Raw genomic sequence first — 113,441 nt, 5'->3', positions numbered from 1 at the left:
AGGTCGGGCTCGGCCACAAGTTCGACGCCTACCCCTCGCAGCTTTCCGGCGGCCAGCAGCAGCGCGTCGCCATCGCCCGCTCGCTCGCCATGCAGCCGAAGGTGCTGCTGTGCGACGAGATCACCTCGGCGCTCGACCCCGAACTGGTCAACGAGGTGCTGTCGGTCGTCCGCAAGCTGGCCGAGGAGGGCATGACGCTGATCCTGGTGACGCACGAGATGCGCTTCGCCCGCGAGGTCTGCGACCAGCTCGTCTTCATGCATGGCGGGCGCATCATCGAGCAGGGACCGCCGGTCGCGCTGTTCGACCGCCCCTCCACCCCGGAACTGGCGCAGTTCGTCGGCATGGTGGACGCGCGCTGACCCGCGCGCGGGGAAGAACTTGCGACGTTTGACCGCACCCGCGTCCTGCCCCAGGATGCGGCCATCCTTTCGCTCATGGAGTTCGATCGTGTCGTTCACAGACGGTTGCCGGCGCCTCGCCCTGTCCTCCCTCCTGCTTCTGGGCCTCGGCACCACCGCGCAAGGAGCGGAGCCGGTCAAGGTCAAGGTCTTCGTCGGGGCCATGTTCGAGATCGGGAAGAACACCGGCGACCGCGCCGGCGAGTTCCAGAACTGGTACGAGCGCTACTGGCAGGCCAGCGAGCCGCTGACCGTCAAGGGCGCCCTCAACCCGGTCTACTGCAACGCCGACGGGGTGTGCGGCGCCGTGCTGGGCATGGGCAAGGTCAGCTCGTCGGCCTCGATGCAGGCGATCCTGCTCAACCCGCAGCTCGACCTGTCGCAGGCCTACTTCATCATCTCCGGCGTCGCCGGCACGCCGCCGTCGCGCGGCACCATCGGCGAGGTCAACTGGGCGACCTGGCTGGTCGATTACGACCTCGGCCACCGCTGGGCGCCGGAGGAGAACAAGCCGGGGGAACCGACCTTCATGCCGCGCAAGGGCTATGAATCGGTCCGTCTGTTCCAGATGAACCCGGCCCTGGTCAACTGGGCGATGAAGCTGACCGCCGACACGCCGCTGAAGGATTCCGAGTCCGCGCGCACCTACCGCCAGCGCTACCCGCAGGAGGCCGCGCGCCGCGCGCCCTTCGTCGGCACCGGCACCCACATGACCGGCGACACCTTCTTCCACGGCCCCGGCATGTCGGAGCAGGCGCAATACATCGCCAAGCTCTACGGCGCCGACGACTACGTCATCACCGAGATGGAGGCCGCGGCGATCACCCTGGTGATCAAGCGGCTCCAGGGCTCCGATCGGGTGATGAGCCTGCGCGGCGCCGTCAATTTCGACCAGGGCAACCCGAACGAGACCACCCTCCAGCATCTCGACCCCAAGCCCGGCGAAACCGCCGGCGGCTTCGCCGAGACGGTCGAGAACGTCGCCACGGTCGGCGCCCGGATGACCGACCACATCGTCGCCAACTGGAGCCAGTGGCAGGCCGGCGTTCCCGCACCGTAAGCCTGACCATCCCTCTATTGTCCTTTATTCAGGGACAATCATGTTCGTACAGGCATGATTGTCCCTGACCGGGCCGTTGCCACATGATGCGTCAACGAAGCGGCCCATCGGGCACGGCCTGATGAACACCGGGCCACGGTCCGAGGGGCGAGGAGGACTGTCATCATGATCACGATCCGTCATCGGGACGAGCGCGGTGTGGCGAACATGGGCTGGCTGAACAGCAGCCACAGCTTCTCGTTCGGCCACTACCACGACCCGCGCCAGATGGGGTTCCGGTCGCTGCGCGTCATCAACGAGGACCGCGTGATCCCCGGCGCCGGCTTCCCCACCCACGGCCACGCCAACATGGAGATCATCTCCTACGTGCTGGATGGGGCGCTGGAGCACAAGGACTCGATCGGCACCGGCTCGATCATCCGGCCCGGCGAGGTCCAGCGCATGAGCGCCGGCCGCGGCATCCGCCACAGCGAGTACAACGCCTCGCAGGAGAAATCCGTCCATTTCCTGCAAATCTGGATCCTGCCGGAAGCCCAGGGCCTCGCGCCCAGCTACGAGCAGAAGGCTTATCCGGAGGCCGAAAAGCGCGGAACGCTGCGTCTGGTCGGCTCGCGGGACGGCCGTGACGGCAGCGTGACGATCCACCAGGACGTCGACCTCCACGCCGCCCTGCTCGACGGCGATGAGAGCGCCAGCCTGGAGATCCGCCCCGGCCGCCACGCCTGGGTGCAGGTGGCGCGCGGTCAGGTCCATGTGAACGGGATCCTGCTGAAGGAGGGCGACGGCGCCGCCTTCAGCAACGAGCCCGTGGTGACGCTGGACAAGGCCGATCTCGCCGAGGTGCTGGTGTTCGATCTGGCCTGAGTCCTTCCCCCTCCCCCGCCCAGCGGGGGAGGACCGGGGGCGGGGGAGGACCGGGGGAAAGGGGGTACGGATCAACCACTCTCCCACCGCAATCGCCGCACCCCACGCGCAAACGCTGGCCGGAGCCGTGGAAAGCGCGTACATCTGGGTTCTCGCGAACGCGAACTATTCGCATTTTCCACGAGCACCCCATGATCCCGTCCGACATCGCCGCCGTCACCGATTACGAGGCGCACGCCCAAGCCCGCATGACGGAGCAGGCGTGGGCCTACATCGCCGGCGGCTCGGCCGACGAGATCACCGTCCGCTGGAACCGGGAGGCGTTCTCGCGCCTGAAGCTCCAGGCCCGCGCCCTGCCCGATGTGCGCGACGTCGACACACGGGTGACGCTGTTTGGCCGGACGCCGTTCGAACAAACGCTGGCCCACCCGATCCTGCTCGCCCCCACCGCCTACCACAAGCTGGCCCACCCGGACGGCGAACGGGCGACCGTGCTCGCCGCCGCCGCGCTGGAGGCCGCCATGGTCGTCAGCACCCAGGCCAGCGTCTCGCTGGAGGATGTCGCCGCCGAGGCGCGGGCCTCGCAAAGCCGGGCGCCCCTGTGGTTCCAGCTCTACCTGCAAGCCGACCATGGCCTCAGCGGCGCGCTGGTGCGGCGGGCCGAGGCGGCGGGCTATCAGGCGCTGGTGGTGACGGTCGATGCGCCGGTCAGCCTGCGCAACCGCGAACAGCGCGTCGGCTTTACCCTGCCGCCGGGGATCGAGGCGGTGAATGTGCGCAACCAGCCCGCCCCCCCGGCGCCCGCGGACGGGCGCGCCGCCCTGCGCCACCTGCTCGCCACCGCCGCCGGCTGGCCGGACATCGCCTGGCTGCGCGGCTTCACCATGCTGCCGATTCTGGTGAAGGGCATCACCAACCCGGAGGATGCCGAGCGCGCCATCGCCCACGGGGCCGACGGCATCATCGTGTCGAATCATGGCGGGCGGGTGCTCGACACCGTGCCGGCGACCATCGACGTCCTGCCCGCCATCGCCGACCGGGTCGCCGGGCGGGTGCCGCTGCTGCTCGACGGCGGGGTGCGGCGCGGCACCGACATCGTCAAGGCGCTGGCGTTGGGGGCGTCGGCGGTGCTGATCGGGCGCCCATACCTGCACGGGCTCGCGGTCGGCGGCGCCGTCGGCGTCGCGCATGTGCTGACGATCCTGCGCACCGAGCTGGAGGTCGCCATGGCTCTCACCGGCCGCCCGACCCTGGCCGCCATTGACCGGACCGTCCTGTGGCCGGAGAGTTGACGGAAGCGTTCCGCCCACGAAAAAGCCCACCGGCGCGGCTGCGCGGGTGGGCTTTTGTTTCGTTCGGAACACGCGACGCCTGTCGGTTCGACGGGTGTCTCCTGTGCCTGAGCGACCTGGCGGCGACCTACTCTCCCACGCCTTAAGACGCAGTACCATCGGCGCAGAGGCTTTTCACGGCCGAGTTCGGGATGGGATCGGGTGTTTGGCACCTCGCCATGACCACCAAGTCACCGAGGCACAAGACCGACACCGCCTTCCGAACCAACTCGCTTCGCGTGTCCACAACGGAGCGCTTATGTACGCGCCCGGCTCCGCTGGGTCAAGCACGAAAACGCGGCCGGCGCACGAATCCCGTCAGTCGCGGCCATCCGCCGGCAGCGGGGTCTTGCCGAGCACCATCGAGGTCGATTCCAGTGCCTCGATCATGCCGGCGCGGGCGGGGGCGCCCGGCCCGGTGACGCTGCCCTGCCAAGCCTCGCGGCCGGCGCGCAGATCGTTCTGCACATGGGTGACGCCGGACACGGCCTCGGCGATGTCCTCGGCCCGGTGCCTGGCGGCGCGGTCCTCGACCGTGCCGGCCAGAGTCACCTCGCCCTGCGCGACCGAGACGTCGATGTCCGTCGCGTCGATGCGGGGGTCGTCGGTCAGCCGGTCGATGATGTCCTCGCGGATGCGTTCGTCGGAGCGGCGGTAGCCGCGCGGCCCGACACCGCGGAAGTTGGCCGCCGGCCCCTCCCGCTCCCAATCCTGACGATGCATGGAATCGCTCTCCTTCTCTGCCGCTGGAGCCGTGATTCGGAACCGCTCAGCCGCCGTGGGCGTGATGCTCGGCGTTGCGCTTGCGGGTCGCCGCCGCCTTTTTGGCCGAGGCCGACCGCTCGGCCGCCGGACGCGAGGCCGACGCCTCGCCACCCTTCTCCCCGCCCTTGTGGGCGGCGGGATGGCCGGTGTGGGCGCCGCGTCCGGACCCGCTCTTCTTGCCGCCGCCGTCGTCCTTGTTGACGGTGGCCCAGGCCCGGCGCTCGGCCTCCTCCGCCGGAACGCCGCGCTTCTCGTAGCTTTCCTCGATGTGCTCGGCCTTGCGGATCTGCTTGTCCGTGTAGGCCGACTTGTCGCCGCGTGGCATGGCCGTCTCCCTTGCAGCGAAATGCGGTGGGTTCTCCCCCACCAACAGGACGGCGCGCCGGTGGGTTCCCCGCGACCGCTCAGCCCGCTCCGCGTCCCAGCGCGCGGAGCTGGACGCGGAGCGCCGCCAGGATCTCCGCCGACAGCCCCGGCTCGGCCCGCGCGGTGGCGCGGGCCAGCGCCATGCCGCCGACCAGAGCCGACACGATGGCGATGGCGCGGGCGCGGCGGCCGGCCTCATCCGCCTCTCCGTCCGGCAGGCGTTGCGCCACCACATCGAAGAAGCGCTCGACGCCGACGCCGAAACGCTCCTGCACCGCCGGGTCCAGCCGGCCCACCTCCATGGCGAAGATCGACATCGGGCAGCCACCGTCGGGGCGGTCGCGGTGCAACTCGCTCAGGTAGCGCGTCAGGAAGGCATCGAGCGCCCCGTCCGGCGACACCTCGTCGGCCGGCAAGCGGGTCAGGCTCTCCGCGAAGGCGGCCTCGCACGCCTCGGCGGCCAGCGCGTCCTTCGAGGCGAAATGACCGTAGAAGCCGCCATGGGTCAGGCCGGCGGCCTTGGTGATCTCCGCCACCCCGACCTTGTCGAAGCCGCGCTCGCGGAACAGGCGCCCCGCCGCCTTGACGATGGCGGCGCGGTTCTCCGCCGCCTTCTCCTTCGAAACCTTCACGTCCTCACCTCGCGCATGGCTGCCGCGCCTCCGCGGAGGGGGCGCCGGCGGTTATTCATGATGGACATCATTAATAACCGCATTCATGATGACCATCATCATAACTCATCGGGCATGGAGCGGACAATGACGGACATGAGCGGCGGCGTCGCCCTGGTCACCGGCGGCACCTCGGGCATCGGGCGGGCGACCGCGCTGGCCTTCGCCAAGGCGGGCGCCACGGCGATCGTCACCGGCCGGCGCGAGGCCGAGGGGCTGGAAACCGTGGAACTGGCGGCGCGGGCCGGCGGGCGCGCCGTCTTCGTGGCGGCCGACGTCGCCGACGCCGCATCGGTCGCCGAACTGTTCGCCCGCATCGAGCGCGACCATGGCCGGCTCGACTACGCCTTCAACAACGCCGGCATCCATTTCAACCGCGCGCTGGCCGAGACGACCGAGGACGAGTTCGACCGCATGGTCGCCGTCAACGTCAAGGGCGTCTGGCTGTGCCTGAAGCACGAGCTGCCGATCATGCTGCGGCAGGGCAAGGGCGCCATCGTCTCGACCGGCTCGGTGCTGGGCCAGATCGGGCTGGCCGGCAACAGCGTCTATTCGGCCAGCAAGGCGGCGGTCGAGGGCATGACCCGCAGCGCCGCCATCGAGGTCGCCAAGTCGGGCGTGCGGATCAACGCCGTCTGCCCGGCGATCATCCAGACGCCGATGAGCGCCGGCTCCTTCGGCGGCGAGGAGGCGGTGAACGCGGCGCTCGGGCCGCTGCACCCGGTCGGCCGGGTCGGCCAGCCGCGCGAGGTCGCCGACACCGTGGTCTGGCTGTGCTCCGACGCCGCCTCCTTCATCACCGGCCAGTCGATCAACGTCGACGGCGGCCTGACGGTGCAGTGACCCCCACACGCTCAGGGAGTTCATGATCATGGACGTCAACGATCCCGTCGTCATCGTCGCCGCCGCGCGCACGCCGCTCGGCCGTTTCCAGGGCGAGCTGTCGGCCCTGCCCGCCCACGCGCTGGGCGCCCACGCCGTCCGCGCCGCTCTCTCCCGTGCCGGCTTGGCGCCGGAGCGCGTCGACGAGGTTCTGCTCGGCTGCGTGCTGCCCGCCGGCCAGGGACAGGCCCCCGCCCGGCAGGCGGCGCGCGCCGCCAGCCTGCCCGACGCCACCGGCGCCACCACCATCAACAAGGTCTGCGGATCCGGCATGAAGGCGACGATGCTCGCCCACGACCTGATCCGCGCCGGCTCGGCCGACATCGTGGTTTCCGGCGGCATGGAATCCATGTCCAACGCCCCCTACCTGCTGGCCAAGGCGCGCGGCGGCTACCGCGTCGGGCACGACCGCATCCTCGACCACATGATGCTCGACGGGCTGGAGGACGCCTATGAGGGCGGCCGGCCGATGGGCGATTTCGGCGAGGCGACCGCCGAGCTGTACGGCTTCACCCGCGCCGAGCAGGATTCCTACGCCATCGGGACGCTGACGCGCGCCAGAGCCGCCATCGAAAGCGGCGCCTTCGCCGCCGAGATCGCCCCCGTCACGCTCGCCGCCAAGGGCGGCGACCGGCTGGTGGCGGACGACGAGAATCCGCTGAAGGTCTCGCCGGAGAAGATCCCCGGCCTGAAGCCGGCCTTCCGTCCCGACGGCACCATCACGGCGGCCAGTTCGTCAGCCAACGCCGACGGGGCGGCGGCGCTGGTGCTAACCCGCCGCTCGCTGGCCGACCGCGAAGGGCTGCCGGTGCTGGCGACCATCCTCGGCCACGCCACCCACAGCCAGGACCCGGCCTGGTTCACCACGGCGCCGATCCCGGCGATCCGCAAGCTGCTCGACCGCGTCGGCTGGAGCGTCGGCGACGTCGATCTGTTCGAGATCAACGAGGCTTTCGCCGTCGTCGCCATGGCGGCGCAGCGCGACCTCGGCATTCCGCGCGACGCGCTGAACGTCAACGGCGGCGCCTGCGCGCTGGGCCATCCCATCGGCGCCACCGGCGCGCGGCTGATCGTGACGCTGCTGCACGCGCTGGCCGCGCGGGGCTTGCGGCGCGGCGTCGCATCCTTGTGCATCGGCGGCGGCGAGGCCACCGCCATCGCGGTCGAACGGCCCCTCTGACCTTTCCCGCCAGACCGGATCCTCATCCATGCTGTCCTCCCCCGTCGCCGCCGCGCTGGCGCGGCGCAACATCCATTACGGCTGGGCCGTCGTCGGCGTCACCTTCCTGACCATGCTGGTGTCGGCGGGTGCGGTCGGCGCCCCCGGCGTGCTGCTGCTGCCGCTCCAGCGCGAGTTCGGCTGGTCCACCGCCGACATCTCGGTGGCGCTCGCCATCCGCCTGCTGCTGTTCGGCCTGATGGGGCCGTTCGCCGCCGCGCTGATCAACCGCCACGGCGTCAAGCGGATGGTGCTGTCGTCGCTGACGCTGGTCAGCGCCGGGCTGCTGGCGTCGCTCGCCATGCGCGAGGTCTGGCAGCTGATCCTGCTGTGGGGCGTCGTCGTCGGCTTCGGCACCGGGCTGACCGCCATGGTGCTGGGCGCCACCGTGGCGACGCGCTGGTTCAGCCGGCGGCGCGGGCTGGTCGTCGGGCTGCTGACCGCCAGCTCGGCCACCGGGCAGCTCGTCTTCATGCCGCTGCTGTCGATGCTGACCGAACGGCTGGGCTGGCGGGTGGCGCTGGCGCTGCTCTGCGCGCTGCTGTGGGTGGCGGCGCTGGCCGTGCTCGCCCTGATGCGCGACCGCCCGTCCGACCTCGGGCTGGCGGCCTATGGCGAGGAGGGCGGAGCGGTTGCCCCGCCGGCCCCGGCCGGAGCGGTGGTGGCCGCCGCGCTGGGCGCCCTGCGCGACGCGTCGAGGACGCGGGTCTTCTGGGTGCTGTTCGCCACCTTCTTCATCTGCGGGGCAAGCACCAACGGGCTGATCCAGACCCACCTGATCCCGCTCTGCGTCGATTTCGGCGTGCCGGAGGTGCGGGCCGCCGGGCTGCTGGCGCTGATGGGAATCTTCGACTTCGTCGGCACCGTCGCGTCGGGCTGGCTATCCGACCGCTACGACAACCGCTGGCTCTTGTTCTGGTACTACGGCCTGCGCGGGGTGTCGCTGCTGTTCCTGCCCTATTCCGACTTCACGCTGTACGGCCTGTCGCTGTTCGCGGTGTTCTACGGGCTGGACTGGATCGCCACCGTGCCGCCGACCGTCCGGCTCACCGCCGAACGCTTCGGGCGGGAGCGCGCCAACCTCGTCTTCGGCTGGATCTTCGCCGGGCACCAGATCGGCGCCGCCTGCGCCGCCTTCGGGGCCGGCTACGCCCGCAGCACGCTGGACAGCTACCTGCCGGCCTTCTTCGTCGCCGGCCTGCTCTGTCTCGTCGCCGCGCTGCTGGTTCCGACGCTGGGCCGCCGGCCGGAAGCCGCCAAGCCGGTGCCGGCCACCTGACGCCACCATTCACCAAAGCCCCATCGACTTCGGGCCGGGTCGTGCTTAGATAGGCGCACCCGGCCCGTCCCATTTTTCGGCGACGCGCCGCCCCACTGCGTCGATGGACCGCCCATGGACAAACTGCACGCGATGCGCGTCTTCGTCCGCGTCGTCGAGGTCAACAGCTTCACCAAGGCCGCCGACACGCTGGGCCTGCCGCGCGCCTCGGTGACGACGACCATCCAGAACCTGGAGGCGGCGCTCGGCGTGCGCCTGCTGCAACGGACGACGCGCAAGCTGAGCCTGACGCTCGACGGCGCCGCCTATCTGGAGGGCGCCACCCGCATCCTGTCCGACCTGGAGGAGATCGAAACCTCCTTCACCAGCGCCCGCAAGACTCCGCGCGGGCGGCTGCGGGTGGACATGCCGGGCTCCGTCGGACGGCTGATCATCATCCCGACCATCCACGAGTTCCACGCCCGCTACCCCGACATCGAGATCATGATCGGGATGAGCGACCGCCCCATCGACCTGATCCAGGAGGGGGTGGATTGTGTGCTGCGGGTCGGCGATCTGGCGGATTCGAGCCTGATCGCCCGCCGGGTCGGCGCCTTCCGCCCCGTCACCGTCGCCAGCCCGTCCTACCTTTCCCGCTACGGCACGCCGACGACCATCGAGGAGCTGGAGGGGCACGTCGCCGTCAACTACTTCACCCGCACCGGCAAGATGCACGAGATGAGCTTCGAGCGCGACGGCGTCACCCACGAGGTGAAGCTGAACGGCCCGGTCTCGGTCAACGACGCCGACGCCTACGTCACCTGCGCGCTGGAGGGGCTGGGAATCGGGCAGGTGGCGCGCTTCATGGCGCTGCCGCATCTGCGCAGCGGCGCCCTGGTCGAGATCCTGAAGGAGTGGCGGCCGGAGCTGATGCCGATCTCGGCGCTCTACCCGCACAACCGCCACCTGTCGCCGAAGGTCCGCGCCTTCGTCGATTGGGTCGCCGAGCTGTTCGAGGGCTGTCCGCTGATGCAGGGCGAGGAGATCGAGGGCTACGACTGCCCGGAGCGGGGGATGCAGAAGGAGGCGCAGAAGGCCCCGGTAGCGGTGGGCACCGTCGCGATGGATTCGGAAACCGCCTGCCTCTGCGTGGTGTGATCCCGATTTCCCCTCTCCCGCCCCGGGAGAGGGTGGCCCGAAGGGCCGGGTGAGGGGCTACCGGGCGTGGTGCGCAATCCATGTTCCGATAGCCCCTCACCCTCCCCGCTTCTCGGGTCCCCTCCCTCTCCCGGGACGGGAGAGGGCGTTCAAACCGCCCCCGATTGTTCATGCCATCCGAATTGTGTTGGCGTTGACGGCGTATTTATTCCGATCCCGCTGGCGACCACACTCCATCCTGTTGCAATGCGGGAGGGGTGCCGAGGCACCAGCGGATCATGGGTCGGTCATCGGACCAGTCGAAAGCACGCAAAACCGAAACGGCACCCTGCCCGCTCGCGGTCGATGAGCGGACCATCGCCGGCCACGCCCAGGACATCCGGCTGCGGCTCTACCGGCCGCTGATCGGGTTGACCGTCCCGGCCCTGCTCTACCTGCACGGCGGCGGCTTCACCTCCGGCTCGCTGGAGGAAGCGGAGAGCGCCGCCGCCGCCATCGCCGAGAGCGTACCGGCGCTGGTCGTCTCGGTCGGCTACTCGCTGGCCCCGGCCCATTGCTTCCCCACCGCCGCCCACGACGCTCACCGCGCCGCCCTGTGGACCGCCGGCGCCGCCCGCGAACTGAACATCGCCAAGGGCGGCATCGGCGTCGCCGGCCACGACGCCGGCGGCCATGTCGCCGCCTCGCTGACCTTCCTGGCCCGCGACCAGGGCGACGTGGACATCCGCGCCCAGGCCCTGCTCGGTCCGATGCTCGACCCCAGCCTGACGCGGGCCGGCGACGCGCGGGCGGTGCAGTCCGACGTCCCGGCCGCCACCTACGCCCGCTGCTACCGCGCCTATCTGCCGGAGGCGGCGCAGCGCCTGCACCCCTACGCCGCCCCGCTCGATTCCCGCCGGCTGGCCGGGCTGCCACCCGCGCTGATCGTCACCGCGCAGAACGACGTGCTGCGCATCGAGGCCGAGCATTACGCCGCCAACCTGATCGAAGCCGGCGTCTCCACCGAGGTCACCCGCTTCCCCGCCATCTCGCACGCCGCCCTGCCCGGCCACCGCCCGGCGCTGCTGGCGGTCGCCGACTTCTTCCGCCGCCGCCTGTCCCCCGTGGACAGCGCCGCCGCCACCGCTTGACTCCCCCAGGAGATGTTCCAATGACGCTGTCCCGTTCGAAGCTCGCCCTTCTTCTCGCCGCCGGTGCCGCCACCGCCGCCGTCACCGGTTTCGCCACCACCCAGGGCCACGCCGACGCCCCCGCGGCGGCCACCGCCGCCCCGCCGCCGCCCGAGGTGGACGTGGCGCCGGTCGTCGCCCGCAAGATCACCGACTGGCAGTCCTACTCCGGCCGGCTGGAGGCGGTCGACCGGGTGGAGGTCCGCCCGCAGGTGTCCGGCGCCATCACCGCCGTGCATTTCCGCAACGGCGCCCTGGTGAAGAAGGGCGACGTCCTCTTCACCATCGACCCGCGCCCGCACGTCGCCGAGGTGGCGCGGGCCGAGGCCCAGCTCGCCGCCGCGCAGTCGGCGGTGCGCTTCACCGCCGCCGACCTCGACCGCGCCCAGCGGCTGGTGCAGAACAACACCGTCTCGCGCCAGACGCTGGACGAGAAGGACAACACCGCCCGCGAGGCCGCCGCCAACCTGAAGGCGGCGCAGGCCGCCCTCGACCTCGCCCGCATCGACCTGGAGCACACCCAGGTGACGGCGCCGATCTCCGGCCGCGTCTCGCGCGCCGAGTTCACGGTCGGCAACGTCGTGGCGTCGGGCGCCTCGGCGGCGCCGCTGACGACGCTGGTCTCGGTCTCGCCGATCTACGCCTCCTTCGACGTCGACGAGCAGACCTACCTGCGCCACATCGCCAACGTGAAGGACAAGGCCGACGTGCCGGTCCATCTCGGCCTCGCCAACGAAAGCGGCTATTCGCGCGACGGCGTCGTCGAGCATGTCGACAACCGGCTCGACGCCGTGTCGGGCACCATCCGCGTGCGCGCCAAGTTCGACAACCCGGACGGGATGCTGGTGCCCGGCCTCTACGCCCGCATCAAGGTCGGCGGCAGCACCCCGCACGACGCGCTGATGGTCGAGGACCGCGCCATCAACACCGACCAGGACAAGAAATTCGTCCTCGTCGTCGGCGGCGACGACACCGTGCAGTACCGCGCCATCGTCCCCGGTTCGGCGCAGAACGGGCTGCGGGTGGTGCAGAGCGGGCTTTCGGCCGGCGAGCGCATCGTCGTGAACGGCACCCAGCACGCCCGTCCCGGCGCCCGCATCAGCCCCAAGCTGGTCGCCATGGGCAACCCCGACGCCGCCGTCCAGACCGCCTCCAAGCCATGATCCGGGTCCCGCCGGGAGAGCCATCATGAACATCTCGAAATTCTTCATCGACCGCCCGATCTTCGCGGGCGTGCTGTCGGTGGCGCTGTTCCTGGCGGGAGCGATCTCGCTGTTCCAGTTGCCGATCTCCGAATACCCGGAGGTCGTCCCGCCGTCGGTCGTCGTCCGCGCCCAGTTTCCGGGCGCCAACCCCAAGGTCATCGCCGAGACGGTCGCCTCCCCGCTGGAGGAGCAGATCAACGGCGTCGAGAACATGCTGTACATGCAGTCGCAAGCCAACAGCGACGGCAACATGGCGCTGACCGTGACCTTCAGGCTGGGCACCGACCCGGACAAGGCGCAGCAGCTCGTGCAGAACCGCGTGTCGCAGGCGCTGCCGCGCCTGCCGTCCGACGTGCAGCGACTGGGCGTGACGACGGTGAAAAGCTCGCCCACGCTCACCATGGTCGTGCATCTGCTGTCGCCCAACGACCGCTACGACATGACCTACCTGCGCAACTACGCCATCCTCAACGTCAAGGACCGGCTGAGCCGGATCTCGGGCGTCGGCGAGGTGCAGGTGTGGGGGGCCGGCGACTATTCGATGCGCGTCTGGCTCGACCCCAACAAGGTCGCCCAGCGCGGCCTGACCGCGTCCGACGTGGTGGCGGCGATCCGCGAGCAGAACGTCCAGGTCGCGGCCGGCGTCATCGGCGCCTCGCCGTCGCTGCCCGACACGCCGCTCCAGCTCTCGATCAACGCGCAAGGGCGCCTGAAGACGCCGGAAGAATTCGGCTCGATCGTCCTCAAGACCGGGGGCCAAGGGAGCAATGCGCAAGGCGGCGTCACCTACCTGCGCGACGTCGCCCGCGTCGAGCTGGCGGCGGCGCAGTACGGCCTGCGCTCGCTGCTCGACAACAAGCCGGCGGTGGCGCTGGGCATCAACCAGTCGCCCGGCGCCAACGCGCTGGCGATCTCCGACGCGATCCGCGCGACGATGGCCGACCTCAAGGCCGACATGCCGGACGGCGTCGATTTCTCCATCGTCTACGACCCGACGCAGTTCGTGCGGTCGAGCATCGACGCGGTGATCCACACGCTGCTGGAGGCCGTGGCGCTGGTCGTGCTGGTCGTCATCGTCTTCCTCCAGACCTGGCGCGCCTCAATCATCCCGCTGCTGGCGGTCCCGATCTCCATCGTCGGCACCTTCTCGCTGATGCTGGGGCTGGGCTACTCGATCAACGCGCTGTCGCTGTTCGGCATGGTGCTGGCGATCGGCATCGTGGTGGACGACGCCATCGTCGTCGTCGAGAACGTCGAGCGCAACATCGAGAACGGCCTGTCGGCCAAGGAGGCCACCTACCGCGCCATGCAGGAGGTCAGCGGCCCGATCATCGCCATCGCGCTGACGCTGGTCGCCGTCTTCGTGCCGCTCGCCGCCATGTCCGGCCTGACCGGCGAATTCTACAAGCAGTTCGCAATGACCATCGCGATCTCCACCGTGATCTCCGCCTTCAACTCGCTGACCCTGTCGCCGGCGCTTGCCGCCGTGCTGCTGCGCGGCCACGACCAGCCGCAGGACTGGCTGACCCGCGCGATGAACAAGGTCTTCGGCGGCTTCTTCCGGCTGTTCAACCGGGTGTTCCACCGGGCGTCCGACGGCTACGGTCGCGGCGTCGGCGGGGTGGTGCGCCACAAGGGCCTGATGATGGTCGTCTATGTCGGGCTGCTGGCGGTGACGGTGCTGCTCGGCCGCGCCGTGCCGATGGGCTTCGTCCCGGCCCAGGACAAGGAATACCTCATCAGCTTCGCCCAGCTTCCCAACGGCGCCTCGCTCGACCGCACCGAGGCGGTGATCCGCCAGATGACCGACATCGCGCTGGCCCGCCCCGGCGTGCAGAGCGCCGTCGCCTTCCCCGGCCTGTCGGTCAACGGCTTCACCAACAGCTCCAGCGCCGGCATCGTCTTCGTCACGCTGAAGCCCTTCGCCGAGCGCCACGACCCGTCGCTGTCGGCCGCCGCCATCGCCGGCGACCTGCAGAAGCGCTACGCCGGCCTGAAGGAGGCCTTCGTCGCCATCTTTCCGCCGCCGCCGGTGATGGGTCTCGGCACGCTGGGCGGCTTCAAGATGCAGTTGGAGGACCGTGGCGCGCTCGGCTACGAGGCGCTGAACGCGGCGGTCAATGCCTTCGTCGCCAAGGCGATGCAGACGCCGGAGCTGGGGCCGAGCTTTTCCAGCTACCAGATCAACGTGCCGCAGCTCGACGTCGATCTCGACCGCGTGAAGGCCAAGCAGCAGGGCGTCGCCATCGGCGAGGTGTTCGACACCATGCAGATCTATCTGGGTTCCCTCTACGTGAACGACTTCAACAGCTTCGGCCGGGTCTACCAGGTCCGTGTCCAGGCCGACGCGCCCTTCCGCGCCGAATCCGCCGACATCGGCCTGTTGAAGACCCGCAACGCCCAGGGCGACATGGTGCCGCTCTCCTCGCTGGTCACCGTGAAGCAGAGCTACGGGCCGGAGATGGTGGTGCGCTACAACGGCTACACCGCCGCCGACATCAACGGCGGCGCCGCGCCCGGCTACTCCTCGGGACAGGCGCAGGCGGCGGCCGAGCGCATCGCGGCGGAAACCCTGCCGCGCGGCGTGCGGTTCGAATGGACCGACCTGACCTACCAGGAGATCCTGGCCGGCAACGCGGCGCTGTGGGTCTTCCCCATCAGCATCCTGCTGGTCTTCCTGGTGCTGGCGGCGCAGTACGAGAGCCTGACCCTGCCGCTCGCCATCCTGCTGATCGTGCCGATGAGCCTGGGGTCGGCGCTGGCCGGGGTGTGGCTGACGGGGGGCGACAACAACATCTTCACCCAGATCGGCTTCATGGTGCTGGTCGGCCTGTCGGCGAAGAACGCCATCCTGATCGTCGAGTTCGCCCGCGAGCTGGAGCATCAGGGGCGCAGCGTCGTGCAGGCCGCCATCGAGGCCAGCCGGCTGCGGCTGCGGCCCATCCTGATGACCTCGATCGCCTTCATCATGGGCGTGGTGCCGCTGGTGACCTCGACCGGGGCCGGCTCCGAGATGCGCCACGCGATGGGTGTCGCGGTGTTCGCCGGGATGATCGGCGTCACCCTGTTCGGTCTGGTGCTGACACCGGTCTTCTATGTCCTGCTGCGCAAGATGGCGGGGGCCGGGAAGCCGGCGGCGGCGGAGCCGTTCAACGGGGCTCTGGCCCACGGGCATGGGGACGATTGAAGGCAAGGGAACCGCCTTCCCCTGACACAAAAGGTTGATTTGAGAAGCGACGGGCGGGCGCGGCAGGATGCCGTCGCCCGCTCCGCCGTTGTGACGGGCCGAACCTTCGAGGTGGGCCATGACCGACAAGACCTACAACGTGCTGTTCCTCTGCACCCACAATTCCGCGCGCAGCGTCATGGCGGAATGCCTGCTGCGCCGCTGGGGCGCCGGGCGCTTCAACGCCTTCTCCGCCGGCAGCTTCCCGTCGGGCACCGTCAACCCGCACACGATCGCCACGCTGAAGGCGTTCAATCACAAGACCGACGGCCTGCGTTCCAAGAGCTGGGACGAGTTCGCCCAAGCCGGCACCCCGGTGATGGATTTCGTCTTCACCGTCTGCGACCAGACGGCCGGCGAGCTCTGCCCGGTCTGGCCGGGCGCCCCGCTGACCGCCCATTGGGGGGTCGAGGATCCCGCTGCCGCCGGGGGCGGCGAGGACAAGACGATGAAGGCCTTCCGCCGCGCCTACGTCGAACTGGAAAGCCGCATCAAGATCTTCTCCAGCCTGCGGGTCGAGGCGCTCGACAATCTGACCCTGCAAAGCTCCCTGCACCTGATCGGCACCGTGCGCGGCCCGCAGGACGAGGCGCAGCCCACCGGCGCCTGACCTCCGGCACCGGCAAGGACAGGGGGCCGCGCCGGCCCCCCGCTGTCGTTTCGATGAACCCGCCCGCTCACGCGAAATCACGACCGGCGGGGAGGCGGCCGCCCCCGATCCCGTCGGACCGCCGGGAAGGCGGGTGGAACCTGTCATCCCTCGTCAGACCGCCACAAACGGCGTCATAGAAGGCGCTGTCGAACACGTGGTCGAAGCGGTCGCGCAGATCGAGAAACGGATCGCCGCTGCGGAAGAAGCCCGACATGGCCGGCATGCCGGCCCAGCGGTTCAAGGGAACCGCCACCAGCGTTCCGATCGGTCTGGTCCTCCCCATCGTCCACGGCGCGGCCTGCGGCCTGCTGGGCGGCGTCTGCGTCGGCATGGTGTCCTCCATCGCTGGATGTCACCCGGCTCCCGGAGCGCGGCATCCCCGGCGCCAGCGCACCCGAGCCGTTCGAGGCGGAAGTGTCCGCCGATCACGGACCGATGAAAAGATCCTCAAAGGCACTAGAGGCACAAGGTCGCACCCGGTTCCGGCCTGCGGACCGCCCGCCGCCCCGGCCCTCCCTGGCGCTTGCCGGAAGCGGTCCATGAAAGGGCTTGACAGCCTCGCCCGAAGACCGGATGGTTACTTTGTCGGACAAACGGATAAACCGATATCCGGCCAAGCGGAACGCTTGCTGCGAAAGCACCAAACAAAAATCTGGGGAGTAAACGGCTATGAAGCGATACGGCGCCCAGCTTCTCGGTCTGGCGATGCTCGCCTCCGCGCCAACGGGGGCGGCGATTGCCGAGATTCCCGAGCGCGGGATCACGATCGGCGTGCTGACCGATCTCAGCGGGGTCTACACCGACCTGACCGGCAAGGGATCGGTCGAGGCCGCCAGGATGGCGGTGGAGGATTTCGGCGGAACCATCAACGGCAAGCCGATCCGCATCCTGGCGGCCGACGGCCAGAACAAGGCCGACGTCGGCGCCGCCATCGCCCGCAAATGGATCGACGAGGACAAGGTCGATGCCATCGCCGACACCCCCAACACCTCGATCGCGCTGGCGGTGCAGGAGATCACCCGCAACACCAACAAGGTTCTGCTGAACACGGGCGCCGGCTCGACCATCTTCACCAACAAGGCCTGCTCGCCGACCGCCTTCCAGTGGGTCTACGATTCCTACGCCATGGCCTACGGCACCGCGAAGTCGGTGATCGCCGAGGGCGGGACGAGCTGGTACTTCCTGACCGCCGACTACGGCTTCGGCCATTCGCTGGAGAAGGATGCCAGCGAGGTCGTCAACGCCGCCGGCGGCAAGGTGCTGGGCAGCGCCCGCCACCCGCTCAACAGCTCCGACTTCTCCTCCTTCCTGCTCCAGGCCCAGGCGTCCGGCGCCAAGGTGATCGGGCTGGCCAACGCCGGCGGCGACTTCATCAATTCGATCAAGCAGGCGCGCGAGTTCGGCATCGGCGGCGAGGGGCAGCGGCTGGCCGCGATGATCACCTTCATCACCGACATCCACGCGCTGGGACTGGAGGCCTCCAAGGGGCTGCTGCTGACCACCGGCTTCTACTGGGACATGGACGAGCGCAACCGCGCCTGGTCGGAGCGCTGGTCCAAGCGCATGGAGGGGCGCAAGCCGACCATGCTGCACGCCGGCGTCTATTCGGCGGTCCTGCATTACCTGCGCGCCGCCAAGGCCGCCGATTCCACGGCCGGCGACGCCGTCGCCGCGAAGATGCGCGAGCTGCCGATCGACGATTTCTTCGCCCGCAACGGGGCGATCCGTGCCGACGGCCGGATGATCCACGACATGTATCTGGCGCAGGTCAAGACCCCGCAGGAATCCAAGGGGCCGTGGGACTATTTCAAGATCCTGCGCACCATCCCGGCGGCCGAGGCCTTCATGCCGCTGTCGCGCAGCGAGTGCCCGATGGTCAGGAAGTGACCGCGGCCAACTGACCTCAAGAGGATAGAACAGCCATGACCGTGGCCATGACCGCGCAGGAAGACGGCGGAGCCTTGCCCGCCAACGGCTTCGGCACGGCCGAGCTGGAACGGCACCTCGCCGGCGCGGTGCCGTCCTTCCAGGGCCCGATCACCCTGGAGCGGATCTCGGGCGGGCAGTCGAACCCGACCTTCTTCGTCACCTCGCCCACCCACCGGCTGGTCCTGCGCAAGCAGCCGGGCGGAACGGTGCTGCCCTCGGCCCACGCGGTGGACCGCGAGCATCGCATCCAGGACGCGCTGCGCGGCAGCGACGTCCCGGTTCCCCACATGGTGCATTTCTGCGGCGACGCCTCGGTGATCGGCACGCCCTTCTACGTGATGGAACGGCTCGACGGCCGGGTCTTCGCCGACTGCCGGCTGGCCGAAGCGCCACGGGAGGAGCGGGCCGCCATGTACCGCTCGGCGGCGGAGATGCTGGCGCGCCTGCACGCGGTGGACTGGCGCGCCGCCGGGCTCGACGGCTACGGCCGGCCCGACGGCTATTTCGAGCGGCAGGTCGCGCGCTGGACCCGGCAATGGACCCAGTCGCGCACCCGCGACCTTCCGGAGATCGAGCGTCTGATCGAGTGGCTGCCCCAGCATTTCCCGGCCGCCGGGCCGGCCACCATCGCGCACGGCGATTTCCGCATCGGCAACCTGATGTTCCACCCCACGGAGCCGCGCGTCGTCGCCGTGCTGGACTGGGAGCTGTCGACGATCGGCGACGCGATGGCCGACGTCGCCCATTTCGCCCTGACCTGGGAGACGCGGCCCGACGAGTATGGCGGGCTGCTCGGCGAGGATCTCGCCGCCCAGGGGCTGCCGTCCCAGGCCGACTTCCTGTCCTGGTATGGTGCCGCCGGCGGGCGGGCGGAGCGCTTCACCCGCTTCCACACGGTGTTCGCGCTGTTCCGCTTCGCGGTCATCTTCGAGGGCATCGCCGACCGGGCGAGAAACGGCAACGCCGCCTCGGCCGAGGCGGCCGAGGTCGGCCGGCTGTCGGCGAACTTCGCCCGGCGCGCGGCGGAACTGGCCGAAGGCGGCGCCCGGCCGCTCTGACGGCCAAACTCGAAAACGCAGAACCGGGCGGAACGCGCCGGACCAGAACAGAAAGGAAGACGGGATGGATTTCGCCTATTCGGACAAGGTCGAGGGGCTGCGCGCGCGCCTGGACGACTTCATGCGGACCCATGTCCTGCCCGCCAACACCGAGTGGCACCGCGCCGTCGAGGACGGCCGCTACCCGCTGGAGCTGGTCGACCGGCTGAAGGCGAAGGCCTACGCCGAGGGTCTGTGGAACCTCTTCCTGCCGGCCCTGCGCGACGACGAGCCGGGCACCCGGCTGACCAACCTGGAATACGCGCCGCTGGCCGAGATCATGGGCCGGCTGCCCTGGGCGTCGGAGCTGTTCAACTGCAACGCCCCCGACACCGGCAACATGGAAATCCTCCACATGTTCGGCACGCCGGACCAGAAGGCGCGCTGGCTGGCGCCGCTGCTCGACGGCACGATCCGCTCCTGCGTCGGCATCACCGAACCGGACACCGCCTCGTCGGACCCGACCAACCTCCAGACGACGATCCTGCGCGACGGCGACTCCTTCGTCATCAACGGGCGGAAATGGTTCACCACCGGGGCCAGGCACCCCAACGCCCGTTTCGTCATCGTCATGGGCCTGTCCGACCCGCGCCCCGACGCCGACCCGCACGCACGCCACTCGATGGTCATCGTGCCCTTCGACACGCCCGGCGTCCGCGTCGTCCGCGACGTGCCGATCATGCACCACCACGCCCCGGAGGGGCATTGCGAGGTGTTGTTCCGCGACGTGCGCGTGCCGGCGGCGAACCTGCTGGGCGAGGAGGGCAAGGGCTTCGCCATCGCCCAGGCGCGGCTCGGCCCCGGACGGGTGCACCATTGCATGCGCACCATCGGCCAGTGCGAGCTGGCGCTGGAACTGATGATGGAGCGCGCGCTGGAGCGCCGCACCTTCGGCCGCCACTTGGCCGATTACGCCAACATCCAGGACTGGATCGCCGAATCCCGCATCGAGATCGACCAGTTGCGGCTCCAGGTGCTGCGGGCGGCGTGGCTGATGGACCGCGCCGGCAACCACGCGGCGCGCGTCGAGGTGTCGGCGATCAAGGTCGGCGCCGCGCGTCTCCAAACCCGCGTGGTCGACCGGGCCATGCAGGTGTTCGGGGCGATGGGGCTGACGCCGGACACGCCGCTGTCCTTCCTGTGGACCTGGGGCCGGGCGCTGCGCTTCATCGACGGGCCCGACGAGGTCCATCTGCGCACCATCGCCCGCGACGAGCTGAAGAAGGCCAAGGGGCGGCGCGGGGAATCGCTGGCCTATCTGGTCACGCCGCGCGAGCATCTGGCGTGAAGGACAGCCCGGAAAAAGGAGGAACGCCATGAAGGCCTGGACCGTGGAGCGCATCGCCGAGGACGGCGCGATGGCGTTCACTGAACAGCCGCGCCCGGCGGCCGGCGGCGGCCAATGCGTGATCCGTGTCGAGGCGGCGGGGGTCAACTTCCTCGACACGCTGATGATCCGCGGCCAGTACCAGGTGAAGCCGCCGCTCCCCTTCACGCCGGGGATCGAGGTGGCCGGCACGGTGGTGGAGGCCGGCCCCGGCAGCCCTTACCGCGAAGGCGACCGGCTGTGCGCCCTGCTCGACCATGGCGGCTTCGCCGAATACGCGCGGGTGCCGCGCGTCGGGTCGGAGCGCATCCCCGACGACTTCCCGATGCGCGAGGCCGTCGCCCTGCCGATCATCTACCCGACCGCCCATCTGGCGCTGCGCCACCGCGCCAACCTGCAAGCGGGGGAGACCGTGCTGGTCCATGCCGGGGCCGGCGGCGTCGGATCGGCCGCTATCCAGCTCGCCAAGCATTGGGGCGCGCGGGTGATCGCCACCGCCGGCGGGCCGGACAAGACGGCGCTATGCCGGGAACTGGGCGCCGATCTGGTGATCGACTACACGGCCGAGCCGCTGGTCGAGGCCGTGCGGGCGGCGACCGGCGGGGCCGGGGTGGACGTGGTGGTCGATCCGGTGGGGGGCAAGGTGGCGACCGACAGCCTGCGTTGCCTTGCCTGGGGCGGCCGGCTGGTGATCGTCGGCTTCGCCGGCGGCGCCATCGCCGACCTGCCGGCCAACCGGCTGCTGCTGAAGAACGCGGCGGCGCTCGGCGTCTTCTGGGGCGAGTACCGGCGCCACCACCCGGAACTGATCGCGCCGCTGTTCGCCGAGCTGTTCGAGCTGCGCCGCGCCGGCATCATCAAGCCGCTGATCCGCGACGTCTTCCCCTTGGCCGACGCACCCAAGGCGCTGGAGGCGCTGGGCGCACGCCGCACCGTCGGCAAGGTCGTCCTGGTGCCGTGAGGGGGGCTCCGACCATGGCGTTCGATCCCGACCGGCTGCGCGCGCTGCGCTTTCCGGCCGTCGAGCAGACCCTCACCGAGAAGGACTGCATCCTCTACGCGCTGGGGGTCGGCTACGGCAACGACCCGGTGGATGGGGAGCAGCTCCCCTTCGTCCACGAACAGGACGGGCGCGGGCTGCGGGCCACCCCGACCATGGCCAGCCTGCTCGGCTATCCCGGCTTCTGGTACCGGGATCTCGACACCGGGCTCGACGCCGCGCGGGTGGTGCACGCGGCGGAGCGGATCGAGCTCGACGGCCCGCTGCCGACCTCCGGCAGGCTGCGCTCGGAAGGCGGCGTCACCGCCGTCATCGACAAGGGGGCGGCGCGCGGCGCCCTGGTGGTCAGCGAGCGGCGGATCACCGACACGGCGACCGGCCGCCGGCTGGCGACCGTCACCCAGACGGCGCTGTGCCGGGGCGACGGCGGCTTCGATCCCGATGGGCCGGCCACCTCGCCGCCGCGTCCCGCACCGCCGGGCCGGCCGCCCGACGCGGCGCTGACCCTGCCGACCCAACCCCAGGCGGCCCTGATCTTCCGCCTCAGCGGTGACATCAACCCGCTGCACGCCGATCCCGCCGCGGCGCGCGCGGCCGGCTTCGAGCGCCCGATCCTGCACGGGCTGGCGACCTACGGGCTGGTCGGCCACGCTCTGGTCCGGCTGGCCTATGACGGGCAACCGGAACGGCTGCGCGGGATGGAGGCCCATTTCACGGCCCCGGTCCTGCCCGGCGAGTCCGTCCGCACCGAGATCTGGCGCGACGGCGACCGCACCCGCTTCCGGGCGCTGGTCGGTGAGCGGGTCGTGATCGACCATGGGCGGGCCTGGGGCGTGGGCGGCTGGGGGGCCGCCTGATGAGAGGGAAGGCCCCTCTCCCTCGGGGAGAGAGGGTCTCAAGCCAACGATACGAACCACCGGCCGGCCGCCCGGCAACGGTGGATGACAGGAGGGAAACAGCATGATGATCCGCCGGGAATCCCATTTCGGCCGCGTGGTGCCTTGCCTCGCCGAGCGCCCGCCGTCCGTCGACGCCCTGTTCCGCGCCGCCGCCGCCGCCGACCCGGCGGCCCTGGCCGTCATCGACGGCGCCCGGCGCCTGACCTACGGCGACCTCGACTGGTGGGTCGGGCGGCTGGCCGACGGGCTGGCGGCACGGGGCCTGCGCAAGGGCGACCGCCTCGCCACGCTGATCGGCAACCGCACGGCCTTCGTCGAGCTGTCGCTGGCCTGCGCCCGCCTCGGCCTCATCCATGTGCCGCTGAACACCCGGCAGCGCCGGCCCGAGATCGAATACGCCCTGACCCAGAGCGGCGCCTCGGCGCTCGTCCACGAGGCGGCCTTCGCCGCCGAGCTGCCCGACCCGGCGGCGGTTCCCGGCCTGCGGCTGCGCTTCGCCGTCGACGGCGCGGCCGACGGGTCGGAACCCTACGAGGGGCTGATGGGGGATGCTGCGGGCGGAACCGCGGCGTCGCCGGCCGGGGAGGAGGATCCCGTCTGCATCCTCTACACCTCCGGCACCACCGGCCGTCCCAAGGGGGCGGTGCTGTCGAACCTCGGCGTCGTGCAGTCCTGCCTGAACTACCGCGACGCGCTGGGTCTGGGGCCGGCCGACCGCATGGTGCTGGCCGTCCCGGCGGCCCATGTCACCGGGCTGGTCGGCGTCGTCCACGCCATCCTGGGGGCCGGCGGTTGCCTGATCGTCATGCCCCAGTTCAAGGCGCGGGCCTTCCTGGAGCTGGTGGAGCGCGAGGCGGTCACGGCGACGCTGATGGTGCCGGCCATGTACAACCTCTGCCTGCTCGACCCCGAGTTCGACCGCTTCGACCTCTCTTCCTGGCGGGTCGGCGCCTTCGGCGGCGCGCCGATGCCGGAGGCGACCGCCCGGCGGATGAAGGACAAGAGCCCCGGCCTGACCCTGTTCAACGTCTACGGATCGACCGAGACCAGCTCGCCGGTCACCATCCTGCCCAAGGAGGCCGGGCCGGAGCGCCTGAACTCGGTCGGCATGGTGCTGCCCACCGTGGACGTGCGGATCATGGACGAGGCGGGACGCGAGGTCCCGCCCGGCGAGCCGGGCGAGCTGTGGATCGCCGGTTCCACCGTAGCGCCCGGCTACTGGAACAACCCGGAGGCCGACGCGTCCGCCTTTGTCGGCGGCTACTGGAAATCCGGCGACATCGGGTCGATCGACGCCGCCGGCTTCGTCCACATCCTCGACCGCAAGAAGGACATGATCAACCGGGCCGGCTACAAGATCTACTCGGCCGAGGTCGAGGACGTCCTGGCCTACCACCCCGGCGTCGCCGAGGTGGCGGTCGTCGGCTACCCCGACCCGGTGCTCGGCGAACGGGTCCAGGCCTTCGTGGTCGCCCGCCCGGACACCACGGAGGAGGAGCTTCGGCGCTTCTGCGCCGAACGGCTGTCCGACTACAAGGTCCCCGACCGCGTCACCTTCGTCGAGGGCGGCTTGCCGCGCAACCCCAACGGCAAGCTGCTGAAGACCGCGCTGCGCGTCCGGGACGCTGCGGCGCCGGCCCGCACCGCCTGAATCATGTTCATTGTCGGACAAGCGGATGATGTGGCAGGATCATTCCCTTTTCCAGGGCCGCGGCGCCGGTTGCGCGCCACGGAGCCGCCTGAGGATGCCGGATGCAGAGCATGGACAACGAAGCCGAGGACCAGGACAACGGGGCTGACGCCGGAAGCGGGAACCGCTTCGGGCCGATCGCCGCGTCGCCGGCCTACAAGCTGGTCGCCGACGCCATCGAGCGGCAGATCGTTTCCGGCCGCGTCCGTCCGGGCGAGGCCATCGGGACCGAGGCGGATCTGGTCAAGCAGTTCGGCGTCAACCGCTCGACGGTGCGCGAGGGCATCCGCCTGCTCGAACAGGGCGGCCTGATCCGCCGCGACTCCAGCCGGCGGCTGTACGCCAGCGTCCCGCGCTACGACCGCCTCGCCACCCGCATCAGCCGCGCCTTCGTCCTGCACGAGGTCACCTTCCGCGAATTGTGGGAGGCGACGATGGCCATCGAATCGGCGGTCGTCGAGCTGGCGGCGGACCGCATTTCGGAGGAGGGGCTGGGCGAGCTGGACCTCAACCTGCGCAAGTCGCGCGCCGCGACCGACAAGCCGTCCGAGCTGGCGATTCTCGACATCGAATTCCACACCATCCTGTGCAAGGCGGCCGGCAACCGCGTTCTGCAACTGGCGCGCGAACCGGAGAACAAGCTGTTCTTCCCGACCACCGAGATGCTGTTCCAGAAGAACCCGCAGGCGGCCCGGCGCAACGTCGACGCGCACGGCGCCATCGTCGCCGCCCTGCACAGGCGCGACAAGGCCGACGCGCTCTTGTGGATGAAGCGTCACGTCAACGACTGGAAAAAGGGCTTCGAGCTGATCGGCAAGTCGATCGACGAGCCGATCGACCGGGTCTACGCCCAGCACGTCCTGGAATCGAACCTGTGATCCGGCAGGGGCCGCGCGTTCCGCGGCCCCTTGCGGAAACCAACCGCCTTCCGGAGCGTTTCCGCTCCATGATGGACAGCGCCGCATTCCAGGACCCGCCCCCTGCCACCTCGCCCCCCTCCTCCACCCCGCAGGAGGACGCCGCCTGCGCCGGGCTGCTGTACGTCTCGGACGACGAGCCCGGCATCCGCCGCCGCCGCGCCGGCAAGGGCTTCGCCTACCGCTGGCCCGACGGGGCCCCGGTGCGCGAGGAGGAGACGCTGGCCCGCATCGCCCGGCTGGCGATTCCGCCGGCCTACCGCGACGTCTGGATCTGCGCCGACCCGGACGGCCATCTCCAGGCCACCGGGCGCGACACGCGCGGGCGCAAGCAATACCGCTACCACCAGCGCTGGACCGAACTGCGCGAGGGCACCAAGTTCGGCCGGATGCTGGAGTTCTGCCGCGCCCTGCCCGGCCTGCGGGCGCGGGTCGACGCCGACCTCGGGCGGCGCGGCCTGCCGCGCCAGAAGGTGCTGGCCGCCGTGGTGCGGCTGCTGGAGGCCACGCTGATCCGCGTCGGCAACGAGAGCTACGCCCGCGACAACCGCAGCTACGGGCTGACCACGCTGCGCGACCGCCACGCCGCCATCGAGGGCGCGGAGCTGCGCTTCTCCTTCAAGGGCAAGTCGGGAAAGGCGTGGAAGGTGTCGCTGCGCGACCGCCGGCTGGCCCGCGTCGTGCGCGCCTGCCGCGACGTGCCGGGCGACGAGCTGTTCCAGTATGTCGACGGCGACGGCGCCCGCCACGCGGTGACGTCGGGCGACGTGAACGCCTATCTGCGGGCGGCGACCGGCGAGGACTTCACCGCCAAGGATTTCCGCACCTGGGCCGGCACCGTGCTGGCGGCGATGGCGCTGACCGAGTTCGAGAGCTTCGACAGCGCCGCCGCCGCCAAGCGCAACGTCACCCGCGCCATCGAGCAGGTGGCGGCCCGGCTCGGCAACACCCCGGCGGTCTGCCGCAAGAGCTACGTCCACCCGGAGGTGCTCGGCGCCTATCTCGACGGCAGCCTGCTGGCGGCGCTGAAGCGCGAGGTCGAGCACGAGCTGCGCGACCAGCTCGACGGCCTGGACGGCGAGGAGGCCGCCGTGCTGGCCTTCCTGCGCGAACGGCTGACGCGGGAGACCGAGTCCCGCGCCCGCGAGGGCGCGCGGCGGCGCAGGACGAAGGCGGGCTGAGGAACGAAGCCCCTCAGACCGTCTCCGCCGCTTCCGCCACCGGCAGCAGGCGCCGCAGCACGAGGCAGACCAGATCACCGGCCACGCCCTCCGGCCCGGCGTGGGCCTGGACGGAGCGCAGCACCAACTCGGCGCGGTCGCGGGCGGACAGGCCCCGGCTCTGCTGCAACAGGGCGACCAGCCGCTCCTCGCCGAACGGCTCGCGCCGCGCGTCGACCGAGCGCAGCAGCCCCTCGGTGCAGAGGAACAGCGCGTCGTCCTGGCCCAGCACGCTCGTCGCCTCGCCGTAGGGGGAGCCCTTGCGCACGCCCAGCGCCGGGCCGCCGGCCTCGGTCAGCGGCTCGACGGTGCCGTCGGCCAGGATGCGGCAGGCGCCGCGATGGCCGGCGGCGGCGTGCTGCACCACGCCGGTCGTCCGGTCGTAGATCGCGACGAAGGCGGTGGCGAACCCGTCGAAGGGACTCTCGCCGCACAGCCGGTCGTTGGCGCCGGTCAGGATGGCGGCGGGGGTGGCGTCCGGGCGCGCCAGCTCGCGGATGGCGCCGCGCACCATCAGCATCAGGAAGGCCGCCGGCACGCCGCCGCCCGACACCCCGGCGGCGACAAGCAGCGCACGGTTCTCGTCCAGCTCGATCACGTCGTAGAAATCGCCGCTGACCGCGTGGGCCGGCACCAGCGCGCCGTAATACTGGCTGTCGCGGCCCACGGGAAGCTGGCGCGGCAGCAGGTTGGCCTGCACGTCGCGGGCGGCGCGCTGCTCCTCCTCCAGGATGTGCTCGGCGATCGCCAGCTTCTCGGTCTTGGTCTCCAGCTCGGCGCCGCGCATCAGGAGCTGGGCGTCGAGCGTCTCCTCGCGGGCGGTCGCCTCCATCGCCATCCGGCGGAAGACGCGCGACAGGCGGCCGAACTCGTCGTCGCGCTCGGTCGCCTCGTTGAGGGTGAAGGGGTTGAAGCGCCCGGCCTCGACCGCCTTGACCGCCTCGCTCAGCCGCTCGACCGGGGCCATCTGGTCACGGGCGAAGCGGACCGACAGGAAACCCCCGAGCCCGAGCACGAAGACGCCGAGCAGTCCGCCGATCTTCAACTGGCGGCGCAGCATGACCCCCGGCTCGTCGCCCGGCAGGCGGACGACCGCGACGGCCGGCGCCCCGGCCGTCGTGGCGCCGGCCCCCGCCAGCTTGACCGGGGCCAGCGCCAGCAGGCTGCCGCCATCGGCCGCAACCTGAACGGCGTCGCCCCCGGCCAGCGCCACCGTCCTGGCGGTCTCGGTGCCGAAATCGGACAGCGGGCCGCCGCCGGACTCGCCGATCACGGCGCCGCGCGCCACCACCCGGCCGTCGCGGTCGAGCAGCCACGCCGCCTCCACCGCGCGGGTCGCCAGCAGCGCGTCGATCAGCCCGTCGGCGCCGGCCTTCTTCGCGATGTCGGCCAGCCGACGGACGTCGGCGCCGACCTGGACGATGCGCGGCTTGTCCACCCCGGCGACGCCGGCGAACTTCATCAGCTTGCCGCCCTCCACCGCCGCGTCGGACACCAACGTCGCCGGCGAGCGGTTCAGCAGCCCGGTGTAGGCGCTGTGGCGCGGTCCGCCCTTGGCGTCCTGGCCGAACAGCGGGTCGGGGCCGGGCACGTTGTGCAGATAGGCGCGGCCACGGTTGTCGGTGATCCAGATCTCGTCCGGGCCGCCCTGTTCGGCGACCTGTTTCAGCCGGTCGGCGATGGCCTTGGCCGGCTGCTTGGCGGTGGTCTCGGCGAGCGCCACCAGATGGGCGGCCAGCGCCGCCTCCGACAGCAGCCGCTCGCCCAGCATCGCCTCGACGTCCTGCGGGATGTCACGCGCCTGCGACGCGGCACGGGCCAGCAGACCGGCGGCCATGCGGGCGTCGGTCTCGATGCGCGCGGACAGGGCGCCCTGCGTGGTCCAGGCGAGCGCGGCGGTGATCGCAACCACGGCCAGAACCACCAGACCGGTGACCAGCAGGATCAAACGCTGTTGAAACGTCATGGGAAAGCGCCCGTCTTCGTGCCTGTTCCCCCCGCTTCTACCGGTGTGCCGCCCGCAAGTCCAGGCGCCGGGGCGCCGCAGCGTGGCGACGGCCGTCATGAAGCCCCCTTCCCGGACATCCGCCCCAGCGTCCCGCAGGGGAGGCATACCGGAGTGACGGAACCAAAAGTTTACAGTGTAAACCATCTGTTTACGTTCGCGTGCCGCTATGCCCTCCCTCGCCCGCCCCTTTTTGGAAGGGGCGGGCCGGGACGGGGCGCCATCGGAAATGGTCACCCGTTCCGCTCCATCCTGCCGCACACCATCGACGAAGGCCCCCCATGCCCCTCCACCGCTGGTTCTCCGACCGGAAGCTGGTCCACAAGCTCCTCATCCCGGCCCTGATTCTGCTCGCCGTCATGGGTAGCGTGGTGTGGACGGCGCGCTCGGCGATCCTCGACCTGACCGCCTCGACCAGCCGCGTCACCGAGGTGGTCGCCGACCGGCTGGCCGCGACCATCAGCATCCAGTCGGCCATGGGCGACGCCATGGACGCCGAAGCCAACGCCATCGTCGCCGGCTCGCGCCCGGCCATCGACGCCGCCCAGGCCCTCTACAAGGCCAAGATCGCCGACGCGCTGGGCGCCATCGACCAGCTCGCCGCCAAATATGGGCGCGCCGCCGACCGCGAGAGCATCCTCGCCGTCAAGACCATCATCGGCGAGTATGAGCGGGTCTCGCAGAAGGCCATCGACCTCGCGCGCGGCTTCGACACCGACAGCGCCATGCGGGTGTCGATCGACGTCGGCCGCCCGGTGCGCCAGAAGCTGACCGCGGCGCTCGGCGAGCGGGTCGAGCAGAGTCTCGCGGAGACCCGCGAGGCCGAGGAGCGCGCCGTCGCCCTGTCGGCCAGCGTGATGATGCGCCTGTCGCTCGTCGCCGGCATCGGGCTGCTGGTCGCCTTCGGCCTGCTCGGCTCGATCGTCGTGCTGTTCGTGGTGCGCCCGCTGAACCGCCTGACCGCCGAGATGACCAGCATCGCCGGCGGCGACCTCGGCGTCGCCATCCAGGGGACGGAGCGCAAGGACGAGGTCGGGCTGCTGGCCCGCGCCCTCCAGGTCTTCAAGAACAACAGCCTCGACATCCAGCGTCTCCAGGAGGAGCGCGAGGCGCAGAAGCGGCAGGCCGAGGCCGACCGGCAGGCCGCCATGCGCGCGCTGGCCGACCGCTTCGACGCCGACGTCCAGGGCATCGTCCAGGCCGTGGCCCACGCCGCGCGCCAGCTCCAGACCAACGCCCGCGGCATGACCGGGGTCGCCGAGCGGACGACGGAGCAGGCCAGCTCGGTCGCGGCGGCGACGGAACAGGCCTCCGCCAACGTGGCGACGGTCGCCGCCGCCTCCGAACAGCTCGGCGGCTCGATCGGCGAGATCGGCCGTCAGGTGAACGGCGCCGCCACCATCGCCCGCAACGCGGTGGCCGAGGGCGAGCGCACCAACGCGCTGGTGACGCGGCTGGTCCAGGCGGCGCAGCGGATCGGCGACGTGGTCAGCCTGATCCAGAACATCGCCAGCCAGACCAACCTGCTGGCGCTGAACGCCACCATCGAGGCGGCCCGCGCCGGCGAGGCCGGAAAAGGATTTGCCGTGGTCGCCAGCGAGGTGAAGGCGCTCGCCAACCAGACGGCCCAGGCCACCGAGGAGATCGCCAGCCAGATCGCCGAGATCCAGACGGTGACGGACGGCACGGTGACGGCGATCCACACCATCGGCCGGACCATCACCGACGTGGACGCCATCGCCGGCGCCATCGCCGCCGCGGTCGAGGAGCAGACGGCGGCCACCCACGAGATCGGCCGCAACATCCAGCAGGCGGCGCAAGGCACGCAGCATGTCTCCGGCAACATCGCCGGGGTCAGCGCCGCGGCCGAGGACGTCCGCCGGGCCGCCGCCGAGGTGCTCGACGCCGCCGACAGCCTGTCGCGCGATTCCGACCAGCTCCGCGACCAGATCCAGAGCTTCATCACCCAGGTCCGCGCCGCCTGAGGCGACGGCCGCGACGCCTGGCCTCCCCGCCCGTCCTTTCATCGGGGGCCGGGTTCGGTCCAGGCGATGAATCCGGGAGGGTCGCTTGACCGCGCTCATGCCGTCCGACGGACGAGCGCCGTCAAGCGCAAGGCATCCGCAAGCGCCGCGGGTCGGGACGAGGGGCAATTCGCAACGGACGCCCGCGCGCGACGCGTCGATGCCGCAGCGGAGCTGCGGGCGGAATCCCTCCCGCATCGGAATAAAATACCAAACGGTAGGTTTTTCGTGCGAAGCTTCGCCGTCGCCCGGCAAGCGCTGCTTCCCGCACGGCTCTTGCCAAATTTGTTCGGACCCGCGCAAGATAAATTTGTTTGCCGGCTTCATCCAACCTTCCAGGCGCGCAACGATGGCCCGTCGCCCCACCTTCTCCGATCAGGACATCATCGCCGCCGGGCAGCGGCTGGTCGCCGCCGGCCGGCCGGTGAACAAGTTTGCCCTGCGTAACGAGGTGGGCGGGGGCAATCCCAACCGCCTGCTGGAGATCTGGCAGGCGCACCAGAGCGCGCGGTCAGTGGAGAGCACGGCGGAAGGCATGGCGGAGGGCGTGGCGACCCCGCCCGTGGCCGCGAAGCCGCCGCGCGGAAAAGCCCCCGGAAAGGCGCCGCCGCGCAAGAACGATCCGGAGGGCACGCGGCGCGAGGTGCTGGAGGCGGCGATCTCGGAATTCACCGAGAAGGGCTACAGCGGCGCCAAGGTGGCGGCGATCGCCGCGCGCACGCGCACGACCAAGAGCATGATCTACTATTATTTCGGCGGCAAGGAGGGCCTCTACATCGCCGCGCTGGAGGCCAGCTACGCCCACAACCGCCAGTTCGAGCAGAGCCTGAGCCTGGAGGATCTGCCGCCGATGGAGGCGCTGCGCCGTCTCGTCGGCGTGACCTTCGACTATCACGACAGCCACCAGGAGCGCAGCCGGCTGGTCAGCGTCGAGAACATCCATCAGGCCCGGCATATGAAGAAGTCGGCCTCGATCGGCACCATCAACCTCAGCATCATCGACACCATCCGCACCATCCTGGAACGGGGCGAGCGCGACGGGGTGTTCCGTCCCGGCATCGAACCTGTCGACCTGCACATGCTGATCTCGTCCTTCTGCTTCTTCCGCTCCTCGAACCGCTACACCTTCTCCTTCATCTTCAAGATCGATCTGGCCGACGCCAGGATCCGCGAGCAGCACCGCCGGATGATCATCGAATCGACCCTCCGCTTCGTCCGGGCCGACGGCGCCGGCTCCCAGGCGGCCTGACCCTTCCATCGCGGACCGGCCCCGGCTGTTTATTTGTTTGCTCCTCCATTCGCCGATTATCCCTTCATGCGGATTTATTTGTTTGTTGAACGCCGCCAAAATCGAGCAGCTCCTCACAAATTCGGCCAATCGCCTGATTAATCGACATTTTCGTGCGTATGTTCGCGGCAATCCGATGGATTGGTTCGCTGGACGCACAAACTGCGTTGACACTGACCGTCCGGTTGGTTTATCAATCGGACCACAGAACGGAACACCGCCGCGGCGCCGGCCCCGCCACGTTCCCCACAGGCCGCCCTCCGGGCGGCCACGGCGAACAGGACGGGCCCAACGAACGGCCCGCCACAGGGAAACGGTGGACACAAGGGAGCGGAGGAGGCGCCTTGGACTACACACTCGACTTCAGCGTCGTGGCCGACGCGCTGCCGGAACTGCTCCAGGGGTGCCTCGCCACCATCGGGCTTGCGCTCGCCGGGATGACGCTGGCGCTGGTCATCGGCATCGGCGGGGTGGTGGCGCGCGGCTCGAACCGCCGCTGGCTGCGGCTGCCGGTCATCGTTTTCGTCGAGGTGATCCGCAACACGCCCTTCCTGGTGCAGATCTTCTTCCTGTTCTTCGCCCTTCCCAACATCGGGCTGACGCTGAACCCGACCGTCACCGCGATCATCGCGCTGGGTCTGAACGGCGGCGCCTACGCCATCGAGATCATCCGCGGCGGCGTGCAGAGCATCGACAAGGGCCAGATCGAGGCCGGCCTCGCGCTCGGCCTGCACAAGGGACAGGTCTTCCGCATGATCGTGCTGAAGCCGGCGCTGCGCGCCATCTACCCGTCGCTGACCGGCCAGTTCATCATGCTGACGCTGACGTCGAGCATCTGCTCCGCCATCGCCGCCTACGAACTGACCTCGGTCGCCCAGCGGATCGAGTCCGACAGCTTCCGCAGCTTCGAGGTCTATTTCACCATCACGCTGATGTACCTCGGCATCTCGTGGCTGATGATGACCGGCTTCTCGGTTTTCTCGCGCCGCTACTTCCACTACCCGACCCGATAGGAGCGCCGGTGATGGGCAACAGTTTCGGGTTCGGCGAGTTCACCTTCCTGATGCACGGGCTGAGCTGGACGGTCCTGCTCGCCGCCATCGCCTTCGTCGGCGGCGGGATCGGCGGGCTGGGGGTGGCGCTGGCGCGCACCTCGACCTCGCTGGTGGCGCGCCGGATCACCGCCGGCTACATCGCGGTCTTCCAGGGCACGCCGCTGCTGATGCAGCTCTTCGTCGTCTATTACGGGCTCGGGCTGCTCGGCCTCAACCTGCCGGCCTGGCTGGCGGTCGCCATCGGCTTCACGCTGCACGCCAGCGCCTTCCTCGGCGAGATCTGGCGCGGCGCCATCGAGGCGCTGCCCAAGGGGCAGACCGAGGCGGCCAAGGCGCTCGGCATGCACTACCTGCCGCGGATGCGCGACGTGATCCTGCCGCAGGCCTTCCGCATCGCGCTGCCGGCGACCGTCGGCTTCCTGGTCCAGCTCATCAAAGGCACCTCGCTGGCCGCCATCGTCGGCTTCATCGAGCTGGCGCGGGCCGGGCAGATCGTCTCCAACCAGACCTTCGCGCCGCTGCTGGTCTTCGGCGTCGTCGGGCTGGTCTACTTCGCGCTCTGCTGGCCGCTGTCGCTCTACGGCTCGCGCATCGAAAACCGGATGGCGCGGGCCACCGCCCGCTGACCGGCTCCCGAAGAAACAACCGCCGGCAGCAACCGCCGGCGGGGCTCCAAAGACACGCCATCAAAAACGGAGGAAACCCAGCATGACCGACACGCCCGTCTTCCGCCCGCCCTCCTTCCGCCCGTCCTGCTCCCGTTTGTCGCGCCGCAGCCTGCTCGCCACCGGGCTGGCCGTGCTGGCCGCCCCGGCCGTCCTGACGATGAGCAGCCGCATGGCCGCCGCCCAGTCGCTGGCCGACATCAAGAGCAAGGGCAAGCTCGTCGTCGGCATCCAGGGCGACAACCCGCCCTGGGGCTTCCTCAACTCGCAGGGCGTGCAGGAGGGCTACGACGCCGACATCGCCAAACTGTTCGGCAAGGAGCTGGGGCTGCCGGTGGAGTTCGTGCCGACGGCGGTCGCCAACCGCATCCCGGCGCTGGTGACCGGACGCGTCGACGTGCTGTTCGCCACCATGGGCATGTACCCCGACCGCGCCAAGGCGATCCAGTTCTCCAAGCCCTACGCCGCCAACGACATCGTGCTGGTGGCGCCCAAGAGCACGGTCATCAAGACCAACGCCGACATGAAGAACGTCATCATCGGCGTGGCGCGGTCGAGCGCCCAGGACACCGCCGTGACCAAGGCGGCGCCGGAGGGCACCACCATCCGCCGCTTCGACGACGACGCGGCGACCATCCAGGCGATGCTGTCGGGGCAGGTGCAGGCGGTCGGCGCCAACCAGTTCTACCCGCTCCGCCTCAACAAGGCGCAGCCCGACACCTACGAGCGCAAGCTCGACTTCGTCCGCCAGTACAACGGCGCCGGCACCCGGCTGGGCCAGAAGGAATGGAACGCGACGATCAACGCCTTCATCGACAAGATCAAGGCCAACGGCGAACTGGCCAAGGTCTACCAGACGTGGATGGGCTTCGCGCCGCCGGAATTCCCGGAAACGCTGGAAGGCATTCCCTTCACCGTCGGCTGACGCGGCCCTTGCGGGCGCCCGCTCTCTTGGGCGCCCTTCCTCCCCGACATCGCAGGGACTTCCCCCGTGCAGGACATCAACGCCACGCGCCCAACCGTTCCCGGTCCGTCCCCTGCCTCCCTTCCGGCCGCCGGCGATCCGCTGATCCTGATGGAGGACGTCAACAAATGGTACGGCGCCTACCACGCGCTGCGGAACGTCAACCTCGCCGTCCGGCGCGGCGAGAAGATCGTGCTGTGCGGCCCGTCCGGCTCGGGCAAGAGCACGCTGATCCGCTGCATCAACCAGCTCGAGACCATCAAGGACGGCCGCATCACGGTGGACGGCACGCGGCTGGACGACAGCACCCGCAGCGTCGACGCGGTGCGCAGCGAGGTCGGCATGGTGTTCCAGAACTTCAACCTGTTCCCGCACATGACCGTGCTCCAGAACTGCACGCTGGCGCCGATGCGGGTGCGCGGCGTCACCGCCGCCCAGGCGGAGGCCACCGCCCGCCGCTTCCTGGAGCGGGTCCGCATCGCCGAGCACGCCCACAAGTATCCCGCCCAGCTTTCCGGCGGCCAGCAGCAGCGCGTCGCCATCGCCCGCGCGCTGTGCATGGAGCCCAAGGTCATGCTGTTCGACGAGCCGACCTCGGCGCTCGACCCCGAGATGGTCAAGGAGGTGCTCGACACCATGGTCGGGCTGGCCCGCGACGGCATGACGATGGTCTGCGTCACCCACGAGATGGGCTTCGCCCGGCAGGTCGCCGACCGCGTGATCTTCATGGCCGACGGCGAGATCCTGGAGGAGGCCGAGCCGGAGACCTTCTTCCGCACCCCGCGGCACCCGCGCGCCCGCGCCTTCCTCGGCGAGATCCTGGCCCACCATTGAGAAACCGGCAATCGCCCCAGGGCAACGTCATGCCCGGACTTGGTCCGGGCATCCACCTGCAACCTTATCCATGATGATTTGCGGCCGTGGATGCGCGGCATAAAGCCGGGCATGACGCAGGGGAAGAACCACCAGTCCCATCACGTCCCACCTAGAAGGATGACTTCATGAGCCGCCTCGTCTATGTCCTGAACGGCCCCAACCTGAACCTGCTCGGCAAGCGCCAGCCGCACATCTACGGCCACACGACGCTGGCCGACGTCGAGGCCGAATGCCGCGCGCTGGCCGGCGAACTCGGGCTGGAGATCCGCTTCCACCAGAGCAACCGCGAATACGAGCTGATCGACTGGATCCACGAGGCGCGCGAGACCGCCGGCGGCATCGTCATCAACCCGGCCGCCTTCACCCACACCTCGGTGGCGATCCTCGACGCGCTCAACACCTTCGACGGGCCGGTCATCGAGGTCCACATCTCCAACGTCCACAAGCGCGAGGAATTCCGCCACCACTCCTTCGTCTCGCTGCGGGCCGACGGCGTCATGGCCGGCTGCGGCACCCAGGGCTACAGCTTGGCGCTGCGCCGCGTCGGCTGGCTGATCGACGAGAAGGCACGCCAGGATGGTTGAGGCCGGCCGGGTGGCGGAACCGCCGGTCCGGCTGGCCGTCCTCGGGGCGGGGCTGATCGGCAAGCGCCACATCGAGCAGGTGCTGGCCCGGCCGGAATCGGAACTGGCGGCGATCGTCGACCCTTCCCCGGCCGCCGAGGCGCTGGCCGCCGGAATGGACGCCGCCTGGTATCCGAGCTTCGCGGCGATGCTGCGCGCCGGGCGGCCGGACGGCGTCATCATCGCCACGCCCAACCAGATGCATGTCGGGAACGGGCTGGAGAGCGTCGCCGCCGGCATCCCGGCGCTGGTGGAGAAGCCGCTGGCCGACGACGTCGGCGGCGCCACCCGGCTGGTCGAGGCGGCGGAGGCCGCCGGCGTGCCGCTGCTGGTCGGCCACCACCGCCGCCACAACCCGCTGATCCGCGAGGCCAAGCGGGTCATCGAGTCCGGGCGGCTCGGCCCGATCGTCTCGGTGCAGGGGACCTGCTGGTTCTGCAAGCCCGACGAGTATTTCGAGGCGCCCTGGCGGCGCGAGAAGGGGGCCGGGCCGGTCTTCCTGAACCTGATCCACGACGTCGATCTGCTGCGCCACCTGTGCGGCGAGGTGGTGGAGGTCCAGGCCCTGGAATCCAACGCGCTGCGCGGCAACGCGGTGGAGGAGACCTCGGTCATCCTGCTGCGCTTCGCCAGCGGCACGCTCGGCACCGTCAACGTTTCCGACGCCATCGCCGCCCCCTGGAGCTGGGAGTTCACCAGCGGCGAGAACCCGGCCTACAGCCACACGCAGGAGACCTGCTACACCATCGGCGGCACGCGGGGTTCGTTGACGGTGCCCCAGCTCGACCTGTGGCACCACCCGACCCGGCCGAGCTGGTGGGAACCGATCGCCCGCGAACGGCTGCCGACCGGCGTCGAGGATCCGCTCGGTCTGCAAATCCGCAACCTGTGCAACGTCATCCGCGGCGTCGAGGCCCCCGTCGTGTCCGGCCGGGAGGGGCTGAACACGCTGAAGGTCGTCGCCGCCGTCAAGCAGGCCGCCGCCACCGGCCGCCGGGTCGAGCCGGCCTGCGCCTGACGCCCTTCCGTCCCTTCGCCCTTCCCCTGCCTGGGCCATGACGGGTCTGGCCAACGGATCGTTCCTCCATCCGGACCGTAACCTGCAGCCCCGCCGCCGTCGCGACGGCGCCGGCAGACCGAGGCAGGGGTTCTTTGCCCCGCATCCAGGAGCCCACCGCATGGGAGCCCACCGCATGCCCGCCGCCCCCTTCACCTTCGCCAAGTCGATCGCCACGGTCTCGCTCAGCGGCACCCTGCCGGAGAAGCTGGAGGCGGCGGCGGCCATCGGATTCGACGGGGTCGAGATCTTCGAGAACGACCTGCTGACCTTCGACGGCTCGCCGGCCGACGTGCGGCGCATCGCCGAGGGGCTGGGGCTGGAGATCACCATCTTCCAGCCCTTCCGCGACTTCGAGGCGATGCCCGACCCGATCCGCGCCCGCAACCTCGATCGCGCCGAGCGCAAGTTCGACGTCATGCAGGCGCTCGGCACCGACCTCGTGCTGGTCTGCTCGAACACGCAAGCCGCCGCCATCGACGACCCGGCGCGCGCCGCCGCCGACCTCGCCGAGATGGCCGAGCGGGCGCACCGGCGGGGCCTGCGCGTCGGCTACGAGGCGCTGGCCTGGGGCCGCCACGTCAACCGCTGGTCCCAGGCCTGGGACATCGTCCAACGCGCCGACCACCCGGCGCTGGGGCTGATCGTCGACAGCTTCCACACCCTGTCGCTCGGCGACGACTACGCCGGGATCGCCGGGGTGCCGGGCGAGAAGATCTTCTTCGTGCAGCTCGCCGACGCGCCGAAGCTGTCGATGGACGTGCTGTCCTGGAGCCGCCATTTCCGCAACTTCCCCGGCCAGGGCCAGCTTCCGGTCACCGGCTTCCTCAAGGCGGTGCTGGACGCCGGCTACCGCGGCCCGCTGTCGCTGGAGATCTTCAACGACGAGTTCCGCGCCGCCCCCGCCCGGCTGACCGCGCTCGACGGGTTGCGCTCCCTCATCCATGTCGAGGCGGAGGCCGGCCACGGCCAGGGACTGCCCGAGCCACCGGACTGCCGGGGCGTCGAGTTCCTGGAATTCGCCGTCGACGCCGCCGCACGCGAAAAGCTGGCGGCGCTGCTCGGCACGCTGGGCTTCCGCCGCGCCGGACGCCACCGCTCCAAGGACGTCGACCTCTACCGCAACGGCGGCGTCAACCTCGTGCTGAACAGCGAGGAGGATTCGGCGGCGTCGGAGCATTTCCAGATGCACGGCCCCTCGGTCTGCGCCATGGCCTTCCGGGTCGACGACGCCGGCCGCGCCATCGCGCGGGCCGAGGCTCTGCGCTGCGTGCTGTGGCGCGAGCGGGTCGGCGACGGCGAGCGCCACATCCCGGCGCTGCGCGCGCCCGACGGCACGCTGATACATCTGGTGGAGGGCGACCCCGCCGGCCGCAGCATCTGGGAGGATGACTTCCATCTGCTGCCGGGCGCGGCGGTTGAGGACGACCCGGCGACGACCCTGACCGGCATCGACCATGTCGCCCAGGCCCTGCCCTTCGGGCGGATGGACAGCTTCGTGCTGTTCTACCGCGCGGTCTTCGGCTTCGTCCCGGAAACCCTGTGGGAGCTGCCCGACCCCTACGGCCTGATCCGCAGCCGGGCGCTGGTCAGCCCCGACGCCGGGACCGGGCGCGGCGTGCGGCTGCCGCTGAACATCTCGGAGAGCCGGCGCACCGCGACCGGCCGCTTCGTCAGCGCGACCTCCGGGGCCGGCGTCCACCATGTCGCCTTCGGCACGCCGGACGCGGCGTCACTGGTCGAGGCGCTGTCGGCGGCCGGCGCCCCCTTCCTGCCGATCCCGGCCAACTACTACGACGACCTCGCGGTCAAGCACCCGCTCGACGACGACGAGCTGGCGCTGCTGAAGCGGCGCGAGCTGCTCTACGACCGCGACGATCACGGAAGCGGGGGCGGGGGCGGCGAGTTCCGCCACGCCTACACCGACAGCTTCGCCGACCGCTTCTTCTTCGAGGTGGTCGAGCGGCGCGGCGGCTACCGCCAGTTCGGCGCGGTCAACGCCCCGGTCCGCATGGCCATCCAGGCCCAGCTCCGCGAGGGCGCCCGCCCGCAGGATTATCTCGACTAGGGGAGGCGGGCGGCCGAACCCGCAGCCCCCTCCCGGCCGGCGCCGCCCCCCCCGACCGGACCCATGCTTTTCCCCAGTGAGGCCTCATGACCGCCGCGCCCGCCACCCCGCCCGCCAAGGCGCACCCCTCCACCCCGCCCGACTCCGTCATCGTCGGGCTGATCGGCGCCGGCATCCAGGCGTCGCGCACCCCGGCGATGCACGAGCGGGAGGCCGACGCCCAGGGATTGCGCTGCATCTACCGGCTGATCGACCTCGACCGGCTCGGGCTGGGCGCCGACGCCCTGCCGGAACTGCTGACCTCGGCCGAGCGCATGGGCTTCACCGGGCTGAACATCACCTTTCCCTGCAAGCAGGCGGTCATCCCGTTGCTCGACGACCTGTCGGACGACGCCCGCGCCATCGGCGCCGTCAACACGGTGGTCTTCCGGAACGGCAGGCGCATCGGCCACAACACCGACTGCTCCGGCTTCGCCGCCGGCTTCCGCGACGGGCTGCCCGCCGTGCCGCGCGACCGGGTGGTGCTGCTGGGGGCTGGCGGGGCCGGTGCGGCGGTCGGCCACGCCGCCCTCCAGCTCGGCGCCGGGCGCGTCACCGTCGTCGACGCCGACCCGCGCCGGGCCGAGGCCCTGGCCGGACAGCTCGACGCCCGCTTCGGCGCCGGCCGGGCGGCGGCGGCCAGCGACCTCGCGGCGGCGATGGCGGCGGCCGACGGACTGATCCACGCCACCCCGACCGGCATGGCGAAGTTCCCCGGCCTGCCGCTCCCGGCCGAGCAGCTCCACGGCGGGCTGTGGGTCGCCGAGATCGTCTATTTCCCGTTGGAGACCGCGCTGCTGCGCGAGGCGCGGGCGCGCGGCTGCCGCACGCTGGACGGCGGCGGCATGGCGGTCTATCAGGCGGCCGACGCCTTCCGTCTTTTCACCGGCACCGAGCCCGACGCCGCGCGGATGCGCCGGCATTTCCTGTCCATGGACGCGCAGAACCAGGGCTGACGCCGGCCTCCCCTCACCGCCCCGCCCCGCCCCGCCCGATCTTGTACGAAAGTCCAATTATTCAACAAGCGGACGAAGTTTATCCTGGGCGCGCCGGAGCCGGACCGGAAGCAGGGGGGAAAGCGATGGGCGGGGCGTTCATGATCGCGGGCGGCGCACTGCGGGGGCTTGCCGCGCTGATGCTGGTCTCCATCGCCGGTCCTTCCGCCGCCGCGGCCGCCGGCCCGCCCGATCCGCTGGGGTCGGTCATGTGGGAGGCGCTGCGCGACCAGTATTTCGGCGACGCGCCGCTCCGCTTCGACGACCGCGTCAAGGTGAGCGCACCGGCCGACGCCGAGGACACCCGCGCCGTCCCCATCGCCATCGACGCCAGCGCGCTGCCCGACGTGGTCGAGATCGTCGCCATCGCCGATCTCAACCCGTTTCCCCTGGTCCTGCGCTACCACCCCCACGGGGCGGCGGCGACCATCGCCACCCGCATCAAGATCCAGCAGGCGACCGCCGTGCACGGCGCCGCCCGCACCGCCGACGGGGTCTGGCACGTCTCCGGCGTGCTGGTGGACGCGGCCGGCGGGGGATGCAGCGCGCCGCCCGCCACCTACGCGCAGAAGGACTGGGCCGACCATGTCGGCGAGGTGCAGGCCCGCGCCTGGCCGGCGCGCGCCGACGGCACGGCACGGCTGCGCCTGCGCGTCCGCCACCCCAACGACACCGGCCTCGTGCCCGGCATCCCCGCCTATTTCATCGAGACGCTGAGCGTCCGCGCCCACGGCGCCGCCGGTCCCGGCCCCGAGCTGGCCCGCATCGACAGCCTGGAGCCGGTGTCGGAGGATCCGGTCTTCTCGCTCGACCTCCGCCCGCCGCCGGGCAGCACGGCGCTGACCTTGAGCGGGCGCGACAACCAGGGCGGCGTCATCGCCGCGACCATCCCGCTGCCGGCGCCCTCTCCCGCCGCCTCCGACCGGAGCCTCGGCCAATGACGCCGCACAGCCGCCTCCTGAAAAGCCTGCTTCTGGCCGCCGGCGTCCTGGCGGGGAGCCTCCTGTCCGGAACCGCCGGCGCCCAGGGGCCACGGACCTACGGGCTGACGCCCAAGCCGATCGCCCCCGACACCTACGTCTTCGAGGGCTCGACCGAGCATTTCACCCGCGACAACGGCGGCAACATCCTGAACGCCGCCTTCATCGTCACCGCCGATGGGGTGATCGTCATCCAGACCGGCCCGTCGCGCCGCTACGGCGAGGAGATGCGCGCCGCGATCCGCCGCGTCACCGACAAGCCGGTCCGCAAGACCTACATCAGCAACCTGCACCCCGACTATTTCCTGGGCGCCCAAGCCTTCGCCGAGGCGCCCGTCGCGGCCCTGCCCGGCACCATCGCCGGCATCCGCGAGGAAGGGTCCGGCATCGCCGAGAACATGTACCGGATGATCGGCGACTGGATGCGCGGCACCGAGGTGGTGATCCCGGACGAGCCGGTCTTCGGTTCCACCGTCGTCTTCGGCGACCACCGGCTGCGTCTGATCCCGCTGCACGGCCACACCGCCGCCGACCTCGCCCTGCTCGACGAGACCACCGGCGTGCTGTTCGCCGGCGGGGTGGTCTTCTGCGGCCGCACCCCGACCACCCCGCACGCCGACGTCGCCGCCTGGCTGAAGGCGCTGGACGCGGTCGAGGCGCTGGACGGCGTCCGCCTGCTGGTGCCCAACCACGGCCACATCCGTCCCGACAAGGCCTGCGTCGCCCAGACCCGCGACTGGCTGACCTGGCTCGACGCCACATTGCGCGCGGCGGTGGAGGCCGGGCTCGACATGACCGACGCGCTGGAACTGCCGATCCCCGAGCGCTTCCACGGGCTCGGCGTGCTGCGCGCCGAATACCGCCGCTCGGTCGCGCATCTCTGGCCGCGGATCGAGCGGGAAAGCCTGCCCCGCGTCAACTGACGGGCAGGGGTTCTCCGGACAATCGCATGACGGAAAAGCCTCTTTCCTTCACGGGGAGAGGCTTTGGACGGTTGCCCGTCGGGCTTCCCCGCCCGAGAAGCGCGGGTTAATCCCTGCGGGCAGGGCTTGCGCTTTGGAAAGAAAACTCCAGTTCTGGAATCGCAAAAACGATCGCATACGGCTGAATTCACGAACAATCAGCATCCGCATCGAAATGCCCGCCGCCAAGAAGAGGACCAGCATGCGCGCCCCCCGCTCCATCCGGCGGCCCGTCCGATCCCTCGCCTTTTTCCCCGCAACCGCCTTTCTGCTGGCCGGACTGCTGAGCCTGCCCGGCAACCCGGCGCTGGCGCAGAAAACCGACCGCGATCCCGACGGCATCTTCTCCGTCATCGTCGAGAACGACCTGTTCGCCAACGACGACCGGCACTACACGAACGGCATCCAGTTCTCCTACACCCCGGCGCAGCCCGGCCTGCCGGGCTGGGTCGACGGGCTGGCCGACGCCCTGCCGCTGTTCAACCAGGGCACCAAGCGGCGGATCACCTACGCGCTCGGCCAGAAGATGTTCACCCCGCGCGAGATCGAACCGCCGGTGCCCGATCCCGGCGACCGGCCCTACGCCGGCTTCCTCTACGTCAACGCCGGCCTCGCCTCCGAGACGGAAACCACGCTGGACCGCCTGAACCTGACGCTCGGGGTGGTCGGGCCGGCGTCGCTCGCCGACGAAACGCAGAAATTCGTGCACCGGCTGACCGACTCCCGCAAGCCGCGCGGCTGGGGCCACCAGCTCCGCAACGAGCCGGGGGTGGTGCTCAGCTACAACCGCGCCTGGCGCGGCGTCTACGCGGCCTCCCCCTTCGGGCTGGCCTTCGATGCCACGCCGGACCTCGGCGTCAGCCTCGGCAACGTCTACACCCTCGCCTCGGCCGGGCTGACCCTGCGGATCGGCGCCGACCTGCCGCAGGATTACGGCCCGCCACGCATCGCCCCGCCCTTCCAGGGCACCAGCTATTTCGAGCCGGACCGCAGCTTCGGCTGGTATCTGTTCGCCAGCGTCCAGGGCCGCGCCGTGGCCCGCGACATCTTCCTCGACGGCAACACGTTCCGCTCCAGCCCCAGCGTCGACAAGAAGCCGCTGGTCGGCGACCTGCAACTCGGGTTCGCCGTGACGGTCAGCGACGTCCGCGTCGCCTACACCCACATCTTCCGCACCAAGGAGTTCGACGGCCAGGACAAGGCCGACACCTACGGGTCGCTGTCGGTGTCCGCGCGCTTCTAGACGCCGGCGCCGGGGGCCTCCGCCGCCATCCAGCCGGGGATGGTGGGCGTCCCCAAAAGCAAGCGAGAGCGTTTCCATGGGTTTCTTCCCGACCGAGACCGCAAGCCGCGCCAGGGCGGGCGCCGCCACCCTGGCCGCGGCGCTGCTGCTGGCCGCCTGCTCCTCCTCGCAGGTCACGCGGCCGGCGCGGACGGCGACGGAGCAGCTCCTGATCTCGACGGCGGCCGACAAGGCGGCGGAGCGGCTGGCCCAGACCCTATCGATCCAGGGCAGCGTCTATGTCGATGCCGCCAGCGTCGAGGGCTACGACAACAAATACGCCGTCTCGGCGATCCGCGACGCCCTGCTGCGGCGCGGCGCGCGCATTCTGTCGTCGCGTGACGGCGCCGACACGATCGTCGAACTGCGGGTCGGCGCCCTGTCGGTGGACAGCGAAAGCTCGCTGGTCGGCATCCCGAGCATCAACGTGCCGCTGCCGATGACCCAGAACGCCACGACGCCGGAAATCTCCCTGTTCAAGAAGGAGCTGACCCAGGGTGTCGCCAAGGTCGCGGCGACCGCCTACGACCGCAAGACCGGCGCCCTCGTCGCGTCGAGCGGCCCGCAGTACGGCTTCTCCAACAAGGCGGAATGGGTCCTGCTCCTGCTGCTGCGCTGGGGCAGCAACGATCTGCTGCCCTCCGGCGAGCGGCCGGCGCCCGTCCCCTGGGAGACGATGGAGGCCGTGCCGCCCGACCCGTGACCGCAAGGCCGATTTTGGGGATGCCGATTTTGGGGATGCCGGCGGTCAGGCGAGGGCGCGCAGCTCGGCCAGCTTGGCGTTGCCGAGCGGGATTCCCTCCGCATCGGTGCGGGCGCGGTGGACATGGCGGCGGTCGCCGGGCATGCGCGTCTGACCGGCCGCGCGCACGCGGTCCGTCAGGGTCAGCACTCGCTCGGCGAAACCGGCGTTGCCGCCGCGCGCCGGGTCGATGAGGATGAGGAGCTGGCCGGTGTGCGGGGTTTCGGCGCCCGGATGCGCCGACCAGTCGACCTCGAAGGAGAACCGGCCACCGGTCAGCGCCGCCGACAGCACCTCGATCAGGAAGGCGATGGACGCCCCCTTGTGCCCGCCGAAGGGCAGAAGCGCTCCGCCGTCGAGAACCGCCCTGGGGTCGGTGGTCGGGGTGCCGTCGCGGTCCACGCCGTAGCCCGGCGGCAGATCGTGCCCCTCGCGGGCGGCGATGCGCACGTCGCCATTGGCCATGGAGCTGGCCGCCTGGTCGAAGACGATGGGCTCGCCGCCGGCGCAGGGGGTGGCGAAGGCCATCGGGTTGGTGCCGTAGACCGCCGAATGGCCGCCATGCGGCACCACGCAGGCGAAGCTGTTGACCACCGACAGCGCCACCAGCCCTTCCCGCGCGAAGGGCTCGACATCCGGCCACAGCGCGCTGAAATGGTGGGAGTTGCGGATCGCCAGCAGAGCCATGCCGCCGGCCCGAGCCATCTCCATCAGCCGCGGCCGCGCCGCCTCCAGCGCCGGCTGGGCGAAGCCGTTGGCGGCGTCGACCCGCAGGAAGGCGGGGCCGGCCTCCTCCAGCACCGGCACGGCCCGGCCGTCCACCCAGCCGCTCTTCAACGAGCCGACATAGCCGGGGATGCGGAACACGCCGTGGCTGAAGGAACCGTCGCGCTCGCAGCCGGCGCAGTTCGCGGCGAGGATCCGCGCCACCGTCTCCGAACAGCCGTGGCGTTCGAAGATGCGCGCCATCAGGTCCACCAGCGCGTCGTGGCGGATCAGGCTGTCGCCGGTCGGGGGGAGGTCGGTCATCGTCGGCACCATCGGCAGGTCGTGGAAAAGGGCCGGAACGTTCGGCCCGGACGAGGGCGGGCGTCAAGCCCGGATGCCGGCGGACGGACTGACGGTTGGGAAAGAGCGCCGGTTTGTGGCGCGGCTCACAGCGGCGGATCCGGGGCGGGGGTAGTGTCCAGTCATCGAGACGGTGACAGGGCAGATGGCCAGGACGGCCAGCCACCGCCGGCCTCGCCTCCCTCCTCCCCGCTCCTTTCCCCGCCCCTCCTCCCTACCATGAAGGAAGACGCGCCATGATCCGCACCGCCCTGCTCTCCGGCTTCGCCACCGTCGCCCTGCTGTCGGCCCCGGCCTTCGCCCAGAACAGCAGCACGATCTCCAACACCGCGGCCGGCGTCGGCAACGTGGCGCTTCAGTCGGCGATGACCCGGCAGGCGACCGGCGGCAGCATCCTCGGCACCGCCAACACGGCCGACGTCAGCAACATGGCCGCCGGCGTCGGCAACGTCGCCCGCCAGGGCGTCACCGTGATGCAGGGCGGCCCCGGCCGCATCCTCGGCGCCCCGGTGCTCGGCGGCGGCTCCAACACCGCCTTCGTCGGCAACACGGCGGCCGGCATCGGCAACCGCGCCTCGCAGAGCGCGCTGGTCCAGCAGTTCGGCAGCCGCGGCCCGATCCCCGGCGGCAACCTCGGCAACGTCCAGAACCTCTCGGCCGGCATCGGCAATTTCGCCGGGCAGCGCGCCCTCCTCCAGCAGCGCTGAGCCTTTCTCCAGCCCTCCCAACGCCCCGGCCGGTTCCTCCGGCCGGGGCGTTGCGCCGTGGAAGCAGAGCCGGCTACAGCACCTGCTTGGGCAGCGACAGCAACTCCTTGCGGATGCGGTTCAGGCTGGGGCGGTTGTCGGGGCCGAAGGCGATGGGACGGCACAGATGCATGGCGGTGATGCCGACCCGCGCGGTCAGCAGCCCATTGATGACGCCCTGCCCCATCCGCGTCGAGACGGCGGCGGCGAGCGAGCCGCCCAGCGCCTCCACCGCGACGTGGTGGGCGCTCTCCGCCACCCCGGCGACGGCGATGTTGGCGAGCATCCGGCGCAGCAGCCGCAGCGACCCGACATAGCCCGGCCGGGCGCCGTAGAGGGCGGCGATCTCGCGCACCAGCTTCAGGTTCCGCCACAGCACGACCAGCAGGTCGAGCACCGCCGCCGGACTCAGCGCCGTCGCCACCGCCGTGTCGCGCGCGGCCCGCAGCACCCGCTGGTAGGCGGCGCGGTCGAGCGGCGCCAGCACCTCGCGGTCGAGCAGCCGGACGATCTCGCCGTCGTCATGGGCGTCGGTGACGTGGTCGCGCACGCCGGCCAGCGCCATCTCCAGCTCCGGCCGGGCGGCGTAGAGCGCCACCAGCGACCCGGCGAAGCGTTCGGCCTCTCCCTGGCGGGCGTCGATGGTCAGGCGCTCGGCCTCGACCCGCAGCGCCTCGATGCGGCGCAGGCGGCGCAGCGACAGCAGTTCGCCGACCAGCAGGGCGACGGCGGCGACGCCGGCCATGGCGACCAGCAACGCCACCAGGATGCCGAGCGCGAGGCTGGTCGCGAAGGCCCGGCCCAGCAGGTCGGCGGTGTCGAAGCCCAGCGCCACCAGCACCAGCGCCGCCACCGCCCCGACCAGCCAGCGGCCGACCCGGCGGCGCGGCGGCGCCGGCCCGTCCGCGACCGGAAGCAGCTCCGCCGCCCGGCCGGCGATGATGGCCTCCTCCTCCGCCACCGGCACAGGCGCGGCGCGGGCGGGGTCGAGTTCCATCGGCGGAACCCAATGGGAGGTCCGCTCGTTCATTCCAGATAATCCCCCAGCAGGAATTGCAGCGCCTGATCGACCCGGATGTGCGGCAGCCCGCGCGGGTCGCGGCCGAGATCGGCCGGCGGCCGGAAGGACAGGAAATTGTAGGGGCGCTCGCGCCCCGGCGGGAAGGCGTCGGCGTCCTCCGGGATCTCGCCGGGGAACAGCACGGTCGGCCGGTCGCGCCCGACCGGCACGCCGCGCACGCAGCGGAGCTGCCGGCCCTCATGCTCGGTCGTCACGCTGTCCGTGCATTTCAGCGCGGCGATGGCCATCGTCTCGACCGCCGCCCCCTCGAAGCGGATCGAGGAGCGCGCGTCGGCGACCAGCCGGTCGAGCAGCGTGCGCAGCTGCGCGTGCTGGTGGGCGGCGATGTGGTCGGCCTTGGTCGCGGCGAACAGCACGCGGTCGATCTTGCCGCCGAACAGCCAGTCGAACCAGCCGGCCCCGCCGTGGCGGAAGGGCTCCAGGCTGAGTTCCAGGGCGCGCTTCATGTCGGCCATGCCGGACGGCCCGGCGTTCAGCGCGCCCAGCACGTCGATCAGCACGATCTGGCGGTCGAGCCGCGCGAAATGCTCGCTGAAGAAACGGCGGACGACGTTGGTCTTGTAGGCCTCGTAGCGCTCCTCCATCAGCGCCCACAGGCTGCCGCGCCCGCGCGTGGCGCCCGGCAGCGGGCAGAAGGTCAGCAGCGGCGCGTCCTTCATGTCGCCCGGCTCGACGAAGCGGCCCGGCTGGATCAGGCTGAGCAGCGTGTCGGCCCGGCGGCAGGCGTGCAGATAGTCGGTGTAGAGCGCCGCCCCGCGCCGCGCCGAATCCTCCTCCGCCGGGGCGGCCGGGTCGATGGTGGCGAGCCAGCCGCGCCAGGATTGGGACAGTTCGTCGCGCGGCGGCCGGGCGGCGAGGTCGAGCGTCAGCGCGCTCCACTCCGCGAAGCTCTGGCGCAGCAGCGGCAGGTCGAGCAGCCATTCACCGGGATAGTCGACGATGTCGAGGTTGAGGGTCGCCACCGGCTGCACCGCCCGCTTCAGCGACGACCCCGGCCGGTAGCGCAGGGCAAGCCGCAGCTGGCCGATGCCGCGCGTCGGCTCCGGCCAATGGGGATCGGGACCGGTCAGCGCCGCCAGATGCCCCTCGACGTCGAAACGCGGCACGTCGGGATCGGGCTGCGGGCGCAGGCGCGACGCCTGGAAGCGGCCCGACGACACCACGTCGAGAAAGGGTAGGCGCCCGGCCTTCAGCAGATTGTCGACCAGGGTCGAGACGAACACCGTCTTGCCGGCCCGCCGCAGGCCGGTGACGCCGAGGCGGACGTTCGGCTCCAGCAGACGGGCGCCGGCATCCACGACGCCGTCGAGAACGCTGTTCAGAGGGGGAATGCGCAAGGGCGGACGCTCGGGCCAGAGGACGAATCGCCCCTATATGGGGATGTCCTCCCGGCGATCCCAGAGGCAGACCCCACACGCGATGGGCGTTGATCGAACAGAAAATCCCCTTAAGATCGTGCCACCCACACACCGCTCAACGGAAAGCCGATCATCATGATGCGTTTTGCCATGCTCACCGCCCTGTGTGTCGCCGCCGGCCTGACGCTTGCCCGGCCGGCGCTGGCCGACGACGCCACGGCCCCCGCCGCGACGCTGATCGGCAACGCCGCCGCCCTGGCGCAGAAGCTGGCGAAGACGCAATACGTCCACGAGACGAGCATGCTCGGCGCCGTCATCCGCCCCTACGGCGAGGGCCGGCTGGACATCGACGCGGACTGCTCGGGCTGGGTTTCGCACAATCTGGAACGGCTGCCGCTGCATTACGAGGCGGTGCGCGCCTATCAGCCGCAGGTTGCGGGCGAGGCCGGACGGCCCTACCCGCGCGCCACCGTCTACCGCCAGTATTTCGCCAACCTGCCGGCCGGCGCGCCCTTCCAGGCGGTGAAGACGCTGGCGGCGGTGCAGCCCGGCGACATCCTGTCCTGGTGCCTGCCCGGCCATTGCGGCGCACCCTACAGCGGCAAGCCGGCCGACGACACCGGCCACGTCATGGTGGTGATGAGCAAGCCGATCCCCAACGTCCCCGGCAGCGCCTTCCTGATGGTGCTCGACGCCTCGTCGGTCACCCATTACGGCTTCGCCACCCTGCCGCCGGCGGTGCGGGCGGCGCATCCGGAACTCCAGACGCTCTACGCCAATTACCCGACGGTGCGCGAGCAGAGCGAGCTGGTCGACGGCAAGACCCGCACCGTCACCAACGGGGTCGGCCCCGGCTTCATCCTGTTCGGCACCAACCCGGACGGCAGCGTCGGCAGCTTCCAGTTCGGGCCGGGCGACAGCGTGAACAGCGAGAACATCCGCTTCGCCGTCGGCCGCCCACTTCCCACCCCCTTGGTCCGATAACCCCCCACCGGCTTGGCGGGATTGACTCGACCGGCCCTCGGCGGTGACGCTACGAACCGACGTAATGCGGCATCAGCTTGGCCTGATCGCCGACATGGACGGTGCAGCGGCTGTCCTGGTTGTGAAAGAAATAGACCTTTCCCGGCTGCCGCTTCTGCTGGGCATCTTCCAGGTTGGCGCCGCCGGAGAAGGCCACCCCGTAGCGCCGGCCGGGCGTCACCGCCCAATAGAAGCCGTCGCTGCTCTGGATGAAGGCGCCGCGCTGGCACAGGTGCGACAGGGTGCGGTCGAGCGTCGCCAGACCATCGAGCCCGTTGGGGAACACATAGACCTTGCGGCTGTGGGTGTAGCGCATGCGGGGCGGCACGAACTGGCGGGGCGGATGCACGCGGTATTCCTCGTGCCTCTGGCTGGTCGGCCAGTCGGTCGGCGGCACGTCGCCGGCCGCGACGCCCCCAGCCGCGAAGCCGCCGGCCAGAAGCGCCAGCCCCACACCGCCCGGCACGAACCACAGCCGCCGCATCCCGAACTCCCTTACTGCTGCCGACAGGGCCGGCGTCAGGCGGTCGGCGCCTTGAGGAAACCGGCGACAACCGACTGAAGCTCCTTCGGCTTGACCGGCTTGGGCATATGCGCGTCGAACCCGGCGTCGGAGAGCCGGCGCCTGTCGGCGTCCGAGGCCAGATTGGTCACCGCCACCACCGGCGTCGCCGCCAGATCGGCGGCGGCGCGGATCTGGCGGATCACCTCGACCCCCGACAGGTTGGGCATGACGATGTCCATCACGACCAGATCGGGCCGCAAATCCCGCATCCGCTCCAGCACGGTCCGCGCGTCGGTCGCCTCGGCGACCTCGTAGCCGCCCTCCTCCAGGCAGCGAACAAAGAGCTTGCGCATCAGCGCGTTGTCCTCCACCACCAGGATCGACGGCGCCGCTCCGTCCCCGCCCGCTCCGTCCCTGTCCATGTCCATGCCGCCGTGCCGCCGTGCCTTCGCCGTTGGAAAACCGGCATCGGTTCCGGTCCGGTGGCGTTGTCCGGGACCATCACCCGTCACGACGGAGTCTCTAGTGAAAGAAGCGGGACCGGTCAAGCCGGCCCGCCCAGCGGAAGCCGCGACACGCTCCCCGGCGTTTCCACTGGCGCGGCCCCGCGGTTTCCGGCCATGATTCTCCCAACCGCGGCACGGCGCCGCGGAACCGGAAAGGGAGACCAGAGACCGTGACCGCCGCCTTCACCCTCCACGGCAACAGCAACTCGCAGCCGGCCTTTCGCATCGCCCTGTTCCTCCGCCTCGCCGGCATCCCCTTCACCTACCGCCATGTCGATCTGCGCAGCGGCCAGCAGAAGACGCCCGGCTATCTGGCGATCAACCGCTTCGGCCGGGTGCCGACGCTGGTGCATGGCGACCTCGCTTTGTCGGAATCCAACGTCATCCTGCCCTATCTGGCCGAGCAGACCGGCAAGTTCGGCGGCCGCGACGCGGTCGAGAAGCTGCGCCTGGCCGAATGGCTGAGCTGGCTGGCCGACGTGCTGCTGCCGGTGCAGCGCGCCCGCGCGGTGCGCAAGTTCAACGGCGACGCCAACGCACTGCCCTGGATCGACGCCTCGGCCGCCTCGGGGCTGGCGCTGTTCGACCAGCATCTCGCCGGCCATGACTTCATCGAAGGCGGGCGCGTCACCATCGCCGACATCTTCGCCTTCCCCTGGATCGACCTGCTGGAGGAATCGGCGGTCGACGCCGCCAAATACCCCAACATCCAGGCCTGGGCCGCCCGCATGCGCGCCCTGCCGGGCTTCAAGCCGCAGTATGAACTGATGCCGACGCAGGACGCCGACTGCTGAGGGCGCGGGGGCGTCTGCCCCCTCACCCGGCGACCGGCAGCGCGACCGTCATCCGGAGACCGCCCGACGGGCGGTTCTCGGCGCGGACCCGGCCGCCGAACGCCTCGATGTTGCGACGGACGATCCACAGGCCGATCCCGAAATGGGTGGACCCGGCCTGTTGGGCCGCCGCCTCGTCCTCCGGCATGCCGCGCCCCGGCTCGCGCTGGGAGAAGTAGCGCTCGAAGATGCGATCCAGGTTGGCCGGATCGACGCCCGGCCCCTCGTCCTCGACCACCAGCTCGGCCCAGGCGCCGACGCGGGTCAGCCGCACGCTGACCGCCCCGTCGGCGGGGGAGAAGCTGACGGCGTTCTCCACCAGATTCTCGACGATGGTCTCCAGCGTCTCCTCGCTGGCCCGCACCACCAGCCCCGCGTCGATCCGCGAGCGCATGTGGAGCTGCCGTTCGGCGAGCAGCCCGGTGTAGCCGCCGGCCATCCGCTCGACCAGCGCCGACAGGTCGACCCGGCGGCGGGTCGGGGCCAGCAGGTCGGCCGCCGCCTCGTCCATCCGGCGGGCGAAGGACACCAGCCCGTCGAGCTTGTCCACCGACTTCTCGATCATCGTCAGGGCGCGCTGGCTGCGGGCGTTGTCGGTCGGCAGGGCGCGGCGCAGCGGCTCCACCGACTGGCGGATCACCGCGATCGGCGTCTTGAAGGCGTGGGCGTTGTCCTCGGCGGCGCGGCGCAGCGAACGGGAGCTGTCGCGCAGCGTGTCGACCAGCCGGTCGAAATCCTCGGCGACCCCGGACAGCTCGGGCACCGTGTTGCGCTCGGCGAAGGAGGCCTTGCCGTCGTCCCCGGCCCCCTCGCCACCGACGAGGTCGCGGGCGAGATCGCCGAAGCGATGCAGGTTGCGCCACACCCCGGCCAGCACGGCGAGCACCAGCAGGGCCATCGCCAGATAGACCGCCGCCGCCGCCTGGACCGCCGGGGTCCGCCAGTAGGGCCGTCCGAGCGACGAGGCGACGTAACCCTCGGTCGCGTGGCTGGTCACCAGCGCCCAGCAGCCGAAATTCGTCTTGATCGGGGTGATGGAGGACAGCACCTCCTCGCCGCCCGAGGCGTGGGGCACCCGCATGGCGAGGGTCGAATTCCCGGCGCAGCTCGTGCCCAGCCGGTCGAGCACGCCCTGGCCGAGCAGTTGCCGGCGCTCGACGTCGAGGTCGGCGGTCGGCAGGCCGGGCGCGGCGGCGACATAATAGAAGGCTTCCGCGCCCGAGCCGGCGCGCGGCCGGACCAGCAGCTTCAGCCGCGTGCGCTCGTCGGCGAAGCGGGCGAGCGTGCCGCTCAGCGCCGGCAGGGCGCTGCGGTCGATCACCGCCAGCTCCGGCTCCAGCGCACGGGCGATCAGCTCCCCCTGGCGCTGCGCGCTGTGCAGCAGCAGAAGCTGGGAGGCCTCGTCGGCCCGTTGGAACTGGTCGTAGAGCAGGACCGGGACCGCCAGGAACACGAGGGTCAGCAGGACCAGCCGGCTGGCGAGCGAGCGCCACAGCCAGCGCAGGCGGCCGGGGGTCCGGCCACGGAGCGGGCGGTCACGGAGCGGACGGCCGGCATCGCCGGTCGCCCGCATTCCGGCATCAATCGGCAGCAGCGCCATCGATCAGGGCATCCTCGGCGGTGGCGGCGTCGTCGTCGCGGGAGTCGTCACGCATCTGGGCGGCACCGCCCTCGCCCTTGCCCCAGCGGTAGCCGAAGCCCGGATAATTCTCGATGCAGCCGAAGCCGGCATCCACAGCGCGGAACTTCTGGCGGATGCGCTTGATGAAGGCGCGGACGTTGGCGCGGTAGCCCGACGGGCCGTAGCCGGCCATGAAGCCCTTGCCGTGCACCAGATCGTAGATCTCGCGGTAGGAGACGTCCTCCTCCGGCCGGGTCGACATCAGCTTGACGATGTTGAACTCGGTCAGCGTCAGGTCGATGCGCTTGCCCATCCAGAAGGCACGGCTGTTGTCCAGCCGCAGCTCCAGCTCGCCCAGCGTGTGGACGGTCTGCGGACCGGCGCCCTCGGCCTCCTCGGCGCCGCCCTTGATGCCGTCGAGGATCAGGCGCATGCGCTTGAGCAGGATCGACAGGCTGCGCGACTTCTCGACGAAGTCGAGCGCGCCGCCGGCCAGCGCCGCCTCCTCGTAGATCTGGTCCGACAGCACGGTCAGGAAGATCACCGGAGCGTCGATGCCGCGCGCCCGCATCTGGCGCAGCACGTCGATGCCGTCCATCTTCGGCATGCGCCAGTCGAGCAGCACGACGTCCACCGAGCCGCCGGCGGCGAAGAAGTCCAGCGCCGGCTCGCCACGGTCGAAGGTGATGACCTCGTAGCCCTCGTCGCCGAGGTTGAGGCTGAGCGATTCGCGGAACAGGTCGTCGTCGTCGACCAGTGCCACGCGGGCGATCGTCGTCTCGGTCATGGCGGCCATCCCCCCCTTAACGTCCGGCAGAACCGGCTTGGGCGAGGAGCTGGGCGAAGCATCGATGGTCTGCATCAGGGACATTGGGGCTGCTCTTCATGTCGTAGGAGAGGGCGCGGAAGTCCTGGGAGGCGGTCATATCCATGAAAAAGAAGACCTTGAGCGTGCAATCGCCCTTGGCGTACCGCCAGACCTTGGCCGGCGGCGCCTCTTCCCGCGCAACGGGGGAACCCAGGAGATGAAGGGTCTGGACTTCGTCCAGCCCGACGAGGCTGTCGGGGTCGGCGTTGGGGGTTGCGGGAGCGGGTGGGGGAACCGCGACGACCGGGATGTCGCCCGGAACCGGCGGCGGCAGCGCCGCGACCAGGGGATCGGCGGGGGCCGCCGGCGCGGCGGCCGGAACGACCGGGCGCGGCGTCGGCTTCACCTTCGGCACCGGGGTCAGCATCGCCCGGTTCGCCGACGAGGCATCGGGAAAGCCGGCGCCGGGCGCGCCGGTGGTGCCGGGGCAGCCGGCCAGCAGCAGGACCGCCAGCAGAAGGCCCGCGTGACGGGCTTGGCCGAGCCTGTCGGCTCCGGCATCGGCCGCCTTGCGGAGGACACCCGTCACGGTCATGGGGTCGGGCCTTTCGGAAGCGGAAAACGGGAGAAGGGTTGCCGTACGGTGCGTCCGCCGCCATGATGCCGCTAAATCGCCATCACCGGATCGGCTGAACTGGCCGCGTCTGATGAGCCTAAATTCAGACTATCCTGGTTAATGGCTCGTTAAAGCCACAGGCGCTACCCCCATTTTGCAAAAGCCGATCAATCTTTTCTGAATTTTCGTTTGAATTTCGTTCGATATCAGAGGCAAACGTCCGGGGAAAAACAGGACGGCCTCATCCGATCAACCGTGAAAACGGCCGATCGCACCAGCGGATCGCGGCGCGTGTGTTCGCCGCGCGCGATGTGCGTGAAAAGGGTGCGTGACAAGGGAATGACGGTTCCAGGGAAGATCCGGGAACGGAAAGGAGCCCAGAAAAGCGGCCCAAAAAACAATCGGCGGCGGAGCCACCCGGGTATGGCTCCGCCGCCGGTCAGCCGGACGGGCAACGTGGTCTGTGAGCGTGGTCCGTACTGGGACGGCCACCGGGGCGTTGCCGCTCGAACTCCAGCCTTCAATCCGGCCGGTCGGTCAGACCGGTCGGCGTTGTGGGATCAATGCGTGTCGGGCACCATCCATCACGGATCCAAGGGTGCGCCGGTTCACGCCCTGCGTCAAGTTCGTACCGCGAACAATTTGGGCGGGGTTTCGCTGGACGGGGCACCCCGGCTGGGGTTAGCTGACGCTTGGGAGAAGACGCGCGGCGGCGCCGCGCGACCAATGGAAACAGCGACAGAAGCAGCGGCGGAAAACGCCGCGTGGGGAGCCGAACCGGTGACGAACACGACCGCCGTCCGCATGGACGCGCCGGAGACGCACAGCGTCGCCCGCCGCATCCTGACCGTTTTCCTGCCCTTCGCACTGGCTTATTTCCTGTCCTACCTGTACCGCACCGTCAACGCGGTGATCGCCGACGAGTTGACGGCGGCGCTGGGCGTCACGGCGGCCGGGCTGGGTTTCCTGACCAGCGCCTATTTCATCGCCTTCGGGCTGTTCCAGCCGCCGCTCGGCCTGCTGCTCGACCGTTACGGGCCGCGCCGGGTGGAAAGCGCCCTGCTGGTGGTCGCGGCGGCCGGAGCGGCGCTGTTCGCGCTGGGCGGGGATCTGGCGACGCTGGCCGTGGGGCGGGCGCTGATCGGGCTGGGGGTGTCGGCCTGCCTGATGGCGGCGCTGACCGCCAACGTCATGTGGTGGCCGCGCGAACGGCTGCCGCTGGTCAACGGGCTGTTCCTCGCCTGCGGCGGCCTGGGCGCGGTGTTCGCCACCACGCCGGTGCGGCTGCTGCTCGACCTCACCGACTGGCGGGGGCTGTTCCTGGGAATCGCGGCGGCGACGGTGGCGGTCGCCGTGGCGCTGTTCGTCACCGTGCCGGAGCGCCGGCCGGAGGGCTCCGGACAGGCCACGCTGGGAGACATGCTGCGCGGCACGGCGGCGGTGTTCCGCAGCCCGGTCTTCTGGCGGCTGGCGCCGGCCTGCGCCACGGTGCAGGGTGGCTTCCTCGCCTACATCAGCCTGTGGGCGGGGCCCTGGCTGCGCGACGTCGAGGCGATGGACCGGCTGGCGGTGGCGACCCACCTGCAACACGCGGCGGTGGCGATGGTGGCCGGTTACGCCTCCTTCGGGTTGATCGCCGACGCGGCGCGGCGGTTCGGGCTGACGCCGCTGACGGTGCAGACCGTCGGGGTGAGCCTCGCCGTCGCGGTGCAGGGCGCCATGGCGCTGGGTGTCGGCGGGTTGTCGCCGGCGATGGAATGGGTGCTGTACTCCTATTTCGCCAGCGCCTCGGTGATGGGCTATTCGCTGCTGACCCAGCGCTTCCCGGCGGAGCTGGCGGGACGGGTCAGCACGGCGGTGAACCTGCTGATGTTCGTCGTCGCCTTCACCCTGCAACCGGCCATCGGCGCCTTCCTCGGCCTGTTTCCGGCGGGAGCCGGCTACGCCGCCGAGGCCCACCGGATGGCGATGCTGGCGGTGGTGGCGTTGCAGGCGGCCTGCGTGGCGTGGCAGGCGGTGGGGAGCTTCGGCGGAACCTCGCGTCAGGCGGACGCGGGCTGAACGCCCAGGTTGACGCGGGCGTAACGGAGACAGCGCCCCGCCTTGTCGATGAAGCCGGCGGCTTCGGGCGTCACAACGCGGGCCCCTCGCGCCGCAGCTCGTGCATCAAGGTTTTCCAGCCGCACCCCATCCCCGTTCCCAAAGTCAAAGGACCGCACCCTTTCGGGATGCGGCCCTTCGTCGTCGCGAAGCCACCCTCACGCACAACCACGAGCGCGGGCCACCTTCGACGCCGTCGGCCGGCCGATGGCGTCGCTGATGAACGCCCCGGCCCCAATCAGACGATCCAGGTCGACCCCGGTCTCGATGCCGAGGCCGTTCAGCATGTAGAGCACGTCCTCGCTCGCCACGTTGCCGGACGCCCCCTTGGCATAGGGGCAGCCGCCCAGGCCCGCGACCGAGCTGTCGACCACCGCCACACCCATCTGCAACGCCGCCAGGATGTTGGCCAGCGCCTGCCCGTAGGTGTCGTGGAAATGGACGGCGAGCTTGTCGACCGGCACATGCTCGGCGACCGCCGCGATCATCGCCTGCGCCTTGGTCGGCGTGCCGGTGCCGATGGTGTCGCCGAGCGAGATCTCGTAGCAGCCCATGGCGAACAGACGCGCCGCGACCTCCGCCACCGCCGCCGGCGCGATCTCCCCTTCGTAGGGGCAGCCGAGCACGCAGCTCACATAGCCGCGCACCGGCACGCCGGCCGCCTTGGCCTGCTCCATGACCGGGGCGAAGCGGTCGAGGCTCTCGGCGATCGAGCAGTTGATGTTCTTCCGGCTGAAGCTTTCCGAAGCGGCGCCGAACACCGCCACCTCGTCGGCCTTGGCCGTCAGGGCGCCCTCCAGCCCCTTCGCGTTCGGGGTCAGGGCGGCGTAGCGCACGCCGGGCTTGCGCGCGATCCCGGCCAGCACCTCGGCGCTGTCGCCCATCTGCGGCACCCATTTGGGCGAGACGAAGCTGGCCGCCTCGACGACGCCGAGACCGGCGTCGGCCAGCTTCTCGACCAGCGCGATCTTCACGGCGGTCGGCACGAGGGTCTTCTCGTTCTGGAGGCCGTCGCGCGGGCCGACCTCCACCATGCGGACGAATTTGGGCAGGATCATCGGTCAGGTCTCCGCGATGTCGAGAACGAGCAGATCGACGCCCTCGGACACCTGGTCGCCCGCCGCGAAATTCACGGCGGAGACGGTCCCGGCCGCCGGGGCTTTGATGGTGTGCTCCATCTTCATGGCCTCCAGCAACATCAAAGGCGCGCCCGCCTCGACAAGCTGCCCGGCCTCGACCAGCACGCGGACCACCGTGCCCGGCATCGGCGCCGTCAGACGGCCGGAACCGCCCTCCTGCTCCGCCGCGCGGGCGCTGGGATCGTCGAGCTTCAGCCGCGACACCACGCCGTCGATCAGCACCGTCAAATCGAGCCCCTGCGCCACCACCGTCGCCCGCACCCGGCGGCCGGCCAGCCCGGCGGTCAGCACGCCGCCCTCGAAGCTCACGCCGGTCGCCGGGATCGGCGCGCCGCCGTCCACCACAACCTCATAGCCGTCAGGGCGGAAATGCAGGGTCACCGCACGGGCGGCATCGCCGTCGATCAGGCTCAGGTCATAATGGCTTTCCTCGTTCAGCCGCCAGCCGTTGGCGAACAGCCAGGGCGAATGCGGGTCCGACGCCGCGCGCAGCGAGGACCGCGCCTCGGCCCGGCGGCGCAGCAGCACCGACAGGGCGGCGGCGGCCAGCGCCGCGTCGGCGACCGGGGCCGGCGGCGGCAGCAGGTCGGCGCGGTGGCGCTCGATGAAGCCGGTGTTGATCTCCACCGCGCGGAAGGCCGGATGCCCGGCGATGGCGCCGAGGAAGCCGATGTTGGTGGTAACGCCGACCACCTCGTAGGCGGCCAGCGCGACACGCAGGCGGCGGAGCGCCGAATCGCGGTCTTCGTCCCAAACGATCAGCTTGGCGATCATCGGGTCGTAGAACATGGTCACCGCGTCGCCCTCGCGAACGCCGGTGTCCACCCGGACATGCTCGTTCTCGGCCGGCGGGCGCAGGCGCACCAGCGTGCCGATGGCCGGCAGGAAGTCGCGCTGCGGATCCTCGGCGTAGAGCCGCGCCTCGAAGGCGTGACCCTTGCGGGTCAGCTGTTCCTGGCGCAGCGGCAGCTCGGCGCCGGCAGCGACGCGCAGCTGCCACTCGACCAGATCGAGGCCGGTGATCTTCTCGGTCACCGGGTGCTCGACCTGGAGGCGGGTGTTCATCTCGATGAAGTAGAAGCCGCCATCCTCGTAGAGGAACTCCACCGTGCCGGCGCCGACGTAATTCACCGCCTTGGCGGCGGCGACGGCGGCCTCGCCCATGCGGCGGCGCAGCTCGTCGGGCAGGTTGGGGGCCGGGGCTTCCTCGATCACCTTCTGGTGGCGGCGCTGCACCGAGCAGTCGCGCTCGAACAGATAGACGCCGTTGCCGTGGGTGTCGCAGAAGACCTGGATCTCGACGTGGCGCGGGCGGGAGAGATACTTCTCCAGCAGCAGGCTGTCGTCGCCGAAGGCGGCCTTGGCCTCGCGCTGGGCGCCGGCCACCGCGTCGGCCAGTTCATCGGCGGAACGCACGACGCGCATGCCCTTGCCGCCGCCGCCGGCCGACGCCTTGACCAGCACCGGGAAGCCGATGCGCTCCGCCTCGGCCGAGAGGGTGGCGAAATCCTGGTCCTGGCCGTGGTAGCCGGGGACCAGCGGCACGTCGGCGCCGGCCATCAGCCGCTTGGACTCGGCCTTGGAGCCCATGACGCGGATCGCCTCGATCGGCGGGCCGATGAAGACGACGCCCGCCTCGGCGCAGGCCGCCGCGAATCCGGCGTTCTCCGACAGGAAGCCGTAGCCGGGGTGGATGGCCTGCGCGCCCGTGCGCTTGGCGACGTCGAGGATGATTTCGCCGCGCAGGTAGCTCTCGCCGACCGGGGCCGGGCCGATGCAGACGGCCTCGTCGGCCATCTGGACATGCATGGCCTTGGCGTCGGCCTCGGAATGGACGGCGACGGTCCTGATGCCCAGGCGGCGGGCGGTGCGGATGACCCGGCAGGCGATCTCGCCACGGTTGGCGATGAGGATCTTATCAAACATTGCGCTGGGCATGATGATCTCAGCTCCGCCAGGACGGGTTGCGTTTGTCGAGGAAGGCACCGACGCCCTCCTTGCCCTCGGCGCTGGCCCGCTGGCGGGCGATGCGCTCGGCGGTGTCGCGGACCACGGCGTCGGTCAGCGGGCGGCGGGCGACGGCGCGGATCAGCTCCTTGGCGGCGGTGACGGCGGTGGGGGCGCTGTCGGTCAGGCCCTTGACGACGCGTGCGACCGCCTCCTCCAGCGCGTCGGATGCCACGACCTCGTGCAGCAGGCCGATGCGCTGCGCCTCGGCGGCAGAGAAGCGCTCGCCGGTCAGGAAGTAGCGGCGGCAGGCGCGCTCGCCGATGGCGCCGATGACGTAGGGGCTGATGGCGGCGGGGATGATGCCGAGCCGCACCTCGGACAGGGCGAAGGTCGCGGTCTCGACGCCGACGGCGATGTCGCAGGCCGAGACCAGCCCGACGCCGCCGCCGAAGGCCGGCCCCTGGACCACGGCGATGGTCGGCTTGGGACATTCGTCCAGCGTGCGCAGCATGGTGGCCAGCCCCATGGCGTCGGTCACGTTCTCCTCGTAGGAGTAGCCGGCCATCTTCTTCATCCAGCCGAGGTCGGCCCCTGCGGAGAAGCTCTTGCCGACGCCGCGCAGCAGCACGACGCGGACGTCCGGATTTTCGCCGACCTGGCGGAAGGCGTCGGTCAGGCCGGCGATGACCTGCTCGTTGAAGGCGTTGTGGACCTCGCCCCGGTTCATGGTGACGGTGGCGACGCCGTTGCCGGCGATGTCGACCAGAATATCGTTTGGCAAAATGTCGCTCATGGAAGTCACCATCACATCCGGAAGACGCCGAAGGGGGTCTTCGGCACGGGCGCGTTGAGGGAGGCGGACAGGCCGAGGCCCAGCACCATGCGGGTGTCGGCCGGGTCGATGATGCCGTCGTCCCACAGCCGGGCGCTGGCGTAATAGGGATGACCCTGGTGCTCGTACTGCTGGCGGATCGGCGCCTTGAAGGCCTCCTCCTCCTCCGCCGGCCAGCTCTTGCCCTGGGATTCCAGCGCGTCGCGCTTGACCTGGGCCAGCACGCCGGCCGCCTGCTCGCCGCCCATCACCGAGATCCGCGCGTTCGGCCACATCCACAGGAAGCGCGGGCTGTAGGCGCGGCCGCACATGCCGTAGTTGCCGGCGCCGTAGCTGCCGCCGATGACCACGGTGAATTTCGGGACCTTGGCGCAGGCGACCGCCGTCACCAGCTTGGCGCCGTCCTTGGCGATGCCGCCGGCCTCGTATTTGCGGCCGACCATGAAGCCGGTGATGTTCTGGAGGAACACCAGCGGGATGCGGCGCTGGCAGCACAGCTCGATGAAATGCGCGCCCTTCAGCGCGGATTCGCTGAACAGGATGCCGTTGTTGGCGACGATGCCGACCGGGTAGCCGTGGATGTGGGCGAAGCCGGTCACCAGCGTCGTGCCGTAGAGCGGCTTGAACTCGTCGAAGCGCGAGCCGTCGACCACCCGCGCGATGACCTCGCGCACGTCGAAGGGCTTGCGCGCGTCGCTGGGAATGACGCCATAAAGCTCGCGCGGGTCGAAGGCCGGTTCCTCCGGCTCGCGCAGATCCAGGTCGATGCGCTTGGTGCGGTTCAGGTTCGACACCACCTTGCGCGCCATCGCCAGCGCGTGGCCGTCGTTCATCGCGTAATGATCGGTGACGCCCGAGGTGCGGGAATGGACGTCGGCGCCGCCGAGATCCTCGGCCGAGACGACCTCGCCGGTCGCCGCCTTCACCAGCGGCGGGCCGCCGAGGAAGATGGTGCCCTGGTTGCGGACGATGATCGCCTCGTCCGACATCGCCGGGACATAGGCGCCGCCGGCGGTGCAGCTTCCCATGACGACGGCGATCTGCGGGATGCCCTCGGCCGACATGTTGGCCTGGTTGAAGAAGATGCGGCCGAAATGGTCGCGGTCGGGAAAGACCTCGTCCTGGTTGGGCAGGTTGGCGCCGCCCGAATCCACCAGATAGATGCAGGGCAAATTGTTCTGCTGGGCGATCTCCTGGGCGCGGAGATGCTTCTTGACCGTCAGCGGGTAGTAGGTGCCGCCCTTCACGGTGGCGTCGTTGACGACGATCATGCATTCGCGGCCGGCGACGCTGCCGATGCCGGTGATGATGCCGGCCGCCGGGACGTTGTCGTCATAGACCTCGTGCGCGGCCATCTGCGACAGTTCGAGGAAGGGCGAGCCGGGGTCGAGAAGCTGGCGGACTCGCTCGCGCGGCAGCAGCTTGCCGCGCGCGAGGTGCTTGTCGCGGGCCTTGGCGCCGCCGCCCTCCTGGATGGCCGCCACCTTCCGGCGCAAGTCGGCGACGAGCGCCGCCATGGCGTCGGCGTTGGTCTGGAACTCGGCGGAGCGCGCGTTGATGGCGCTCTTCAGGACGGTCATGCCGTCACCCTCCCCCTTGATGGTCTTTCTTGAAACCGGGTTACTGGACCAGAGCGCGGCTGATGACCAACCGCTGGATGTCGCTGGTGCCCTCGTAGATCTGGCAGACGCGGACGTCGCGGTAGATGCGCTCCACCGGGAAGTCGTTCAAGTAGCCGTAACCGCCATGGATCTGGATGGCGTCGGAGCAGACCTTCTCCGCCATCTCCGACGCGAACAGCTTGGCCATCGCCGCCTCCTTCATGCAGGGCACCCCGGCGTCGCGCAAGGACGCCGCGTGCAGCACGAGCTGGCGGGCCGCCTCGACGCGGGTCGCCATGTCGGCGAGCCGGAAGGCGACCGCCTGATGCTGGATGATCGGCACGCCCATGCTCTGGCGCTCCTGGGCGTAGCGCACCGCGTGGTCGAGCGCCGCCCGCGCCATGCCGACCGACTGCGAGGCGATGCCGATGCGCCCGCCCTCCAGGTTGGCGAGCGCCACCTTGTAGCCGCCGCCCTCGGCGCCCAGCATCAGGTCGGCGGGGATGCGGCAGTCCTCGAAGACGATCTGGCAGGTGTCGGAGCAATGCTGCCCCAGCTTTTCCTCGGTGCGGGCCACCTGATAGCCGGGGGTGTCGGTCGGCACGATGAAGGCGGTCAGCCCCTTCTTGCCGGCCGCCGGGTCGGTGACGGCGAAGACGATGGCGACGTTCGCGTTGGCACCCGAGGTGATGAACTGCTTGGTGCCGTTGAGGACCCAGTGGTTGCCGTCGCGCCGGGCGCGGGTCTTGATGGCCGACGCGTCGGAGCCCGCCTGCGGCTCGGTCAGGCAGAAGGCGCCGAGCTGCTCGCCGCGCGCCATCGGCTTGAGGAAGCGCTCCTTCTGCTCGGCGTCGCCGAACTTCAGGATGGGCATGCAGCCGACCGAATTGTGCACGCTCATGATGGTGGAAACCGCACCATCGCCGGCGGCGATCTCCTCGATGGCCAGCGCGTAGGCGACATGGTCGGAGGCGGCGCCGTCGAACTCTTCCGGCACCAGCATGCCCATCAGGCCGAGTTCACCCATCGCGGCGAGTTCCGCCTTGGGGAAGGCGCCGCTGCGGTCGCGCTCGGCGGCGGTGGGCGCGAGACGGTCCTGCGCGAAGGCGCGGGCCATGTCGCGGACCATGGTCTGTTCTTCGGTCAGATGCATGGGGTTTCCTCCCGGTTTTTATGATCCCTCTCCCGCCCCGGGAGAGGGAGGGGACCCGCCGCAAAGCGGTGGGGAGGGTGAGGGGCTAGGCGGACATGGATTGAAGTCGCACGCCCGACAGCCCCTCACCCTTCCCATGCTTCGCATGGGCCCCTTCCCTCTCCCGGGACGGGAGAGGGAATTCTTACGCCACCCGCTCGACTGCAATGGCCGTGGCTTCGCCGCCGCCGATGCACAGGCTCGCGACGCCACGCTTCAGGTCGTACTTTTCCAGCGCCGCCAGCAGCGTGACGATGATGCGGGCACCCGAGGCGCCGATCGGGTGACCGAGCGCGCAGGCGCCGCCATGCACGTTGACCTTGTCGTGCGGCAGGTCCAGATCCCGCATCGCCGCCATGGTGACAACGGCAAACGCCTCGTTGATCTCGAACAGATCGACGTCACGGGCGGCCCAGCCGGTCTTCTCGAACAGGGTGTGCATGGCGCCGACCGGGGCGGTGGTGAACAGCGCCGGGGCCTGGGCGTGGTTGGCGTGGCCCTTGATCTCGGCGATCACCCGCAGGCCGCGCTTGTCGGCCTCGCCGCGCGTCGTGACGATCAGCGCGGCGCCGCCGTCGGAGATCGACGAGGCGTTGGCCGCCGTCACCGTGCCATCCTTGGCGAAGGCCGGCTTCAGCGTCGGGATCTTGGCCGGGTCGGCCTTCAGCGGCTGCTCGTCCTTGTCGACGATGGTGTCGCCCTTGCGGCCCTTGACCGTCACCGGGACGATCTCGGACGCGAAGGAGCCGTTCTCCGTCGCCTTGCGGGCGCGGTTCAGGCTTTCGATGGCGAAGGCGTCCTGCGCCTCGCGGGTGAAGCTGTAGGAGCCGGCGCACTCCTCGGCGAAGGTGCCCATCAGGCGGCCCTTGTCGTAGGCGTCCTCCAGCCCGTCGAAGAACATGTGGTCGAGCACCTTGCCGTGCCCCATGCGGTAGCCGCCGCGCGCGCGGTCGAGCAGATAGGGGGCGTTCGACATGCTCTCCATGCCGCCGGCCACCACCACCCTGGCCGAGCCGGCCTTGATGACGTCATGGGCGAACATCACCGCCCGCATGCCCGAGCCGCAGACCTTGGAGATGGTCGTGCAGCCGGCCGCCTTCGGGATCCCGGCGCCGAGCGACGCCTGCCGCGCCGGTGCCTGACCGACGCCGGCCGACAGCACGCAGCCCATGAACACCTCGTCCACCGCGTCGGCCGGCAGGCCGGAGCGCTCCAGCGCCGCCTTGATGGCGGCGGCACCCAGCTGCGGGCCGGTCAGACCTTGCAGGTCCCCCTGGAAGCCGCCCATAGGCGTGCGGGCGACGGCGGCGATGACGATGCTGTCGGTGCTCATGATGCTCGGTTCCTCTTCCCTCGGATGGGTTCTTCAGCCCGGACGGCGCGTGGCGCTCACGCGGTTTCCTTGAACAGCTCGCGCCCGATCAGCATGCGCCGGATCTCGCTGGTGCCGGCGCCGATCTCGTAGAGCTTGGCGTCGCGCAGCAGACGGCCCGTCGGGTACTCGTTGATGTAGCCGTTGCCGCCCAGGGTTTGAATGGCCTCCAGCGCCATCCAGGTCGCCTTTTCGGCCGAATAGAGGATGGCGGCGGCGGCGTCCTTGCGGGTGGTCTCGCCGCGGTCGCAGGCCTTGGCGACGGTGTACACGTAGGCCTTGGCGGCGTTCATGATCGTGTACATGTCGGCCAGCTTGCCCTGCATCAGCTGGAACTCGCCGATCGGCTGGCCGAACTGCTTGCGGTCGTGCAGGTAGGGAATCACGATGTCCATGCAGGCCTGCATGATGCCGAGCGGCCCGCCCGACAGCACCGCGCGCTCATAGTCCAGGCCCGACATCAGCACGTTCACGCCGCGTCCGACGCCGCCCAGGATGTTCTCCTCCGGCACCTCGCAATCCTCGAACACCAGCTCGCCAGTGTTGGAGCCGCGCATGCCGAGCTTGTCGAGCTTCTGCGCCACCGAGAAGCCCTTGAAGCCCTTCTCCACCAGGAAGGCGGTGATGCCACGCGGGCCGGCGGCGAGATCGGTCTTGGCGTAGATCACCAGCGTGTCGGCGTCCGGCCCGTTGGTGATCCACATCTTGGTGCCGTTCAGCACATAGCGGTCGCCCTTCTTCTCGGCGCGCAGCCTCATCGACACGACGTCCGAGCCGGCGTTCGGCTCCGACATCGCCAAGGCACCGATGTGCTCGCCGGAGATCAGCTTGGGCAGGTAGCGGCGCTTCTGCTCCTCGGTGCCGTTCTTGCGGATCTGGTTCACGCAGAGGTTGGAGTGCGCGCCGTAGCTGAGCCCCACCGAGGCGGACGCGCGGGAGACCTCCTCCATCGCGACGACATGCTCCAGATAGCCCATGGCGGCGCCGCCGTATTCCTCCTCCACGGTCACGCCGAGGATGCCGAGGTCGCCCATCTTGCGCCAGAGATGGTTGGGGAACTCGTTGGTCCGGTCGATCTCGGCGGCCAGCGGGGCGATCTCGGCGGCGGCGAAGTTGCGCACCGAATCGCGCAGCATGTCGGCGGACTCGCCGAGGTCGAAATTCAGGCTGGGATACTGGTTGGACAGCATGGGCGTTTCGCTCCCCTCGGCAATCATCCGCTTGTTGACCATACGTTACCGTATGGCAAAACCTATGGCAAGAGGCGGCGGGGTTGCGCCCGCCGCATTCCTGTCCCTCGCGCTTGGTTCAGGCGCGTGTGTCGTCGATCACCTTGCCGTCGTTCGGCAGGGCGCCGGGGCCGACGAACTCGACCAGCCCCTTCAGCTTGGTGACGGTGGCGAGGCTGTCGCGGATGGCGGCGGCCAACCCCTCCCCGCTCTCCTCCGCCTCGCAGCGCAGCAGCATGGTGTCGCTGGCGTCCTGGCGGCCGACCACCAGCCGGGCGCGCGCCACCTGCGGGTGGCGGCGCAGCACCTCGGCCACCTGGCTCGGGTGGACGAACATGCCCTTGACCTTGGTGGTCTGGTCGGCGCGGCCCATCCAGCCCTTGAGGCGCATGTTGGTGCGCCCGCAGGGGCTGACGCCCGGCAGCACCGCCGAGAGGTCGCCGGTGGCGAAGCGGATCAGCGGGTAGGCCGGGTTGAAGATGGTGACGACGACCTCGCCGACCTCGCCGTCGGGGACCGGGTCGCCGGTGCCGGGGCGGACGATCTCGATGATGGCGTTCTCGTCGACTACCAGACCGGCGCGGGCCGGGGTCTCGTAGGCGACGATGCCGAGGTCGGCCGTGCCGTAGCACTGATAGACATCGACCCCGCGTGCCTCGTAGAAGGCGCGGGCGTCGGGCAGGTAGGGGCCGCCCGACACGCTGGCGATCGTGATCGAGGAGGTGTCGAGCCCCAGCGCGTCGCCCTTCTCCAGGATGATCTTGAGGAAGTCGGGCGTGCCGATGTAGCCGCGCGGCTTCAGATGGGCGACGACCTGGGCCTGCGTCTCGGTGTTGCCGGTGCCGGCCGGGATGACGGCGCAGCCGATGGCGTGCGCGCCCGTCTCGAACATCGAGCCGGCGGGGGTCAGATGGTAGGCGAAGCAGTTGTGCGCCAGATCGCCCGCCCGGAACCCGGCGGCGTAGAGCGCGCGGGCGCTGCGCCAGGGATCCTTGCCGTGCGGCTCCGGATCGTGGATCGGACCGGGCGAGGCGAAAACGCGGGCGAGCCGGCCGATCTCCACCGCCGCCAGCCCGCCGAAGGGCGGGGCCGCCTGTTGCAGCGCGATCAGATCCGCCTTGCGCGTCACCGGGAGGGTCGCCAGCGCCGCGCGGTCGCGGATGGCGTCGGCGTCGATGTCGGCGAACAGATGGCGGAAATGCGGGGCGGCCGCCTTGGCGTGAGCGATGTGGGCGGGCAGCGCCGCGAACAGCTCGGCCTCGCGCTGGTCGGAAGAACGGGTTTCGAGCGCGTCGTAGAAGTCGGTCATGGTCGTTCGTCCGGTGGGGCGTCCGTTAAGGGGGCGGCGCTTCGACACTCAAATCCAGCGCTTGCGCCGCTTGAAGCTCTTGAGGTTCTTGAAGCTCTTGCGCTCCTCGTTGCCGCCGCCGAGGTAGAATTCCTTCACGTCCTCGTTGTTGCGCAGCTCCTCGGCGGTGCCGTCCAGCACGACCTTGCCGTTCTCCATGATGTAGCCGCGCGTCGCGGCCTGGAGCGCCATGCGGGCGTTCTGCTCGACCAGCAGGATGGTCACCCCCAGATCCTTGTTGATCTGCTGGATGATGCCGAAGACCTCCTTCACCATCAGCGGCGACAGGCCCATGCTCGGCTCGTCCATCAGGATCAGCTTCGGGCGGGCCATCATCGCGCGGCCGATAGCGAGCATCTGCTGCTCGCCGCCCGAGAGGTATCCGGCCAGCCCGGTGCGTTCCTTCAGGCGGGGGAAATACTGGTAGACCATGTCGAGATCGTCCTTCACGCCGTTGTCGCGGCGGGTGAAGGCGCCCAGGCGCAGATTCTCCAGGCAGGTCATGTCGGCGATGATGCGCCGGCCCTCCATCACCTGGAAAATGCCCTTGCGGACGATCTTGTCGGGGTCGATGCCGTTGATGCGCTCGCCGGCAAACGTGATGTCGCCGCGCGTGACCTCGCCGTCCTCGGTCTTCAGCAGGCCGGAGATCGCCTTCAGCGTCGTCGACTTGCCGGCGCCGTTGGCCCCCAGCAGGGCCACGATCTCGCCCTCCGGCACCTCCAGGCTGAGGCCGCGGAGCACGAGGATCACGTCGTTGTAGACGACCTCGATGTTGTTGACGGACAGCATCAGCTTCTTGGCGGCCGTGACGGGCGGCGCGACCGGAGCGGCGGCGGTGGCGGGGTTCAGCATGCGGCACCTGACGGGGAAGAGGCGGGGACCGCCCCCTCCGCCGGAACCGGCGAAGGGGGCGCCTTTCTCAAGCGGCTTACCAGCCGAGCCATTCCGGCTTGCGCGGGACGTCGACGGTGGTGATCTTCTCCAGCTTGATCGAGCCGTTCTTCACCAGCTCGTCGACGCTGGCGCCGGTGTCGGACTTGACGGACGCGCGGTAGATGTTGACCGCCGTCATGCCGCGGTGGTCGGTGTCGGTCCAGGTCGAGGGGATGCAGACGCCCTCCAGCCCGGCCGGCACCCAGTCCTTCTTCTGGTACATCGCCTTGCGGATGTTCGGGCCGCTCAGGCCGCCGTTCTTGGCCGCCCAGTCCAGCGCCTCCTTCATGTAGAAGGCGGTGCAGACGCCGGCCATGTAGTGCACCGGGCGGTAGGCGGTGCCCGCCGCGTCGGACATCTTGGAGATCTCCTTCATCAGCGCCATGCCCGGCGCGTCGCCGGTCCAGGTCACCGCCGTGCGCATCGGGAACACCACGCCGTCGGCGGCGGCGCCGGCCGCCTTGGCGGCGTTCTCGTCCATGCCCCAGACGTTGCCCATGAACTGCACCTTGGCGCCGACCGTCTGGCAGGCCTTCAGCACCGAGATGTTGGAGCCGGCCGTGTTGCCGAGATAGGCGTAGTTGGCGCCGGCCTCCTTCAGCGTCAGGCACTGGGCGGTGTAGTCGCCGGGCGTCAGCGCGAACTGGACCGCCGGCAGCACGTCGAAGCCGAGCTCCTTGGCGAGCTGCTCGCCGGCGTCCTTGGGCGCGTTCGGGTAGGGGTGGTTGGCGCCCATGTGGACGTATTTCGGCTTGCCCGAACCGCCCTTCTTCTTCCAGTCCTCGGCCGCCCAGGTCAGCATGCCGCGCAGGCTGTCGGAGTAGGACGGGCCGTAGAAGAAGTTGTAGGGGGCCGGCTTGGAGCCGTGCGAGCCCTTGCCGGTCGGGTCGGTCAGGTGGCCGGAATAGGAGCCGGAATAGGCCGGGATCTCGTCCTTGCCGACGAAGGCGGTCAGCGCCTCGGTGTCGGCGGTGCCCCAGCCCTGGAGGGCGACGATCTTGTCGCTGCCCGACGACCATTTCTTGTACTGGCTGATGGCGCGCGGCGCCTGGTAGCCGTAATCGACGGAGTCGACGGCCATCTTGGTGCCGTTGATGCCGCCCTTGGAATTGATGTAGGCGAGCGCGTCCGACACGCCCTGGGCGTAGGGCACGCCGACATCCGAGGTGCCGCCCGACTGGTCGGCGAGGTGGCCGATCGGGATGTCGGCCAGGGCCGGGGAGGCGGCGCCCAGCAGCAGGGCGGAGGTGGCGAACAGCGCGGTCTTCAGCGAGCCGGTCTTGCGCATCATCTTGCGTTTACTCCCTATTCGGTTCTGTTCGTTGGGGATGCGGTGCGGAACGGTGTGCGAAAGCGGGATCAGTGCGAGAAGGGGTAGAGCTTCCAGTAGGCCTTGATCTGCTTCCAGCGGTGGGCGAGGCCGTCGGGCTCGAACACCAGGAAGAGGATGATGACGATTCCGACCGACATCTCGCGCAGGAAGGCGATGTTCTCGCGCAGGTTCAGCGCGACGTCGATGGCGGTGCCGCTGACCATCTTGCTGAGCGCCTGCATCAGCTCGGGCAGCAGCACCATGAAGGCGGTGCCCATCAGCGTGCCCATGATCGAGCCCAGGCCGCCGATGATGATCATGCCGAGGAACTGGATCGAGAACAGGATGGTGAAGTTCTCGACCGAGACGAATTGCAAATAGTGGGCGTAGAGCGCGCCGCCGATGCCGGCGTAGAAGGCCGAGATGCCGAAGGACATCGTGCGGTACTTGGTGAGGTTGATGCCCATGATCTCGGCGGAGAGATAATGGTCGCGCACCGCCACCAGGGCGCGGCCGTCGCGGGTCCGCATCAGGTTGGTGCCGAGGATGTACATCACCACCATCGCCACCAGCACGACGTAGAAGTAGCGCTCGTCGGTGTCGAAGGCGAAGCCGAAGACGGTCAGCGGCTCGGCGATGGTGCCGGCGCTGCCGCCGGTGAACCAGTCGGCCCGCCCGAAGAAGTCCTGCAGGATGTACTGCGCCGCCAGCGTCGCGATGGCGAGGTACAGCCCCTTCAGCCTTGCGGCCGGGACGCCGAAGATCAGCCCGACGCCGGTGGTCAGCACGCCGGCCAGCGGGATGGCCAGCGCCACCGGGATGCCCCAGCGGTTGTTGAGCCAGGCCGAGGCGAAGGCGCCGAAGCCGAAGAAGGCGGAATGGCCGATCGAGATCTGGCCGGTGAAGCCGACCAGGATGTTCAGCCCGAGCGCCGCGATGCCGAGATAGCCGATCTGGATCAGCAGGCTCAGCCAGTAGCGGTCCATGAAGGCCGGGCAGGCCAGCAGCAGGACGACGCCGAGGATCGCGAAGTTGCGGCTGGTCCTGGTCGGGAAGATGGTGGTGTCGGTCCCGTAGGACGTCTTGAAATCGCCGCTCGGGATGATGCTGACGTTCGCCATTTTGGCCTCACACGCGCTCGATGTCTTTGGTGCCGAACAGGCCGTACGGCTTGATCATCAGGATGGCGATCAGGACGTAGAAGGGGGCGATCTCGTACATGTTGCCCCAGTTCAGCCACTGGCTGTCCAGATAGTGGGCGACGTTCTCCAGCACGCCGACGATCAGGCCGCCGACGACGGCGCCGATGACGCTGTCGAGCCCGCCGAGGATCACCGCCGGGAAGACCTTGATGCCGAAGAAGGAGAGCGCCGAGGACACGCCGTTGACGACGCCGACCGTGACGCCCGCCACCGCCGAGACCATGGCGGAGATGGCCCAGCTCATCGCGAACATCTGGCGCACCGAGATGCCGAGCGACTGCGCCACCTGCTGGTCGAAGGCGGTCGCCCGCATCGCCAGCCCCAGCCGCGAGTATTTGAAGAACCAGCCGAAGCCGGCCATGATCAGGATCGAGATGCCGAGCGAGACGACGTAGACCGTCTGCACCTGTAGGCCGAAGATGTCCATAGTGGCGTGGGCGAAGATCGGCGGGAAGGGCTTGGCGAAGACGCCGAACATCCACTTCATCGCCGCCTGGAAGACGATGGACAGGCCGATGGTGACCATGATGACCGAGATGATCGGCTCGCCGATCATCGGCCGCAGCACGACGACCTGAAGGACGATGCCGAAGACCAGCATGAAGACGAGCGTGATCGGGAAACCGATCCAGAAGGGAAGCTGCCAGGAGGTCAGCAGCCACCAGCAGGTCCAGGCGCCGATCAGCAGGAATTCGCCCTGGGCGAAGTTGACGATGCGGCTGGCCTTGTAGATCAGCACGAACGACATGGCGACCACGCCGTACAGCGCGCCGACGATCAGGCCGTTGACGAGAAGCTGGAACAGAAGGGTCATGGCGTGGCCTCGTTCTTTCCCTCTCCCGCCCCGGGAGAGGGGGACCGCGAAGCGGTCGGGTGAGGGGCTGTCGGGCGTGGTGCTTGATCCATGTTCGGATAGCCCCTCACCCTCCCCATGCTCCGCATGGGTCCCCTCCCTCTCCCGGGGCGGGAGAGGGCATAGTCTGCGGTTGGCATCGGCTTCCCCCTTACGCCGCGACCGGCTGCGGCGTCTTCGCCTTGCCCGGCACGAGGTCGATGACGGTCAGCGTGGTGCGGATGCGCTGCTTGGTGCCGTCCTGGAAGGAGATCATCGTGTCGACGTCGATCTTGGGCTGGCCCGCGTACATCGCCTCGATGATCGTCCCGTACTTCTCGCCGATGACGCTGCGGCGCACCTTGCGGGTGCGGGTCAGCTCGCCGTCGTCGGCGTCCAGCTCCTTGTAGAGCAGCAGGAACTTGGCGATGCGCTGGGCCTCGGGAAGCGTGGCGTTCACCCGCTCCACCTCGGTGCGCAGAAGCTCGTAGACCTCGGGGCGCGAGGACAGGTCGGCGTAGGTGGTGAAGGCGATCCGGTTCTTTTCCGCCCATTTGGACAGGATCGACAGCCGGATGCAGATCATCGCCGACAGATGGTCGCGCTTGTCGCCCAGGATCACCGCCTCGGCCACGTAGGGGCTGAACTTCAGCTTGTTCTCGATGTATTGCGGGCTGAAGCGGTCGCCGCGCGCGGTGGTCGCGATGTCCTTGATGCGGTCGATGATGACCAGATGGCCCTTCTTGTCGAAGTAGCCGGCGTCGCCGGTGTGCATCCAGCCGTCGCGCATGTCGGCGACGGTCGCCGTCTCGTTCTTGTAATAGCCGGCGAACATATTGGGGTGGGTGGTGACGATCTCGCCGACGCCGTTGTGGTCGGGGTCGATCACCTTCACCTGCACGCCGTCGTCGAAGGGCACGCCGACCGTGTCGAAATCCACGTCGCCGGCGCGGTGGACGGTGTAGGCGCCCATCGTCTCGGTCTGGCCGTAGATCTGGCGCAGCGGCACGCCGAGCGCCTGGAAGAACTTGAAGGTGTCCGGTCCCAGCGCGGCGCCGCCGGTGGCGGCCGACTTCAGGTTGGTGAAGCCCAGACGGTCGCGCAGCGCCTTGAACAGGATGCGGTCGGCGACGGCCGAACGCTCCCCCTTCGCCAGAGCCTCCAGCCCCAGCTTCATGCCCAGCTCGAACATCTTCTGCTTGAAGGGCGAGGCGTCCATCATGCGGGCGCGGACGTCGGCGGCGATGGCCTCCCACAGGCGGGGCGCGAACAGCACGAAGCTCGGCCCGATCTCGCGGAAGTCGTGCATCATCGTCTCGGCTTCCTCGACGAAGTTCACGCGCATGCGCGACACCATGCCCATGCCGACCGCGTAGACCTGCTCCATGATCCAGGACATCGGCAGGACCGAGACATACTCGTCCTCCGGCCCCTTGGGATCGACCGACAGGTAGCTGGCGACGTGGCGGATCAGGTTGCCCGCCGGCAGCATCGCCATCTTCGGGTTCGACGTGGTGCCCGACGTGGTGCAGAGGATCGCCACCTCGTCGCCGCGGGTGGCGGCGACCATCGTCTCGTAGAGGTTCGGCTGCTGGGCGTGCAGCGCCTCGCCCATCGCCACCAGCTCGGTCGCCGGCAGCAGGCGCGGGTCGGTGTATTTGCGCATGCCGCGCGGGTCGGAATAGACGATGTGCTTGAGCGTCGGCAGCCGGTCGGCGAGGTTCAGCAGCTTGTCGACCTGCTCCTCGTCCTCGGCGAAGACGACCTTCACGTCGGCGTAGGTGATGAGGTAGGCGACCTCCTCGTCGAGCGCGTCGCGGTAGATGCCCAGGCTGTAGCCGCGCAGCGCGTGGGTCGCCACCTCGCCCATCACCCAGTCGGGCCGGTTGTCGCCGAGCAGGCCGACCACCTCGCCCGGCACGACGCCGAGCTTGGTCAGGCCGAGCGCGAAGGCACGCACGCGGGCGTGGACGTCACCCCAGGTGAAGGTGCGCCAGATGCCGAAATCCTTCTCGCGCATGGCGATCTCGCCGCCATGGTCGCGGGCGTGCAGCGTCACCAGCTTGGGCAGCGTGTCGTGAATCGTCAGGTCGGGCAGCGACATGGGAGCGTTCCCGGCCATCACGCGACCTCCTTGCGAACACTGTTCGCGGCCGGGGCCGCGTCCTCCTCGTCGTCCTCGCCCAGATAGGCGCGGCGGACGCGCGGGTTGGCCAGCACTTCCTCGGGCTTGCCCTCGGCGATCTTCTTGCCGAACTCCAGCACCATGACCCGGTGCGAGATGTCCATGACCACGCCCATGTCGTGCTCGATCATGACCACGGTCATGCCGAACTCCTCGTTGAGGTCGACGATGTAGCGGGCCATGTCCTCCTTCTCTTCCAGGTTCATGCCGGCCATCGGCTCGTCCAGCAGGATCAGGTCGGGCTTCAGCGCGATGGCGCGGGCCAGCTCGACCCGCTTGCGCAGCCCGTAGGACAGCGTCCCGGCGGTGGCCTTGCGGACATGCTGGATTTCGAGGAAATCGATGATCTCCTCCACCTCGCGGCGGTGGGCCAGTTCCTCCTTGCGGGCGCCGGTCAGCCAGTAGAGCGAGCCGGTGAGGAAGTTGTTCTTCAGCAGGTGGTGGCGGCCGACCATGATGTTGTCGAGCACGGTCATGTGCCCGAACAGCGCCAGATTCTGGAAGGTGCGGCCGATGCCCAGCGAGGCGCGGTGGTTCGGGGTCATCCCCGTCACGTCGCGGCCCTTGAAATAGACCTTGCCGTCGGTCGGCTTGTAGCGGCCGGAGATGCAGTTGACCATCGAGGTCTTGCCCGCACCGTTCGGTCCGATGATGGAAAACAACTCACCCTTGCGGATGCCGAAGCTGACGTCGGTCAGGGCCTGCACGCCACCGAAGCGCAGATTGACGCCCCTGGCCTCGAAAATGGTCTCCGCCTGAGCGGAGCTTTCCATGTTCCCGGGGGCCGGCTGGGCAGAGCCACGGTGCGTTGCGACGGGCGCGCCGGACATTTCCTCCTCCGTTGCTGTTGGTTCGGCTGTTCTCGAACGCCTGCGCCGGCTCTTGTTCGGCCGGTTGGGTCCATATTGTGGACCTCTCTTGGGGCAACACGGGCACTATATACCGTGATCCGTTCTGTTATCAACACTGACATTCCGCCGACGCATGTTTTTTAGGGGACAAGGTGCCTGCCAGTCCATATTATGGACCTTCATGATGACCGACACCGAAAGCCCGACCCCCGCCGCATCCGGCGGCACCCAGAGCATCGAACGCGCCATCGCCCTCCTGCGCGGCGTCGCCGCGTCCGGCGAGGACGGCGCGCGGCTGGCCGATCTGATGACGGGGGCGGGGCTGTCAAAGGGTACGGCGCACCGTCTGCTGATCGCGCTGGCCCGCGAAGGCCTGGTCGAGCAGGATTCCCGCAGCCGCCGCTACCATCTCGGTCCCGATCTGGTGGAGCTGGGCGATCTGGCCGCCGCGCGGCACCGCCCGCCGCCCCCGCCCGTTCCTGCCGCCGAAACGCCTCCGGCTCCGCAGCAGCCACCGGAGGCCCCGCCGGAGATCACGGTGCGCGCCTCGGCCTTCCTGCGGGCGGAATACCGGGGCGACTCGATCCCGCTGGCAACCCTGCTGTGCGACCGCCATGTCCGCGCCGCCGACGGGGCGCGGGCCGCCCTGCTGCACGAGAGCGTCGCCGGCCAGACCACCGAACTCAGCTTCGCCCGCCTCGCCCGCGATTCCGCGCGCTTCGCCACGGTGCTGGCCGGCATGGGGGTCGGCCCCGGCGACCGCGTCGCCGTGCTGCTGCCCAAGGGGCCGGAGCTGCTGATCGCGGCGCTGGCGATCTGGCGGCTCGGCGGCGTCTACATGCCGCTGTTCGCCACCTACACCGCCTCGGCGGTCGCCTACCGGCTGGCCGACAGCGACGCCCGCGCCATCGTCACCAACGGCTTCCTCCGCCGCAAGGTGCCGCGCGACAACGCACGGCCCGTCGCGGCGGTCGAGGGCGACGAGGCGTTCGGCCCCGAAATCACCCCCTTCTGGTCGTCCCTGCACGCCGCCGAGCCGCGGACCGGGGTCGCCGGCTACCGCGAGGGCGACGCCTTCGCCCTGATCTACACCTCCGAATCGGAGCCGACGCCGCTCGGCGTGCCGCTGCCGGTCAAGGCGCTGTCGGGGATCGAGCAGTACATGCGCATCGGCCTGGATCTGCGCGACGACGACATCTACTGGAACATGGCCGATCCCGGCTGGGCCTACGGCGTCTACTACGGGCTGGTCGGGCCGCTGCTGCTCGGGCGGACGACGATCTTCTGCGACGGCCCCTACGACGTGCGCCAGGGCTACCGGATGCTGACCAAGTTCGGCGTCACCAACCTGACCGCCGCGCCGTCGCAGATCCGCGCGTGGCACGGCGCCGACCCCGGCGTGACCCAGCAGTTCGCCCTGCGCATCCTGTCGGTGGTGGGCGAGCCGCTGCCAGCCGACCTGATCGCCTGGGCCAACCGCACGGTGAAGGTGCCGCTGCTCGACCAGTACGGCCAGCGCGAGACCGGCATCTTCATCGTCAACCGCTACGACCCCGACGATTCCAGCCGGCCCGGCGACGGGTCGCTCGGACGGCCGATGCCGGGCTACCGCGTCGTCGTGCTCGACAAGGACGGCGCCGAGGCGCCGGTCGGCGGCGCCGGAGAGATCGCCATCGACGTCGACCGGTCGCCGCTCTTCTGGTTCGAGGATTACGCCAACGACCCGGAGCGCACCGCCCGGCGCTTCCGCCACGGCCGGCGCTATTACCTGACCGGCGACTGGGCCTTTCTTGACGGCGACGGCAACATCCACTATCGCGGGCGGGCTTCCGACGCCATCCTGATGCAGGAAGGGGAGTAGGCACGTGGCGGGACGAGGAATCGGCGGGTGAGCGGCACGATGGAAGCAAGAACGAAGAACCGCGACTCCTGGCTGGCCGCCGCCTTCTCGGCGCTGGCCGAGGGCGGGGTCGAGAAGGTGCGGGTCGAGCTGCTGGCGAAGGCGCTGAAGGTCACCAAGGGCAGCTTCTACTGGCATTTCCGCGACCGCACCGACCTGATGAACGCCCTGCTGGACAGCTGGAAGCAGGGTCGCATCGCCGCGATCAAGGAACAGACCCGGCTGGACGGCCGCGAGCCGACCCGCCAGCTCCATGACCTGCTGGCGCTCTACGGCGGCAACAACCCGCGCGGCATGGCGATCGAGCTGGCGGTGCGCGACTGGGCCCGCCGCGCCCCGGAGGCGGAGGGCGTCGTCGCCGAGGTCGACCGCGAGCGGCTGCGCTGCGTCGGCGACCTGTTCGCGGCGCTGGGCCTGCCGCCCGACCAGGCCTTCGCCCGCGCCTACCTGTTCTACGCCTTCGCCTTCGGCCAGGGGCTGCTGGCCCGCCAATCGGCGGCGGAGCGGGCCGAGGCGGTGCAGGCGATCTGCGGCGCGGTGCTGGTGCCGGTGCCGGTGCCGGGCGGCCCGGCCGGGTGAGAGGCACCCCGAATTACGGAAGAGCCCCTCTCCCCTCGCAGGAGAGGGGTTGGGGTGAGGGGGTGAAACCTTCCTTTCCGCCTTCGGCGAAATCCCCCTCATCCCAACCCTTCTCCCACAAGGGGAGAAGGGCTTTCCTCACGCCCGGTAGGCCAGCCGCAGGCTGCCCCAGGCGCGGCCGCGCACCATGATCGGGGCGTCGACCTCCTTCAGCCGCAGCGTCTGCCCGCCGCCCAGGTCGCGGCGGTAGGCCTGCAACAGGAAAGGCCGGTTGTTGCGCGCGGCGGCGAGGCCGGTCCGGTCGCTGAAGATCCGGCGGTTGCGCGCGTGGCCGGCGTTCCAGTCGGCCTCGCCCGGCCGCTGCGCCTCGGAATAGCGGGCGTTGTGGGTCGGCAGGTAGCCGGCGCTGTTGACCGCCGCGCAGAACTCGATGCGCGGGCTGGAGGACAGCACCGGCTCCTGGATCGCCGGGAACAGCCGGTCGGTCAGCTCGGTGAAGGGGGCCATGTGCTGCTCCGGCAGGCTGCCGGGGATCGGCGTCAGGTCGGGCGAGAACAGCGCCTCCTCGCTGATGGCGCCCTTGGCGAGGCTCGCCTCCAGCGCGTCCGCCAGCGCCGCGGCCGTCCGCTGGGCGGTCTCGATGAAGGGCTTGTCGCCCTCGATCAGCCGGCGGTAGACCGCCTCCAGCGCCACGGCCTGGGCGGCGGGCAGGATGTCCAGCGCCAGATGCAGCCCGAGGTCGCTGGTGCCGGCGACGATGGCCGGCAGGTCGCCGACGTCGCGCAGCGCGATCGTCACCCGCGTCTGCTCGGCCAGCGCCGGCAGCCCCCTGGCGTCCAGCATCAGCCCGTCGAGCGACAGGTCGAGCATGGTCGCCGGGAAGCGGCCCGCGGCGCCGACCAGCGTCACCGCCTCCTCGCAGGGGATGCGGTCGGAGGTACGGCGGTCGCCGGCCACCGACTGGCGCAGCGCGATGACCAGCCGCTGCTTCAGGTTGGACACCGCCATCTGGGTGTCGGCCATGCGGCGGCTGACGTCGCCGGCGACGGCGGTGATCTCGTCGGTCTGGTCGCGGATGCGCAGCACGCTGCCCGACACCTGCGAGGCCCCGTCGGCCGAGTTGGTGGCGCTGCGCCCGATCTCGCCGTTGGCGGCGGACTGCTCCTCCACCGCGGCGGCGGCCGCGGCGGCGGCCTGGTCGATCTCCTCGATCACCCCGATCACCGTCTGGATGGCCGACACGCTGCCTTCCACCGCCTCCTTCAGCTCGTCGATCTGGCGGGCGATGTCGCCGGTCGCCCGCGCGGTCTGCCCCGCCAGATTCTTCACCTCGCCGGCGACGACCGCGAAGCCCTTGCCAGCCTCCCCGGCGCGGGCCGCCTCGATGGTGGCGTTCAATGCCAGCAGGTTGGTCTGGCCGGCGATGGCGTTGATCAGGTTGGCGACCTTGGCGATCTCCTCGGTCGCCACCTCCATCCGGCCGATCGCCGAGGCGGAGAAGCGCGCGCTGTCGACCGCGCGCCGCGCCACCTCGCTGGAGCGCGCCGCCTGGCGGGCGATCTCGTGGCCGACCGAATTCAGCTCCTCGGTCGCGGCGGCGACGGAGGAGGCGTTGGCGCTCGCCTGCTCGGCGGCGGCGGACACCACCACCGTGTTCTCACGCACCACGCCGAGGGAGTCGGTGAGATGCCGGAGGCCGTCGCCGGCGCGCCGGCCGGCCTGTTCGACACCGATCCAGGTGGCGTCGAGGTCGTCCTCGATGGCCTTGCAGGTTTCCAGCAGGGTCTGGCGGGTCAGCTCCTTCTGGCGGGCCTCCAGTTCCTGCTTCTCGTACAGGCCGTAGGCGAGCTTGGCCTTCATGGCGCGCAGTTCGGACGCCACCCGCCGGAACTCGGCGACGCGGACCGGGTCCATCGGCGCGGTGAGGTTGCCGGCGGCGATGCCGGCGTAGGTCGTCTCCAGGGTCGCCAGCGGGCGGCGCACCATGCGCAGGATCAACCAGCCGGACAGCGCCGCCAGCACGCAGCTCAGCAGGGCGGCGGCGATCATCTCCGCCACGCGGGTCCGGTATTCGGAGGCGGCGGATTCATACGCCTCCTTCGCCACGCGGACCTGAAGCTCCAGCAGCGCGCCGGCGGTTTCCTGCAACTGGGCGAACAGCGGCTTCACCTGGCCGCGCATGTGGGTTTCCAGCGCCAGCGAGTTGCCCTCCCGCGCCAGCGTCACCGCCGGCTGGATGGCGTCGCGGCCGTAGGCGGCGCTCAGCGTCCGGTAGCGGTCGGCAAGCGCCGTCTCCTCCGCGGTCAGGCGGGCCGCCAGATAGCCGGTCAGCAGCCGCTGCATGACGCCGAGGTTGTCGTCGATCGCCCGCGCCTGCCTGGCCACGTCGGCGGCGGACACGCCGTCGCGCACCTCGATGACGAGGTCGGTCAGGATCTGCTGGTTGGCGCGGGCGTGGTTCAGGATCTCGCCGATCTGGTAGGCGGGAACCGTGCGGTCCTCGTACACCGTGCGCAGCGAGGCGTTGGAATCGGACATGCCGGCCAGCCCCAGCCAGCCGGCCAGCAGCACCGCCAGGATCAGCAGGCCGAACACCGCCGCCAGCCGCACGGCGATGCTGTCGCACACCGCCAGCAGCGCCCGCACCGGCGCCTTGCGATGGACCAGTTCGCCCCCGGCCAGCGCCACCCCGGCGGTGCCGGCGCGCATCCGCGCGTAGAGGGATCCGGCCACCGCGACTTCCTCGCGCGACGGCTTGGAGCGGATCGAGATGTAGCCCGTCACCACCCCGCCCTCGACCACCGGCGTGACGTTGGCCCGCACCCAGTAGAAATCGCCGGACCTGGTGCGGTTCTTCACCAGCCCTTCCCAGGGTTTCCCGCCCTTGATGGTCTCCCACAGGTCGGCGAAGGCCTCCTGCGGCATGTCGGGGTGGCGGACGAGGTTGTGGGGAGCGCCGATCAGCTCATGCTCGGGAAAACCGCTGATCTCGGCGAACGCCTTGTTGACGAAGGTGATGCGCCCGCCCGGATCGGTGCGGGACACCAGCGGCACGCCGTCCGCCATCAGCACTTCTTTGTCGGTGATCGGTGTGTTCACACGCATGGCACCATTCCGCTCCAGCCATTTCCCCACGGCCGGCGGCGGCCCGCCGGTCGCCCGGCCCGGTGCAAACGGCGTACCGCGCGGCCGGCGCCTGAAAGGAAAAGCACCGCAAGGCCTTGACGGAAAAAGGAGACATGCGCGACAGGGCCGCTCCTCTCACTTTGCGTCCGGGAACGGCAGTTCCTCGCAAAATGAGAAGCCTTCAGGTCCTTGTCAATTTTGCTGCTGGCGCAGCAGCCCGTCGAGCGGGATGGCGGTGACGCTCTTCACCTCCTCCATCACCGCGTAGGTGTGGGTTTCGCGCACGCCGCGCGCGGTGGACAGCAGTTCGCCCAGGAACAGCCGGTACTCGTTCATGTCGCGGACGCGGGCCTTGACCAGATAGTCGAAGCCGCCGGCCACCATGTGGCACTCCATGATCTGCGGCATGCGCAGGACCGTGCCCTTGAAATCGTCGAAATTGTCCGGGGTGGTGCGGTCCAGCACGACCTCGACGAAGACCAGCATGCCGGAATCGAGCCGGTGCGGGTCGAGCAGCGCGACGTAGCGCTGGATCACCCCGTCGTTCTGCAGGCGCTTCACCCGCTCCAGGCAGGCGGCCGGGCTGAGGTTGATGCGGCGGGCCAGCTCGACGTTGCTGAGGCGCCCGTCCTCCTGCAACTCGCGCAGGATCTTCAGGTCGGTGGCATCGAGACTGCGGTCCATGGTCGGCGTCAAACTTTCTTCGGACGATACCCTGATCGAATCTTATAAATTCAGTTTCATCACGGGTGAAGCGGATTATGTCCGGAAACGCGCGAAAGCCGGCTCAGGAGGCCGCCGGCAGGGCGTCGCGCTCCGCCGCCTCACGGTCGGCGTAGCGGCGGGCCAGCACGGCGCAGACCATGAGCTGGATCTGGTGGAAGATCATCACCGGCAGCAGCACGAGGCCGGCGGTGGCCGGCGCGAACAGCACGCCGGCCATCGGCACGCCGCTGACCAGCGACTTCTTCGAGCCGCAGAAGACGATGGCCGTCTCGTCGGCGGTCGAGAAGCCCAGGCGGCGGCTGAGCAGCGTCGTGCCGACCAGGAACAGCGCCAGGATGGCGCAATCGACCAGCACGACCATCGCCAGCGCCTCCGGCGGCACCTGGGTCCAGAGGCCGCCGGCCACCGCCTCGCTGAAGGCGATGTAGACGACCAGCAGGATCGAGCCGCGGTCGGTCACCTTCAGCAGGCCCTTGTGCCGCGCCGCCCAGGCGCCGACCCAGCGGCGCAGAAGCTGCCCGGCAACGAAGGGCAGCAGAAGCTGGACGACGATGGTCTGGATCGCGTCCAGCGAGAAACCGCCGCCCTGCGCCTTGAGGAACAGCGCGACCAGCAGCGGCGTCATCAGGATGCCGGCAATGTTGGACAGCGTGGCGCTGCACACCGCCGCCGCGACGTTGCCCCGCGCCATCGAGGTGAAGGCGATGGAGGATTGCACCGTCGAGGGCAGCAGGCAGAGGAACTGCACCCCGATGGCGAGCGCCGGCGGCAGCAGCCGTTCCGGCATCGTCTCCACCACCAGCCAGCCGATCAGCGGGAAGGCCAGGAAGGTCAGGGAGACGATCAGCAGATGCAGCCGCCAGTGCGAGAGGCCAGCCGTCACCTCCTCGCGCGGAAGCCGGGCGCCGTGCAGGAAGAACAGCAGCGCGATGGCCGCCTCGGCAACCCAGTGAACCCCGTCGGCGGCGGCACCCTGGAGCGGCAGGAGACTCGCGAGCCCGACCGTCGCCAGCAGGGCCAGCGTGAAACCATCGAGGTTCGGGCGGGGCACGCGGATCATCGTATGGAACTCCGGAATACAGCGATCCCCAGCGATGTAACGCGCCACGCCGCGTCTGGGAAGGGTGCAGCGCACAATCCAGGTGCGGTTGCGGGCGCATGGCTGCCTTGACGAGGGGCCCGGCCCCCACGGGGCGCCCAACGGGGCTTCGTCAATTGTCTGCCGGGCAAAAAACATTGATGGCGAACGATTGCCGCCCGTGACAGTTTTCACGCGCAAGATCGGCGGTGTGCCGGAAAGCCAACGGGCGCAGGGCAAGGACCGCCGGCGAGAAACCATCCGGAGGAGGGCAACAGCATGAAGGTCTACGGCTATTTCCGGTCATCGGCGGCGTATCGGCTGCGGATCGCGCTCAACCTCAAGGGGCTGGCCGCCGAGGAGCAGGTCTTCGTCCATCTCCGCAAGAAGGAGCAGAGCGCCCCCGACTATCTCGCCGTCAACCCGATGGGGCTGGTGCCGGCGCTGGAGGAGAACGGGCAGATTCTCACCCAGTCGCTCGCCATCATCGAGTATCTCGACGAGACCCGCCCCGAACCGGCGCTGCTGCCGCGCGACCCGCTCGACCGCGCCTGGGTCCGCTCGATCGCGCTCGCCATCGCCTGCGACATCCACCCGATCAACAATCTGCGCGTCCTCAACCACCTGCGCGACCGGCTCGGCCAGGACGAGGAGTCCCGCAACGCCTGGTACGCCCACTGGGTGGCCGAGGGCTTCGCCGGGGTCGAGGCGATGCTGGCCCGCGACCCGCGCACCGGAACCTTCTGCTTCGGCGAGACGCCGACGCTCGCCGACGTCTGCCTCGTCCCGCAGCTGTTCAACGCCGAGCGGCTGAACTGCCCGCTCGACGCTTACCCGACGATCCGCCGCATCGCCGCCGCCGCCCGCGCGCTTCCCGCCTTCCAGGCGGCGGAGCCCGGCCGCCAGCCCGACGCCGAATGACCGGAAGCCCCCTCCCCGCGCGGGGCTGAATCCCGGAGGGCGTCAAGGGCGTCCGACGGAGTCGTGGGAGGGGGGAGGGAGCAAGCCGGCCGTTCCCTAGGCCGGCCAGCGGTGGACGAAGCCGGCCTCGCGCTCCAGCCGCAGGCCGAGCCGGACCAGCCGGCGCTCCTCGCCCGGACGCGCGATGAGCTGAATGCCGAAGGGTAGCCCGTCCGCCTCCCCCAACGACGGGGCCACCGGCAGGGTCAGCACCGGGAATCCGATCAGCGTCACGATGGCGGTGACGCCCAGATAGTCGAGGATGGTCTCGACCGGCCGCCCGTCGATCGCCGTCACCTCACCATCGGCGTTCGGCCAGGGCAGCACGCCGCAGGCCGGCGCCGCCAGCACGTCGATGTCGCGGAACAGCGCGACGAAGCGCCGGTAGAGCGCCGTGCGCGCCGCCTGCGCCTCCAGATAGGCGTCGGCGGTGATGCCGGCCCCGGCCTCGATGTTCCAGCGCACGGTGTCGGTCAGCCGCTCGCCATGCCGGGCCAGCAGCGGGCCGAAGGCGTGGCGGGTCTGGGCGGCGCGCAGTGTGCGGAAGGTCGCCATGGCGTCGCTACAGTCGGGATGGCGCCGCGCCACCGGCCCGGCCGCCCGCTCCAGCCGCTCCACCGCCGCGTCGAAACGCGCGCGCACCGCCTCCGACACGGTGGCCGCGCCGAAATCCGCCGTGGCGCCCAACCGCGACTCCGACCCGTCGTCGCGGTCGCCGAACAGCGAGGTCGGGTCGTCGAGGTCGGCGCCGGCCATGGCGCCCAGCAGCAGCGCGCAGTCCGCCGTGTCGCGCGCCAGCACGCCGTGCGTCGCCAGCGTGTCCCAACCCAGCCCACGCCCCGGCGCCGGAATCAGCCCCGGCGTCGGCCGGATCGAGGCGACGCCGCAGAAGCTGGCCGGCACCCGCACCGAGCCGCCGAAATCGGTGCCGTGGGCCAACGGCGCCATGCCGGTCGCCACCGCCACCGCCGAGCCGCCGCTCGACCCGCCCGAGGTCAGCACCGGGTCGAAGGGGTTGCGCGTCGGCCCGGCCAGCCGGTTTTGACAGACGGCACCGAAGCCGAACTCCGGCGTGTTGGTCTTGCCGATGACGATGCCGCCGGCCGCCTCGATCCGCGCCACGGCGACGTCGTTCGCCGCCGGCACATGGTCGGCATAGAGCGCCGAGCCGTAGGTGGTGCGCAGGCCGGCGGTGTCGGTCAGATCCTTCACCGCCACCGGCACGCCATGCAGCGGCCCGACAGGCCGTGGGGAAGCGTCCAGCGCGTCGGCGCGGGCCAGCGCCGCGTCGGCGGCGACGGTGACGAAGGCGGACAGCGCCGGCTCGGCCGCCTCGATACGCGCCAGATGCGCCTCCACCGCCGCGCGGGCCGTCAGCTCCCGCCGCGCCAGCCGGCCGGCCAAGCGGGCCGCTCCCTCCCGCCACAGCGCCTTGCCTGCGGCGTCGATCTGCTCACCCATGCATCATTCCCCTTTCATGGCGCGAAAAGCGGCAATTGCCTCCAGGCACCGCACAAGCCGTCGCCATCTCGGCTTGACCGGTGAGGCCCCGAATTCCAATAAATTGATTTATCATATTGATAAAGAATGGAAATACGGAAAACGGCATGCTGTTTGCTAAATAGGATGCGTACGAAGGTAACGCGAAACGGACGGTGCAGCCATGGTCAGTGCCTCGCCCAGCAGTCAAGCATCCTCTCGGGCAGCCTCCCAGGCGGCCCCGCGCGGGCAGACGCTTCTCCTCGACGGGATCACCCAGCGCTACGGCCAGTCCGTCGCCGTCAACGACGTCACGCTCGACATCCGTGGCGGCGAACTGGTCGCCCTGCTCGGGCCGTCGGGCTGCGGCAAGACCACCCTGCTGCGCATCATCGCCGGATTCCTGGCCCAGACGAAGGGCCATGTGATCGTCGGCGGCGAGACGGTGGACGGGCTGCCGCCCAACCGCCGCTCGGTCGGCATCGTCTTCCAGAACTACGCGCTGTTCCCGCACATGACGGTGGCGGAGAACGTCGCCTACGGGCTGGACGCGCGCGGCGCCGACCGCGCCACCCAGCGCGCCGAGGCCCAGCGCATGCTGGATCTGGTGAAGCTCGGCCATCTCGGCGACCGTTACCCCCGCCAGCTCTCCGGCGGGCAGCAGCAGCGCGTCGCGCTGGCCCGCGCGCTGGCGGTCAACCCGTCGATCCTGCTGCTCGACGAGCCCTTCGCGGCGCTCGACAAGAATCTGCGGCTCGACATGCAGATCGAGGTCAAGCGCATCCAGCGCCTGTCCGGCATCACCACCATCCTCGTCACCCACGACCAGGAGGAGGCACTGTCGATGGCCGACCGCGTCGCGGTGCTGAGCCAGGGCCGGCTGGAGCAGTTCTCGCCGCCGACCCAGATCTACGACTCGCCCGACAGCCTGTTCGTCAACACCTTTGTCGGCTCGGCCAACCTGCTGGGCGGCGTGCTGGTCGGTGCCGACCGCAGCGGCGGCACGGTGCGGCTCGACGCCGGCGGCGTCATCGAGACGCGCGCACCCAAGGGCGACCTGCGGCCCGGCGCCCGCGTCACCGTCTGCCTGCGCCCCGAGCATCTGCGCGTCGATCCCGGCGCCGAGGGCGTCGAGACGCTGAACGGCGTGGTCGAGATGGGGCTGCCGCTGGGCGCCACCGTCGTCCACGAGATCCGCGTCGGCGACGGCTCCGCCGTCAAGGTGGCGGAGCCGCGGCTGGAGCGCGGGCTGCTGCTCGCCCCCGGCACGCCGGTGCGCCTCGCCCCGGTCGCCCCCCGCCTCGCCTCGGTCTTCGCCGCAGCCTGAGTTCTTCTTTTTTCTGCCCTTCTCCTCCCATCCCTTCAGGAGTCGACCGATGCTGCTGACCCGCCGCAACCTGATGCAGACGGCGCTGACGCTGGGCGCCATGCACGCCTTCCCCGGCCTGACCTGGGCGCAGGCGCGCCCACTGGTCTTCGCGACCTTCACCGGAAGCTGGGAGGAGGCGCACAAGGCCGTGCTCGTCCCCGCTTTCCGCAAGGCGGCCGGCAATGCCGACATGGTGCTCGACCCGATGCTGTCGGTCGATCAGATCGCCAAGGTCAACGCGGCGAAGAACAACCCGCCGATCGACGTCATGCTGCACGATCCGGGGCCGGCGCTCCAGGCGGTGGCGCAGGGGCTGGTCGAGCCCTACCCGGTCGAAAAGAGCGCCTATTACAAGGACCTGATCCCGGCCGCGCAGGAGCCGAGCGGGCCGGCGCCCTTCTTCCAGGTGGTCGGGCTGACCTACAACCCGGAGACGGTGAAGACCCCGCCAACCAGCTGGGCCGACCTGTGGAAGCCGGAGTTCAAGGGCCGCGTCGGCATCACCAACCTGAACTCGACGCTCGGCACCGGCTTTATGGTGGAGCTGGCCAAGATGCATGGCGGGTCGGAGAGCAACATCGACCCGGCCTTCAAGGCGATCGAGGCGCTGCGCCCCAGCCTCGCCGCCGTCGCCGCCAACCCCGGCCAGCTCGCCACCCTGTTCCAGCAGGGCCAGATCGACATCTCGCCGGGCAACTTCAACGCCATCCAGATCCTCAAGGCGCGCGGCGTGCCGGTGGAGTGGGTGGCGCCGAAGGAGGGCGCCATCGCCTTCAAGACGACCATCCACATCGTCAAGAACTCCCCCAACCGCGAGCTGGCCTTCAAGCTGATCGAGGCCGCGCTGTCGCCGGAGGTGCAGGCAACGCTGATGGAGGAGCCGTACCTGATCGTGCCGACCAACACCAAGGTCGCCATGAAGGGCGAGATCGCCAAGGCGCTGGCCAAGGACCACGCCGAGCTGGAGAAGAAGTTCGTGTTCCAGGACTGGGCCAAGATCAACGAGCAGCGCGCCGCCTGGATCGAACGCTTCAACCGCGAAATCCGCGTGTGAGGCTGAAACCTCCCTCTCCCGCCCCGGGAGAGGGAAGGGGCCCATGCGGAGCATGGGAAGGGTGAGGGGTGATCGGGGCATGGATTTCGCACCACGCCCGATAGCCCCTCCCCCTCCCCGCCTTCGGCGGGTCCAAGGTCGCTCGCAAGTCTCGCGACCGCATTCCGCCTACGATCGCCTTTGGCGCTCGTCCGGCCTGCGGCCGTCGGCTCCATGCCCTCTCCCGAGGCGGGAGAGGGCTTTAAAGAGGAGTTCCCCCATGGCCGCGGCGTTGCGCAACGTCACCACCTACGACCTGAAGCTCGCGGCCCCGCTGGCGCTGGGGTTCGTCGTCTTCTTCATCACGCCGCTGGTCATCCTGCTGGCGCTCAGCTTCCAGGCCGACCCGCAGGGCAGCCGTTACGGCCTGACCCAATACGTCAATTTCCTCGGCGACCGCTTCAGCCTGGGCGTGCTGGGCTCGACCCTGTGGCTGGGGGTGAAGGTCACGCTGCTGACGCTGCTGCTGGGCTATCCAGTGGCGTGGCTGCACCAGCGCGCGCCCTCCTGGGCCAAGGGGACCATCATGCTGCTGGTGCTGCTGCCGCTGCTGACCAGCGTGGTGGTGCGCACCTTCGCCTGGGTCGTCATCCTCGGCCGGCAGGGCATCGTCAACGCCTCGCTGGCCGGTCTGGGGCTGATCGACACGCCGCTGAAGCTGCTCTACACCGAGAGCGGCGTGGTCATCGCGCTGGCGCAGGTGCAGATGCCGCTGATGGTGCTGCCGCTGATCACGGCGCTGAGCCGCATCGATCCCAACCTCGCCGACGCCTCGTCGGTGCTGGGCTCCGGGCACTGGCGGACCTTCCGCAAGGTGATCCTGCCATTGTCGCTGCCGGGCATCGTCGCCGGCTGCCTGCTGACCTACGCCGCCGCCATCACCGCCTTCATCACCCAGAGCCTGATCGGCGGCGGGCAGATGCTGTTCATGCCGATGTACATCTACCAGCAGGCGTCCACCTTGCAGAACTGGCCCTTCGCCGCCGCGATCTCCATCGTCTTCCTGGTCGCGGTGCTGGTGGTGGTGTCGATCTTCAACGCGCTGGGCCGCCTGTCGCGCGGCTACACCAACGCCTGAGGAGGGCGGAAAGCCATGAACAACCGCCGCATCGACCTCGACGCGCTCAGCTTCCGCATCGTCATGACCGGCGTCGCGCTGCTGGCGCTGGCGCTGCTCGCCGCCCCGACCATCGTGGTCATCTGGGTGTCCTTCACCAGCGGCTATTCGCTGAAGTTTCCGCCGCCGGGATATTCGCTGCGCTGGTACGTCGAGCTGTGGAACGCCTGGCAGCTCCAGTTCGCCATGATGAACAGCCTGAAGGTGGCCTTCTGGGCGACCGCCCTGTCGATCCTGCTGGGGGTGGCGGCCTCGCTGGGCATCGCGCGCTCGGCGTCGCTGACCGCCCGCGTGCTCGACAGCCTGTTCCTGTCGCCGCTGGTGCTGCCGGCGCTGGCCTTCGGGCTGTCGTCGCTGATGTTCTTCTCGCTGGTCGGCGTGCCGGTGTCGCCGCTGACGCTGATCATCGGCCACACCGTGGTGTCGGTGCCCTTCGTGGTGCGCAACACGGTGGCGTCGCTCGCCCAGATGAACCCGGCGCTGCTGGAGGCCTCGGCCAGCCTGGGCGCCTCGCGCTGGCACAGCTTCCGCCGCATCACACTGCCGCTGATCCGGCCGGGCATCCTGGCCGGCGGCTTCATCGCCTTCATGGCGTCCTTCGACAACGTGCCGGTGTCGCTGTTCCTGCGCGACGCCGCCACCGACATGCTGCCGATCCGCATGTGGCAGGATCTGGAGGGCAAGCTGGACGTCACCGTCGCCGCCCTGTCGGGCGTGCTGATCGTCGTCACCATCGCCCTGATGCTGGTGATGGAGCGGGTCGCCGGCCTGTCCAAGCGCCTGACCTGATCCTCCTTGGCCTATCCCGTTGGCCTGACCCCGCCGCGCCACACCCGACGGCTCATTGGAGCAGGCCAACCGCAGATGGTTGACCGCGACCGCCTCACACACCCAGAAACAGCGACACGCCATAGGGCGTGAACTTCAAGGGCAGATGCAGATGACGGTCGGGGTCGGTCACCACGAAGCGGAAGGGAAGGATGTCGAGAAATCCCCTCTGCTCCTCCGGATACCCGGCGGCGCGCAGCCAGTCGCCGATGTGGAACAGCGCCTCGTGCGGGCCGGGGGCGATGCCCTCGCCGCGCACCGTCGGGTGGTCGAGCTGGCCGTTGGCGCCGAGCCGCCCCGCCGCCAGCCGGCGCCGCTCGGGGGCCAGCGCGTGAAGCTCCACATACAGCCCCTCCGCCGCGACGCCGCGCGCCACGTCGACGCCGTGTATCGAGATGCCGCCCGCCATGCCCGTTCCTCCGTTCCCGAGTGGACGCGATGGTAGCCGAGACGCTGCCCACCCCGCCAGCCCTGCCGGCGTTGCGCCCGGCGCTGGTGGCGATGACGGCGCTCCAGGCGGTGGTGGCGCTCGGGCTGTTCGCGCCCGGCGTGCTGGCGCCGCGCATGGGCATCGACCCGGCCGGGCTCGGGCTGTTCACCACCGCCGGCTTCCTGGTCGGCATGGCCGCGTCGCTCGGCGGCGGCGTGATGGCCGGGCGGCTGGGCGCCTTCCGCGTCGCCTCGCTCTGCGCGCTGGCGGTGGCGGCGGCGATGCTGCTCGCCATGCTGGGCGGCAACGCCGCCGCGCTGCTCGCCGCCGGGGTCGCCATCGGGCTGGCCTGCGGGCCGGAGACGCCGGCCAGTTCCGCCATCCTCGGGCGGCTGGCGCGCGAAGCCGACCGGCCCTTCGTCTTCTCGCTGCGCCAGACCGGCAACCAGCTCGGCGCCATGGCCGGATCGGTGACGCTGCCGGCGATCGCCATGGCCTTCGATCCGCGCGCCGGCTACGCCGTCATCGCGCTGGTGGCGCTCGGCGGAATCCTGCTGTTCGAGCGGCTGCGGCCGGTCTACGACCCGCTGACCCGCTCGGCCGGCACGGCCTTCGGGTTGAACGCCGCGTGGCGGCTGGTGCGCGACGACAGGGCGCTGCGTCGGATGGCGCTGGCGTCGGCCCCCTACGCGGCGACGCAGATCGCGCTGAACGGCTTCTTCGTCGTCTTCGCGGTGGCCGAACTTGGCATCGGCCATGTCGCCGCCGGGCTGGCGCTGGCGGTCGGCCAAGCCGGTGGCTTGGCCGGACGGCTCGGCTGGGGGGTCGTCGCCACGCGCTGGGTGGCGCCGCGCCGGCTGGTCGGTCTGCTCGGGCTCGGCATGGCCGCCGCCGCCGCCTTCATCGGGCTGGCCGGCGCCAGCCTGCCCTTCCCCCTTCTGCTGGTCGCCACCTTCCTGCTCGGCCTGACCGCCAGCGGCTGGAACGGCGTCTTCCTCGCCGAAATCGCCCGGCTGTCGCCGCGCGACCGCATCGGCGAGGCGACCGGCGCCGTGCTGGTCGGCAGCTACGCCGGGCTGATCGGTGGACCGATGCTGCTGATCGCCGCCTCGGCCTTCGGCGGCCTCGCGACCGGCTATCTGCTGATCGCCGCGCTGGCGGCGCTCGCCGGCCTCAGCCTTCTCGGAGAAACCCGCTGATGTCCTCCTTCCCCCGTGCCACCGTCCTCGCCGCCGCCGTGCGAAGCGGCGCCGCCAGCGCCAGCGGCGCGACCGAGGCGACTCTCGCCCGCATCGACGCCGGCAACCCGGCGCTGAACGCCTTCGTCGCCGTCCATCATCAGGACGCGCTGGCGCAGGCCGAGGCGGTCGACCGACGGATTGGCGCGGGGGAGATGTTGCCGCTGGCCGGCGTTCCGGTGGCCGTCAAGGACACCATCTGGGTGTCCAGGCGGCGGGTGACCCAGGGCTCCCGCCTGTTCGCCGATTTCCACGCCCCGGCCGACGCCATCGCGGTCGAGCGGCTGCGCGCGGCCGGCGCCGTCATCGTCGGCATGGCGAACAGCTCGGAGTTCGCCTGCAAGGGCGTCACCACCAACCCGCTGTTCGGCCCGACCCGCCACCCGATGGACCCGAGCCTGACGCCCGGCGGCTCCAGCGGCGGACCGGCGGCGGCGGTGGCCGGCGGGCTGGTGCCGCTGGCGCTCGGCACCGACGCCGGCGGGTCGAGCCGCCGCCCGCCCGCCCATGTCGGCGCGGTCGGCTTCAAGCCCTCCTTCGGCGCCATCCCCTACGGCCCCGGCTTCGCCGAACCCTTCGTCGGGCTGGCGGTGATGGCGCCGATCGCCGCCGACGTCGCCGACACCGCCCTGATGTTCGAGGCGCTGGCCGGACCCGACCCGCGCGACCCGGACTCCGTGGCCGTCGCCCCGGACGAGGATCGCCCGATCGACACGCTGACCGTCGCCTACAGCCCGCGCCTCGGGCTCGACGCGTCGGTGGATGAGGATGTGCGCGAGGCGGTCGAACGGAGCGTCGAGGGGCTGGAGCGCGCCGGAATCCGCATCCTCCGCCGCGATCCCGTCTGGCCGGCCGGCGTCACCGAGACCGCGCTGATGCCGTTGCAGCACGCCGGGCTGGCGGCGCTGTACGGCGACGCCTTCCGCCGCGACCCGGCCCTGTTCGACCCCGACATCGCCGCCCAGATCGAGCGCGGCCTGTCGCTGTCGGGGGCGGAGGTCGCCGCCACCCAGATCCTGAGCGCCGAGGTCGCCCGCGCGCTGGCCGCCTTCCTCGCCGACGCCGATCTGCTCATTGGCCCGACCACCCCTTGCGTGGCGTGGCCGCTTGACCGGCTGGGGCCGGCGGTCATCGGCGGACAGCCGGTGCCGCCGCGGGCGCACGCGGTCTTCACCCCGCTCGTCAACCACGCCAAGGCCCCCGCCCTCAGCCTGCCCTGCGGCCGGGGCCGCGATCGGCTGCCGGTGGGGTTGCAGATCGTCGGCCCGCGCGGGTTCGACCGCCGGGTCCTGCGCTTCGCCGCCGTCGCGGAACGGGCCTTCGCCGAATTCTGGCCGGGAGCGGGTTTATGAGTGTGGACGACGAAGCCCTGGACGCCGGTCCCATCCCCCGCCGCCGCCGTACGCCGCCGCCGTCGCTGGCGGAGATGGCGGTGGACCGGCTGCGCGGCATGATCATCTACGGCGATCTGGCGCCCTCGGCCCGGCTGATCGAGCCGGAACTGAGCGAACGGCTCGGCATTTCCCGCACGCCGCTGCGCGAGGCGCTGAAGCTGCTGGCGGCGGAGGGGCTGGTGATGCTGCGCCCCAACCGAAACGCCATCGTCGCTCCCCTCGACGCGGCCGAGTTGACGCATCTGTTCGAGGCGGAGGGCTGCATCGAGAGCTTCGCCGCCCGCCTCGCCGCCGAGCGGATGACCGCCGCCGACCTGCGCCGCCTGCGCGGCTTCCAGGGCAGGATCGAGGCGTTGCAGGGGGCCGGCGCGCTGGAGGAGTATTTCGACATCAACCAGAAGATCCACCGGCTGATCGTCTCCAGCGCCAAGAATCCAGCGCTGGCCGAGGCGCACGACCGGCTGCTCGGCCGGCTGGCGCGGGCGCGCTACTTCGCGCTGGGCGCGCAGGGGCGCTGGAGGGAGTCGGTGCTGGAGCACCGCGAGATCCTGACCGCGCTGGAGTCGCGCGACGGCGACACGGCGCAACGGCTGTTCGTCCAGCATGTCGGCCGCACCGGCGAGGTCGTGGCGGCGGCCTGCGCCTCGCCGAGGGCGGTGCGGGCGGGGTGATGGTAGAGGTCTGAAGCGGCGAATTTCTTACGACGATCATGAACGTTGAGAGCCCCTCTCCCCTTGCGGGAGAGGGGTTGGGGTGAGGGCGCAAATCCTTTCCGCCTCCGGCGGATACCCCTCATCCCAACCCTTCTCCCGCAAGGGGAGAAGGGCTCTGTCGAAATCTCTGCGTCCCGTGCGACGGTCAGAAGGACAGCACCGGGGCCGGCGCGCCCTTGGGCCGGGCCGGAGCCGGCAGACCGCAACGCAAGAAGTCGCCGCGCCCCGGAGACGCCAGCAGCGCGCCGTCCCGGCACACCACCTCCCCACGCGACAGCGTCGCCACCGGCCAGCCGGTCACCTCGATGCCCTCGTAGGGGGTGTAGTCCACGTTGTGGTGGAGCATCCCGTTGGTGATCGTCACCGTTCGCGCGGGATCCCACAGCGCGATGTCGGCGTCGGCCCCAACGGCGATGGTGCCCTTGCGCGGGTGCAGCCCATACATGCGCGCCGGGTTGGTGGCGGTCAGCTCGACGAACCTGGTCAGCTCCATCCGGCCTTTCATCACGCCCTCGGAGAAGAGGAGCGGCAGGCGGGTTTCGACGCCGGGGATGCCGTTGGGCACGCAGGCGAAGGGGGCATCGTCGCCATGCACCTTCTTGCCCTGCGGGCCGTCGAAGCGGAAGGGCGCGTGGTCGGAGGAAAAGACCTGGAAGGTGCCGCCGACCAGCCCGTCCCAGATGACGCGCTGGTTGGCCGCGTCGCGCGGCGGCGGCGAGCAGATGCACTTTGCCCCCTCGAAGCCGCCTTTGTCCCCATCGGGCCCGCCCAGATCGTCGGCGGTCAGGAACAGATATTGCGGGCAGGTCTCGGCGTAGATGCGCAGGCCACGCCCCTGCGCCCAGCGGATCTGCTCCACCGCGTCGGCGCCGGAGACGTGGACGATCAGGATCGGCACGTCGACCAGCTCGGCCAGCGAGATGGCGCGGTGGGTGGCCTCGCGCTCGGCCACGCGCGGGCGCGACACGCCGTGATAGAAGGGCGCGGTCTGGCCGGCGCGCTCCAGCTTCTCGGTCAGCCAGGCGATGCAGTCGGCGTTCTCCGCGTGCATCATCACCATGGCGCCCTCGCTGCGGGCGATGTCGAGAACCTCCAGGATCTGGCGGTCGTTCAGCTTCAACGCGTCGTAGGTCATGTAGATCTTGAAGGAGGTGTAGCCCTCGCGGATCAGCGCCGGCAGCTCCTCCCCCAGGACCTGCTCGGTCGGGTCGGTGACGATCAAATGGAAGGCGTAGTCGATCACCGGCTTGCCGGCCGCGCGGCGGTGGTAGTCGTCGACCGCCGCGCGCAGCGACTGGCCCTTCTGCTGGCAGGCGAAGGGCAGCACCGTGGTGGTGCCGCCGAAGGCGGCGGAGCGGGTGCCGCTCAGGAAATCGTCGGCCATCACCGAGGCGTCGCCGGTCGGCTGGTCGAAATGGACATGGCCGTCCACCCCGCCGGGCAGGATCAGCAGCCCGCCGGCGTCGATCTCCTCGCGGCCGGCGGCGAGCCCGTCGCCGAGCGCCGCGATTTTGCCGTCGCGGACGCCGACGTCGGCCTTGAACACGTCCGACGCGGTGGCGACCGTGCCATTGCGGATGACCAGATCGAAATCCATGGGTTCCCTCCCCTGTTTGCCGTCAGCCGTGGAGTTCCTGGAACAGGCTGCCCCAGCCCTGGACCCGGCGGGTGTCGACGCCGGTCATGCGCAGCGCCTTCCACACCACGGTCGACACCGTGTCGTAGACGGGGATGCCCAGCGCCTTCTCCACCCGCTCGGCCACCGGGGCGCCGCGCATGTTGGTGCAGATGATGGCGATGGCGTCGGGCTTGGAGTCCGCCACCTCGGCGCACATGCGCTCAATCCGCTCCTCGCTGACCTCGGAGAAGGAGAAGTTGCCGCGGTCGTTCAAATGCCGCTCGGCCACCACCTCGAAGCCGGCGGCGTTGTAGTTGGCGACCATCGTCTCCTGGATCTCGTCCAGATAGGGGCTGACGATGGCGAGGCGCTTGCGCCCCGTCGTCTCCAGGATCTCGTTCAGCGCCAGCATGGAGGTGCAGGCGGCGATGCCGGTTTCCGCCTTGATGGCCTTGCACAGCTTCACGTCGGCGTCGAAGCCGAGCCAGCCGGCCGAGGTGCCGTTCCAGCCGATCACGTTCAGCTGCGCGTCGGCCAGCAGGCGGGCGGCGTCGAGGAAGGGCGCGTCGGTGAACTGGTCGAGCGCGGCGGCGCGCAGCGAGATCTCCTTGACGGTGAAGCGGCCGAAATGGGCGGTCACCTCCGGCAGGCCGCTCAGCATCGCCGAGGTCACCGGCTCCAGCACCGTGTTGGAGGAGGGGGTCAGCATCCCCAGCAGAACGCGCTTGGTCATGTTGGTTGGTTCTCTCTCTCGGAAGATTGGGTCAGGCGCGCGCCCACAGGGCGCGGGCGGCCTTGTCGGCTTCGGTGCAGATCTCATCCAGGTCGGCGCGGACGGGGCGGCCGTCCTCGACCAGGGTTTCGCCGTCGACCAGCACCATCTCGACGTCACGGCCCTGGCCGGTGTGGACCAGCGTGCCGAGCGGGTTGACCAGTGGGCGCAGATGCGGGCGGCGGGTGTCGAAGACGACCAGATCGGCCTTCTTGCCGACGGCGAGCGTGCCGATCGCGTCGGCCATGCCGACCGCGCGGGCGCCGCCCAGCGTCGCCATGCGGAAGACGTCGGCCGGCTGCCAGTCGGCGGTGACGCCGCCCTGCCGGATCCGTGCGGTGGCCAGCGCCCAGCGCATCGCCTCCACCATGTCGCCGTGCTGGGTGTCGGTGCAGAGCGCCAGATTGACGCCGGCCGCCTTCAGCGCCGGGGTCGGTGCCAGCCGGCCGGAAGCGGCGTTGCATTTGGGCACATGCACGGCGTGGGCGCCGGCGCGGGCGAGGCGGGCGATGTCGGCCTCGTCGACATAGAGGCAGTGGGTGGCGAGCAGCCGGTCGTTGAGCAGCCCGGTCTCCTCCAGCAGCGCCGCCGGGCTGAGGCCGGTCGCGGCCTTCACCCGCTCGACCTCGATCCGGCTTTGCGCCAGATGGGTGTTGACGCGCATGCCGCGCGCCGCCGCCTCGCCGGCGATGGTGCGCAGGAAGCCGGGGGAGCAGGTGTCGGGCGCGTGCGCCGCCATCTGCACCTGGATGCGGCCGTCCTTGGCGCCGTGCCAGCGGTCGTGCAGGTCGAGCGTCCGGCGCAGCAGATCCTCGCCGATGGCGGCGTCGAAGCGCCATTCACCCTGGGCGACGCGCGAGAAATCCACGTCATGAACCCGCCAGCCGGCGTGGACGCGCAGACCAAGCTCGGCGATGGCGTCGAGCGTCGCCTCGGCGTGGACGAAATGGTCGCAGACCAGCGTCGAGCCGGACAGCAAAGCCTCGACCGCGCCCAGCCGGGCCAGCGCGCGGGCCTCCTCCGGCGTGGCGTCGGTGCCCTTCGGCACGCCCGGCGTGTAGGAGGGGGCGAAGCCGAGATCAGCGGCAACGCCGCGCACCATCACCAGCACGGCGTGCAGATGGGCGTTGACGAAGCCGGGCGTCACCAGCCGGCCGGGGAGATGCCGGGTTCGCCGGGCCTCCGGACAAGGCTCGGAGGCCGGGGCGAGGTGGACGATGCGCCCGTCGCGGATGCCGATGGCGGCGTCGTCGATCAGGCTGTTGGCCGCCTCGCCGGTCAGGGCGATGGCGCCGGTCAGCAGAAGGTCGAGCGTCCCGGTCATGCGGCGGCGACCTGCTGCCGCTGTTGCAGGCCCTCCTCGCGGATCAGGTTGAGGATGTGGCGCTTGTGGTCGTTGAAGCGCGGGCTGGTGATGTCGCGCGGGCGCGGCAGGTCGAGGCCGATCAGTTCGCGGACCCGGCCGGGGCGGCTGGTCAGCACGGCGACCTGGGTGCCCAGCACCAGCGCCTCGTCGACGCTGTGGGTGACGAAGACGATGGTGCAGCGCTGCTTCTGCCAGATGGCGACCAGCTCCTCCTGCATGTCCATCTTGGTCTGGGCGTCGAGCGCCGCGAAGGGCTCGTCCATCAGGATGACCTGCGGGTTCAGCAGCAGAGCGCGGGCGATGCCGACGCGCTGGCTCATGCCGCCCGACAGCTCCGCCGGGAAATGGTTCTCGAAGCCCTGGAGCCCGACCATGTCGATGTATTCCTGGGCGGCGGCGCGGCGGTCGGCCTTGCGCCAGCCCTTCAGGCGCAGGTGGAAGGCGACGTTCTCCCACACCGGCAGCCAGGGCATCAGGTTGGCCTGCTGGAACACCATGCCGCGGTCCGCGCCGGGGCCGTCGACCGGCTTGCCGCCGACCGTGACACTGCCCTTGGTCGGCGTCTCGAAGCCGGCGATCATGTTCAGCAGGGTGGACTTGCCGCAGCCCGACGAGCCCAGCAGGCAGAGGAACTCGTTGTTGCCGACCGACAGGCTGACGTCGTCGATGGCCAGCAGGTCGCGCTTGCGCTTGGCGTCGCGATAAACCTTGGTGATGTTCTTCAGTTCGATGGCGGCCATCGGGTCAGCCCTCCCGGCTTTGCAGGGTGGAGGCGCGCTGCCAGTGCAGGGCGGCGGACATCAGCAGCTTGATGAGGCCGTCGGTGGCGAATCCCAGCAGGCCGATGCTGGCCATGGCGGCGAGCACGAGGTCGTAGCGCAGGAAATAGTAGCTGTCCCACAGCACGTACCCGAGCCCACTCTTCACCGCGACCATCTCGGCCGTCACCGTCAGCATCCAGGCGGCGCCGATGCCGATGCGCAGGCCGGCGAAGATGCTGGGCAAGGCAGCGGGGAAGACGACGTGGCGCAGCAGCTGCTGCTCGGTGGCGCCCATCATCGAGGCGGCGCGGATCAGGTTGCGGTCGGCCGTCTTCACGCCATGGATGGTGTTCATCAGGATCGGGAAGAAGGCGCCGAGGAAGACCAGGAAGATCGCCGGCTTGTTGGCGATGCCGAACCAGATGATCGCCAGCGGGATCCAGGAGACCGGCGGCACCGGCCGCAGCATCTGGATGGTCGGCTCGATGGTGCGCTCGACCCAGCGCCACCAGCCGATGGCGATGCCGAGCAGCACGCCGCCCGCCGCCGCGATGGTGTAGCCGGCGGCCACCCGCGTGGCGCTCGACAGTGCGTCTGCCAGCCAGCGCCCGCTGTTGGCCTGCGTGGTCTCGTCATAGCCGAACACCCAGTCGCCCCAGCTGTGCAGCACGGCGGACGGCGGCGGCAGCAGCGCCACCGGAAAGAGGCCGGACCGGGAGACGATCTCCCAGGCCACGAGGATGAAGAGGGGAACGACGGCGCGTTCCCAGGATTTCGACAAGGCCGTCATGGACCGGCTCCCTTTACCGTCGAAGCTCTACCGTCGAAACAAGGCGCGGACGCGCTTAGAAGCCGAGTTCGCTCTTGGGCTTGTTGGTCACCGCTTCGAGGAAGCGGTAGTCGATGTTCTTCTCGGCGTCGGCGGTGACGTCGCGGGTGATGTATTTCAGGTCCCGCATCATCGCGGCGATGGCGAGCGTGCTGTCCTTGTGGATGGCGTAGTCGGGCGCCGCGTTCTCCAGCGACTGGGCGGCGACCGCCCTGTCCATGCCGGTGTATTTGTTGATGGTGTCGACCCAGACCTTGCGGTCGGTCTTCAGCGTCTCGACCAGCGCCACCACCGAGCCGACCGTCGCCTCGACCGCCTTCGGGTGCTCCTTGATGACGTCGGAGCGGGTGACGATCAGGTTGGTGAGGTTGCCGGCGGCCTGGTCATAGGGCAGCGCGAAGCGGGTGCCGGCGCCGCTGTTGCGGATCTGCGAGGCGAAGGGCTCGACCGTGCAGATCAGGTCGATCTCGCCGCGCTGGAGGGCGGCGGCGTGGTCGGACGGGTTCGGGATGTTGACGAACTGGACGTCCTTGTTGACGTTGATGCCGTGCTTCTGGAAGGCGCCGCGCATGTGGATGTCCTGCGCGTTCCCGCGCGAGGCGGCGACGCGCAGCGGCTCGCCCTTCTCCTTGCGGGCGGCGATCAGCGCCTTCAGCCCGTCCCAGTCGTCGGCCTTCAGGTCGATGCCCTTGGCGGTCATCACCTCCGACCCGCCATTGACCTGCCCAGACACCGCGACGACGTCGAAGCCCTTGTCCAGCGCGGTGATGTAGTGGAGGTAGGTGACCTGGGCCACGTCGATGCTCTTGGACACCAGCGCGGTCAGCACGTCGTTGCCGGAGTTGAAGTTGATCGCCTCGATCTCGACGCCCTTGGCGAGGCCGGGGGTCAACGCCATCGGCAGGCAGTGGGCGCACTTGGCGAAGCCCAGCTTCAGCTTTTCCGCGTCGGCGGCCTGGGCGGTCGCGGCGGCTCCGGCGACGGCCGACAAGGCGAGGATGGCGGCGGCGGCGTTCAGCGTGAGGGATCGGAACGACATGGGGCGCGGGCTCCAGATGCGGTTGCGTTGCCGATCCCGTCGCAAGCCTCATGCCAAATTGTATACAAAATCTCTATTCCTGATTAACTTATATATATCAAAGTGATAAATGAAAATTGTTTAGTCGTTGCGCAACAGGCCATCTTTGCCCTATTTTTAAGCTCTTGGCATCGTTCGCACACGAATGCCTAACAATGAAGCAGAATTGAGCGTTGCCGAACCGATCATGGACACGCCGAAGACCGCCAAGGCCGCCACCGGGCCGATCCGCCGGGCAACCCTTCAGCATTCCGCCGTGGCGGAGCTGCGCGCCATGATCCTGGAGGGAGAATTGCCGCCGGGAAGCCGCGTGCCGGAGGTGCAGCTCTGCGAGCAGCTCGGCGTTTCGCGGACGCCGCTGCGCGAGGCGCTGCGCGTGCTGGCGGCGGAAGGGCTGGTGGAGCTGCGGCCGCACCGCGGAGCGGTGGTGACGCCGGTGGACCCGACGGACATCGCCGCGATCTTCCAGGTGATGGAGGCGCTTGAGGCGTTGGCCGCCGCGCTGGCCTGCCGCAACGGCACGGAGGCCGAATTCATTGAACTCGACCGGCTGCACGGCCAGCTCATGGCACAGCACAAGGCGGGGGAACGCGCGGCCTATTCGATGACCAACCGGCGCATCCACGCCTGGATCGTCGCCATGGCGCGCAACCCGGCGCTGGAGGCGACCTACAGCGGCTTCGCCGCCCAGATCCTGCGCGCGCGCTCATTGGCGAATTACGACGCGGACCGCTGGCAGGAATCGGTGGATGAGCATGACGGCTTCATGGCGGCGTTGCGCAGCCGGGACGCCGCGACGGCGGGCGCCCTGCTCGCCGAGCACAGCCGGCGGACCGCCGACGCCGTGCTGCGCACGTTGCGCCAGCGGACGGCGGAAGCGTCGGGGGTGGACTGAGCACGGGCACGCTCAAGCGGTTTTGCTTCGCCTTGCCCCTGCTTGACCGGCATTGCCTGGATTCTCCAGGCACCGGCATGACCGGGCTTGTCCCGGTCATCCACGCGCAACCCATGGGCGACGTTTTGCGGCCGTGGATGCCCGGCACGAGGCCGGGCATGACGAGGAGGAAACATCAATCATCGACGACCGGCGGGCCGCTGGAAATGGCGCTCTCACCGCGCCTGCTGCAACACCCCGACGGCGCTGCGCGCAACCTCGTGCAGGTCGGCCCCACCGGCCTCGGCGTGGGCGAGCAGGCCGGCGCGCATGCGCGGATCCCAGAATTTTCGGATGTGGCCGGCCGTCTCGGCCACCGCCTCCTCGCGCGGGTAGGTGGCGAAGTGGGTGGCGATCTGGTTCGCCATCCGGACCAGCTCCTTGGTGTGATTCATTGATCGTCTCCCTGACATCCAGCGTTCAATATGGGATCAGCGGAACAGGACGACGCCGCCCGTCCGCGACAGCGAGCCCAGCGTCAGACCCGCGTTGCGCGCCAGTTCCAGCGCCAGCGCCGTCGGTGCCGAGATGGTCGCCAGCAGCGGAATGCCGACCGCCGCCGACTTCTGCACCAGCTCGAAGCTGCAACGGCTGGTCATGACGACGAAGCCCGCCGCCGGATCGGCGCCCGACGCCGCCACCGCGCCGATCAGCTTGTCGAGCGCGTTGTGACGCCCGACATCCTCGCGAGCGAGGCGGATCGTCCCGTCCGGTGCGCACCACGCCGCCCCATGGACCGAACGGTTGGCCCGGTTCATCGGCTGGTGGTCCGGCAGGGCGCGGAAGGCGGCGGCCACCGCCGCCGGCTCCACCGACAGATCCGAGGTCACCCGCCGGGGCTCCCGAACGGCGTGGACAAGACTGTCCACGCCGCACAGGCCGCAGCCGCTCCGCCCCTCCATGGACCGGCTGCGCAGACTGCCGCGCATGAGCCGCAGGGGATCGACCGTCATGTTGACGACCATGCCCAGCGGCGTCCCGCGCACCGTCACGCTCTCGACGTCGGCGGCGGTCCCGACGATCTCCTCGGCCAGGCTGAAGCCCAGCGCGAAATCCTCCAGATCGGCGGGGGTCGCCATCATCACCGCGTGCGAGCGTCCGTTGTACTCGAAGGCGACCGCGGTCTCCTCGGGGATCTGCCACGTCACACCCGCCCCGGACGCATCCCCTCCGCCGCGCGGCGCCGGAAAGCCGGTGCCGGTCACGGCGATGGAGCACATGTCCGGCGCACCGGAACGGACGGGACCCAAACTCATCGCGGTCATGCCCTGATACTCCCCCCTACTCGGCGGCCAGCACGTTGGCGGCGGCGATGCGCTTGCGCTCGACGTCGTTCTTCGCGTAGTCGACCTGCCAGTCGGAGGGCTGGTTGCTGCGGTTCACCTGCACCGCCGTCACCTTATATTCGGGGCAGTTGGTCGCCCAGTCCGAATTTTCCGTGGTGATGACGTTGGCGCCGGTCACCGGGTGGTGGAAGGTGGTGTAGACGACGCCGGCCGGCATGCGGTCGGAGATGACGGCGCGCAGCGTGGTGGCGCCCATGCGGCTGGCGAGCGACACCATATCGCCGTCCTTGACGCCACGGACCTCGGCGTCCACCGCGTTGATCTCCAGAACGTCCTCCGGGTGCCAGGCAACGTTGGCGGTGCGGCGGGTCTGGGCGCCGACGTTGTAGTGGGCGAGGATGCGGCCGGTGGTCAGCACCAGCGGGTACATCCGGGTCGTCCGCTCGTCGGTCGGCACATACTCGGTGATCACGAAGCGGCCGAGGCCGCGCGCGAAGGTCTCGCCGTGCATGATCGCCATGCCGGTGTCGTCGTCCTCGTATCCGGTGCAGGGCCACTGGACGCTGCCGACGCGGTCGAGCTTCTCGAAGCTGACGCCCCGGAAGGTCGGGGTCAGCCGGGCGATCTCGTCCATGATCTGCGCCGTGTTGTCGTAGTGCATCGGGTAGCCCATCGCCGTCGCCAGCGCGCAGGCGACCCAATGCTCGTCGCGGCCGACCTTGGACGGCATCGCCTTGCGGACGCGGTTGATGCGGCGCTCGGCGTTGGTGAAGGTGCCGTCCTTCTCCAGGAAGGAGGTGCCGGGGAAGAAGACGTGGGCGAAGGCCGCCGTCTCGTTCAGGAACAGGTCCTGGACGATGACGATGTCGAGCGATTCGAGCGCCGAGGTGACGTGGTGGGTGTTGGGGTCGGACTGGACGATGTCCTCGCCCTGCACGAACAGGCCGCGGAAGCTGCCGTCATGCGCGCTGTCGAACATGTTGGGGATGCGCAGGCCGGGCTCCGGATCCAGCGTGACGCCCCAGGCGGTCTCGAACTCGTGGCGGACATGGTCGTCGGAGACGTGGCGGTAGCCCGGCAGCTCGTGCGGGAAGGAGCCCATGTCGCAGGAGCCCTGCACGTTGTTCTGGCCGCGCAGCGGGTTCACGCCGACGCCCTCGCGCCCGATGTTGCCGGTCGCCATCGCGAGGTTGGCGATCGCCATCACCGTGCTGGAGCCCTGGCTGTGCTCGGTGACGCCGAGGCCATAGTAGATCGCGGCGTTGCCGCCGGTGGCGTAGAGGCGGGCGGCGGCGCGGACCTGATCGGCCGGAACGCCGGTGCGCGATTCCAGATACTCCGGCGAGTTGCGGGGCTCGGCGATGAACGCCTCCCACTTGGCGAACGCCGCAGGATCGCAGCGCTCCTCGACGAAGGGACGGTCGACCAGCCCCTCGGTGACGATGGTGTGGGCGATGGCGTTGACCACGGCGACGTTGGTGCCGGGCTGGAGCTGGAGATGGTGGTCGGCCTGGACGTGCGGGCTGCGCACCAGATCGATGCGGCGCGGGTCGATGACGATCAGCTTGGCCCCGGCGCGCAGCCGCTTCTTCATGCGCGAACCGAACACCGGATGCCCATCGGTCGGGTTGGCGCCGATCACCAGCAGCACGTCGGACTTGTCGACACTGCGGAAATCCTGGGTGCCGGCCGAGGTGCCGAAGGTCTGCGACAGGCCGTAGCCGGTCGGCGAGTGGCAGACGCGGGCGCAGGTGTCGATGTTGTTGGTGCCGAAGGCCGCCCGGATCATCTTCTGGACGACGTACACCTCCTCATTCGTGCAGCGCGACGAGGTGATGCCGCCGATGGCGCCCCGGCCGTATTTGGCCTGAACCGCCTTCAGCCGCTCGGCGGCGTAGGCGATCGCCTCCTCCCACGACACCTCGCGCCACGGGTCGGTGATCGTCTCGCGCACCATCGGTTTCATGATGCGGTCCTTGTGGCTGGCGTAGCCCCAGGCGAAGCGGCCCTTGACGCAGCTGTGCCCCTCGTTGGCGCCGCCGTTCTTCCAGGGCGTCATGCGCACCACCGTGGTGCCCTGCATCTCCGCCTTGAAGGAGCACCCTACCCCGCAATAGGCGCAGGTGGTGATGACGCTGTGCTCGGGCTGACCGTTCTCGATGATCGACTTCTCGGTCAGCGTCGCGGTCGGGCAGGCCTGGACGCAGGCACCGCAGGACACGCACTCGCTGTCCATGAAGCTTTCCTTGGCGCCCGGCGACACGCTCGACGCGAAGCCGCGCCCGTCGATGGTCAGCGCGAAGGTGCCCTGCGTCTCCTGGCAGGCGCGCACACAACGCGAGCAGACGATGCATTTCGAGGCGTCGAAGGTGAAGTACGGGTTGCTTTCGTCCTTGCCGGCCTTCAGATGACTTTCGCCGTCGAAACCGTACCGCACGTTGCGCAAGCCCACCGCGCCGGCCATGTCCTGCAACTCGCAGTCGCCGTTTGCCGGGCAGGTCAGGCAATCGAGCGGGTGGTCGGAGATGTACAGCTCCATCACGCCGCGCCGCAGCTTGGCCAGCCGGTCGGTCTGGGTCGCCACCTTCATGCCGGGCGCCACCGGGGTGGTGCAGGAGGCCGGGGTGCCGCGCCGCCCCTCGATCTCCACCATGCAGAGGCGGCAGGAGCCGAAGGCCTCCAGGCTGTCGGTGGCGCAGAGCTTCGGCACGCTGATGCCGGCGTCCATCGCCGCCCGCATGACCGAGGTGCCTTCGGGAACCGTGACGCTGCGGCCGTCGATCTCCAGCGTCACCAGGTTGGGGGACAGGCGCGCCGGGGTGCCGTAATCGATCTCATGGGTGAGGGTCATGTCGGTGCTCCTGGTCGCGCTCATTCGGCGGCGATGTGGGTGACGCGCACGGCGGGGACGCCGCGGCGGAAATCCTCGGGGAAATGCTTCACGGCGCTGCGCACCGGGTAGGGCGTCATGCCGCCCATGGCGCAGAGCGAGCCGTCCACCATCACCTCGCAGAGATCCGCCAGCAGGGTCAGGTTGGCGTCGACGTTCTTGCCGGCGATGATCTTGTCGAGCGTCTCCATGCCGCGCGTCGAGCCGATGCGGCAGGGAGTGCATTTCCCGCAGGATTCGGCGACGCAGAACTCCATGGCGAAACGGGCCTGCTGCGCCATGTCCACCGTGTCGTCGAAGACGACGATGCCGCCATGGCCGACCATCGCCTCCTGCGCGGCGAAGGCCTCGTAATCCTTGGGCAGGTCGAACTGGGCCGGCGGCAGGTAGGCGCCGAGCGGGCCGCCGACCTGCACCGCGCGGATCGGCCGGCCGCTGATGGTGCCGCCGCCGAACTCGTAGAGCAGCTCGTGCAGCGTGATGCCGAAGGCCTTCTCGACGATGCCGCCATGCTTGAGATTGCCGGCGAGCTGGAAGGGCAGAGTCCCGCGCGAGCGGCCGACGCCGAAGTCGCGGTAATAGTCGCCGCCCTTGTCGAGGATGATCGGCACCGAGCAGAGCGACAGCACGTTGTTGACCACGGTCGGCTTGCCGAACAACCCCTCCAGCGCCGGCAGCGGCGGCTTGGCGCGCACCATGCCGCGCTTGCCCTCCAGGCTCTCCAGCATCGCGGTCTCCTCGCCGCAAATGTAGGCGCCGGCCCCGACGCGGACGTCGAGGTGGAAGGTGCGGCTGGTGCCGTGGATGTTGTCGCCGAGCCAGCCCTCGTCATAGGCGAGCTTGATCGCCTGGCGCAGGGTCGCCGTCGCGTGCGGGTATTCCGAGCGCATGTAGACATAGCCCGAGGTGGCACCCACCGCAATGGCGGCGATGGTCATGCCCTCGATCAGGCAGAAGGGATCGCCCTCGATGATCATGCGGTCGGCGAAGGTGCCGCTGTCGCCCTCGTCGGCGTTGCAGCAGACGAACTTCTCGTCCGCCGGGGCCTGCATCACCGTGTTCCACTTGATGCCGGTGGGGAAGCCGGCGCCGCCGCGGCCGCGCAGGCCGGAGTCGGTCACCGTCTTGACGATCTCCGCCTGGGTCATCGCCAGCGCGTTCTCAAGCCCGCGGAAGCCGCCATGGGCGCGGTAATCCTCGACCGACAGCGGGTCGATGATGCCGCAGCGGGCGAAGGTCAGCCGCTCCTGCTTCTTGAAATAGGGGATCTCCTCGGTCAGCCCCTGGCCCAGCGGGTGCTCGCCGCCGCTGAGGAAGCCGGCCTCGAACAGCGACGGCACGTCCTCGGGCGTCACCGAGCCGTAGGCGACACGGCCGGCCGGGGTCTCGACCTCGACCAGCGGTTCCATCCACAGCATGCCGCGCGAGCCGTTGCGGACGATGCGGACCGGCAGTTCTCGGCGGGCGGCCTCGGCGCGGATGGCGGCGGCCACGGAATCGGCGCCCAGCGACAGGGCGGCGGCGTCGCGCGGGACGTAGACGGTGATCAGGTGGCCGCTCATTGCGCGCGCTCCTTATGGCCAGCCGGCCGAACAGTCGGGTGCGCCGTCTCGGCGGCGATGGCGTCGAAGCGGGCCGGGGTGACGCGGCCGTAGAGCTGTTCGTCCACCATGACGGCGGGCGACAGGGCGCAGTTGCCCAGGCAGAAGACCTGTTCCAGCGTGAAGGCGCCGTCGGCCGTGGTGTGGTGGAAATCGACCTGGAGCTTCGACTTGATGTGGTCGACCAGCGCGTTGGCGCCCATCGCCTGGCAGGCCTCGGCGCGGCAGACCTTGATGACGTGGCGGCCCGGCTTCTCGCGGCGGAACTCGTGATAGAAGGACACCACGCCGTGAACGTCGGCGCGCGACAGGTTCAGTTCACCGGCCAGCAGCGGGATGGCCTGCTCGTCGATGTAACCGAACTCCTCCTGCAGCGCGTGCAGGATCGGCAGCAGGGCGCCGCGCAGATGGAGATTGTCGGCGACAATCGTTCGGGCGCGCTCGACGCTCCACGGTTGGCAAGCGTTCACGGGGGATCCCTCCTTGCTCTCGGCTGGCCTTGGTCGTCTGGCCTGGGTTGCCTTGTCGTCCTCGCCGGTCCCTCTTTCGGGCGCCCGGTAAGGGGAGAGTGCAGGAGTATATGGTATACCAGCAAATTTCATTTTCTGATGGGCTGATAGCTTTTCGCTATCACGGCGTCGCCATCAGGCCATCAGCGGATCGCCAGCCGCCAGGGGGTCATCGCCTCGGCGGTGAAGACGGCGACGGTGTGGGCGATGTCGTCCTCCGCCGCGGCGCCGGCCAGGGCCTTGGCGAGCTGCGAGGGCGGTTCGCGGTCGGCGTAGGCCAGCCCGACGACGTAGCTGAGGTCGGGATCGACCAGCGGCAGCGCCACCACCTCGGGCAGCGGCGGCACGAAGGTCAGCAGCTGGCCCGGCACGATGCTGGCGCAGGTGCCGAAGCGCACGATGGTGTAGAGCGTGACGATGGAGTTGGTCTCCATCGCCGGCTCGACCGCCCGGCCGGTCATGCGGAAGGCGATCTCGGCGATGCGGCGGTTCTGCATGTCCGGAGTCAGCAGGCAGAGCCGCAGGGCCGCCGCCGTCTCCCAGGCGATGGCGCCCTGCGCGATGGCGTCGGGCGGCAGGTCGTCGCGCCGCGCCAGCAGATAATAGCGCTCCGAGTAGAGCGGCAGGGTGCGGACGTTGTTCAGCGGCTCGTTGTCGAGGTAGGTGACGGCGGCGTCCAGCTCGAACTCGTCGAGTCCGCGCTGGATCTCGCGCGAACTCAGCGAGGTTACGGTGGCGCGGATGTGCGGGAAACGCGCGGCGAAGGGTGCCAGCACATGGGGCATCACCGGCAGGGCGGTGGGGATGGCGCCGAGCCGCAGATGGCCGGTCACGCCCTGGGCCAGGGCGCGCAGCTCGTGGTTCAGGTTGTCCCGCTCGGCGACGATGCGGCGGGCGTACTCCAGCACCTTCAGCCCTTCCGGGGTGAAGCCGCCGAACTTCTGGCCGCGCTCGACGATGGGAACCTGAAGCTCCTCCTCCAGCTGGCGGATGGCGTTGGACAGGGTCGGCTGCGAGACGTGGCAGCTCTCCGCCGCGCGCCCGAAATGCCGCTCGCGCGCCAGGGCCAGGAGATAGACGAACTTGCGGGACATCGTCGGCTTCAATCCGTTGTGGCTGCCAACAGGATAGCCGGAAGGCGCACCCAACCCTCAAACGAAAAAAGGCGCGCCGCCCCAGAGGAAAGGCGGCGCGCTCAAGTCAGGCGACGGCCCTTACTCCATCGCCTTCACGACCTCTTCGGTGACCTTCTTGGCGTCGCCGAACAGCATCATGGTGTTGGGGCGGAAGAACAGCTCGTTCTCGACGCCGGCGTAGCCGGCGGCCATGCCGCGCTTGATGAAGAACACCGTCTTGGCCTTCTCCACGTCGAGGATCGGCATGCCGTAGATCGGGCTGGCCGGGTCGGTCTTGGCCGCCGGGTTGGTCACGTCGTTGGCGCCGATCACGAAGGCGACGTCCGCCGTGCCGAAGTCGCGGTTGATGTCCTCCAGCTCGAACACCTCGTCGTAGGGCACGTTGGCCTCGGCCAGCAGCACGTTCATGTGGCCCGGCATGCGCCCCGCCACCGGGTGGATGGCGTACTTCACGTCGACGCCCTCGTGCTTGAGCGTGTCGGCCATCTCGCGCAGCGCGTGCTGCGCCTGCGCCACCGCCATGCCGTAGCCCGGCACGATGATCACCGACTGGGCGTTCTTCATGATGTAGGCGGCGTCCTCGGCCGAGCCGGCCTTCACCGAGCCCTGCGGCCCCTTGGCCGCGCCGCCGGCCGCCGCCGCCTCGCCGCCGAAGCCGCCGAGGATGACGTTGAAGATCGAGCGGTTCATGCCCTTGCACATGATGTAGGACAGGATCGCGCCCGAGGAGCCGACCAAGGCACCCGTGATGATCAGCAGGTTGTTCTGGAGCGTGAAGCCGATGCCGCAGGCCGCCCAGCCCGAGTAGCTGTTCAGCATCGAGATGACCACCGGCATGTCGGCGCCGCCGATCGGCAGGATCAGCAGGAAGCCGAGCGCCAGCGCGACGATGACGATCAGCCACATCGCGGTGGTGGAGTTGGACTGCACCAGCCAGACGATCAGCAGCAGCGTCAGCACGCCGAGTGCCGCGTTGAGCGGGTGCTGCATCGGGAAGACCAGCGGCTTGCCGGTGACCAGCCCCTGGAGCTTGGCGAAGGCGACGATGGAGCCGGTGAAGGTGATGGCGCCGATGGCGGTGCCGAGCGCCATCTCGACCAGCGAGCCCTTGGCGATGGCGCCGGGCAGGCCGATGCCGTAGGCCGCGGGCGAGTAGAAGGCGGCGAGCGCCACGAAGACGGCGGCCAGACCGACCAGCGAGTGGAAGGCGGCGACGAGCTGCGGCAGGGCCGTCATCTCGATCTTCTTGGCGACGACGTAGCCGATGCCGCCGCCGATGGCGATGCCGAGCACGATCATCCAGTAGGACTGGACGATGGGCGAGGCCAGCGTGGTGAGGATGGCGATGGTCATGCCGACCATGCCGTAGATGTTGCCCTGGCGCGAGGTTTCCGGGCTGGACAGCCCGCGCAGCGCCATGACGAAGCAGACCGAGGCGACGAGGTAGAGAAGGGCGGACAAGGTTTCCATGGTTTACTTGCCCTTCTTCTTGAACATGGAGAGCATGCGCTGGGTCACCAGGAAGCCGCCGAAGATGTTGACGGAGGCGAGGATGACGGCGAGGAAGCCCAGGATTTTCGAGAAGTCGACGCCGCCCGGCCCGGCGGCGACCAGCGCGCCGACGATGATGACCGAGGAGACGGCGTTGGTGACGGCCATCAGCGGCGAGTGCAGGGCCGGCGTGACGCGCCAGACCACGTAGTAGCCGACGAAGCAGGCCAGCACGAGAACCGTCAGGCCGGTCACGAAGAAGCTGCCATGGCCGCCGGCCACATCCACCACCGGAGCCGGCAGGGATGTCGAGAGTTGCGCCACCTGCACCGACAGGGCGTCGGTCTGCTGGGTCAGCGAGGCGAGCGTGTCGCGGAAGGCGGCGAGGTTGCCTGCGGGATCCGGGTGTTCCATGGGATCCGCCTCCTCAAGCGGGTTGCGCTTCGCGGACCGCGTCCGCGAAGGCGGGGTGGACGACGGCGCCGTCGCGGGTCAGCGCGATGGCCTTGACGATCTCGTCGTCCCAATTGACCGTGACGCCCTTGTCCTTGTCGTGCAGCGCGGTGAGCAGGGCCAGCAGGTTCTTGGCGTAGAGCAGCGAGGCGCTCTCGGCGATGCGGCTCGGGTAGTTGGCGTGGCCGACGATCCTGACGCCGTTGGCGGTGACGACCACCTCGCTCAGCCTGGAGCCCTCGACGTTGCCGCCCTGCTCGACCGCCAGATCGATCAGCACCGAACCGGGCTTCATCGAGGCGACATGCTCGGCCGTCACCAGGATCGGCGCCTTGCGGCCGGGGATCAGCGCCGTGGTGATGACGATGTCCTGCTTCTTGATGTGCTCGGCCACCAGCGCCGCCTGCTGGCGCTTGTAGTCGTCGCTCATCTCCTTGGCGTAGCCGCCGGCGGTCTCCGCCTGCTTGAACTCGTCGTTCTCCACCGCGACGAAGCTGCCGCCGAGCGACTGCACCTGCTCCTTGACCGCCGGGCGCACGTCGGTGGCCGAGACGATGGCGCCGAGCCGCTTGGCCGTCGCGATGGCCTGGAGGCCGGCGACGCCGACGCCCATGATGAAGGCGCGGGCCGGCGGCACGGTGCCGGCGGCGGTCATCATCATCGGGAAGGCGCGGCCGTACTCGCTGGCCGCGTCCACCACCGCCTTGTAGCCGGCGAGGTTGGCCTGGGACGACAGCACGTCCATGACCTGGGCGCGGGTGATGCGCGGCATGAACTCCATGGCGAAGGCGTTCACGCCGGCTTCGGCGTAGGCCTTCACATGCTCGCGGCTGTTGTGCGGGTTCAGGATCGCGAACAGCAGCGCGCCCTTGCGGATCAGGGCGAGTTCGTCGGGTCCGCCCTCTCCGTCGATCAGCGGGCGCTGGACCTTCAGCACGATGTCGGCGTCGGCGAGCGTCGCCGCCGGGTCCGGCGCGATGTCGGCGCCGGCCGCCGCGAAGGCGGCGTCGGGGATGCTGGAGCCGAGACCGGCCCCGCTCTCCACCACGACGTCCAGGCCGAGCCCTTTGAATTTCTTGACGGTGTCGGGAGACGCGGCGACGCGGAGTTCGCCCGCGCGGCGCTCCCTGGGTATGGCGATCTTCATGTCGGTTTGGCTTTCGAAGGCCGCCACCGGGCGGCGTGGCCGCAATTGCCCCACCCCGGCCCTCCCCCGCTTGCGCCAAGGGAGGGGGGCTTGTGCGGGAGCTTCGTCAAAGTGCGGCGGCAGTCCCCTCCCCTGCGAGAGCGGGGGGAGGGTTAGGGTGGGGGCACGGGGATCCTGGCCCCCCTCACTGGTTGGCGGCGACCGGGTAGTTCCAGGCCTCGCTCGGCGGCAGCGTCGCGTCCTCCAATTGGCGGCGGATCAGGTCGCGGACGCTGACGACGCCGACCAGGGTGGTGCCCTCCAGCACCGGCACATGGCGGATGCCGTGCTCGTCCATCAGGCTCAGCACATGGCGCACCGTGTCCGACGGGTGGCAGCAGAAGGGGTCACGCGTCATCAGCGCCGTCACCGGCTGTTTCAGGACGTCCGGCCCGCGGTCGACCAGACCGCGCACGACGTCGCGTTCGGAGATCACGCCGACCACCGTGTTGCCCTCGGTCCGGCAGACGTCCTTGACCACCAGGGCGCCGGTGTTCTCCGTCTTCATCAGACGCAGGGCCGTGTCCACCGTCTCGTTGACGCGCACCATGCCGATGCGCGTGCCTTTCTTGCGGAGAATGTCCTCGACTCTCATGACACCCCTCCCCTTCCCGCTGATCTTCCGATGTGTGTGCGGCCTCCGCCTTATTGCGCGGCCACGGACGGCACGAGTTCCTTCGCGTCAGCCGGCTGCGGCCGGGTGTAGAGGCCGGCGACCTCGCCGCGCTGCCGCACCAGGGCCAGCACCACGTCGATGGTCGGGGTCGGCACCTCGACCATGCGGCCCATCTCCTGGACGACCGACAGCAGGGCGTCGATCTCCATCGGGCGGCCGCGCTCCAGGTCCTGGAGCATCGAGGTCTTGTGGGCGCCGACGGCCCCGGCGCCGTTGATGCGGCGCTCGACGTCGACGCGGAAATGCACGCCCAGCCGGTCGCCGATCCGCTTGGCCTCCAGCATCATCGCCTTGGCGACGGCGCGGGTCTCCGGATCGCCGCAGATCACCTCCAGCGTCGCGTGGGTCAGCGCGCTGATCGGGTTGAAGCACAGGTTGCCCCACAGCTTCAGCCAGATCTCGTCGCGGATGCGGTCGAGCACGGGCGCGCGCAGGCCACCGGCCTCCATCGCCTTCGACAGCGCCATCACCCGGTCGGACATCGAGCCGTCCGGTTCGCCGAGCGAGAACTTGTCGCCGTAGATGTGCTGGATGACGCCGGGAGCCACCACCTCGGTCGCCGGATAGACGACGCAGCCGATGGCGCGCTGCGGCCCGAAGCCGTTCCACTGCGCCCCGCCCGGATCGACCGAATCCAGGATGCGCCCGTCGAAATCGCCGCCGGTGCCGTGGAAATACCAATAGGGAATGCCGTTGACGGCGGTGACGACGGCGGTGTCCGGGCCCAGCAGGGGCTGGATCGCCGGGACCACGCCGGGGACCGAATGGGCCTTCAGCCCGATGATCACGTAGTCCTGCGGTCCCAGCTCCGCCGGGTTGTCGGTGCAGCGGGGATGGACGGTCGTCTTCTCCTCCCCCACGATCAAGGTCGCGCCGTTCTCGCGCATCGCCGCGAGATGGGCGCCGCGCGCCACCAGGCTGACCTCCGCCCCGGCCTGGTGCAGCCGCACGCCGAGATAGCCGCCGATGGCGCCGGATCCGTAAATGCAGATTTTCATGCCCGATCCCTCTCCCCCGTTATCGGCCCTTTTGGCCAGGCAGCCTTTGCAGCGGCGGCCAACAGTCTGTTGCTCAAACTGAGCGTGGAGTTTGGTATACCACATACCGTATGTCAACGCAGAAAGTGGGGGCACCCGCGAGAATGCGTGGCGGGGACGCTCGCCAAAGGGGCGGGATTCGGCGGATCACGTCCCCTTTGCGAAGAAATAAGCGGTCAGCGCGGCGCCGATCGCCACGACGCCGGTCTTCAGCCGCTTGGGATCGACCCGCTTGGCACCGAGCGCCCCGACGTAGCCGCCGGCCACCGCCGCCACCGCCATCGCCAGCGTCTCCGGCCAGGAGACCGCCCCGGAGACGGCGAAGGCGGCCACCGCCGCCCCGTTCATCAGCATCGCCAGCAGGATGCGCAGCCCGTTCATCGCGTGGATGTCGCGCAGCCCGAACAGGGTCAGCGCCGCCAGCATCAGGAAGCCGATGCCGCCGCCGAAATAGCCGCCATAGATGGAGATGAGGAACTGCACCGCCAGCACGCCGCGCCCGCCGAGCCGCAGCCGCGCCACCACGCCCGGCGCGTAATGGCCGACGGCGAAGACCGAAGTGGCGAACAGCAGCAGCCAGGGAACGAAATCGGCAAACAACGCGTTGGGCGTCACCAGCAGCAGCAGGGCGCCGATCAGTCCGCCGATCAGGCTGAGCGCCGCGAACTGCGGCAGGTTCACCTCGCTGACCGCGCCGATGTCGCGCCGGTAGGCCCAGCTGCTGGCGGCTTGTCCGGGGAACAGCGCCACCGTGCTCGACGCGTTGGCGCTGACCGGCGGCACCCCAGCGAACAGCAGCGCCGGAAAGGTGATGAAGGCGCCGCCTCCGGCGACCGCGTTCAAGGCCCCCGACGCGAAGCCCGCCATCATGAGAAGACCCATGCCGAGCATCCATTCCCTCCCGTGAAATGTTGCGTCGCCAAATTCCGGGCGCTTCCGGGCGCCGAATTTGGGCGTTGACCGCCCGAACCGTATTCTGTATACAGAATATCAAGAAGACGAAGCGGCTCTCGAAACTCGAACGGTCCACCGGGGGACGTCCAGAACGCCAAACGACCGACGCCATGGCCGGGGCAACGGCCACAACGTCGGTGCGTTTGTTGGCAGACCCTTCTGGGGACCTTGCCCGGTCAGTCTCCCCGACGCGACCGGGCCCGATTCCTTCAGTCGGCGCCCTCGGTGGCCAGCTTGCCGTGGACCGGAGCGGATTCGGCGATCTGCCGGGCGCGCATCGGCTTCAGGACGAACAGGGCGAGGAAGGCGGCGATGGCGTTGACCGCGGCGGCGAAGAAGAACACCGCCTGCCAGCTTCCCGTGGAGGCCACGGCGACGTTGGCGAAGGGCACGACCAGCGACGCCGTGCCCTTGGCGGTGTAGAGCAGGCCGGCGTTGGTCGTCGCGAACTTGGAGCCGAAGCTGTCGCCGCAGCAGGCCGGGAACAGGCTGTAGATCTCGCCCCAGGCGAAGAACACCAGACCGGTCAGGATGACGAAGGCGACCGGGTTGTGGCCCCATTGGTTCAGCGCCAGGATGCCGACGCATTCGATGGCGAAGGCGATGAACATGGTGTTCTCGCGCCCGATGTTGTCCGACACCCAACCGAAGAAGGGA

101 protein-coding genes and 1 rRNA gene (2 of these 102 cut by a window edge) are annotated in these 113,441 nt (G+C 70.0%); 49 read left to right on the top strand and 53 right to left on the bottom strand.

Annotation, left to right across the window (positions count from 1 at the left end; genetic code table 11):
* The 4 genes from JN22_RS14545 to JN22_RS14530 form a co-directional block, all read left to right on the top strand.
* A protein-coding gene (locus JN22_RS14545; protein WP_085554568.1) for an amino acid ABC transporter ATP-binding protein crosses the window boundary here: on the top strand, positions 1-362 show its end. Its footprint begins 373 nt before the window's first position; the window shows 362 of its 735 coding nt (coding positions 374-735); its start codon lies off the left edge, out of view; its stop codon occupies positions 360-362.
* Between the two features lie 88 nt (positions 363-450).
* Positions 451-1,461 (top strand): purine-nucleoside phosphorylase, encoded by a 1,011-nt coding sequence (locus JN22_RS14540; RefSeq protein ID WP_085554567.1) that lies wholly within the window; start codon positions 451-453, stop codon positions 1,459-1,461.
* A gap of 165 nt (positions 1,462-1,626) precedes the next feature.
* Positions 1,627-2,325 (top strand): pirin family protein, encoded by a 699-nt coding sequence (locus JN22_RS14535; RefSeq protein ID WP_085554566.1) that lies wholly within the window; start codon positions 1,627-1,629, stop codon positions 2,323-2,325.
* 191 nt (positions 2,326-2,516) lie between these two features.
* A complete protein-coding gene (locus tag JN22_RS14530; RefSeq protein ID WP_085554565.1) occupies positions 2,517-3,617 on the top strand; it encodes an alpha-hydroxy acid oxidase in 1,101 nt (366 codons plus the stop codon).
* 114 nt (positions 3,618-3,731) lie between these two features.
* Here JN22_RS14530 and rrf read toward each other — a convergent pair.
* The 4 genes from rrf to JN22_RS14510 all read right to left on the bottom strand — a co-directional run bounded on the left by rrf (position 3,732) and on the right by JN22_RS14510 (position 5,419).
* Positions 3,732-3,847, bottom strand: a 5S ribosomal RNA gene (rrf, locus tag JN22_RS14525).
* Positions 3,848-3,974: 127 nt separating this feature from the next.
* A complete protein-coding gene (locus JN22_RS14520) occupies positions 3,975-4,379 on the bottom strand; it encodes a BON domain-containing protein (RefSeq protein ID WP_085554564.1) in 405 nt (134 codons plus the stop codon).
* Positions 4,380-4,425: 46 nt separating this feature from the next.
* Entirely contained in the window at positions 4,426-4,746 is a 321-nt protein-coding gene (locus tag JN22_RS14515) for a plasmid stabilization protein (protein WP_085554563.1), read from the bottom strand.
* 79 nt (positions 4,747-4,825) lie between these two features.
* Positions 4,826-5,419: a TetR/AcrR family transcriptional regulator gene (locus JN22_RS14510; RefSeq protein ID WP_085554562.1), complete on the bottom strand. Its 594-nt coding sequence runs from the start codon at positions 5,417-5,419 to the stop codon at positions 4,826-4,828.
* Between the two features lie 126 nt (positions 5,420-5,545).
* On the opposite strand from JN22_RS14510, the gene JN22_RS14505 reads away from it, so the two are divergent.
* From JN22_RS14505 to JN22_RS14470, 8 genes are all read left to right on the top strand, one after another.
* The gene (locus JN22_RS14505; protein WP_085554561.1) at positions 5,546-6,301 is read left to right on the top strand and encodes an SDR family oxidoreductase; all 756 of its coding nucleotides are present in this window, start codon (positions 5,546-5,548) and stop codon (positions 6,299-6,301) included.
* Positions 6,302-6,329: 28 nt separating this feature from the next.
* Complete coding sequence (locus tag JN22_RS14500) at positions 6,330-7,520, top strand: acetyl-CoA C-acyltransferase (protein WP_211099652.1); 1,191 nt, start codon at positions 6,330-6,332, stop codon at positions 7,518-7,520.
* 28 nt (positions 7,521-7,548) lie between these two features.
* Positions 7,549-8,838, top strand: a complete 1,290-nt coding sequence (locus JN22_RS14495; protein ID WP_085554560.1) for an MFS transporter — start codon at positions 7,549-7,551, stop codon at positions 8,836-8,838.
* 114 nt (positions 8,839-8,952) lie between these two features.
* Positions 8,953-9,975, top strand: coding sequence for a LysR family transcriptional regulator (locus JN22_RS14490; RefSeq protein ID WP_085554559.1), 1,023 nt, complete (start codon positions 8,953-8,955; stop codon positions 9,973-9,975).
* 278 nt (positions 9,976-10,253) lie between these two features.
* Positions 10,254-11,105, top strand: coding sequence for an alpha/beta hydrolase (locus JN22_RS14485; protein WP_085554558.1), 852 nt, complete (start codon positions 10,254-10,256; stop codon positions 11,103-11,105).
* Between the two features lie 20 nt (positions 11,106-11,125).
* The gene (locus JN22_RS14480) at positions 11,126-12,307 is read left to right on the top strand and encodes an efflux RND transporter periplasmic adaptor subunit (protein WP_085554557.1); all 1,182 of its coding nucleotides are present in this window, start codon (positions 11,126-11,128) and stop codon (positions 12,305-12,307) included.
* Positions 12,308-12,332: 25 nt separating this feature from the next.
* Positions 12,333-15,536 (top strand): efflux RND transporter permease subunit, encoded by a 3,204-nt coding sequence (locus tag JN22_RS14475; RefSeq protein ID WP_085554556.1) that lies wholly within the window; start codon positions 12,333-12,335, stop codon positions 15,534-15,536.
* A 118-nt stretch (positions 15,537-15,654) separates the two neighbouring features.
* On the top strand, positions 15,655-16,185 hold the full coding sequence (locus JN22_RS14470; RefSeq protein WP_085554555.1) for an arsenate reductase ArsC: 531 nt from the start codon (positions 15,655-15,657) through the stop codon (positions 16,183-16,185).
* A 67-nt stretch (positions 16,186-16,252) separates the two neighbouring features.
* Here the strand turns inward: JN22_RS14470 and JN22_RS14465 are convergent, their stop codons facing one another.
* Positions 16,253-16,558, bottom strand: a complete 306-nt coding sequence (locus tag JN22_RS14465) for a hypothetical protein (protein ID WP_143268301.1) — start codon at positions 16,556-16,558, stop codon at positions 16,253-16,255.
* A gap of 338 nt (positions 16,559-16,896) precedes the next feature.
* Here JN22_RS14465 and JN22_RS14460 point away from each other — a divergent pair, with 338 nt between their 5' ends.
* From JN22_RS14460 to JN22_RS14425, 8 genes are all read left to right on the top strand, one after another.
* The gene (locus JN22_RS14460) at positions 16,897-18,114 is read left to right on the top strand and encodes an ABC transporter substrate-binding protein (RefSeq protein ID WP_085554553.1); all 1,218 of its coding nucleotides are present in this window, start codon (positions 16,897-16,899) and stop codon (positions 18,112-18,114) included.
* Positions 18,115-18,149: 35 nt separating this feature from the next.
* Positions 18,150-19,214, top strand: a complete 1,065-nt coding sequence (locus JN22_RS14455) for a phosphotransferase family protein (RefSeq protein WP_211099651.1) — start codon at positions 18,150-18,152, stop codon at positions 19,212-19,214.
* A gap of 64 nt (positions 19,215-19,278) precedes the next feature.
* Positions 19,279-20,541 carry an acyl-CoA dehydrogenase family protein gene (locus JN22_RS14450; RefSeq protein WP_085554552.1) on the top strand — a complete coding sequence of 421 codons (1,263 nt, stop codon included), beginning with the start codon at positions 19,279-19,281 and terminating at the stop codon, positions 20,539-20,541.
* Between the two features lie 28 nt (positions 20,542-20,569).
* Positions 20,570-21,541, top strand: a complete 972-nt coding sequence (locus tag JN22_RS14445) for an NADPH:quinone oxidoreductase family protein (protein ID WP_085554551.1) — start codon at positions 20,570-20,572, stop codon at positions 21,539-21,541.
* Between the two features lie 14 nt (positions 21,542-21,555).
* Entirely contained in the window at positions 21,556-22,437 is an 882-nt protein-coding gene (locus JN22_RS14440; RefSeq protein WP_085554550.1) for a MaoC/PaaZ C-terminal domain-containing protein, read from the top strand.
* Positions 22,438-22,540: 103 nt separating this feature from the next.
* Positions 22,541-24,130 carry a class I adenylate-forming enzyme family protein gene (locus tag JN22_RS14435; protein ID WP_211099650.1) on the top strand — a complete coding sequence of 530 codons (1,590 nt, stop codon included), beginning with the start codon at positions 22,541-22,543 and terminating at the stop codon, positions 24,128-24,130.
* 110 nt (positions 24,131-24,240) lie between these two features.
* Positions 24,241-25,047, top strand: coding sequence for a FadR/GntR family transcriptional regulator (locus JN22_RS14430; protein WP_085554708.1), 807 nt, complete (start codon positions 24,241-24,243; stop codon positions 25,045-25,047).
* A 68-nt stretch (positions 25,048-25,115) separates the two neighbouring features.
* Positions 25,116-26,267, top strand: a complete 1,152-nt coding sequence (locus tag JN22_RS14425) for a DNA topoisomerase IB (protein WP_317852927.1) — start codon at positions 25,116-25,118, stop codon at positions 26,265-26,267.
* Positions 26,268-26,280: 13 nt separating this feature from the next.
* Here the strand turns inward: JN22_RS14425 and JN22_RS14420 are convergent, their stop codons facing one another.
* The gene (locus tag JN22_RS14420) at positions 26,281-28,272 is read right to left on the bottom strand and encodes a PP2C family protein-serine/threonine phosphatase (protein WP_085554549.1); all 1,992 of its coding nucleotides are present in this window, start codon (positions 28,270-28,272) and stop codon (positions 26,281-26,283) included.
* 320 nt (positions 28,273-28,592) lie between these two features.
* Here JN22_RS14420 and JN22_RS14415 point away from each other — a divergent pair, with 320 nt between their 5' ends.
* The 12 genes from JN22_RS14415 (at position 28,593) to JN22_RS14360 (ending at position 41,868) form a co-directional block, all read left to right on the top strand.
* Positions 28,593-30,296 carry a methyl-accepting chemotaxis protein gene (locus JN22_RS14415; protein ID WP_085554548.1) on the top strand — a complete coding sequence of 568 codons (1,704 nt, stop codon included), beginning with the start codon at positions 28,593-28,595 and terminating at the stop codon, positions 30,294-30,296.
* Between the two features lie 388 nt (positions 30,297-30,684).
* Entirely contained in the window at positions 30,685-31,584 is a 900-nt protein-coding gene (locus tag JN22_RS14410) for a TetR family transcriptional regulator (protein ID WP_179166157.1), read from the top strand.
* A gap of 383 nt (positions 31,585-31,967) precedes the next feature.
* Positions 31,968-32,636, top strand: a complete 669-nt coding sequence (locus tag JN22_RS14405; RefSeq protein ID WP_085554547.1) for an amino acid ABC transporter permease — start codon at positions 31,968-31,970, stop codon at positions 32,634-32,636.
* An 11-nt stretch (positions 32,637-32,647) separates the two neighbouring features.
* Positions 32,648-33,304, top strand: coding sequence for an amino acid ABC transporter permease (locus JN22_RS14400; RefSeq protein WP_085554546.1), 657 nt, complete (start codon positions 32,648-32,650; stop codon positions 33,302-33,304).
* 82 nt (positions 33,305-33,386) lie between these two features.
* Positions 33,387-34,268, top strand: coding sequence for a transporter substrate-binding domain-containing protein (locus JN22_RS14395; RefSeq protein ID WP_085554545.1), 882 nt, complete (start codon positions 33,387-33,389; stop codon positions 34,266-34,268).
* 150 nt (positions 34,269-34,418) lie between these two features.
* A complete protein-coding gene (locus JN22_RS14390; RefSeq protein WP_085554705.1) occupies positions 34,419-35,141 on the top strand; it encodes an amino acid ABC transporter ATP-binding protein in 723 nt (240 codons plus the stop codon).
* A gap of 167 nt (positions 35,142-35,308) precedes the next feature.
* Positions 35,309-35,767, top strand: coding sequence for a type II 3-dehydroquinate dehydratase (gene aroQ, locus JN22_RS14385; protein WP_085554544.1), 459 nt, complete (start codon positions 35,309-35,311; stop codon positions 35,765-35,767).
* Positions 35,760-36,824: a Gfo/Idh/MocA family protein gene (locus JN22_RS14380; protein ID WP_085554543.1), complete on the top strand. Its 1,065-nt coding sequence runs from the start codon at positions 35,760-35,762 to the stop codon at positions 36,822-36,824. Before aroQ ends, JN22_RS14380 begins: the two co-directional genes overlap by 8 nt.
* 175 nt (positions 36,825-36,999) lie before the next feature.
* Positions 37,000-38,931 carry a bifunctional sugar phosphate isomerase/epimerase/4-hydroxyphenylpyruvate dioxygenase family protein gene (locus JN22_RS14375; protein ID WP_085554542.1) on the top strand — a complete coding sequence of 644 codons (1,932 nt, stop codon included), beginning with the start codon at positions 37,000-37,002 and terminating at the stop codon, positions 38,929-38,931.
* A gap of 86 nt (positions 38,932-39,017) precedes the next feature.
* A complete protein-coding gene (locus tag JN22_RS14370; protein WP_085554541.1) occupies positions 39,018-39,926 on the top strand; it encodes a shikimate dehydrogenase in 909 nt (302 codons plus the stop codon).
* Between the two features lie 125 nt (positions 39,927-40,051).
* Positions 40,052-40,906 (top strand): quinoprotein dehydrogenase-associated SoxYZ-like carrier, encoded by an 855-nt coding sequence (locus tag JN22_RS14365; protein ID WP_085554540.1) that lies wholly within the window; start codon positions 40,052-40,054, stop codon positions 40,904-40,906.
* A complete protein-coding gene (locus JN22_RS14360; protein WP_085554539.1) occupies positions 40,903-41,868 on the top strand; it encodes a quinoprotein relay system zinc metallohydrolase 1 in 966 nt (321 codons plus the stop codon). Before JN22_RS14365 ends, JN22_RS14360 begins: the two co-directional genes overlap by 4 nt.
* 48 nt (positions 41,869-41,916) lie before the next feature.
* On the opposite strand, the gene JN22_RS14355 is transcribed toward JN22_RS14360, so the two are convergent.
* Positions 41,917-42,111: a hypothetical protein gene (locus tag JN22_RS14355; RefSeq protein WP_143268300.1), complete on the bottom strand. Its 195-nt coding sequence runs from the start codon at positions 42,109-42,111 to the stop codon at positions 41,917-41,919.
* Between JN22_RS14355 and JN22_RS14350 the strand changes: the two genes are divergently transcribed.
* Together JN22_RS14350 and JN22_RS14345 are read left to right on the top strand one after the other, a co-directional pair.
* Positions 42,110-43,150 (top strand): lipid A deacylase LpxR family protein, encoded by a 1,041-nt coding sequence (locus JN22_RS14350; protein ID WP_085554704.1) that lies wholly within the window; start codon positions 42,110-42,112, stop codon positions 43,148-43,150. The two genes, JN22_RS14355 and JN22_RS14350, sit on opposite strands and share 2 nt — an antisense overlap.
* 76 nt (positions 43,151-43,226) lie before the next feature.
* Entirely contained in the window at positions 43,227-43,892 is a 666-nt protein-coding gene (locus JN22_RS14345) for a DUF6655 family protein (RefSeq protein ID WP_085554538.1), read from the top strand.
* A 45-nt stretch (positions 43,893-43,937) separates the two neighbouring features.
* On the opposite strand, the gene JN22_RS14340 is transcribed toward JN22_RS14345, so the two are convergent.
* A complete protein-coding gene (locus JN22_RS14340; RefSeq protein WP_085554703.1) occupies positions 43,938-44,960 on the bottom strand; it encodes an Ldh family oxidoreductase in 1,023 nt (340 codons plus the stop codon).
* Between the two features lie 275 nt (positions 44,961-45,235).
* On the opposite strand from JN22_RS14340, the gene JN22_RS14335 reads away from it, so the two are divergent.
* Entirely contained in the window at positions 45,236-45,706 is a 471-nt protein-coding gene (locus tag JN22_RS14335; RefSeq protein ID WP_085554537.1) for a hypothetical protein, read from the top strand.
* Between the two features lie 73 nt (positions 45,707-45,779).
* On the opposite strand, the gene JN22_RS14330 is transcribed toward JN22_RS14335, so the two are convergent.
* Together JN22_RS14330 and JN22_RS14325 are read right to left on the bottom strand one after the other, a co-directional pair.
* Positions 45,780-46,775, bottom strand: coding sequence for a TIGR01620 family protein (locus tag JN22_RS14330; protein WP_085554536.1), 996 nt, complete (start codon positions 46,773-46,775; stop codon positions 45,780-45,782).
* Positions 46,772-48,163 (bottom strand): YcjX family GTP-binding protein, encoded by a 1,392-nt coding sequence (locus tag JN22_RS14325; protein ID WP_085554535.1) that lies wholly within the window; start codon positions 48,161-48,163, stop codon positions 46,772-46,774. The genes JN22_RS14330 and JN22_RS14325 overlap by 4 nt, the downstream gene beginning before the upstream one ends.
* 156 nt (positions 48,164-48,319) lie before the next feature.
* Between JN22_RS14325 and JN22_RS14320 the strand changes: the two genes are divergently transcribed.
* Positions 48,320-49,168: a hypothetical protein gene (locus JN22_RS14320; RefSeq protein WP_085554534.1), complete on the top strand. Its 849-nt coding sequence runs from the start codon at positions 48,320-48,322 to the stop codon at positions 49,166-49,168.
* A 49-nt stretch (positions 49,169-49,217) separates the two neighbouring features.
* Here the strand turns inward: JN22_RS14320 and JN22_RS14315 are convergent, their stop codons facing one another.
* Complete coding sequence (locus JN22_RS14315) at positions 49,218-49,691, bottom strand: hypothetical protein (RefSeq protein WP_085554533.1); 474 nt, start codon at positions 49,689-49,691, stop codon at positions 49,218-49,220.
* Between the two features lie 35 nt (positions 49,692-49,726).
* The gene (locus tag JN22_RS14310; protein WP_223677713.1) at positions 49,727-50,140 is read right to left on the bottom strand and encodes a response regulator; all 414 of its coding nucleotides are present in this window, start codon (positions 50,138-50,140) and stop codon (positions 49,727-49,729) included.
* 248 nt (positions 50,141-50,388) lie between these two features.
* Between JN22_RS14310 and JN22_RS14305 the strand changes: the two genes are divergently transcribed.
* Positions 50,389-51,012 carry a glutathione S-transferase family protein gene (locus JN22_RS14305; protein ID WP_085554532.1) on the top strand — a complete coding sequence of 208 codons (624 nt, stop codon included), beginning with the start codon at positions 50,389-50,391 and terminating at the stop codon, positions 51,010-51,012.
* Positions 51,013-51,034: 22 nt separating this feature from the next.
* On the opposite strand, the gene JN22_RS14300 is transcribed toward JN22_RS14305, so the two are convergent.
* From JN22_RS14300 to JN22_RS14290, 3 genes are read right to left on the bottom strand one after another with little or no spacing between them, the layout of a single operon-like run.
* Positions 51,035-52,651, bottom strand: coding sequence for a sensor histidine kinase (locus JN22_RS14300; RefSeq protein ID WP_085554531.1), 1,617 nt, complete (start codon positions 52,649-52,651; stop codon positions 51,035-51,037).
* Positions 52,632-53,459 (bottom strand): response regulator transcription factor, encoded by an 828-nt coding sequence (locus JN22_RS14295; protein WP_223677712.1) that lies wholly within the window; start codon positions 53,457-53,459, stop codon positions 52,632-52,634. The genes JN22_RS14300 and JN22_RS14295 overlap by 20 nt, the downstream gene beginning before the upstream one ends.
* Before the next feature lie 16 nt (positions 53,460-53,475).
* The gene (locus tag JN22_RS14290) at positions 53,476-54,075 is read right to left on the bottom strand and encodes a hypothetical protein (protein ID WP_085554701.1); all 600 of its coding nucleotides are present in this window, start codon (positions 54,073-54,075) and stop codon (positions 53,476-53,478) included.
* A gap of 801 nt (positions 54,076-54,876) precedes the next feature.
* Between JN22_RS14290 and JN22_RS14285 the strand changes: the two genes are divergently transcribed.
* Positions 54,877-56,157 (top strand): MFS transporter, encoded by a 1,281-nt coding sequence (locus JN22_RS14285; protein ID WP_179166156.1) that lies wholly within the window; start codon positions 54,877-54,879, stop codon positions 56,155-56,157.
* 197 nt (positions 56,158-56,354) lie between these two features.
* On the opposite strand, the gene JN22_RS14280 is transcribed toward JN22_RS14285, so the two are convergent.
* From JN22_RS14280 to JN22_RS14215, 14 genes are all read right to left on the bottom strand, one after another.
* The gene (locus JN22_RS14280) at positions 56,355-57,254 is read right to left on the bottom strand and encodes a hydroxymethylglutaryl-CoA lyase (RefSeq protein WP_085554528.1); all 900 of its coding nucleotides are present in this window, start codon (positions 57,252-57,254) and stop codon (positions 56,355-56,357) included.
* 3 nt (positions 57,255-57,257) lie between these two features.
* Positions 57,258-59,261, bottom strand: coding sequence for an acetyl-CoA carboxylase biotin carboxylase subunit (locus JN22_RS14275; protein WP_085554527.1), 2,004 nt, complete (start codon positions 59,259-59,261; stop codon positions 57,258-57,260).
* A 19-nt stretch (positions 59,262-59,280) separates the two neighbouring features.
* Positions 59,281-60,078, bottom strand: a complete 798-nt coding sequence (locus JN22_RS14270; RefSeq protein WP_085554700.1) for an enoyl-CoA hydratase/isomerase family protein — start codon at positions 60,076-60,078, stop codon at positions 59,281-59,283.
* A gap of 11 nt (positions 60,079-60,089) precedes the next feature.
* Positions 60,090-61,697: a carboxyl transferase domain-containing protein gene (locus JN22_RS14265; RefSeq protein WP_085554526.1), complete on the bottom strand. Its 1,608-nt coding sequence runs from the start codon at positions 61,695-61,697 to the stop codon at positions 60,090-60,092.
* A 40-nt stretch (positions 61,698-61,737) separates the two neighbouring features.
* The gene (locus tag JN22_RS14260) at positions 61,738-62,871 is read right to left on the bottom strand and encodes an acyl-CoA dehydrogenase family protein (RefSeq protein ID WP_085554525.1); all 1,134 of its coding nucleotides are present in this window, start codon (positions 62,869-62,871) and stop codon (positions 61,738-61,740) included.
* A 184-nt stretch (positions 62,872-63,055) separates the two neighbouring features.
* The gene (locus JN22_RS14255; protein ID WP_085554524.1) at positions 63,056-64,243 is read right to left on the bottom strand and encodes an acetyl-CoA C-acyltransferase; all 1,188 of its coding nucleotides are present in this window, start codon (positions 64,241-64,243) and stop codon (positions 63,056-63,058) included.
* A 56-nt stretch (positions 64,244-64,299) separates the two neighbouring features.
* Entirely contained in the window at positions 64,300-65,472 is a 1,173-nt protein-coding gene (locus tag JN22_RS14250) for an isovaleryl-CoA dehydrogenase (protein WP_085554699.1), read from the bottom strand.
* 118 nt (positions 65,473-65,590) lie between these two features.
* Positions 65,591-66,820 carry a phenylacetate--CoA ligase family protein gene (locus JN22_RS14245; protein ID WP_085554523.1) on the bottom strand — a complete coding sequence of 410 codons (1,230 nt, stop codon included), beginning with the start codon at positions 66,818-66,820 and terminating at the stop codon, positions 65,591-65,593.
* A gap of 48 nt (positions 66,821-66,868) precedes the next feature.
* Positions 66,869-67,714: an ABC transporter ATP-binding protein gene (locus tag JN22_RS14240; protein WP_085554522.1), complete on the bottom strand. Its 846-nt coding sequence runs from the start codon at positions 67,712-67,714 to the stop codon at positions 66,869-66,871.
* Between the two features lie 76 nt (positions 67,715-67,790).
* Positions 67,791-69,086 (bottom strand): ABC transporter substrate-binding protein, encoded by a 1,296-nt coding sequence (locus JN22_RS14235; RefSeq protein WP_143268298.1) that lies wholly within the window; start codon positions 69,084-69,086, stop codon positions 67,791-67,793.
* A 68-nt stretch (positions 69,087-69,154) separates the two neighbouring features.
* Entirely contained in the window at positions 69,155-70,228 is a 1,074-nt protein-coding gene (locus JN22_RS14230) for a branched-chain amino acid ABC transporter permease (RefSeq protein WP_085554521.1), read from the bottom strand.
* Positions 70,229-70,235: 7 nt separating this feature from the next.
* A complete protein-coding gene (locus tag JN22_RS14225; protein WP_085554520.1) occupies positions 70,236-71,123 on the bottom strand; it encodes a branched-chain amino acid ABC transporter permease in 888 nt (295 codons plus the stop codon).
* Between the two features lie 190 nt (positions 71,124-71,313).
* Positions 71,314-73,263 (bottom strand): long-chain fatty acid--CoA ligase, encoded by a 1,950-nt coding sequence (locus JN22_RS14220; protein ID WP_085554519.1) that lies wholly within the window; start codon positions 73,261-73,263, stop codon positions 71,314-71,316.
* Positions 73,263-74,099, bottom strand: coding sequence for an ABC transporter ATP-binding protein (locus tag JN22_RS14215; protein ID WP_085554518.1), 837 nt, complete (start codon positions 74,097-74,099; stop codon positions 73,263-73,265). Before JN22_RS14215 ends, JN22_RS14220 begins: the two co-directional genes overlap by 1 nt.
* A gap of 259 nt (positions 74,100-74,358) precedes the next feature.
* Between JN22_RS14215 and JN22_RS14210 the strand changes: the two genes are divergently transcribed.
* Together JN22_RS14210 and JN22_RS14205 are read left to right on the top strand one after the other, a co-directional pair.
* A complete protein-coding gene (locus tag JN22_RS14210; RefSeq protein ID WP_085554517.1) occupies positions 74,359-76,038 on the top strand; it encodes an AMP-binding protein in 1,680 nt (559 codons plus the stop codon).
* A 39-nt stretch (positions 76,039-76,077) separates the two neighbouring features.
* The gene (locus JN22_RS14205; RefSeq protein ID WP_085554516.1) at positions 76,078-76,656 is read left to right on the top strand and encodes a TetR/AcrR family transcriptional regulator; all 579 of its coding nucleotides are present in this window, start codon (positions 76,078-76,080) and stop codon (positions 76,654-76,656) included.
* 138 nt (positions 76,657-76,794) lie between these two features.
* Here JN22_RS14205 and JN22_RS14200 read toward each other — a convergent pair whose 3' ends face one another.
* The 3 genes from JN22_RS14200 to JN22_RS14190 form a co-directional block, all read right to left on the bottom strand.
* Positions 76,795-79,761 carry a methyl-accepting chemotaxis protein gene (locus JN22_RS14200; protein ID WP_085554515.1) on the bottom strand — a complete coding sequence of 989 codons (2,967 nt, stop codon included), beginning with the start codon at positions 79,759-79,761 and terminating at the stop codon, positions 76,795-76,797.
* A 213-nt stretch (positions 79,762-79,974) separates the two neighbouring features.
* A complete protein-coding gene (locus JN22_RS14195) occupies positions 79,975-80,466 on the bottom strand; it encodes a winged helix-turn-helix transcriptional regulator (RefSeq protein WP_085554514.1) in 492 nt (163 codons plus the stop codon).
* A 103-nt stretch (positions 80,467-80,569) separates the two neighbouring features.
* Positions 80,570-81,568 (bottom strand): bile acid:sodium symporter family protein, encoded by a 999-nt coding sequence (locus JN22_RS14190; RefSeq protein WP_085554513.1) that lies wholly within the window; start codon positions 81,566-81,568, stop codon positions 80,570-80,572.
* Positions 81,569-81,865: 297 nt separating this feature from the next.
* On the opposite strand from JN22_RS14190, the gene maiA reads away from it, so the two are divergent.
* Positions 81,866-82,507: a maleylacetoacetate isomerase gene (maiA, locus tag JN22_RS14185; RefSeq protein WP_085554512.1), complete on the top strand. Its 642-nt coding sequence runs from the start codon at positions 81,866-81,868 to the stop codon at positions 82,505-82,507.
* Positions 82,508-82,603: 96 nt separating this feature from the next.
* Here the strand turns inward: maiA and JN22_RS14180 are convergent, their stop codons facing one another.
* On the bottom strand, positions 82,604-84,007 hold the full coding sequence (locus JN22_RS14180; protein ID WP_085554511.1) for an amidase: 1,404 nt from the start codon (positions 84,005-84,007) through the stop codon (positions 82,604-82,606).
* Positions 84,008-84,209: 202 nt separating this feature from the next.
* Between JN22_RS14180 and JN22_RS14175 the strand changes: the two genes are divergently transcribed.
* The 4 genes from JN22_RS14175 to JN22_RS14160 all read left to right on the top strand — a co-directional run bounded on the left by JN22_RS14175 (position 84,210) and on the right by JN22_RS14160 (position 88,393).
* Positions 84,210-85,352, top strand: coding sequence for an ABC transporter ATP-binding protein (locus tag JN22_RS14175; protein ID WP_085554510.1), 1,143 nt, complete (start codon positions 84,210-84,212; stop codon positions 85,350-85,352).
* Between the two features lie 49 nt (positions 85,353-85,401).
* Positions 85,402-86,448, top strand: coding sequence for an ABC transporter substrate-binding protein (locus JN22_RS14170; RefSeq protein ID WP_085554509.1), 1,047 nt, complete (start codon positions 85,402-85,404; stop codon positions 86,446-86,448).
* 259 nt (positions 86,449-86,707) lie between these two features.
* Complete coding sequence (locus tag JN22_RS14165; RefSeq protein WP_085554507.1) at positions 86,708-87,565, top strand: ABC transporter permease; 858 nt, start codon at positions 86,708-86,710, stop codon at positions 87,563-87,565.
* A 15-nt stretch (positions 87,566-87,580) separates the two neighbouring features.
* Positions 87,581-88,393 (top strand): ABC transporter permease, encoded by an 813-nt coding sequence (locus tag JN22_RS14160; protein WP_085554506.1) that lies wholly within the window; start codon positions 87,581-87,583, stop codon positions 88,391-88,393.
* A 94-nt stretch (positions 88,394-88,487) separates the two neighbouring features.
* Here JN22_RS14160 and JN22_RS14155 read toward each other — a convergent pair whose 3' ends face one another.
* A complete protein-coding gene (locus JN22_RS14155; RefSeq protein WP_085554505.1) occupies positions 88,488-88,841 on the bottom strand; it encodes a hydroxyisourate hydrolase in 354 nt (117 codons plus the stop codon).
* A 29-nt stretch (positions 88,842-88,870) separates the two neighbouring features.
* Between JN22_RS14155 and JN22_RS14150 the strand changes: the two genes are divergently transcribed.
* Genes JN22_RS14150 through JN22_RS14140 form a run of 3 tightly spaced genes read left to right on the top strand, consistent with a single transcriptional unit; the run spans position 88,871 to position 92,165 of the window.
* Entirely contained in the window at positions 88,871-90,061 is a 1,191-nt protein-coding gene (locus tag JN22_RS14150) for an MFS transporter (RefSeq protein ID WP_085554504.1), read from the top strand.
* Positions 90,061-91,452, top strand: a complete 1,392-nt coding sequence (locus tag JN22_RS14145; RefSeq protein WP_085554503.1) for an amidase — start codon at positions 90,061-90,063, stop codon at positions 91,450-91,452. The genes JN22_RS14150 and JN22_RS14145 overlap by 1 nt, the downstream gene beginning before the upstream one ends.
* The gene (locus JN22_RS14140; protein ID WP_223677711.1) at positions 91,449-92,165 is read left to right on the top strand and encodes a GntR family transcriptional regulator; all 717 of its coding nucleotides are present in this window, start codon (positions 91,449-91,451) and stop codon (positions 92,163-92,165) included. The genes JN22_RS14145 and JN22_RS14140 overlap by 4 nt, the downstream gene beginning before the upstream one ends.
* 187 nt (positions 92,166-92,352) lie before the next feature.
* On the opposite strand, the gene hydA is transcribed toward JN22_RS14140, so the two are convergent.
* Genes hydA through JN22_RS14110 form a run of 6 tightly spaced genes read right to left on the bottom strand, consistent with a single transcriptional unit; the run spans position 92,353 to position 98,592 of the window.
* On the bottom strand, positions 92,353-93,804 hold the full coding sequence (gene hydA, locus JN22_RS14135) for a dihydropyrimidinase (protein ID WP_085554502.1): 1,452 nt from the start codon (positions 93,802-93,804) through the stop codon (positions 92,353-92,355).
* A 22-nt stretch (positions 93,805-93,826) separates the two neighbouring features.
* Positions 93,827-94,558, bottom strand: coding sequence for a maleate cis-trans isomerase family protein (locus tag JN22_RS14130; protein WP_085554501.1), 732 nt, complete (start codon positions 94,556-94,558; stop codon positions 93,827-93,829).
* A 31-nt stretch (positions 94,559-94,589) separates the two neighbouring features.
* Complete coding sequence (locus JN22_RS14125) at positions 94,590-95,921, bottom strand: amidohydrolase family protein (RefSeq protein ID WP_085554500.1); 1,332 nt, start codon at positions 95,919-95,921, stop codon at positions 94,590-94,592.
* Complete coding sequence (locus JN22_RS14120; RefSeq protein ID WP_085554499.1) at positions 95,918-96,703, bottom strand: ABC transporter ATP-binding protein; 786 nt, start codon at positions 96,701-96,703, stop codon at positions 95,918-95,920. Before JN22_RS14120 ends, JN22_RS14125 begins: the two co-directional genes overlap by 4 nt.
* Before the next feature lie 4 nt (positions 96,704-96,707).
* Positions 96,708-97,514, bottom strand: a complete 807-nt coding sequence (locus tag JN22_RS14115) for an ABC transporter permease (protein ID WP_085554498.1) — start codon at positions 97,512-97,514, stop codon at positions 96,708-96,710.
* Between the two features lie 55 nt (positions 97,515-97,569).
* Positions 97,570-98,592: an ABC transporter substrate-binding protein gene (locus tag JN22_RS14110; RefSeq protein ID WP_085554497.1), complete on the bottom strand. Its 1,023-nt coding sequence runs from the start codon at positions 98,590-98,592 to the stop codon at positions 97,570-97,572.
* A gap of 226 nt (positions 98,593-98,818) precedes the next feature.
* Here JN22_RS14110 and JN22_RS14105 point away from each other — a divergent pair, with 226 nt between their 5' ends.
* Entirely contained in the window at positions 98,819-99,526 is a 708-nt protein-coding gene (locus JN22_RS14105; RefSeq protein WP_085554696.1) for a GntR family transcriptional regulator, read from the top strand.
* A gap of 215 nt (positions 99,527-99,741) precedes the next feature.
* Here JN22_RS14105 and JN22_RS14100 read toward each other — a convergent pair whose 3' ends face one another.
* The 13 genes from JN22_RS14100 to oxlT form a co-directional block, all read right to left on the bottom strand.
* Positions 99,742-99,960 (bottom strand): formate dehydrogenase subunit delta, encoded by a 219-nt coding sequence (locus JN22_RS14100; protein WP_085554496.1) that lies wholly within the window; start codon positions 99,958-99,960, stop codon positions 99,742-99,744.
* Between the two features lie 36 nt (positions 99,961-99,996).
* The gene (fdhD, locus tag JN22_RS14095) at positions 99,997-100,830 is read right to left on the bottom strand and encodes a formate dehydrogenase accessory sulfurtransferase FdhD (RefSeq protein WP_223677710.1); all 834 of its coding nucleotides are present in this window, start codon (positions 100,828-100,830) and stop codon (positions 99,997-99,999) included.
* A gap of 16 nt (positions 100,831-100,846) precedes the next feature.
* Positions 100,847-103,702, bottom strand: a complete 2,856-nt coding sequence (gene fdhF, locus JN22_RS14090) for a formate dehydrogenase subunit alpha (RefSeq protein WP_085554494.1) — start codon at positions 103,700-103,702, stop codon at positions 100,847-100,849.
* Positions 103,703-103,722: 20 nt separating this feature from the next.
* A complete protein-coding gene (locus tag JN22_RS14085; RefSeq protein WP_085554493.1) occupies positions 103,723-105,303 on the bottom strand; it encodes a formate dehydrogenase beta subunit in 1,581 nt (526 codons plus the stop codon).
* On the bottom strand, positions 105,300-105,812 hold the full coding sequence (locus JN22_RS14080) for a formate dehydrogenase subunit gamma (RefSeq protein ID WP_085554492.1): 513 nt from the start codon (positions 105,810-105,812) through the stop codon (positions 105,300-105,302). The genes JN22_RS14085 and JN22_RS14080 overlap by 4 nt, the downstream gene beginning before the upstream one ends.
* Before the next feature lie 182 nt (positions 105,813-105,994).
* Complete coding sequence (locus JN22_RS14075; protein WP_085554491.1) at positions 105,995-106,945, bottom strand: LysR family transcriptional regulator; 951 nt, start codon at positions 106,943-106,945, stop codon at positions 105,995-105,997.
* A gap of 120 nt (positions 106,946-107,065) precedes the next feature.
* A complete protein-coding gene (locus JN22_RS14070) occupies positions 107,066-108,457 on the bottom strand; it encodes an NAD(P)(+) transhydrogenase (Re/Si-specific) subunit beta (protein ID WP_085554490.1) in 1,392 nt (463 codons plus the stop codon).
* Between the two features lie 3 nt (positions 108,458-108,460).
* Positions 108,461-108,892 (bottom strand): NAD(P) transhydrogenase subunit alpha, encoded by a 432-nt coding sequence (locus tag JN22_RS14065; RefSeq protein ID WP_085554489.1) that lies wholly within the window; start codon positions 108,890-108,892, stop codon positions 108,461-108,463.
* Positions 108,893-108,905: 13 nt separating this feature from the next.
* Entirely contained in the window at positions 108,906-110,078 is a 1,173-nt protein-coding gene (locus JN22_RS14060) for a Re/Si-specific NAD(P)(+) transhydrogenase subunit alpha (RefSeq protein ID WP_085554695.1), read from the bottom strand.
* A 184-nt stretch (positions 110,079-110,262) separates the two neighbouring features.
* A complete protein-coding gene (locus JN22_RS14055; RefSeq protein WP_085554488.1) occupies positions 110,263-110,712 on the bottom strand; it encodes a CBS domain-containing protein in 450 nt (149 codons plus the stop codon).
* A 50-nt stretch (positions 110,713-110,762) separates the two neighbouring features.
* Entirely contained in the window at positions 110,763-111,791 is a 1,029-nt protein-coding gene (locus JN22_RS14050) for a 2-dehydropantoate 2-reductase (RefSeq protein ID WP_085554487.1), read from the bottom strand.
* A 186-nt stretch (positions 111,792-111,977) separates the two neighbouring features.
* Entirely contained in the window at positions 111,978-112,712 is a 735-nt protein-coding gene (locus tag JN22_RS14045; protein WP_317852926.1) for a sulfite exporter TauE/SafE family protein, read from the bottom strand.
* Between the two features lie 281 nt (positions 112,713-112,993).
* Positions 112,994-113,441, bottom strand: partial view of an oxalate/formate MFS antiporter gene (gene oxlT / locus JN22_RS14040; RefSeq protein ID WP_085554485.1) — the final stretch only. 857 nt of this gene lie beyond the right edge of the window; 448 of the gene's 1,305 nt are visible here — the last part of the coding sequence; its start codon lies beyond the right edge, outside the window; the stop codon is at positions 112,994-112,996.

It is taken from the genome of Azospirillum agricola, from assembly GCF_020005195.1.
Lineage (GTDB): Bacteria > Pseudomonadota > Alphaproteobacteria > Azospirillales > Azospirillaceae > Azospirillum > Azospirillum agricola.
Note: the sequence above shows the minus strand (reverse complement) of the source record. Positions and strands in the feature narration are given on the sequence as shown.

Coding starts and splice junctions, on each gene's coding strand:
- JN22_RS14535 (WP_085554566.1), top strand. CDS start 1,627: ATGATCACGATCCGTCATCGGGACGAGCGCGGTGTGGCGAACATGGGC.
- JN22_RS14530 (WP_085554565.1), top strand. CDS start 2,517: ATGATCCCGTCCGACATCGCCGCCGTCACCGATTACGAGGCGCACGCC.
- JN22_RS14520 (WP_085554564.1), bottom strand. CDS start 4,379: ATGCATCGTCAGGATTGGGAGCGGGAGGGGCCGGCGGCCAACTTCCGC.
- JN22_RS14515 (WP_085554563.1), bottom strand. CDS start 4,746: ATGCCACGCGGCGACAAGTCGGCCTACACGGACAAGCAGATCCGCAAG.
- JN22_RS14505 (WP_085554561.1), top strand. CDS start 5,546: ATGACGGACATGAGCGGCGGCGTCGCCCTGGTCACCGGCGGCACCTCG.
- JN22_RS14500 (WP_211099652.1), top strand. CDS start 6,330: ATGGACGTCAACGATCCCGTCGTCATCGTCGCCGCCGCGCGCACGCCG.
- JN22_RS14495 (WP_085554560.1), top strand. CDS start 7,549: ATGCTGTCCTCCCCCGTCGCCGCCGCGCTGGCGCGGCGCAACATCCAT.
- JN22_RS14490 (WP_085554559.1), top strand. CDS start 8,953: ATGGACAAACTGCACGCGATGCGCGTCTTCGTCCGCGTCGTCGAGGTC.
- JN22_RS14485 (WP_085554558.1), top strand. CDS start 10,254: ATGGGTCGGTCATCGGACCAGTCGAAAGCACGCAAAACCGAAACGGCA.
- JN22_RS14480 (WP_085554557.1), top strand. CDS start 11,126: ATGACGCTGTCCCGTTCGAAGCTCGCCCTTCTTCTCGCCGCCGGTGCC.
- JN22_RS14475 (WP_085554556.1), top strand. CDS start 12,333: ATGAACATCTCGAAATTCTTCATCGACCGCCCGATCTTCGCGGGCGTG.
- JN22_RS14470 (WP_085554555.1), top strand. CDS start 15,655: ATGACCGACAAGACCTACAACGTGCTGTTCCTCTGCACCCACAATTCC.
- JN22_RS14465 (WP_143268301.1), bottom strand. CDS start 16,558: ATGCCGACGCAGACGCCGCCCAGCAGGCCGCAGGCCGCGCCGTGGACG.
- JN22_RS14460 (WP_085554553.1), top strand. CDS start 16,897: ATGAAGCGATACGGCGCCCAGCTTCTCGGTCTGGCGATGCTCGCCTCC.
- JN22_RS14455 (WP_211099651.1), top strand. CDS start 18,150: ATGACCGTGGCCATGACCGCGCAGGAAGACGGCGGAGCCTTGCCCGCC.
- JN22_RS14450 (WP_085554552.1), top strand. CDS start 19,279: ATGGATTTCGCCTATTCGGACAAGGTCGAGGGGCTGCGCGCGCGCCTG.
- JN22_RS14445 (WP_085554551.1), top strand. CDS start 20,570: ATGAAGGCCTGGACCGTGGAGCGCATCGCCGAGGACGGCGCGATGGCG.
- JN22_RS14440 (WP_085554550.1), top strand. CDS start 21,556: ATGGCGTTCGATCCCGACCGGCTGCGCGCGCTGCGCTTTCCGGCCGTC.
- JN22_RS14435 (WP_211099650.1), top strand. CDS start 22,541: ATGATGATCCGCCGGGAATCCCATTTCGGCCGCGTGGTGCCTTGCCTC.
- JN22_RS14430 (WP_085554708.1), top strand. CDS start 24,241: ATGGACAACGAAGCCGAGGACCAGGACAACGGGGCTGACGCCGGAAGC.
- JN22_RS14425 (WP_317852927.1), top strand. CDS start 25,116: ATGATGGACAGCGCCGCATTCCAGGACCCGCCCCCTGCCACCTCGCCC.
- JN22_RS14420 (WP_085554549.1), bottom strand. CDS start 28,272: ATGACGTTTCAACAGCGTTTGATCCTGCTGGTCACCGGTCTGGTGGTT.
- JN22_RS14415 (WP_085554548.1), top strand. CDS start 28,593: ATGCCCCTCCACCGCTGGTTCTCCGACCGGAAGCTGGTCCACAAGCTC.
- JN22_RS14410 (WP_179166157.1), top strand. CDS start 30,685: ATGGCCCGTCGCCCCACCTTCTCCGATCAGGACATCATCGCCGCCGGG.
- JN22_RS14400 (WP_085554546.1), top strand. CDS start 32,648: ATGGGCAACAGTTTCGGGTTCGGCGAGTTCACCTTCCTGATGCACGGG.
- JN22_RS14395 (WP_085554545.1), top strand. CDS start 33,387: ATGACCGACACGCCCGTCTTCCGCCCGCCCTCCTTCCGCCCGTCCTGC.
- JN22_RS14390 (WP_085554705.1), top strand. CDS start 34,419: ATGGAGGACGTCAACAAATGGTACGGCGCCTACCACGCGCTGCGGAAC.
- aroQ (WP_085554544.1), top strand. CDS start 35,309: ATGAGCCGCCTCGTCTATGTCCTGAACGGCCCCAACCTGAACCTGCTC.
- JN22_RS14380 (WP_085554543.1), top strand. CDS start 35,760: ATGGTTGAGGCCGGCCGGGTGGCGGAACCGCCGGTCCGGCTGGCCGTC.
- JN22_RS14375 (WP_085554542.1), top strand. CDS start 37,000: ATGCCCGCCGCCCCCTTCACCTTCGCCAAGTCGATCGCCACGGTCTCG.
- JN22_RS14370 (WP_085554541.1), top strand. CDS start 39,018: ATGACCGCCGCGCCCGCCACCCCGCCCGCCAAGGCGCACCCCTCCACC.
- JN22_RS14365 (WP_085554540.1), top strand. CDS start 40,052: ATGGGCGGGGCGTTCATGATCGCGGGCGGCGCACTGCGGGGGCTTGCC.
- JN22_RS14360 (WP_085554539.1), top strand. CDS start 40,903: ATGACGCCGCACAGCCGCCTCCTGAAAAGCCTGCTTCTGGCCGCCGGC.
- JN22_RS14350 (WP_085554704.1), top strand. CDS start 42,110: ATGCGCGCCCCCCGCTCCATCCGGCGGCCCGTCCGATCCCTCGCCTTT.
- JN22_RS14355 (WP_143268300.1), bottom strand. CDS start 42,111: ATGCTGGTCCTCTTCTTGGCGGCGGGCATTTCGATGCGGATGCTGATT.
- JN22_RS14345 (WP_085554538.1), top strand. CDS start 43,227: ATGGGTTTCTTCCCGACCGAGACCGCAAGCCGCGCCAGGGCGGGCGCC.
- JN22_RS14340 (WP_085554703.1), bottom strand. CDS start 44,960: ATGACCGACCTCCCCCCGACCGGCGACAGCCTGATCCGCCACGACGCG.
- JN22_RS14335 (WP_085554537.1), top strand. CDS start 45,236: ATGATCCGCACCGCCCTGCTCTCCGGCTTCGCCACCGTCGCCCTGCTG.
- JN22_RS14330 (WP_085554536.1), bottom strand. CDS start 46,775: ATGAACGAGCGGACCTCCCATTGGGTTCCGCCGATGGAACTCGACCCC.
- JN22_RS14320 (WP_085554534.1), top strand. CDS start 48,320: ATGATGCGTTTTGCCATGCTCACCGCCCTGTGTGTCGCCGCCGGCCTG.
- JN22_RS14315 (WP_085554533.1), bottom strand. CDS start 49,691: ATGCGGCGGCTGTGGTTCGTGCCGGGCGGTGTGGGGCTGGCGCTTCTG.
- JN22_RS14310 (WP_223677713.1), bottom strand. CDS start 50,140: ATGGACATGGACAGGGACGGAGCGGGCGGGGACGGAGCGGCGCCGTCG.
- JN22_RS14300 (WP_085554531.1), bottom strand. CDS start 52,651: ATGGCGCTGCTGCCGATTGATGCCGGAATGCGGGCGACCGGCGATGCC.
- JN22_RS14295 (WP_223677712.1), bottom strand. CDS start 53,459: ATGACCGAGACGACGATCGCCCGCGTGGCACTGGTCGACGACGACGAC.
- JN22_RS14290 (WP_085554701.1), bottom strand. CDS start 54,075: ATGACCGTGACGGGTGTCCTCCGCAAGGCGGCCGATGCCGGAGCCGAC.
- JN22_RS14280 (WP_085554528.1), bottom strand. CDS start 57,254: ATGATCCTGCCCAAATTCGTCCGCATGGTGGAGGTCGGCCCGCGCGAC.
- JN22_RS14275 (WP_085554527.1), bottom strand. CDS start 59,261: ATGTTTGATAAGATCCTCATCGCCAACCGTGGCGAGATCGCCTGCCGG.
- JN22_RS14270 (WP_085554700.1), bottom strand. CDS start 60,078: ATGAGCGACATTTTGCCAAACGATATTCTGGTCGACATCGCCGGCAAC.
- JN22_RS14265 (WP_085554526.1), bottom strand. CDS start 61,697: ATGACCGTCCTGAAGAGCGCCATCAACGCGCGCTCCGCCGAGTTCCAG.
- JN22_RS14260 (WP_085554525.1), bottom strand. CDS start 62,871: ATGCATCTGACCGAAGAACAGACCATGGTCCGCGACATGGCCCGCGCC.
- JN22_RS14255 (WP_085554524.1), bottom strand. CDS start 64,243: ATGAGCACCGACAGCATCGTCATCGCCGCCGTCGCCCGCACGCCTATG.
- JN22_RS14250 (WP_085554699.1), bottom strand. CDS start 65,472: ATGCTGTCCAACCAGTATCCCAGCCTGAATTTCGACCTCGGCGAGTCC.
- JN22_RS14245 (WP_085554523.1), bottom strand. CDS start 66,820: ATGACCGACTTCTACGACGCGCTCGAAACCCGTTCTTCCGACCAGCGC.
- JN22_RS14240 (WP_085554522.1), bottom strand. CDS start 67,714: ATGCTGAACCCCGCCACCGCCGCCGCTCCGGTCGCGCCGCCCGTCACG.
- JN22_RS14235 (WP_143268298.1), bottom strand. CDS start 69,086: ATGATGCGCAAGACCGGCTCGCTGAAGACCGCGCTGTTCGCCACCTCC.
- JN22_RS14230 (WP_085554521.1), bottom strand. CDS start 70,228: ATGGCGAACGTCAGCATCATCCCGAGCGGCGATTTCAAGACGTCCTAC.
- JN22_RS14225 (WP_085554520.1), bottom strand. CDS start 71,123: ATGACCCTTCTGTTCCAGCTTCTCGTCAACGGCCTGATCGTCGGCGCG.
- JN22_RS14220 (WP_085554519.1), bottom strand. CDS start 73,263: ATGGCCGGGAACGCTCCCATGTCGCTGCCCGACCTGACGATTCACGAC.
- JN22_RS14215 (WP_085554518.1), bottom strand. CDS start 74,099: ATGGAAAGCTCCGCTCAGGCGGAGACCATTTTCGAGGCCAGGGGCGTC.
- JN22_RS14210 (WP_085554517.1), top strand. CDS start 74,359: ATGATGACCGACACCGAAAGCCCGACCCCCGCCGCATCCGGCGGCACC.
- JN22_RS14205 (WP_085554516.1), top strand. CDS start 76,078: ATGGAAGCAAGAACGAAGAACCGCGACTCCTGGCTGGCCGCCGCCTTC.
- JN22_RS14200 (WP_085554515.1), bottom strand. CDS start 79,761: ATGCGTGTGAACACACCGATCACCGACAAAGAAGTGCTGATGGCGGAC.
- JN22_RS14195 (WP_085554514.1), bottom strand. CDS start 80,466: ATGGACCGCAGTCTCGATGCCACCGACCTGAAGATCCTGCGCGAGTTG.
- JN22_RS14190 (WP_085554513.1), bottom strand. CDS start 81,568: ATGATCCGCGTGCCCCGCCCGAACCTCGATGGTTTCACGCTGGCCCTG.
- maiA (WP_085554512.1), top strand. CDS start 81,866: ATGAAGGTCTACGGCTATTTCCGGTCATCGGCGGCGTATCGGCTGCGG.
- JN22_RS14180 (WP_085554511.1), bottom strand. CDS start 84,007: ATGGGTGAGCAGATCGACGCCGCAGGCAAGGCGCTGTGGCGGGAGGGA.
- JN22_RS14175 (WP_085554510.1), top strand. CDS start 84,210: ATGGTCAGTGCCTCGCCCAGCAGTCAAGCATCCTCTCGGGCAGCCTCC.
- JN22_RS14170 (WP_085554509.1), top strand. CDS start 85,402: ATGCTGCTGACCCGCCGCAACCTGATGCAGACGGCGCTGACGCTGGGC.
- JN22_RS14165 (WP_085554507.1), top strand. CDS start 86,708: ATGGCCGCGGCGTTGCGCAACGTCACCACCTACGACCTGAAGCTCGCG.
- JN22_RS14160 (WP_085554506.1), top strand. CDS start 87,581: ATGAACAACCGCCGCATCGACCTCGACGCGCTCAGCTTCCGCATCGTC.
- JN22_RS14155 (WP_085554505.1), bottom strand. CDS start 88,841: ATGGCGGGCGGCATCTCGATACACGGCGTCGACGTGGCGCGCGGCGTC.
- JN22_RS14150 (WP_085554504.1), top strand. CDS start 88,871: ATGGTAGCCGAGACGCTGCCCACCCCGCCAGCCCTGCCGGCGTTGCGC.
- JN22_RS14145 (WP_085554503.1), top strand. CDS start 90,061: ATGTCCTCCTTCCCCCGTGCCACCGTCCTCGCCGCCGCCGTGCGAAGC.
- JN22_RS14140 (WP_223677711.1), top strand. CDS start 91,449: ATGAGTGTGGACGACGAAGCCCTGGACGCCGGTCCCATCCCCCGCCGC.
- hydA (WP_085554502.1), bottom strand. CDS start 93,804: ATGGATTTCGATCTGGTCATCCGCAATGGCACGGTCGCCACCGCGTCG.
- JN22_RS14130 (WP_085554501.1), bottom strand. CDS start 94,558: ATGACCAAGCGCGTTCTGCTGGGGATGCTGACCCCCTCCTCCAACACG.
- JN22_RS14125 (WP_085554500.1), bottom strand. CDS start 95,921: ATGACCGGGACGCTCGACCTTCTGCTGACCGGCGCCATCGCCCTGACC.
- JN22_RS14120 (WP_085554499.1), bottom strand. CDS start 96,703: ATGGCCGCCATCGAACTGAAGAACATCACCAAGGTTTATCGCGACGCC.
- JN22_RS14115 (WP_085554498.1), bottom strand. CDS start 97,514: ATGACGGCCTTGTCGAAATCCTGGGAACGCGCCGTCGTTCCCCTCTTC.
- JN22_RS14110 (WP_085554497.1), bottom strand. CDS start 98,592: ATGTCGTTCCGATCCCTCACGCTGAACGCCGCCGCCGCCATCCTCGCC.
- JN22_RS14105 (WP_085554696.1), top strand. CDS start 98,819: ATGGACACGCCGAAGACCGCCAAGGCCGCCACCGGGCCGATCCGCCGG.
- JN22_RS14100 (WP_085554496.1), bottom strand. CDS start 99,960: ATGAATCACACCAAGGAGCTGGTCCGGATGGCGAACCAGATCGCCACC.
- fdhD (WP_223677710.1), bottom strand. CDS start 100,830: ATGACCGCGATGAGTTTGGGTCCCGTCCGTTCCGGTGCGCCGGACATG.
- fdhF (WP_085554494.1), bottom strand. CDS start 103,702: ATGACCCTCACCCATGAGATCGATTACGGCACCCCGGCGCGCCTGTCC.
- JN22_RS14085 (WP_085554493.1), bottom strand. CDS start 105,303: ATGAGCGGCCACCTGATCACCGTCTACGTCCCGCGCGACGCCGCCGCC.
- JN22_RS14075 (WP_085554491.1), bottom strand. CDS start 106,945: ATGTCCCGCAAGTTCGTCTATCTCCTGGCCCTGGCGCGCGAGCGGCAT.
- JN22_RS14070 (WP_085554490.1), bottom strand. CDS start 108,457: ATGGAAACCTTGTCCGCCCTTCTCTACCTCGTCGCCTCGGTCTGCTTC.
- JN22_RS14065 (WP_085554489.1), bottom strand. CDS start 108,892: ATGGAACACCCGGATCCCGCAGGCAACCTCGCCGCCTTCCGCGACACG.
- JN22_RS14060 (WP_085554695.1), bottom strand. CDS start 110,078: ATGAAGATCGCCATACCCAGGGAGCGCCGCGCGGGCGAACTCCGCGTC.
- JN22_RS14055 (WP_085554488.1), bottom strand. CDS start 110,712: ATGAGAGTCGAGGACATTCTCCGCAAGAAAGGCACGCGCATCGGCATG.
- JN22_RS14050 (WP_085554487.1), bottom strand. CDS start 111,791: ATGAAAATCTGCATTTACGGATCCGGCGCCATCGGCGGCTATCTCGGC.
- JN22_RS14045 (WP_317852926.1), bottom strand. CDS start 112,712: ATGGGTCTTCTCATGATGGCGGGCTTCGCGTCGGGGGCCTTGAACGCG.